Origin of the sequence: Pseudokineococcus lusitanus (genome assembly GCF_003751265.1) — a bacterium.
Classification (GTDB): Bacteria; Actinomycetota; Actinomycetes; order Actinomycetales; family Quadrisphaeraceae; genus Pseudokineococcus; species Pseudokineococcus lusitanus.
On sequence record NZ_RJKN01000011.1, the window covers coordinates 1 to 82,022 of the forward strand.

Below are 82,022 nucleotides of genomic sequence, written 5' to 3' on the forward strand. Positions count from 1 at the left end.
AAGCTAAGCCCGTTCGCGCCGATGGTACTGCCTGGGGGACTGGGTGGGAGAGTAGGTCGCCGCCGGACATCTTTTGTGGGTGAGGGGTCGTGGGTTCGTGTTCTGCCTTCGGGTGGGGCTCGTGCCTGCGGCCCCTTTCCTGCGTCCACGACCGGACCAGTGTCTGCGTGGAGCTCGTCGCCGGAGCGGTCCCCTCGGACCGCCGGCCGCGTCGACGTCGTGAGCGCCGTGGCGGCGCGCGCTGCAGGGCCTCCGGCCCGTGCGGCAGCATGGGTGTCGACGGACAACATCATCAGCGGAGCCCGGACGCCGAGCCGGCCGCAGGCGTCGCCCTCGTGGCGGCTCCCGGACGCAGGAGGACACGTGGACGAGGACGGACGACCCGACGAGCAGGACCGCGGGGCGCAGGACCGACGTCCCCCCGCGTCCGGTGACCGGCCGCCGCGCGCCGGTGGCCGGGACCCGCGGGGCGGCGGTCGTCCCGCCGGCGACCGCTCCTCCGGCGGCGGGCAGGGTCGTCCGCCCCGCCGCGACGGCGCCGGCCCCGGGGCCTCCCGGGCAGGGGGTGACGACCGGGACCGCCGTGGCGGTCGCCCCGACGCCGGACGGCCCTCCTCCCACGGCCGTCCCACCCGTCGCGACGACAGCTGGGCGTCCCGCCCGGGCGAGCCCCGTGGTCCTCGTCGTGAGGACCCCCGCGGTGGCCCCCGCCGGGACGACACCCGGGGCGGTCCGCGCCGCGAGGGCCCCGGGGCAGGGCCCCGGCGCGAGGACTCCCGCGGTGGACCCCGCCGTGACGACTCCCGGGGCGGTCCGCGCCGAGAGGGCTTGGGGGGAGGACCGCGCCGCGAGGACTCCCGCGGCGGGCCCCGTCGGGACCACGGCCCGTCGTCCGGCGCCCCCCGCGGCGCGTGGGGGGACCGCTCCGACGCACCGCCGCGGGCGCCGCGTGTCGTCGAGCCGACCATCCCCGACGACGTGACGCCCGACGCGCTCGACCGGGACGTGCGCCGGGACCTGTCCTCCCTGTCGGCGGACAACGCCGCCGAGGTCGCCCGTCACCTCGTCATGGTCGGCGTGCTCCTCGACGACGAGCCGGAGAAGGCGCTGGCGCACGCCCGGGCCGCGCAGCGCCGGGCGGGGCGCGTCGGCGTCGTCCGCGAGGCCATGGGGCTGGCCGCCTACCGCGCCGGGCTCTACGACGAGGCGCTGCGCGAGCTGCGCACCGCCCGCCGGCTCACGGGGTCGCAGGCGCTGCTCCCCGTGATGGCCGACTGCGAGCGGGGCCTCGGCCGCCCGGAGCGGGCGCTCGAGGCGGCCGCCGGTCCCGCCGCGCAGGAGCTCGACCGCGCGGGCCGGCTCGAGCTGGCCATCGTCGTCGCCGGGGCCCGCCAGGACCTCGGCGAGCTGGACGCCGCCGTGCTCGAGCTGCAGCTCCCCGAGCTCAAGGGCTCCGTCCCGCCCGAGCTGCGCGAGGCCCAAGCCCGCCTGCGGGAGGCCTACGAGGACGCCCTCGTCGCCGCCGGACGTCGGGCGCCCCGGCCCGAGGCCCCGCAGGACGGCGGCCCCGCGGGTCCCCCGGCGGACGACGACGACGCGGTGCTGTGGGTGGAGGACCCGTCGTGACCGGCCCCGGCCCGCTGCCCTGGCTGTCCGGCGGGGAGGACGGCGACGGCTCCGGCAGCTACGAGACGCTCCAGCGCGGGCTGTGGCTGCTCGACAGCGGCAACGCCGCGGCCGCCGCGACGGTGCTCGAGCGGCTCGTCGCCGACGAGCCGCGGTCGGCGAGCGTCCTCGAGGCCCTGGGCCGCGCCCAGTTCACCGCCGGCCGCCCGGGCGCGGCCGCCCGCACCTTCGAGGTGCTCGTCGAGGTGCAACCCGACAGCGACTACGCCCGCTTCGGCTGGGGCCAGTCCCTGCGCCGCATCGGCCGGGTCAAGCAGGCGGCCGAGCAGCTGGCCCTCGCCGTCGCGCTCAACCCCGACCGGCCCGAGTACGCGACGGCCCTCGCCCGCGTCCGCGACCTCCTCGACCCCACGGGGGAGGGCGTCACGCCCCTGCCCGAGCTCGACGAGGGGCTGCACCCCGTGCTGCTCGACCGGGGCGCCGACCGCCCCCCGGCCTCCGACGAGCCGCCCGCCGGGCCGGCAGCGGACCCGTCCGCCGACCACCCCGACGCCGCCGACGGCGCCCACGGCGAGGAGCCGCCCCGTGCCTGAGCCGACGCTCGCCGCCGCCGTCGAGGTCGTCCTCCTCGACCTCGACGGCACCGTCTACGCCGGCGGCCGTCCCGTCCCCGGGGCCGCCCCCGCCGTCGCCGCCTGCCGCGAGGCCGGCGTCGACGTCCGCTTCGTGACGAACAACGCCTCCCTGCCGCCCGAGGACGTCGCCGAGCACCTCGGCCGCGTGGACGTGCCCGCCCGGCCCGACGAGGTGCGGACCTCGTCCCAGGCCGGCGCGCTGCTCGTCCGCGAGGCCTGCGGCGAGGGCGCGCGCGTCCTCGCCGTCGGGGGCCCCGGCGTGGCCGGGGCGCTGACGGACGCGGGCCTCGTCCCCGTCACCTCGGCCGACGACGCCCCCGTCGCCGTCCTCCAGGGCTTCGGGCCCCGGGTCGGCTGGGCGGAGCTGACAGAGGCGGCGTACGCCGTCCGCGCCGGCGCGCTGTGGGTGGCGACGAACACCGACGCCACGCTGCCGCGCGAGCGCGGCCCCGCCATCGGCAACGGCAGCCTCGTCGCGGCCGTCCGGAACGCCACCGGCGCCGTCCCGCGCGTCGCCGGGAAGCCGGAGGCCCCGCTGCTGCTCGCGGCGGCCGAGGGGCGTCCCGCCCTCGTCGTCGGCGACCGCCTCGACACCGACGTCGCCGGGGGCCACGCCGCCGGGCTGCCGACCCTCTGGGTGTCCACGGGCGTCGACGTCGCCGCCACGGTCGTCGCCGCACCGCCGGAGCACCGCCCGACGCACCTCGGCGCCGACCTCGGGGCGCTGCTCGAGCCGCCCGCCGCCGTCGACCGCGACGAGGACGGCCCCGCGGTGACCTGGGCGTCCGGCGGCGCGCGGGTGCGGGTCGAGGACGACGTCCTCACGGCGGGGGACGGCGGCACGCCCCTCGAGCTGCTGCGCGCCCTGTGCGCCGCGGCCTGGGAGCGGGCCGACGCCGGCCGTCCCGTCGACGTCCCCGCGGAGGTGCTCGGGCGGCTGGCCCCGCTCGACGCCCGGTAGCGTGGCGCGGGTGAGCGAGGCACCCGGACGACCCGGCCCGGCCGCGGCCCGTCCGCCGGTCCCCGGGCCCCCGCGCCCGGGACCGCAGGCGCCGCAGCCGGTCACGGACCGCGCCGTGCCCGGGCCCCCGCCGGGGGACGGCCCGCCCGCCGAGGACGCCGAGGTGCGCGCCGCGGCCGACGTGCTCGCCGCCCTCCCGGCCGACGCCCCGTCCGAGGACGTCGCCGCCGCGCTCGAGGACGTCCGCGCCCGCCTGGCCCGACGCCTGCAGGGCACGGCCCGGTGAGCGCCCCCCGTCGGCGCCGGCTCGACGCGGAGCTCGTCCGGCGCGGCCTCGCCCGCTCGCGCGTCGAGGCGGCCGAGCTCGTCGACGCGGGCGCCGTCCTCGTCCGCGGGCAGCGCGCCACGAAGGCCGCGAGCCAGGTCGACCCCGCCGACCCCCTCCTCGTGGAGGAGGCCCGCCCGGGCGACGGCCCGACGCCGACGGACCCCGGGGCGCCCCGCCGCCGCTGGGCGAGCCGCGGCGCCCACAAGCTGACGGGCGCGCTCGAGGCCTGCCCCGACGTCGTCGTCGCCGGTCGTCGTGCCCTCGACGCGGGCGCCTCGACGGGCGGCTTCACCGACGTCCTCCTCGACCGGGGCGTGGGCCGCGTCCTCGCCGTCGACGTCGGCTACGGGCAGCTGGCCTGGGCCGTGCGGTCGGACCCGCGCGTCGTCGTGCTCGACCGCACGAACGTCCGGGCGCTGGGGGCCGAGGTCGTCCGGGAGCACCTCGGCGAGCTGCCGGGCCTCGTCGTCGCGGACCTGTCCTTCATCTCCCTGCGCCTCGTGCTCCCGGCGCTGGCCGCGTGCAGCGCCCCCGGCGCCGACCACCTGCTCATGGTCAAGCCGCAGTTCGAGGTCGGCCGCGACCGGCTCGGCGCGGGCGGCGTCGTGCGCGACCCGGCCGCGCGCCGCGACGCCGTGACGGCCGTCGCCGCCGCGGCCCGGGACGAGGGGCTCGCCGTCGTCGCCTGCGCCGCGAGCCCGCTGCCCGGCCCCAGCGGCAACGTCGAGTACTTCCTGCGGCTGCGCACGCCCGGCGGGCCCGCCGACCCGGCCGGGCCGCCGGCCCTCGGGGCCGCGGAGGTCGACGCCGCCGTGGCCGCGGCCGTCGAGCAGGGCCCGACGGGTGCGGCGCCGGCCGCCGCGCGGGCGGGGGCGACGCCGTGACCGACCCCGAGGAGGGCCCCTTCCCCGTGTGCCGCGTCGGCGACGACGACGGCCGCACCGTCCTCGTCCTCGCCCACACCGGACGCGACGCCGCCGTGGCCGCCGCCCGGGAGCTCGTCACGCTGCTGCGCGCCTCGGGGATCGCCCCCGTGATGCTGGCCGACGAGGCCGAGGCCATCGAGGGCCTGGAGGACGTGCCGGTCCTCGACCTCGACGAGGTGGAGGGCCACGAGCTCCGCGGCGCCGAGATGGTCGTCGTCCTCGGCGGCGACGGGACCATCCTGCGGGCGGCCGAGCTCGTCCGGCACCACCCCGTGCCGCTGCTCGGGGTCAACCTCGGCCACGTCGGCTTCCTCGCCGAGAGCGAGCGGGACGACCTGGCGCGCACGGTGGCCCGGGTGGCCGCCCGCGACTACACGGTCGAGGAGCGGATGACGCTCGACGTGCGCGTCCTGCGCGACGGCCAGGTCGTCACGCGGTCGTGGGCCGTCAACGAGGCGAGCGTGGAGAAGGCCGAGCGCGAGCGGATGATCGAGGTCGTCACCGAGGTCGACGGCCGTCCCGTCTCCGTCTTCGGGTGCGACGGCGTCGTCATGGCGAGCCCCACGGGCTCCACGGCCTACGCCTTCAGCGCCGGCGGACCCGTCGTCTGGCCGCAGGTGCAGGCGCTGCTCATGGTGCCCATCTCGGCGCACGCCCTCTTCGCCAAGCCGCTCGTCACCTCGCCGGACTCCGTCCTCGCCGTCGAGGTCCAGCAGCGGACGGCCGGGGGCGGCGTCCTGTGGTGCGACGGGCGCCGGACGGCGCAGCTGCCGCCGCGCTCGCGGATCGAGGTGACGCGCGGGCGCCACCCGCTGCTGCTGGCCCGGCTCGCCGAGGGCCCCTTCACCGACCGCCTCGTCGCGAAGTTCCGCCTGCCCGTCACGGGGTGGCGCGGGCCGGACGACGGCGCCGCCGCCGGCGACGGGCGGGGCTGACCGCGTGCTCGAGGAGATCCGCATCAGCGACCTCGGCGTCATCGCCGGGACGACGCTGCCCCTGGGGCCCGGGCTCACCGTCCTCACGGGCGAGACCGGGGCCGGCAAGACGATGGTCGTCACGAGCCTCGCGCTGCTGCTGGGCGAGCGGGCCGACGCGGGCGCCGTCCGCTCGGGCGCGGCACGTTCCGTCGTCGAGGGCCGCTTCACGCTGCCCGAGGGCGGCGCCGCCGCCGGGCGGGCGATCGAGGCGGGCGCCGACCTCGACGCGGCGGGACCCGGTCGCGCCGAGATGCTCGTCGCCCGGACCGTGGCCGCCGGCGGCCGCAGCCGGGCTCACGTCGGGGGCCGCTCGGTGCCGAACGGGCTGCTCGGGGAGCTCGCCGACGACCTCGTCGCCGTCCACGGCCAGAGCGAGCAGGTGCTCCTGCGCTCGCCGCAGCGCCAGCGCGAGGTCGTCGACGCCGCCGCGGGCGACGCCGTGGCGGTGCCCCTCGCGCGCTACCGCGCGGTCCTCGCGGACCACCGCGCCGTCCGTGCCGAGCTCGACGACATCCGGACCCGGGGCCGCGAGCGCGCCCAGGAGGCCGACCTCCTGCGGCACGGGCTCGAGCGGGTCGAGGCCGTCGACCCGCGGCCGGGGGAGGACGTCGCCCTGGCCGAGGAGGCCGAGCGGCTCTCGCACGTCGAGGACCTCCGGCTCGCGGCGGCCACCGCGCACGCCGCGCTCACGGGCGAGGACGACGAGGCGACGGGCGGCGCCTCCGCGGTGGGCGCCGTGGAGGCGGCGCGGCGGGCCCTGGAGGCCGCCCGCGACCACGACCCGGTGCTCGCCGAGCTCGCCGACCGGCTCGCCGAGGCGTCGGTCGTCCTCACCGAGGCGGGCGCCGACACCGCGTCCCACCTCGCCGGCCTCGAGGCCGACCCGGCGCGGCTGGCCGTCGTCCAGGACCGCCGCGCCGAGCTGTCCGCGCTCGTCCGCACTTACGGGGACCCCGCCGTGGGGGCCGCCGGCGACGGCCCGGGCGGCGTCGACGGCGTCCTCGCCTGGGCGCAGGGCGCGAGCCGGCGTCTCCTCGGCCTCGAGGGCGACGACGACCGCGTCGTCGCGCTGGCCGCGCGGGAGCGGGAGCTGGCCGACGAGCTCGAGGAGCTGGCGTCGACCGTCTCCGCGGCACGCACCGCGGCGGGGGAGCGGCTCGCCGCCGCGGCGACCGCCGAGCTCGCCGCCCTCGCGATGGGCGGGGCCCGCCTCGTCGTCCGGGTCGAGCGGACGGGCCGGCTCGGGCCCGACGGGGCCGACGACGTCGCGCTGCTCCTCGCCGCGCACGCCGGCGCCGACCCGCGGCCGCTGGCGCGCGGGGCCTCCGGCGGCGAGCTGAGCCGCGTCATGCTCGCGCTCGAGGTGGTCCTCGCGGAGGCGGACCCGGTGGAGACCTTCGTCTTCGACGAGGTCGACTCCGGCGTGGGCGGGCGCGCCGCCGTCGAGATCGGACGGCGGCTCGCGGCCCTCGCGCAGCGGGCCCAGGTGCTCGTCGTCACCCACCTCCCGCAGGTGGCCGCCTTCGCCGACGCCCACCTGCTCGTCGAGAAGGGCCAGGACGGCAGCGTCGTCGCCAGCGGCGTGCGGGCGCTCGACGACGAGGGCCGGGTCGCCGAGCTGGCGCGGATGCTCGCCGGCCACGGGACCTCCCGCAGCGCCCGCGAGCACGCCGCCGAGCTCCTCGAGCAGGCCCGCCCGGCCGGCGCGCCCGGCGCCCGGTAGGCCCGTCGCGTCGTCCGCCGGTCGACCGGTGGCCACCCGCCCGGCGCGGCCCGGTCGGCGTGCCGTCGCTCCCGTGGGACCATCCCCGCGATGAGACGAGTGCTGCGCCGGCGCCCCGGCCCGCCGGGCGACGCCGCGACCGGGGGGGTGGTCCGCCTCGACCGGCGGACCAAGGACCTGGCCAAGCGCCTCCAGCCCGGCGACGTCGCGGTCATCGACCACGAGGACGTCGACCGGGTGGCCGCCGACTCGCTCGTCGCGGCCCGCCCGGCCGCCGTCGTCAACGCCGCGGCGAGCACGTCCGGGCGCTACCCCAACATCGGCCCGCAGGTCCTCGTCGAGGCCGGCGTCGTCCTCGTCGACGGCGTGGGCCCCGAGGTCATGACGGCGCTCACCGAGGGCCAGCGGGTCCGCGTGGACGGCGACGACCTCGTCCTGCTCGCCGAGGACGGCGACCGCGTCGTGGCCAGCGGGACGCGGCAGACGTCCGCGACGGTCGCCGCCGCGATGGAGGCGGCCCGCGAGGGGCTCAGCACCCAGCTCGAGGCCTTCGCCGCCAACACGATGGAGTACATGCTCCGCGAGAAGGACCTCCTCCTCGACGGGATCGGCGTCCCCGAGGTGCGGACGTCCTTCGCCGGGCGCCAGGCGTTGCTCGTCGTCCGCGGGTACCACTACCGCGAGGACCTCGCGACGCTGCGCTCGTACATCCGCGAGTACCGCCCGGTCCTCATCGGCGTCGACGGCGGCGCCGACGCCGTCCTCGAGGCCGGGCACCGGCTCGACATGGTCGTCGGCGACATGGACTCGGTGTCCGACGCGGCGCTCACGAGCGGCGCGGAGGTCGTCGTCCACGCCTACCGCGACGGCCGCGCGCCCGGGCTGGACCGGGTCCAGGCCCTCGGCGTCGACCCCGTCGTCTTCCCCGCCACGGGCACGAGCGAGGACGTCGCGATGATGCTCGCCGACGACGGGGGCGCCGAGCTCATCGTCGCCGTCGGCACCCACGCCACGCTCGTGGAGTTCCTCGACAAGGGGCGCGCGGGCATGGCGAGCACCTTCCTCACCCGGCTGCGGGTGGGGGGCAAGCTCGTCGACGCCAAGGGCGTCTCCCGCCTCTACCGCCAGCGGATCTCGACCGCCCAGGTGGCGGCGCTCCTCGTCGCCGGGCTGCTCGCCCTGCTCGTGGCGCTGCTCGCGACCTCCGCCGGGCAGACGCTCGTGGCACTCCTCGGCGCGCAGCTCGACGGGCTCGTGGCGTCGGTGCGCGGCTGGGCGGAGAGCCCGTGAGCGGCGCGCGCGCCGCCGGCGGGCGGGGCCCGCGCACGACGACCGGCCGGCCGCCCGCGGGCGGGCCCGGCGAGACGAGGGGGCGGCCCGGCGGGCCGTCCGGTGAGGACGACCGGTGATCGACTTCCGCTACCACCTGGTGTCGCTGGTGAGCGTCTTCATGGCGCTCGCCATCGGCGTCGTGCTCGGGGCGGGGCCGCTGCGCGACTCGATCGGGGACACCCTCACGAGCCAGGTCGACCTCCTCCGCGAGGACCGCGCCGCCCTCCAGCTGGAGAACAGCGACCTGCGGGCGCAGGTCGCCGCCCGCGACGCCGCGCTCGAGGAGCTGGCGCCGGTGCTGGCCGACGGCGCCCTCACCGGGACGTCGACGGTCGTCGTCGCGCTGCCCGGCGCGGACGGCGGCCTCGTCGACGACCTCGAGGAGCAGGTCGTCGCCGCGGGCGGCGAGGTCACCGGCACCGTGGAGCTCGACCCGGCGTGGGTCGACCCCGACGCGGCGGCGACGCGCGAGGACGTCCTCGCGGCGCTGCCCGACCTGGCCCTCAACGGTGTCGAGGGCGACGCCGGCACGCCCGACGCCCTCGCCGGGGCGCTCGCCACGGCCGTCGTCGCGGGCGACGACGGCCTCGTCGGCAGCGCCTCCGCCGCGGGCTCGCAGGTCCTCGAGGCCCTGACCGCCGCCGACCTCGCCGACGTCGAGGGCGAGCCGTCGCTGCGGGCGGGCACGGCCCTCGTCGTCGCGCCCGCGGCCGGCGCCGCCCCCACCGGCAGCGCGGAGGTCGACGACGCCCGCGCGGCGACCGACCTCGCCGTCCTCGGGGCCCTCGCCTCCACCGGCGCGGGCACCGTCCTCGCGGGGCTCGCCCCGGGCGACGGCACGACGGGGGACGAGGCGCCCGACGCCGTCGCCCTCCTGCGCGGCGAGGCGCTCGCCGACGACGTCAGCGCCGTCGACGACGCCGGCACGCCCGCCGGCCGCCTCGGCGTCGTCCTCGCGCTGCGCCAGCAGGCCGACGGCGGCGCGGGCCAGTACGGCAGCCGGGACGGGGCCGACGCGGCCCTGCCGCCCCTGCCGCCGGACGACGCCGGCACGGCGGGCACCACGACCGGGCAGCCCACGACCGGGGGAGGTGCGGGGTGAGCCTGCGCTTCGTCCCCGCGGCCACCGCGGCGGCGACCGCCGCCCTCGGCTGGGCCGCCGCCCGGCGCCTGCGCACCACGGGCGCGGGCCGGGCGCTGGAGCGCACCAACCACCGCGGCGAGGCGGTGACCCTCCTCGAGGGCCCCGTCCTCGCCCTCGCGCAGCTGGCGGGGACCGCCGTCGCGCCGCTGCCCGGCCGGGCGCGGGCCGGCGCCGCGCTCGCCACGGGCGTCGCGGCCGTCCTCGGGGCGGTCGACGACGTCCACGGTTCCGCCGACGCGCGCGGCCTGAAGGGCCACCTCGGCTCGCTCCTGCGGGGGCGGCCGACGACCGGCGGCCTCAAGGTCGTCGGGATCGGCCTCGGCGGCCTGCTCGGGGCGGCGCTCGTCGACGGCCCCTCGCGCCCCGGGCGCGAGGTCGGCGTCGCCGACCGCCTCGTCGCGGGCGCCCTCGTCGCGGGCTCGGCGAACCTCGTCAACCTCCTCGACCTGCGGCCGGGGCGGGCCCTCAAGGCCGTGCTCGTCCTCGGCCACCTCGTCGGCGGCACCGGCGTGCCCGGCGCCCGGCCCGGCGGCCCGCTCGCCGCGACCGGCGCCGGCGCCGCCGCCGTGCTCCTCCTGCCCGACCTCCGGGAGGAGGCGATGCTCGGCGACAGCGGGGCCAACGCGGCCGGGGCGCTCCTCGGCGCGGCCCTCCTCACGCGCACGCAGGACCGCCGCGCCCGCGCGGCCGTCCTCGCGGTGCTCCTCGGCCTCACCGCGGCCAGCGAGGTCGTCAGCTTCAGCCGGGTCGTCGAGGCCACGCCGGGGCTGCGCGCGCTCGACCGGCTCGGCCGCCGGGCCCCGGCGCCCGCCGGCCCCGCGGCCGGGTGAGCCCCGCGCCCTCGCGAGGGGCCGGGCGCCCCGGCCTCGGGGCCCGTCTCGGCCCGGCGACCCGCGGGCTCGTCGGCGCGGCGGCCCTCATCGGCGTCCTCACGCTGCTGGCGCGCGTCGCCGGGTTCGTCCGCGGCGTCGTCTTCACCGGCTCGGTCGGCAACACGACCGCCGTCGGGGAGGCCTACAACGCCGCCAACACGGTCCCCAACGTCCTCTTCGAGGTCGTCGCGGGCGGCGCCCTCGCGGGCGCCGTCGTGCCCCTGCTCGCCGGCCCGCTGGCGCGCCGCGACCGGGCGGAGGTCGACCGCGTCGTCGGGGCGCTCCTCGGCTGGTCCCTGCTCCTGCTCGTGCCGTCGGCGCTGGCCGTCGCCGCCCTCGCCGGGCCGCTGGCGGAGCTGCTCCGGCCCGGCGCCGGGCTGGCCGACCAGCGCACCCTCGCCACCGCGATGCTCGTCGTCTTCGCGCCCCAGGTGGTGCTCTACGGCGTCGGCGTCGTGCTCGTCGGCACCCTGCAGGCGCAGCAGCGCTTCGCCTGGCCGGCCCTGTCGCCGCTGCTGTCGAGCCTCGTCGTCATCGGCGCCTACCTCCTGCACGGCGTCGTCGCCGGGCCGGCGCGGGCGGCGGGCGAGGAGCCCGGCGGCGCGGCCGTCGCGGTGCTGGCCGGGGGCACGACGCTCGGCGTCGTCGTCCTCACGCTGCCGCTGCTCGGGCCGGTCCTGCGCAGCGGCGTGCGGCCCCGCCCGACGCTGCGCTTCCCGCCGGGGGTGCTGCGGCGGGCGGGAGGCCTCGCGGGCGCCGGCCTCGCCGCCCTCCTGGCCCAGCAGGCGGCGGTGCTCACCGCCCTCCTCCTGGGCGGCCGGCTCGGCGACCCGGCGCCCGGCTCGTTCAGCGTCTTCGTCCAGGTCGTGCAGCCCGTCTCGGTGCTGCCGTACGCGGTGCTCGCCGTGCCGCTCGCGACGAGCGCCTTCCCCCGGCTGGCCCGCTCCGCCGCCGAGGGCGACCGGGACGGCTTCGCGCGCACCGCGGCCCTCAGCACCCGGGCCGTCGTCGGCGTCGCCCTCCTCGGCACCGGCCTGCTCGTGGCCGTCGCCCCCGCCGTCCAGGCGTTCTACGGCGGGCTCGACCCGGGCGGCGGCGCCGACGGCGACGGGACGGCGTACGACGCCGTCGGCCGCGCCGTGACGGCGATCGCCCCGTCGCTGCTCGGGCTGGCGCTCGTCGCCTCCGTCGCCCGGGCCCTGTACGCGCTGGAGCGCGGCCGGGCCGCGGCGACGGCCACCGTGACGGGGTGGCTGGGCGTCGTCGTCGCGCAGGTCGTCCTCGCGGCCGTCCTGCCCGGCGCCGACCGCGTCGTGGCGATGGCGGGCGGGACGAGCCTCGGCCTCACGCTCGCCGCCGTCCTCCTCCTCCGGGCGCTGCGCCGGGCCGCCGGCCCGGCCGCGGTGGCCGGGACGGGGCGCACCCTCGCGGCGGCCACGGCCGCGGCGGTCGGTGCCGGCGTCGTCGGGCGGCTCGTCGTCGACGCCGTCCTCGGGGCGGCCGGCGGCGGGACCCTGCCGGCGGTGCTCGCCGCGGTCGCCGGCGCCGCCGTGACGACGGCGCTCGCGGCGGCCCTGGTGGCGCTGCTCGACCGGGACGTCGCCCGCGCGGTGCTGGGCCGGCTCCGCCGGCGGGGCGGCGGGGGCCCCGGCACGGCGGACGGTCCCGACGGCGCCCCCGGCGCCGAGGACCGGGAGGACGCCGAGGTCCGCGGGGACGCCGCGGACGGAGGGGCGCCGCCGGCGCCCGGGGGGAGGACGTCGTGAGGCTCGTGCTGCTGCTCGGCCACGCCACCGGAGGGGTCGCGGCCCACGTCGACGACCTCGCCCGCGGCCTGGCGTCGTCCGGGGAGGACCCGCCCCGTCCGGGGGAGGGCACCGAGGTCGTCGTGGCGACGAGCGCGACGACGGCGGGCCGCTGGCGCGAGCGGCGTCGGCCCGCCGGCCCCGACGCCCCGGACGACGGCCCCGACGTCCGCGTCCTGTGGCCCGCCCCGCGGCGCCCGCTGGTGGCGCTGCGACGCCTCGTGGCCCTGCGGCACCTGCTGCGCGGGGCCGACGTCGTCCACGCGCACGGCCACCAGGCCGGGCTGCTCGCCGTGCTGCTCGTGGGGGGCCGCCCCGGGCGCCGCCGCCCCGGCCGCCCGGCCGTCGTCGTCACGTGGCACAACGCCGTCCTCGGCGCGCCCGCGGGGTGGCGCCACCGGCTGACGACCGCGGCCGAGCGGCTCCAGGCCCGCCGCGCCGACCTGCTCACCGGGGCCTCCGACGACCTCACCGCCCGGGCCCGGGACCTGGGGGCGGACGGCGCGGTGACGACGCCCGTGGCCGTCCCCGACCTCCCGGGCCCCGTCGGGACGCCGGCCCCGCCGCCAGGGCTCGAGGACCTCGCCCCCGGGACGGCGGTCGTCCTCACCGTCAGCCGGCTCGCGCCGCAGAAGGACCTCCCGACGCTCGTCCGCGCCGCAGGGCGCCTCGTCCGCGGCGACGGCGCGGTGCGCCCGGCCGGGCCGTGGACCTGGCTCGTCGTCGGCGACGGCGACCCCGGGGTCGAGCGGGGGCTGCGGGAGCAGCTGCAGGAGGCGGGCGCCCCCGTCCGGCTGCTGGGCGCCCGCCACGACGTGCCCGCCCTGCTCGCGCGGGCCGACGTCTTCGCGCTCACGAGCACGTGGGAGGCCCGGGCGCTCGCCGTGCAGGAGGCGATGGCGGCGGGCCTGCCCGTCGTCGCCACCCGGACGGGCGGCCTGCCCGACCTCCTCGAGGGGGTCGGGACCCTCGTGCCCGTGGGCGACGACGCCGCCCTCGCGGCGGCGGTGGGGGACCTGCTGGCCGACCCGGTGCGTCGGGCCGCCGCGGGCCGGGCCGCGCGGGCGGCGTACGAGGCGCTGCCCGGGCCGGCGGAGGTGCTCGCGGGCTGGCGGGACCGCCACGCCCGGCTCGCCGCGGGCGGGCCGTGGTCACCGGCGGGGGCCGGTCGGTAGTACCGTCGAGGTCCGTGGTGGAACGAGGGATCTCCCGGTCGGGTCAGGCAGGCACGCGGCACATCTTCGTGACCGGGGGTGTCGCCTCCTCCCTCGGGAAGGGGCTGACCGCCTCCAGCCTGGGGCGGCTGCTCCGGGCGCGCGGGCTGCGGGTGTCGATGCAGAAGCTCGACCCGTACCTCAACGTCGACCCCGGCACGATGAACCCGTTCCAGCACGGCGAGGTCTTCGTCACCGACGACGGCGCCGAGACGGACCTCGACATCGGCCACTACGAGCGCTTCCTCGACGTCGACCTCGACGCGGCGGCCAACGTCACGACCGGCCAGGTCTACTCCGAGGTCATCGCCAAGGAGCGGCGCGGCGAGTACCTCGGCGACACCGTCCAGGTCATCCCGCACATCACCGACGAGATCAAGGCCCGGATGCGCGCCAAGGCGCAGCCCGGCCCCGACGGCGAGCCGGTGCCGGACGTCATCATCACCGAGGTCGGCGGCACCGTCGGCGACATCGAGTCGCTGCCCTTCCTCGAGGCCGCGCGGCAGGTCCGCCGCGACGTCGGCCGCGACAACGTCTTCTTCGTCCACGTCTCGCTCGTGCCCTACATCGGCCCCAGCGGCGAGCTGAAGACCAAGCCGACGCAGCACTCCGTCGCCGCGCTGCGCAACATCGGCATCCAGCCGGACGCGCTCGTGTGCCGCTCGGACCGGCCGATCCCCGAGGGCATCAAGCGCAAGATCGCCGCGAGCTGCGACGTCGACGAGGCCGCCGTGGCCAACGCCGTCGACGCCCCCTCGATCTACGACATCCCCAAGGTGCTCCACGCCGAGGGCCTCGACGCCTACATCGTCCAGCGCCTGGCCCTGCCCTTCCGCGACGTCGACTGGACCGAGTGGGACCGGCTGCTGCAGCGCGTCCACGCCCCCCGCCACACGGTCACCGTCGGCCTCGTCGGCAAGTACGTCGACCTGCCCGACGCGTACCTCTCGGTCACCGAGGCGCTGCGGGCCGGCGGCTTCGACGCCGACGCCCGCGTCGTCCTGCGCTGGGTCCCCTCCGACGACTGCACCACCCCCGACGGCGCCCGCCGGGCGCTCTCGGGCGTCGACGCGGTCTGCGTGCCGGGCGGCTTCGGCGTCCGCGGCATCGAGGGCAAGCTCGGCGCCCTCACGTGGGCCCGCGCGACGAAGGTGCCCACCCTCGGCCTGTGCCTCGGGCTGCAGTGCATGGTCATCGAGCACGCGCGCACCGTCGCCGGGCTCGAGGGCGCGTCGAGCTCGGAGTTCGACCCGCAGACCCCGCACCCCGTCGTCGCGACCATGGAGGAGCAGAAGGCCTTCGTCGAGGGCGCCGGCGACCTCGGCGGGACGATGCGCCTCGGCCTGTACCCCGCCGCCCTCACGCCCGGCTCGGTCGTCGCGGAGGTCTACGGCAGCGAGCTCGTCCACGAGCGGCACCGCCACCGCTACGAGGTGAGCAACGACTACCGCGAGCAGCTCGAGGCCTCCGGCCTCGTCGTCTCCGGGCAGTCGCCGGACCGCGCGCTCGTCGAGTTCGTCGAGCTCCCGCGCGACGTCCACCCGTTCTACGTGGGGACGCAGGCGCACCCGGAGTTCCGCAGCCGCCCGACCCGGGCGCACCCCCTCTTCGCGGGCCTCGTCCGCGCGGCCGTGGCCCGGCAGCGCGAGGAGCGCCTCGTCGAGGTCGACGAGGTCCTCGCGTGAGCGGCCCGTCGTCGCGGGAGGCCCTCGACGCCCTCGCGGCGACGGACGACGGCACGCCGCTCGCGGACGTCCTCGCGCCGCGGGAGGTCCTGCGCCGGGAGACGGTCTTCGAGGGCGCGGTGTGGGACGTCGCCACGGACACCGTCGACCTCGGCGGGGGCGACGGGCCCGTGCGCCGGGACCTCGTCGTCCACCCGGGCGCCGTCGGCGTGCTCGCCCTCGACGCGGACGACCGCGTCCTGCTCCTGCGCCAGTACCGCCACCCGGTGCGGCACGAGCTGTGGGAGGTGCCGGCCGGCCTCCTCGACGTCGACGGCGAGGACCCCGCGGCGGCCGCCGCGCGCGAGCTGCGCGAGGAGGCCGACCTCGTCGCCGGCCGCCTCGACACCCTCGTCGAGTGGTTCAGCACGCCCGGCGGCTCCGACGAGGCGCTGCGCGTCTACCTGGCGCGGGACCTGTCCGTCGTCGACGAGGCCGACCGCTTCGCGCGCGAGCACGAGGAGGCGCAGATGGTGGCGCGGTGGGTGCCGCTGGACGACGCGCGCGACGCCGTCCTCGCGGGCCGGGTGCACAACCCGACCGCCGTCGTGGCCGTCCTCGCCGCGGTCGCGGCCCGGGCCGCCGGGTGGACGACGCTGCGTCCCGCCGACGCCCCCTGGCCGGCGTTCACCGAGCGCCGCCCGGCCTGACGGGGGTCGCTCAGCCCTTCGCCCGCGACCAGCGGTCGACGACGGCCACGTCGGCCGTGAAGCGCACCGGCGGCCCGCCGACGGCCCGGCACCACCGGGCGGCGGAGGTCCCCAGGTCGGCGACGACGCCCGCGGCGACGGCGTCCGCGTCCTCCTCGCGCACGTGCAGCAGCAGCTCGTCGTGCAGGCACAGGACGACGGCCCCGCTGCCGTCCGCGGCGAGCCGGGCCCGCACCGTGGCGGCCCACGCCTTGAAGAGCTCGGCCGCGGAGCCCTGCACGACGGCGTTGCGGGCGAAGCGCCCGCGCCCGGCCAGCCGCGCCCGGTAGCGCTCCAGCGCGGCGGGCCCGGCCTCGACGGGCACCTCCTCGACGGCCGGGACGCGCACGAGACGCCCGCCGGCCGTCCGCACGTCCTCGCCCGCGGCGCCGCGGCGCGCCGCGTCGACGAGCATCGCGACGGCGCGCGGGTAGCTGCGCTCCATCGCGGCCATCGTGGCGCCGGCCGCCCCGCTCGTCTGCCCGTACATGGCGGCGAGGACGGCGACCTTCGCGACGTCGCGCGCCACCCGCAGGCGGGCCGCGACGGGGGCGTAGAGGTCGTCCTCGGCCGCGTCGCGGGCCAGCGCCGGGTCGCCGGAGACGACGGCGAGGACGCGCGGCTCGACCTGGCCGAGGTCGGCGCGGACGAGGAGGTGGCCGGGCTCCGCGCGGACGGCGTCGCGGAGCTCGCGCGGGATGCTGTGGACGCCCGCCGACGCCGTCATCCGGCCGGCCCCGCCGTCGCTCGCGGACCACGCCGCGCGCAGCCGTCCGCCCGCGACGTGCTCGGCGAGCCAGCGCGGCCCGTGGGCGACGGCGAGGCGCTCCGCCTGCCGCCACGCGACGAGGGACCGCAGCACCGCCGGGGCGCCGGGCTCCTCGGCGAGGCGCTCCAACCGCCACGAGCGCGTGTCCGGCAGGTCCAGGCCGGCGCGGGCGAGGGCGTCGAGGACCTGGGCCGGGCTGCGCAGGTCGACGGGCGCCCCGGTCGGCCCCGGGCCGAGCAGCCGCTGCAGCGGCGCGTCGCGCGCGGCGCGGGACCGGGCGGCGCCGGCCTCGTCCTCGGGCAGGGGCCCGACGACGGCCTCGACCGCCCGCCGCGCCGCCGCGACGTCGAAGGGCACGCCGGACGCCTCCAGCTCGACGGCGAGCACGGCGGCCGCGGACTCCGACCACGCCGTCACGACGGCGTGCTCGCCCGCCGTCGCGACGAGGCGCTCGCGCTGCAGCCCCGCGGTGCCGAGGGCGGCCGCGGCCCAGCGGGCGGCGCGGCCCGGCGTGTCGGCCCAGGAGCCGTCCACCCACTCCGGCCGCAGGTGCCCGTCGGGGCGGACCGGGTCGTCGCCGTCGCCGTCGGGGACGCCGCCGTCGCCGCCGAGGTCCAGCTGCCCGGGCGACGGGGCGGCGGACGGGGCGAGCCCGCAGGCCACGGCGCGGGCCGCGGCGGGGCCGTCGTCCCCGCCGCCCGCGACGAGCCGGTGGACGGCCGCGACGTCCCACGCGCGGGCGAGGTGCGGGGGCCGGTCGTCGCGGCCGCCGTGGCCGGCCAGCGGTCCCAGGACCTCGCGGGCCGACCACCACACCCAGCGGGGCGAGCGCTCGCGCTCGAGGTCGGCCAGCACCCGCGCCGCCGCCGCCGGCCCCGCGGCGGGCACGGCCCACGCGCGCTCGCCGTCGGCGAGCCCGAGCCCCGCGGGCCCGCGGACGACCGCGAGCAGCGCACCGGGGGCCGCGCTCACGCCTCGTCCGGGTCCCGGCCCGGGTCGGGGAGCCCGCGCGCCGCCGCGTGCAGGGCCTCCACGGCCGCGACGGTGTCCGCCTCCGCCGCGGGCTTGTCGGGCCGGTGGGCGACGACGCGGGCGAAGCGCAGGGCCAGGCCGGCGGGGTAGCGGGGCGACGTCTGGACGCCGTCGAGGGCGATCTCCACGACGAGCTCCGGCCGGACGTGGACGACGTAGCCGTCCTCCCGGCCGTCGGCGTCGGGCACGGCCAGCGCCCGCAGGTGCTCGGTCTGCCAGGCGAGCATCGCGTCGGTGAGGCCCTTGAAGGTCTTGCCGAGCATGACGGCGCCGCCGGGCGGGCCGAAGCGCCCCTCGGGGTCGCGCGCCCCGAGCCAGAGGTTGGACAGCTGCCCCCGCCGACGGCCCGAGCCCCGCTCCACGGCCAGGACGACGAGGTCCAGCGTCAGCCGCGGCTTCACCTTGACCCAGGCGGCGCCGCGCCGGCCGGCGGCGTAGGGGGAGCCGGCGCCCTTGACGACGACGCCCTCGTGCCCGCGGGCCAGGGCCTCGCGCGCGAGCGCCGCCGCCGGCGCCGACGGGTCGTCGCCGTCCTCGTCCCCGTCGGCGCGGGGGGCCGCGGCCGCCCCGGGCACGGCGAGGTGCGGCGCGAGGTCGAGCAGCACCTCCCGCCGTCGCCGGAGCGGGGCGTCGAGCAGGTCCTCGCCGTCCCGGTGGAGGACGTCGAAGAGCACCAGCTGCAGCGGCGAGGGGTCGCCGTCGCCGTCTCCGGCGTCGGGGGACGTCCGCACCGCCGGGCCGGGCACGGCGCCGGCGGGGGCGGGCTGCTCCGCCGGGAGCTCGTCGCCGGCCCCGGCCCCGGCCGCGGCGACCGCGACGGCGCGGGCCCCGCGGGTGGCGACCCGGCTCGACGTCTCCTGGAAGGGTGCGGGGCGTCGTCGCTGCCACGCGGGCACGCCGTCGTCCGCGTCGTCCGCGTCGTCCGCCTCGTCCGCGTCGTCCGCCGGGCGCAGGAGCAGCACCTCGCCGTCGAGGACGAGCGTGCGCGCCGGCAGCGCCGCGACCGCGGCGACGACCTCGGGCAGCGAGCCCGTGACCTCCTCGAGCGTGCGCGTCCAGACGCGGACGCGCGGCGAGCCGTCCGGGCCCTCGTCCCGGTGCACCTGCACGCGGACCCCGTCGAGCTTCCACTCCACGACGGCGGCCCCCGTCCGGGCGAGGGCCGCCGGCACGTCGGGCGCGCTCGCGGCGAGCATGGGGGAGACGGGGCGGCCCACCTCGAGCCGGACCGCCTCGAGCGCCGCCCGGGCGGCGGCGGGACCGTCGGCGCCCAGCGCCGCGACGGCCACCTCCACGACGTCGCCGCTCAGGGTGAGGGCACGGCGCACGACGGCGGCCGGCACCCCGGCGGCCCCGGCCAGCGCCTCGACGAGCACGCCCCGCTGGGCGCCCTGCCGCAGCTCGCCGGAGACGAGGCCGGCGACGAGGTGCTGCTCGGCCGCCGTGGCCCGGCCCATGAGGTCGAGGAGGTGGCCCCGGCGCCGTCCGGTGGAGCCCGGCCCCTGCTCGGCGGCCGCGGCCGCCATGGCCGCGTCGACGTCGAGCACCTCGAGCGTGGCCGCGGCGGCCGGCGGCGGGCCGCCGGCGAGCGAGCGCCAGCCGAGGCCGGTGCGCCGCTGGGGCAGCTCGCCCTCGAGGTAGCGCACGAGGACCGGCAGCTCGGCGGGCCCCGCCTGCCGCAGCAGCCCGGCGAGGACCTCCGCCTTCTCCCGCCGCGACGACGTGGCGGCGACCTCCTCGAGGCGGGCGGCGAGCGCGGCGAGCAGCATCCGGCCATCATGGGCGCGCCCGCCGACGACGGCGCCGCCGCCCCGCCGGGCGGGGCCCGGCCGCACCGTGCCGGGGGCACGAGCCCGCCGTCCCGGTCCCCGGGCCGGCGGGGACACCACGACCGCACCGGAGGACCCCGTGACCAGCGACCGCGAGAAGGCCGCGTCCGGCCTCGTCCAGCGCCTCGTCGACCTGGGGATCCGCGGCGTCGGGCCGCTGGACGCCGCCGACGAGGCGGCCGAGAAGGCCCTGGCCAAGGCCGACGGCGACGTCGAGAAGGCCGTCGAGGCGCTCGTGGGGCGCCACCTGCGGCTCGCCGGCGCCGAGGGCTTCGTCACCGGGCTCGGCGGCCTCGTGACCCTGCCCGTGGCCCTGCCCGCCAACGTCATCGGCTTCTACGCGCTCGGCACCCGGCTCGTGGCCGCGGTGGCGCACCTGCGCGGGTACGACCTGCGGGACGCCGGCGTCCGCGCCGAGGTGCTGGAGTCGCTCGTCGGCGCCGGCGCGTCGCTGCCCGTCGCGGGCGCGGGCGGCGGGCTGCTGTCGCGCACGCTCCTGCGCGGGCTGCCGCACCCCCTGCGCGTGGCCGTCAACAAGGGCCTCGGCTTCCGCCTGCTCGGCCAGATGGGCGCCCGGACCGTCGGCCGCCTCGGGCGCTTCGTCCCGGTCGCCGGGGGCGTCATCGGCGGCGGCGCGGACGCGTGGCTCATGCGCGGCATCGGCAAGCGCGCCCGCGAGGACTTCCCCGCGGGCGGCGCCCGCGGGCTGGCGCGCCGCGCCGCCTGACGCGGCCGGCCGTCGGCGCGGGCCCGCCGCGACGGCGGGCCCGCGCGACCCCGTCCCTCTCGGGGGACGCCCGGGCACGGGCGACCTACCCTGGTCGCAGCGGGGCGCCCTGCCGCCCCGCCCGACGACCGGGAGGCCCCCTTGTCCGCACGCACCCACCACCGCGGCGCCTGGCGCGCGCTGGCGGCCGCGCTCATGGGCGCCCGCCGGGCCGGCGACCCCGGCCTGCGCGAGCAGCTCACCGCCCTCCCGCGGCTCGTCACCGCCGTGGTGCGCGGCCGCTACACCGGCACGACGACGAGCCGGCTCGCGCTCATGGCGCTCGCCGTCGGCTACGTCGTCTCGCCCGTCGACCTCGTCCCCGAGGCGGTCTTCCTCCTCGCGGGCCTCGTCGACGACGCGCTCGTCCTCACGTGGCTCGCCGGCGCGGTCGTCGACGAGACCACCGCCTTCCTGCGCTGGGAGAAGGCGGGCCGCCCCGCCGCCGACGGCCCCGAGGGCGCCGGCACGGACCGCGCCGCCGAGCCCGGTCGCGAGACCGTCCAGGGCAGCGTCGTCGTCTGACCTCCCGCCCGCCGCCGGGGGCGACGTCCTGTGGACGGCGCCCTCGACGGCGCCCCGGTGCGCGCCGGGCCCCCGCCCGGGACCCCCCCTGTGGAGGGCGTCCCCGCGCCGACGTCCGGCGCCCCACGCTCGCCGTCATGACGACCTCACCCGCCCCCCGCCGCGACGACACGACCACCTCGCGCCGTCGCCGCGGCCGCCCGTGCCCCACCGCCGCCGAGGGGGCGAGGAGCCGGCCGCGGACGGCGCCCCTCCTGCCCCCGCAGGTGCGCGCCCCCGAGGTGCTCCGCGTGGGCGACCCGCGCGACCTCGTGGCCCTCGTGCCGCACCAGCTGGGCTTCGTCCCGGCGCGCAGCCTCGTCCTCGTGAGCCTGCGGGGACCCCGCCGGCGCGTGGGCCTCGTCTCGCGGGTCGACCTGCCCGCCCTCGCCGACCGGGAGCGGGCGCTGCTGGCGCTCCGGCAGGTGCCCGCCGACCTCGTCGACCTGCTGGGGCGCCTCGTGGACCACGCGGTCGACCTCGCCGTGCGCGACGGCGCGTCCGCCGTCGTCGCGGTCGTCTACGACGACGCCGTGCCCGCCGACCTGCTGGGCGGCGGCCACCCCGGGGGCCCGGACCCGCGGGACCTGTCGCTCGCGGGCCTCGTCGACGTCCTCGTCGCCGGGGCCTGCGTCGGCCGCGGCCTGCGGCTCGGCGACGCGTGGTGGGTCGACGGGGACCGCCTGCGCCGCCTCGGCTGCCGGGACGCGTGCTGCCCGCCGGAGGGAGAGCCCCTCGCCGCCCTCGACGGCAGCCTCGCCGCCGTCGAGATGGTCGCCCGTGGGTCCGCGCCGCTGCGGTCGCGGGACGCCCTGCTCGACGACCTGCGGCCCGCGGCCGCCGACGCGCGCGAGGAGGCGGTCCGGGCCGCCGCGACGGCCCGGCGCCGCACGCGCCGCGCCGAGGGCGACCCGGCCCGCGCCGCCCGGCTCCGCGCGGACGCGCTGGCGTCCTTCCGCGGTGCCGTCGAGGTCGAGCGGCTGGCCGCTCCGCCCGGCGGGGACGCGCCCGGCCGTCGCGGGCCGGCGGAGGACCTCCACGACCCCGTGCTGCTCGGCCGGGTCGGCGCGGCCCTGGCCGACCCGTGGGTGCGCGACGCCGTCCTCGTCAGCTGCCTCGCGGGGGCGGGCGACGTGCCGGAGCGGGTGGCGGCCGAGGGCCCCGACGAGCGCGCGGAGGCGCTGCTCGAGGCGGTCGTCGGCCGGCCGGCGGGCGCCGCGGTCCCGGACCCGGCGCTCGTGGCCGCCGCGGAGGGGGTGCTCGCGGCCGTCGTGCGGCACCTGCCCGACCGGGTGGGCGCCCACGCCCTCGGGGCGCTCGCGTGGACGGCGTGGTGGTCCGGCGACGGCGCCCGCGCGGTCGCCTGCGCCGAGCGCGCGCTCGAGGTCCGGCCCGCCGTGCCGATGGCGCGGCTCGTCCTCGACCTCGTCGACGCGGGGGCGGTCCCCGCCTGGGTGCGGGCCCGCCGGCAGGACGACGAGGAGGCGCCCGCGGGCTGACCCGGCGCGGGGCCTGCGGGCCCCGGGGCGCCGCCCGACGGCCGGACGGGCGGTGCGGTCGCGGCGGGGCCCTTGCTACCGTCCGCGCCAGGTCAAGAGTCCCAGCGCGGAGCCCCGGCTCGCTGGGCGGCAACCCTCCTCCGCGGTGGGGTGCCCCGGGTGATGACCGGGCCCGCCGGCATGCGGCGGGCAAGCGCGGGCCGCCCGTCGGCCCCTGGGACCCCCGGAGGCCGTCGTGGGCAGCACCCGCACCGAGGAGCGCACCGTCCCGCCCCCGCCGGCGGTGCCCCCGCCGGCCGTGGGCGCGCAGGGCTCGCCGGCGGACGGCCCGGTCGTCGTGCCGCCGGTCCCGGCGTCCCGGGCCGCCCGTCCCGCGCCGCCCGCCTCGGGCGCGTGGCGCCCCGGCGACCCGGTCGGCTCCCGCCGCTTCGCGCGGGTCGGCGCCGTCGCGCTGGAGGGCGGAGACGTGCTCCCCGACGTCGTCGTGGCCTACGAGACGTGGGGCGAGATGGCCGACGACCGGTCGAACGTCGTCCTCGTCTGCCACGCGCTGACGGGGGACAGCCACGTCGCGGGGCCCGCCGGGCCCGGTCACCCCACCCCGGGCTGGTGGGACGAGCTCGTCGGCCCGGGCCGGGCCCTCGACACCGACCGCTGGTGCGTCGTGGCGGCCAACGTCCTCGGCGGCTGCCAGGGCACGACCGGTCCGTCGTCGCCCGCGCCCGACGGCCGGCCGTGGGGGAGCCGGTTCCCGGCCGTCTCCGTCCGCGACCAGGTCGCCGTCGAGGCGGCGCTCGCCGACGCGCTGGGCGTGCCGGCGTGGGCGCTCGTCGTCGGCGGGTCGATGGGGGGCATGCGCGCCCTCGAGTGGGGCGTCACGCACCCCGGCCGGGTCCGCCGGCTGCTCGTGCTGGCCGCCTGCGCGGCGAGCGGCGCCGACCAGATCGCCTGGGCCGCGGCCCAGCTGGCCGCCGTCGAGGGCGACCCGGGCTACGCCGGGGGCGACTACCACGACGCGCCCGACGGCGCGGGGCCCCACACGGGCCTCGGCGTCGCCCGCCGCGTCGCGCACGCCACGTACCGCGCGGCGCCCGAGCTCGAGGCCCGCTTCGGGCGGACGGCGCAGCCGGGGGAGGACCCCGCCCGGGGCGGCCGCTACGCGGTCGAGTCCTACCTCGACCACCACGCCGACAAGCTCGTGCGGCGCTTCGACGCGGGCTCGTACGTCGCCCTCACCCGGGCGATGAACGGCCACGACGTCGGCCGGGGCCGCGGCGGGACCGGCGCCGCGCTGGCCGCGGTCACCGCCACGACGGCGGTCGTGGCCATCTCCTCGGACCGGCTCTACCCGGTGGCGCTCGGCGAGGAGCTCGTGGCGGGCCTGCCCGGCACGCCCGCCCTCCACGTCGTCGACTCGCCCGCGGGCCACGACGGCTTCCTCACCGAGCACGCGGCGGTCGCGGCCGTCGTGCGCGACCTGCTCGGCCGTCCCGGGGGGCCCGTCGACGGCTGAGCGGCCCGGCGGTCAGGCGGGCGGGGCGGACGTGGACCGCTCGACCCACGCCCGCAGGCCGGCCCACGTGCCGACGAGCCCGGGGTGCAGCGGCAGGGCGCCGACGTCGTCGAGGGCGACCCAGCGGACGTCGTCGGACTCCGCCGTGGCCGCGTGCGGCGCCTGCGGCGGGGCGCCGCGGCGACGGCGGCCCAGGACGACCGTGTAGCGCCAGACGCCGAGGTCCGCGGTGACGCGCCGGCCGAGGACCTCGACGGCGGCCGGGTCGAGCCCGGTCTCCTCGTGGGCCTCGCGCAGCGCGCCGGCGTCGGCGTCCTCGTGGCTGTCGACGGCGCCGCCGGGCAGCCCCCACGTGCCGCCGAGGTGGGTCCACCCGGCGCGCAGCTGCAGCAGGACCCGGGAGCCCGCCGGCCCCTCGGCGCCGTCGTCGCCCGAGCCGTCGTTGACGAGCAGGAGCCCGGCGGCGCCGTGGCGGCCCCAGCGCCGCACCCCGCCCGCGGCGGTCACCCACCCGTCGCCGTCGCCCACGGCCCCACGCTACGCACGGCGGCCGACGGGGTGTCGGGTAGCCTCCGCGGCGCGCCCGGGGGCGCCCCGCCGGACCTCCGGACGGGCCGTCGAGGAGGGGGCACCCATGACCGTGGTCGTCGGGTACGTGCCGACCCGCGAGGGGCGCGCCGCCCTCGCCGCAGGGCTCGCGGAGGCCGCGCGCCGGCGCTCCCGCGTCGTCGTCGTCGACAACCGGCGGGCCGACCCGGACGACCCGGACCCGGTCGCCACGAGCACCCGCGCCCTCGAGGAGCTGCGGCCCGAGGTCGAGGCCGCGCTCGGCGCTGACGCCCCCGCCCACGAGCTGCGCGCCCTCACGCCCGGGGCCGAGCCGTCGGCCGACCTCCTCCGCGTCGCGATCGACGAGGGCGCCGCCCTCGTCGTCATCGGCCTGCGGCGCCGCACCCCCGTGGGCAAGCTCGTGCTGGGCTCCGGCGCCCAGCGGATCCTCTTCGACGCCCCCTGCCCCGTCCTCGCGGTCAAGCCCGTCTGACCCGGGCCCGGCGCCGCACGCCGCCCCCACCGCCGCCGCCGGACGCCCCGGCGGCGCGCCGTCGTGCCCGCCGCGCGACGCGCCCACCACCCCGGCGGCCCAGAGGTGCCGGGGGAGCCCCCGGGCTGTGCGACGATGGGGACTTGCGCACCACAGGTCTCGTCATGCCCGAAAACACCCCGCGTCGCGGGCATGGACGTGGTCCCGCGGTCGTTGGAGCACTCGAACGGGTCCGGTGACGTCCTCGCCGCCCCAGCACGCCCCGCACCACCCGCGAGCACGCCGGCCTCCCGCCGGCGCCCGGCCGTCCCAGGCCCTCGCACCGCTCGTCCGCTACGACGAAAGGCAGTCCGTGTCGTCGGTCCCCACCCCCGCCAGCCCCCCGGCCCAGCAGCTCCCCGCGGAGTTCGCCCACCCGAGCCTGCAGGACCTGCTCGCCTCGGGCCGATCCACCGGCACGGTCACCGCCACGAGCCTCCGCTCGGCCTGCGAGAGCGCCGAGGTGCCGATGTCGCGCATGAAGACGGTGCTGCGCGCCCTCGACGACGCGTCCGTCACCGTCGTGGTCGACGACCCCCAGCCCGTCGCGAAGCGGCCCAAGCGCACCGCTGCCGCGGCGCGCGCCCGTGCGGCGACGACCGTCGTCGCCGGCGAGGAGGCGCCCGCGCGTCCCACCCGTGCCGCCGCCTCGACGGCCAAGAAGGCCGCCGCCCCGAAGGCGGCCCCCGTGGCCGCGGCGCCCGAGGCGCCGGCCGAGGAGGTCGCCGAGGCGGCCCCGGCCAAGCCGGCGCGCAGCCGCGCGGCGAGCAAGACCGCCGCGGCGAAGAAGACGACGACCGCCGCCGCCGCCAAGACGGCCGCCGCGCCCGCGCGTGCGAAGTCCGCCAAGTCGTCCGAGGGGCCGACCGAGGTCACCTCCGGCGAGGTCGAGACCCTCGCCGACGAGGAGGCCGCCGCGCGTCCCACCGCCTCCGAGGCCGAGGCCAAGGACGCCAAGGACGGGAAGACGAGCGACTCCTTCGTCCTGCGCGACGACGACGACGAGGACGCCCCGGCGGTCCAGGTCGTCACCGCCGGCGCGACGGCCGACCCGGTCAAGGACTACCTCAAGCAGATCGGCAAGGTCGCCCTCCTCAACGCCGAGCAGGAGGTCGAGCTCGCCAAGCGCATCGAGGCGGGGCTCTTCGCCGAGGAGCGCATGTCGTCCGGCGACATCAGCGACGAGCGCTACGAGCGCGAGCTCAAGTGGATCGCCCACGACGGCCGCCGCGCGAAGAACCACCTGCTCGAGGCCAACCTGCGCCTCGTCGTCTCGCTGGCCAAGCGCTACACGGGTCGCGGCATGCTCTTCCTGGACCTCATCCAGGAGGGCAACCTTGGCCTCATCCGTGCGGTCGAGAAGTTCGACTACACCAAGGGCTACAAGTTCTCGACCTACGCGACGTGGTGGATCCGCCAGGCCATCACCCGCGCCATGGCCGACCAGGCGCGGACGATCCGCATCCCGGTCCACATGGTCGAGGTCATCAACAAGCTGGCCCGCGTCCAGCGGCAGATGCTCCAGGACCTGGGCCGCGAGCCCACGCCGGAGGAGCTCGCCAAGGAGCTGGACATGACGCCCGAGAAGGTCGTCGAGGTCCAGAAGTACGGCCGCGAGCCCATCTCCCTGTCCACGCCGCTCGGCGAGGACGGCGACAGCGAGTTCGGCGACCTCATCGAGGACTCCGAGGCCGTCGTCCCGGCGGACGCGGTGTCGTTCACGCTCCTCCAGGAGCAGCTGCACTCGGTGCTCGACACGCTGTCCGAGCGCGAGGCCGGCGTCGTCTCGATGCGCTTCGGCCTCACCGACGGGCAGCCGAAGACGCTCGACGAGATCGGCAAGGTCTACGGCGTGACGCGCGAGCGGATCCGCCAGATCGAGTCGAAGACGATGTCCAAGCTGCGCCACCCCTCGCGCAGCCAGGTCCTGCGGGACTACCTGGACTGACGTCCGGCCCCGGACGCACGACGGCCCCGCCACCTCGTCGGTGGCGGGGCCGTCGTGCGTCGTGGGGCGGGCGGCGTCGTCCGGGACGGGCGGTCGCCGTGCGGACCCCGGGGCGCCGGGGTCAGCGGGGGTGGTTCAGCGGTCGCCCTCGGCGCGGCGGAAGTCGGCGGCGGAGACGCGGCAGGCGTCCTCGCCGCCCTCGTGCCAGACCACCCGGCGGACCCGGCCGACGGGGGCGGGGTCGTCGGCGGCGGCGAAGACCTTCGCCTGGGCGGGGCCGCGCGTCACGCGCGTCTCCCCGCCGCAGAGCGGGCAGGTCGCGGTCGTCTCGAGGGGCTGCAGGGTCGACACGGCCCCGAGTTTACGGGCCGTGGCGGGTGGCCCCGCGCCGCCGCCCCCTCGTCACGCGGCGTCAGCGCGCGACGGGACCGGTCAGGACGTCGTCGGCAGGGCGCCCAGCGGGGCGACGTCCGCCGCGGCGCTCTCGCAGACCCAGTGCGGGTCGGGCCCGAGGTCGGGCAGGACCGCGAGCACGTGCGGGTCGGGCGCCGTGCAGCCCGGCGGCCGGGGGCACGACGGCCACCGCACGCCGTGGTCGTCGAGGAGGGTCTCCTGCACGTCCTGGGCGACCTGACCGGCGACGTGGGCGCCGCCCTCCGGCCACGCCTCCAGCCACCAGCGTCGCGCGGCGACGGCCGCGTCGACGACGTCGACGAGCGGGGCCGTGCCGAGGCCGCGGGCGGTGAGGTCGTGGACGACGACCGCCCGGGCCGCGAGAAGCGGGTCCGGCGTCGTGCCGGGGGAGGGCGGGGGCACGTCCACGCCGGTCACACCGTCCCCGTCAGCACGACCGCGAACCACAGCGTCGCCGCGAGCAGGACGGCCCCGAGCTCGATGAGCAGGGCCACGCCGGCCGCCCGGAGGCCGACCTTGGTGCTGCGCCACGCCGTCGCGGCGTCCGGCTGGCGGTGCAGCTCGGCGAGGTAGAGGCCCAGCAGGAAGCCGAGGACGAGCCCGAGGACCGGGACGACGAAGAAGCCGACGATGCCCAGCAGCCCGCCGGCCACGAGGGACCGGTTGGGCACGCCCGCCCGCTTGAGGGAGACGCCGGCCGTGAGGTACTCGAGCACCTGCCCGGCGGACAGGAGGACGACGACGCCCACGAGCACCCACCAGGCGGCCCCGCCGGTGACGAGGGCCCACAGGGCCACGGACAGCGCCACGAGGAGCCCGCCGGGCAGGACCGGCACCACGGTGCCGAGGACGCCGACGACGATCCCGACACCGGCGACCACCGTCACCTGGTCGGCCAACGAGGCCAGGACGTCACCCACCCGGGCACCCTCCCACCTCGGCCGCGGCCCGCGCCGACGGCACCGCGCGGCGGCGGTCCCGGACCGGGCCCGGACGCACGACGACCGCCGCCCCGCGCGGGGCGACGGTCGTCGGGGAGCTCGTCAGGGACAGGGCCGAGCCGTGCTGCGTGCTGCTCCGGTGCGGGTGCTCAGGACCCGGCGAGACGGGCCGACTCGTCGTGGATGTCGGCGCCGGACTCGCGCAGGACGCCCTCGTGCTCCCGCCCGTGGTGGTTGCAGAAGAACAGCTCCCCCCCGGAGGGGAGGCGGACGAGGAGGTAGGCCTGGGCGCCGCAGCGGTCGCAGCGGTCGGTGGTGGTGAGGTGCTCGGTCGCGAGGGTGGCGGTCACGTCGGTCCCTTCCAGTGAGCTCGTTGCCGTGCTCGTCGGTGCCCTGCGGCACCACCGGTCGTCCCGGCGGCACCGTGGTGCGGCTTCCACGTGGCTCAACCATCGAACCACGCCCTGCCGTTCCCCCATCGGACGACGGGCGTGTTCGCCGTCAGAGGATCGGCGGCCGACCTCGTCCGGGGAGGGCCGCGTCACCCGGGTGGAGCAGCGGGTGCCGCCTAGCCTGGACGCGTGGCAGCAGACCCGCGAGACGACCGGCGCCCCGCCCAGCGGGTCGTGCGCCCCGCCGACCGCGAGGACGCGTACTCCGCCCGGCACCTGTCGGTGCTCGAGGGGCTCGAGGCCGTCCGCAAGCGCCCGGGCATGTACATCGGCTCGACGGACTCCCGCGGGCTCATGCACTGCCTGTGGGAGGTCATCGACAACTCCGTCGACGAGGCGCTCGGCGGGCACGCGACGTCGATCGAGGTGCTCCTGCACGCCGACGGGTCCGTCGAGGTCCGCGACGACGGCCGCGGCATCCCCGTCGACGCCGAGCCGAAGACCGGCCTGTCCGGCGTCGAGGTGGTCTTCACCAAGCTCCACGCCGGCGGCAAGTTCGGCGGCGGCTCGTACGCGGCCTCGGGCGGCCTGCACGGCGTCGGCGCCAGCGTCGTCAACGCCCTGTCGGCGCGCCTGGACGTCGAGGTGGACCGCGGTGGTCGCACCCACGCCATGAGCTTCCGCCGGGGGGAGCCGGGGACCTTCGAGGACGTCGACGGGCAGCCGCGCGCGGGCTCGCCGTTCACGCCCTTCGTCGAGTCGTCCGGACTGCGCGACGCGGGGCGCACGAGGCGGGGCGTCACGGGCACGCGCATCCGCTACTGGGCCGACCCGCAGGTGTTCCTCCCGACGGCCGCCTTCGCCTACGACGACCTCGTCGCCCGCGCCCGCCAGACGGCCTTCCTCGTCCCCGGGCTGCGCCTCGTCCTCGTCGACGAGCGCGAGGGCACCGAGGGCGGACGGCGCGTCGAGGAGTTCCGCTACGACGGCGGCATCACCGAGTTCGCCGACCACCTCGCCGTCGACCCGCCCGTGACCGACGTGTGGCGCCTGCAGGGCAGCGGTCGCTTCACCGAGACCGTCCCCGTCCTCGACGCCATGGGCCACCTCGAGCCGACCGAGGTCGAGCGGGAGTGCCACGTCGACGTCGCCCTGCGGTGGGGGACGGGCTACGAGACGAGCGTCCGCAGCTTCGTCAACATCATCGCGACGCCGAAGGGCGGCACCCACCTCGCCGGCTTCGAGGCGGCGCTGCAGAAGAGCGTCAGGACGGCCGTCGAGGAGAACGCGCGCAAGCTCAAGGTGAGCTTCACCGGCAAGCCGGGCGGCGACAAGCTCGAGCGCGACGACGTCCTCGCCGGGCTCACCGCGGTGCTCACCGTGCGGCTCGCCGAGCCGCAGTTCGAGGGCCAGACCAAGGAGGTCCTCGGGACGGCGGCGGTCCGCTCCATCGTCCAGCGGGTCGTCTCCGCCGAGCTCGCGGCTCGGCTGTCCTCGACGCGGCGCGAGGACAAGGCGCAGTCGGCGGCGCTGCTGGAGAAGGTCGTCAGCGAGATGAAGTCGCGCATCAGCGCGCGGCTGCACCGCGAGACCCAGCGGCGCAAGACGGCGCTCGAGTCGTCCTCGCTGCCGTCCAAGCTCAAGGACTGCCGGAGCAACGACCCGGCGGGCACGGAGCTCTTCATCGTCGAGGGCGACAGCGCGCTGGGGACCGCGACGCGGGCCCGCAGCAGCGAGTACCAGGCGCTGCTGCCCATCCGCGGCAAGATCCTCAACGTCCAGAAGGCCTCGCTCGCGGACATGCTCGGCAACACCGAGTGCGCGGCCATCCTCCAGGTGCTGGGCGCAGGCTCGGGCCGCACCTTCGACCTCGACGCCGTCCGGTACGAGCGCGTCATCGTCATGACCGACGCCGACGTCGACGGCGCCCACATCCGGACGCTGCTGCTCACGCTCTTCTTCCGGTACATGCGGCCCCTCGTCGAGGCGGGCCGCGTGTTCGCCGCCGTGCCGCCGCTGCACCGGGTCGAGGTCGTCGGGGCGCCGCGCCGGCCGGCCGAGGTCGTCTACACCTACTCCGAGGCCGAGCTGACGAGCACGCTGAAGGACCTCGAGCGCCGCGGACGGCGCTGGAAGGACGGCATCCAGCGCTACAAGGGCCTGGGCGAGATGGACGCCGACCAGCTGGCCGAGACGACGATGGACCCGACCCGCCGCACGCTGCGGCGGGTGCGGATCGAGGACGCGGCGGCCGCGGAGCGCGTCTTCGAGCTGCTCATGGGCGGCGAGGTGGCCCCCCGGCGCGACTTCATCGTCGACGGCGCGCAGGTGCTGGAGCGGGAGCGCATCGACGCCTGACGGACGCCCACGGCGTCCCGGGCCCGCGCGGCGGCCCCGGGACGGCCGGGGACCGTTGCCAGGGGCGACCGTCCGGAGGACAGTCCGACGGGTGACGGCCCCCGCGAGCAGCACCCCCGGCGCCTCCGGCCCCCGCCCCGACCCCGCGGAGGGCGGGCTGAGGCGGGTCATGGGCCCGGGGCTGCTCCTGCTCTTCATCGTCGGCGACATCCTCGGCACGGGCGTCTACGCCCTCACCGGCCAGGTCGCCGCCGAGGTCGGGGGCGCCGCCTGGCTGCCCTTCGTCTGCGCCTTCGCCGTCGCGATGCTCACCGCCTGCTCCTACCTCGAGCTCGTGACGAAGTTCCCCCAGGCCGCGGGGGCCGCGCTCTACACGCACAAGGCCTTCGGCGTGCACTTCCTCACGTTCGTCGTCGCCTTCACCGTCATGGCGTCGGGGATCACGTCGGCCTCGACGGCGGCGCGGGCCTTCGCGGCGAACGTCGCCGAGGGCTTCTCGCTGTCGCTGGGCGAGGGGCTGGGGGTGACGGCCGTGGCGCTCGCCTTCATCCTCGTCATCGCCGCGGTGAACTTCCGGGGCGTCGGCGAGAGCGTGAAGGCCAACGTCGTCCTCACCCTCGTCGAGCTCACCGGCCTGCTCTTCGTCATCGCCGTCGGCGCCGTGGCCATCGGCGGCGGGGACGGCGACCTCTCGCGGGCCACGCAGCTCGACACCGGCTCGGGCGGCCTCTTCGGGTCCGTGACGACGGCCACGGCGCTGGCCTTCTTCGCCATGGTCGGCTTCGAGGACTCCGTCAACATGGCCGAGGAGACGAAGGACCCCTCCCGCGTCTTCCCGCGGATCATGCTGCTGGGGCTGTCGATCACCGGGCTCATCTACGTGCTCGTGTCGATCTCGGCGGTCGCGCTCGTGCCCGTCGAGCGGCTGGGGGAGGGCGACACCCCGCTCCTGCAGGTGGTCGAGGCCGGCGCGCCCGGCTTCCCCCTGGGGATCTTCGCCTTCGTGACGATGTTCGCCGTCGCCAACTCGGCGCTCATCAACATGCTCATGGCGTCGCGCCTCATGTACGGCATGTCCCGCCAGGCGGTGATCCCCGCGGTCTTCGGCCGGGTGCACGCCGGGCGGCGCTCGCCGTGGGTGGCGATCCTCGTGACGACGGGCCTGGCGGTCCTGCTCATCACCGTCGTCCAGCGGGTGCCGGCGCTGGGCGGGACGACGTCGCTGCTGCTCCTGTGCGTCTTCGCCGTCGTCAACGTGGCGTGCCTCGTGCTGCGGCAGGAGCCGGTGGACCACCGGCACTTCCGGGCCCCCACGGCCGCGCCCGTGCTCGGCGCGGTGCTGTGCCTCTTCCTCGCCAGCCCCCTCGTCGACCGAGACCCGGCGCAGTACCGGACGGCCGGGGTCCTGCTGGCCGTCGGCGTGCTCCTGTGGGTCGTCGCCGCGGTGTTCAACAAGCGGCGGTACGGCACGGCGACCCTCGCCCGCGACCCCGCGCTGCTCAAGCGCGGGCCGGGCGAGGACGGCGGCCCGCGGCGGCCCGCGGAGTAGCCCCGCGGGACCGGCGGGCCGCCTCAGCCGACCCGTCCGCCGATCCCCACGACCGCCTGCGGCAGCGGCACCCCGGAGCCGTCGCGGCGACCGGGCTCGGCCGGCAGCGGCACCGCCGCGCCGGAGGCGGCCCCGGCGGCCACGGGGCCGGCGCCGACGAAGGCGTGGACGAGGGCGTCCTCGCCGCGCAGGAAGCGGTGGCAGCGGACACCGCCCGTCCCGCGGCCCTTGGCCGGGTACTCGGCGAAGGGCGTGACCTTGGCCGTCCCGGCCTCGGTGCCCGGCAGCGCCCCCGCCGCCCCCGCGACGGTGACGACGGCCGCGTCGTCCTCCGTGCCGTGCGCGACGGCGCCCAGGGCCACGACCCTCGCGCCGGCGGCCAGGCGCACCCCGGCCATGCCGCCGGCCGCGCGGCCCTGGGGCCGGACCGCGGTGGCGGGGAAGCGGAGGAGCTGCGCGTCGCTCGTCACGAGGACGAGGTCGCGGCCGTCGTCGGGCAGGTCGAGGGCCGCGACGACCTCGTCGCCGTCCTTGAGGCCCACCACCTCGAACTCCTCCCGGGCCGGCGCCTCGCCCGGGGCGACCCGCTTGACGGTGCCGCCCGCGGTCGCCAGGGCGAGGCCGCCGGCGCCCTCGGGGACGTCGAGCCGGGCCAGGCCGACGACGCGCTCGCCCTTCGCCAGGCCGGGGACGAAGTCGGCCAGCGGGGCGCCGCCCGCGAGCGACGGCGCCCCGTGGACCGGCGGCAGGGCGGGGACGTCGACGACGGGCAGCCGCAGCACCCGGCCGCGGCTCGTCACGGCGCCCACCTCGGCGCGGGCGCTCGTGCGGACGGCGGCGACGACGACGTCGTGCGCCGAGCGGTCCGCGCCGGGCAGCCCGGCCGGCACCGGCGGCGGCGGGCCGTCGTCGTCGGTGCCGCCGGAGGTGCGCGCCAGCAGGCCGGTGGCCGACAGGAGCAGCCAGCAGGGGGAGTCGGGGACCTCGAGCGGCACCGCGGGACCGCGGCCGCGGGCGCCCCGGGCGGCGGGGGCGGCGGCGCCGCTCGCCTCGAGGAGGACGGTCCGGCGCGGCGTCCCGTGCTCGCGGGCCACCTCGGCCAGCTCGTCGGACACGACGCCCCGCAGGCGCTCGTCGCTGCCGAGCACCTCCTCGAGCGCCGCGATCGTCTCCCGCAGCTCGGCGGCCCGGGTCTCGAGCTCGAGCGTCGAGAAGCGCGTGAGGCGGCGCAGCTGCAGCTCGAGGATGTGGTCGGCCTGCTCGCGGGAGAGCTCGAAGACCGCCATGAGGCGTTCGCGGGCCGCGGCGGCGTCGTCGCTGGAGCGGATGACGGCGATGACCTCGTCGATGTCCGCGACGGCGACGAGGAGGCCCTCGACGAGGTGCAGGCGCTCGCGGGCCCGTGCCAGCCGGTACTCGCTGCGCCGGCGCACGACCTCGAGGCGGTGGTCGACGTAGACGGCGAGGAGCTCGCGCAGGCCGAGCGTCCGCGGCTGGCCCTCGACGAGGCAGACGTTGTTGATGCCGAAGGTCTCCTCCATCGGCGTCAGCCGGTGGAGCTGCTCGAGGACGGCCTCGGGGTCGAACCCGGACTTCACCTCGACGACGAGGCGCAGGCCGCTCTCGCGGTCGGTGAGGTCCTGGACGTCCGAGACGCCCTGCAGGCGTCGGGACTTCACCGCGTCGGCGATCTTCTCGACGACCCGCTCCGGCCCGACGCCGTACGGCAGCTCGGTGACGACGATGCCGCGCCGCCGGGGCGTGATGGCTTCGACCCGCGTCGTCGCCCGGGTCCGGAAGGTGCCGCGACCGGTGGCGTAGGCCTCGCGGACGCCGTCGAGGCCGATGATCCGGCCGCCGCCGGGCAGGTCCGGGCCGGGGACGAAGCGGAGGAGGTCCTCGAGCGTCGCCGCCGGGTGCTCGACGAGGTGGCGGGCGGCGGCGACGACCTCGACGAGGTTGTGCGGCGGCATGTTCGTCGCCATGCCGACGGCGATGCCGCTGGCCCCGTTGACGAGGAGGTTGGGGATCGCCGACGGCAGCACCGACGGCTGCTGGAGCGAGCCGTCGTAGTTGGGCACGAGGTCGACGACGTCCTCGTCGAGGTCGGCGACCATGACCTGCGCGGCGCTCGCCATGCGCGCCTCGGTGTACCGGGCGGCGGCCGGGCCGTCGTCGGGCGAGCCGAAGTTGCCGTGCCCGTCGACGAGCGGGAGGCGGAGGCTGAAGGACTGCGCCATCCGGACGAGCGCGTCGTAGATGGCGGTGTCGCCGTGGGGGTGCAGCTTGCCCATGACCTCGCCGACGACGCGGCTGCACTTGACGTGCGCGCGCTCGGGCCGCAGGCCCATGTCGTGCATCGCGTAGAGGATCCGCCGCTGCACGGGCTTGAGGCCGTCCCGCGCGTCGGGCAGCGCGCGGGCGTAGATGACGGAGTAGGCGTACTCGAGGAACGACCCCTGCATCTCGGCGGCGACGTCGATGTCGACGACGCGGCCCTCCCCGGGGGGCGGGGCGGCGGGGGCGGAGGAGCGACGGGCCATGGGCCGCATCCTCCCCGACGGCGGTCAGCCGCCCGGGGAGGCCGGGGGCAGGGGGCGGCCGTGCCGCCCGTCGGAGAGGACGTCGTCGAGGGCACGCCGGCGCGAGGGGCGCGGCGTCGTCGGCGGTCCCGACGGGTGCGGGGCGGGCGTCCCGAGGGCCACGACCATGACGGGCACCGCGTCCGCCGGGACGTCGAAGGCCGTCCGCAGCGCGGCGACCCGCGCCGTCGGGACGGCGAAGGGGCACGCGCCGAGGCCGTGCGCCTCCGCGCCGAGCAGGAGCAGGGCCACGGCCATGCCCGTGTCGACGTGCCAGTAGGGGACGGGCCACCGCGTCGCCGGGTCCGGCGGCGCGTGGGTGCCGGAGGCCTTGTCCGGCAGCGCGTACCGCGCGCGGTAGGCCTGCTCGTGGCTCCACGCGACGACGAGCGCCGGGGCCGTGCGCATCCCGGCGAGCCAGCGGTCGGGCGGGCCGTCGCCCGCCGTCGCCGCCCAGTAGGCGGCCACGTCCTCGGGCCGGCGGAGGACGAGGAACGACCACCCCTGCGCCGCACCGGCGCTCGGCGCCCGGCTGGCCAGGTCGACGAGGTCGCGCAGCACGGCGGCCCCGACCGGCCGGTCCGGGTCGAACGACCGCGCCACCCGCCGTCCGCGCACCAGCTCCCCGTAGGCCGCCGCCGTCTCCTCCACCCGCTCCACCCGCCCCGTCTCCTCCACCCGGTCTTCGTAGCCGATCGTCGGCGGCACGCCGGGGCCGGGGCGGTGGAAGGGCACGAAGACCGTGCGGGGGCGGGCGGGGCGGCGCGAGGGGCGCGGGTCGGGTCGGCGCCGGTCACGCAAGGGGGGTCGCGGCTACGCTCCGGGACGTGGAGGCGCGGCCCGGGTACCCCCGGCACTGGGAGGCCGACGTGCTGCTGCGCGACGGCGGCACGGCCCACCTGCGGCCCATCACCCCGGACGACGCCGAGGCGCTGCAGCGCTTCCACGTGGCGCAGTCGCCGGAGTCGGTCTACCTCCGCTTCTTCTCGGCCATGCCCCGGCTGTCGGACCGGGACCTCCGCCGCTTCACCGAGGTCGACCACACCGACCGGGTCGCGCTCGTCGCGACCATCGGCGACGACATCGTCGGCATCGGCCGCTACGACCGCCTCGACGCCGAGGAGGGCCCCGGGCCCGGCGGCGCCACCGGCCGGCGGGCGGCGGAGGTCGCGTTCAACATCGCCGACGCCCACCAGGGCCGGGGGCTGGGCTCGGTGCTGCTCGAGCACCTCGCGGCCGCCGCCCGCGAGCGCGGCGTCGACCGCTTCGTCGCCGAGGTGCTCCCGCAGAACCGGAAGATGACGAGCGTCTTCACCGACGCGGGCTACGAGGTCACGCACGCCTACGACGACGGCGTCGTGAGCCTCGGCTTCGACATCGACCCGACCGAGCGCTCCCTCGCGGTGACGGCGGCGCGCGAGCACCGCGCCGAGGCCAGCAGCCTCCGGGCGCTGCTGACGCCGCGGTCGGTCGCCGTCGTCGGGGCGAGCCGGTCGCCGGGCTCGGTGGGCGGCGTCGTCCTCACCAACCTCCTCGCCGCCGGGTACGCCGGGCGGCTGCACGCCGTCCACCCCGAGGCGCCCGTCGTCGAGGGCGTCCGCACCCACGACAGCCTCCGCGTGCTCCCCGAGCCGGTCGACCTCGTCGTCGTCGCCGTGCCCGCGGAGGCCGTCCTCGGCGTCGTGCGCGACGCGGCGCTCGTCCACGCCCGCGGCGTCGTCGTCGTGTCGAGCGGCTTCGCCGAGACGGGGCCGGTCGGCCTCGAGCGCCAGCGCGCGCTCGTGCGCCTGGCGCGGGCCAACGGGATGCGCGTCGTCGGGCCGAACTCGCTGGGGCTGCTGAGCACCGACCCCGAGGTGCGGCTGAACGCGTCGCTCGCGCCCGACCTGCCCCCGGCCGGCCGGCTCGGCCTCTTCAGCCAGTCCGGCGCCCTCGCCGTCGCCGTCCTGTCGTCGGCGGCCCGGCGCGGCCTCGGGGTGTCGAGCTTCGTCTCGGCGGGCAACCGCGCCGACGTCTCCGGCAACGACCTCATGCAGTTCTGGGAGGAGGACGAGCGCACCGGCGTCGTCGGCCTCTACCTCGAGAGCATCGGCAACCCGCGCAAGTTCTCGCGGATCGCGCGGCGGCTGGCGGCGGTCAAGCCGGTCGTCGTCGTGAAGTCCGGCTCGTCGACGGGCGCGCCGCCCGGCCACGCCGTCCGCACCTCGCGCGCGCCGCGGGAGGCGCTGGGGGAGATGCTCCGCCAGGCCGGCGTCATCCGCGTGGAGAACATCCACCAGCTCTTCGACACCGCCCAGCTGCTCGTCGCGCAGCCGCTGCCGGCGGGCGAGCGGGTCGCGGTCGTCGGCAACTCCGCCGCGCTGGGGACCCTCGCCGCGGAGGCGCTCGAGGGCAAGGGGCTGGCCGTGGCGGGGGCGCCGGTCACCGTGCACCCCGAGGCGGACGCCGAGGAGTGCGCGGTCGCCCTCCGGGAGGTCTACGCGCGCGACGACGTCGACGCGGTCGTCGCCTGCTTCGCGCCGCCCGTCGGCGGCGTGGACACCGACGTGGCCTCCCGGCTGGCCACGGCCGCCGCCGCGTCCGACAAGACGTCCGTGGCCTGCTTCGTCGGCATGCACGGTGTGCAGGAGGCCCTCTCGGCGCCGTCGGCCTCGGGGGAGACGCGGGTCGTGCCGTCCTACCCCAGCCCGGAGGACGCCGTGCGGGCGCTCGTGGCGGCCGTCCGCTACGCGGCCTGGCGCCAGCGCGACGCCGGCCCGCGCGTGCAGCCCGAGGGCGTCGACGCCGAGACGGCCCGCGCGCTCGTCGAGGAGGCCCTGCGCGGGCTGCCCGCCGACGACGACGGCCTCGTGCAGATCGAGCTCGGCCAGGAGGCGGCCGCCCGCCTGCTCGCCTGCTACGGCGTCCGTCTCGAGCCGTCGGTCGTCGCCCACGACGTCGAGGAGGCCGTCGCCGCGGCGAGCCGCACGGGCTACCCGCTGGCGCTGCGCTTCGCCGACCGGGCGCTGCGCCGGCGACGGGACCTCGCCGGCATGCGCGCCGACGTGGACGACGAGGCCGACCTGCGGCGCGACTGGGCCTTCCTCCGCGCGCAGCCGGGCGTGGGGGAGGAGCCCGTGCTCGTGCAGGGGATGGCGCCGCCCGGTGTGCCCGTGACGGTCTCGACGATGGAGGACGAGCTCTTCGGCCCCGTCGTGTCCTTCGGCCTCGCCGGCGACGCGTCCGAGCTGCTCGGGGACGTCGCCCACCGCATCCCGCCGCTGACGACGGGCGACGTCGCCGACCTCGTCCGCGGGGTGCGCGCCGCGCCGCGCCTCTTCGGGTACCGCGGGTCGCCGCCGCTCGACGTCGCGGCGCTGGAGGACCTCCTGGCCCGGGTCAGCGTCCTCGCCGACGACCTGCCCGAGGTCGCCGAGATGGCGCTGACGCCGGTCGTCGTCTCCCAGCAGGGCCTGCAGGTGCTCCTCGCACGGGTCCGCCTGGCGCGCACCGACCGCCGCCGCGCGGACACGGGCTCCCGCCGCGTCATGCGCTGAGGCGCCCGGCGGCGCGCGCTCCCCGGCGCGGCGTCGGGAGCACCGGGGGCGTCGGTGCCAGGTGGCACGATGCCGCCGTGCCGACGTCGCGACCGCCCCGGTCCCCCCGCTCCCCGCGCCCCGGGCGCGGCCCCGCCGAGGTGCCGGGCGACGCGCTGGCCGAGGACCTGCGGCGCGCCGTCGAGCACGCCGGCTACTACCCGGCGCTCGTCGCCGACGTCCTCGCGGTGGCGCTCGGCGGCGAGGACGTCGCGGCCCACCTCGTGCACCAGGAGACGACGTTCGACGGCGACGAGGTGCGCCGCCACGTCACCGTCGTCGTCCTCACGCCGACCCGTCTCGTCGTCGCCCACGCCGACGACGGCACCGACGTCGCGGGGGAGACCGCCGGGCCGCGCTCGCACGCCGCCGCCGCGTCCACCGAGGCGGTGCCGCTGGCGCAGGTGCGCTCCGTCCTCCTCTCGCACGTCGTCCAGCGGCCGGACCGGTACCACGGCGGCGACCCGGTGGCCGAGCTCACCGTGACGATCGGCTGGGGCTCCGTCCAGCGGCTCGACCTCGAGCCCGCCACCTGCGCCGACCCCCAGTGCGACGCCGACCACGGCTACAGCGGGTCGCTCGCCAGCGACGACGTCGTCCTGCGGGTGAGCGCCGCGGCGGACGGCGCCGACGCCGTCGCCCGGGCGCTGCGCTTCGCGGCCGCCCTCTCCGCGGCCACCGGGGCGGCGGCCGGCGCCGCGCGCACGGCGTGACCCCCGCCGCCGGCGCGGGCGACGAGCCCTTCGACGGCGCCCTGTCCGACGTCCTGCCCGCCGTGGCCGCCGCCCTCGGGGCGCCCCAGCGGTCCGTCGACCTCGCGCTGCCCGAGGCGGCGCGCGCCGTCGTCGTCCTCGTCGACGGGCTGGGGGACGCCCAGCTCGCGGGTGCGGGCGCCGACGCGGGGCGGCTGCGCGAGATGCGCGGCGACGGGCGCGTGCTGCGCACGGGCCACCCCTCGACGACGGCGACGTCGATGGGCTCCTTCGGCACCGGGCTGCTGCCGGGGGCCCACGGCCTCGTCGGCTACGACGTCCTCGACCCGGACCGCGGCGTGCTCCTCAACGAGCTGGCCTGGGACACGGCCGTCGACCCGCGCCGCTGGCAGCCGACGCCGACCGTCTTCCAGCACCTCGTCGCGGCGGGCGTCGCCTGCACCCAGGTGGGGCCCGCCCACTTCGCCGGCTCGGGGCTCACCGAGGCCGCCCTCCGCGGCCCGGAGTTCGTCAGCGCGCGGACCCTCGACGCGCGGGTCGACGCCACCGCCCGGGCGGTGCGGGCCACCCCGCGCGGCCTCGTCTACCTCTACTGGGGCGAGGTCGACCGCACCGGCCACGAGAGCGGCTGGCAGACCGAGGCCTGGCGCCGCGAGATCGCCGAGGTCGACCTCGCGCTCCGCACGCTCGAGCGGCGCCTGCCCCCCGACGCCCTCCTCGTCGTCACCGCCGACCACGGCATGGTCGACGTGCCGGGGGGCGCCGCACGGCTCGACCTCGCCGACGACGCCGAGCTGGCCCGCGACGTCCCGCTGTCCGGCGGGGAGCCGCGGGCGCCGATGCTCTACTGCGCGCCCGGCCGGGCCGAGGACGTGGCCGCCCGCTGGCGGGCGCTGCTGGGGGACCGCGCCGAGGTCCTGCTCCGCGCCGAGGCCGTGGCGGCCGGGTGGTTCGGCCCGGTGGCCGAGCACGTGCTGCCCCGGATCGGGGACGTCGTCGTGGCCTGCGCCGCCGGCACGAGCGTCCACGACTCGCGCACCCAGCGGCCGGCGCTCAAGGGGCTCGTGGGGATGCACGGCGGGCGCACGCGCGACGAGGTGGCCGTGCCGCTGCTCGTCGCCGGGCCGCGCGCCGCCTGAGCCCGCGGCGGCCCCGTCGCGGGCCGCGCCTGGACGGGCCCCGGCCGGCGAGGGGGCAGGATGGCTGCCCGTGGCCGAGCTCGTCTTCTTCACCGGGACCATGGACTGCGGCAAGTCGACGCTGGCCCTGCAGATGGACCACAACCACGCCGCCCGGGGCCGGGGCGGCCTGCTGCTGACCCGCTTCGACCGGGCCGGCGAGGCCGTCATCTCGAGCCGGCTCGGGCTCCGCCGCCCCGCCGTCGAGGTGCACGACGGCACGGACCTCTGGGCCGAGGTCGCCCGGCGTCGGACGCAGGGCACGCGGGTGGACTACCTCGTCTGCGACGAGGCGCAGTTCTACGCGCCCGCGCAGGTCGAGCAGCTCGCGCGGGTCGTCGACGAGATGGACGTCGACGTCTTCGCCTACGGCATCACCACCGACTTCCGCACCCGGCTCTTCCCCGGCTCGCAGCGGCTCCTCGAGCTGGCCGACCGGGTGCAGGTGCTCCAGGTGGAGGCGCTGTGCTGGTGCGGCGCACGGGCCACGCACAACGCCCGCACCCTCGACGGGGCGATGGTCCTCGAGGGGGACCAGGTGGTCGTCGGCGACGTCGCGGAGGACGGCTCCCCGGCCGCCGCCCCCGGAGAGGTGGGCTACGAGGTGCTGTGCCGCCGCCACCACCGCCGCGGCGAGACGGCGGCCGCCGCGCACGCGGCGGCCCTGTCGCCCGACGTCCTGCCGTTCGGCGACGCCGACCCCGCCGGACGGCCCGACGCCCCGGCGTGACGTCGCCCCCGGCGTCCCCCTGGGCCGGGAGAGGGCGGCTCCCGAGGGGGAAGGAGACGCCTCCTCCACCCTCGGGAGTCCGTCAGGGGTGAGGTGGACGCCTCCTTCACGGTCGCGAGCCCCTGAGAGGCGACGTGGACGTCCACGTCACCCTCGGGAGCCCCGCTCAGGTGACGTCGGCGCCGGACCGGCCGCGCGGGTCAGTCCCGCTTCTGGCCGAAGACGATGTCGTCCCAGCTGGGGACGCCGGGGCGGGCGCCGCGGCGGGGGGCCTTCGGCGCGGCCGGGTCGGCGCCGGCGTCGGCGGGGAGCAGCTCCTCCTGGCCCGGCACGCCCCCGTCGGCGGGCGCCGGGTCCTCGGCGGCCGCGGGACCGCGACGACGGCGACGACGCCGCGAGGGCTCCTCGGCCGCCGCGGCGGGCTCCGCCGGCTCCTCGGGGTCGGGGCCGGCCGCGGGCTCGACGGGCGCGAGGACGGTGGCGTCCGTCGCCTCCTCCGGCCGCGAGGCCGGCGGGTGCGCGGCGGGCGGCTCGCCCGCGGCGTCCCACGGGTCCTCCGCGCCGGGCGTCGCGGCGCCGTCGCGCTCGCCGCGACCGGAGGTGAGGGCCTCCAGCTCGGCCCACGTGAGGGCCTCGAGCTCCTCGTCGTCCGGGTCCTCGGGGTCGGCCAGCGGCTGGCGCCGGCCCCGGCGCCCCCGCAGGTGGTCGAGGAGGTCGAGGGTGCGCCCGGCCCGCTCGCGCCGGTCCGCCTCGGCGGCGTCGGCCCCGTCGTCGACGTCGTCGACGTCCTGCGCGCCCTCGGGCTGCTCGTCGCCCGTCCGGCGGGTCGTCCCGTCCCCGTCGACGTCGTAGACCCGCTCGTCGACGGCGGGGCCCCGTCCCGGCGCGTCGTCGTCGCGCACCGCCGCGAGCCGCGGCGCCCCGCCCGGGGGCGGGGTCGGCTCGGCGGCGCCCACCGAGGACAGCCAGCGGGCCTCGTCGTCGAGGGGCTCGAGGTGCTCGCGCTGGGCGTCGTAGGCCCACGTGGCGCGGCGCTCGCGGGTGCCGGCGCGGAAGGCGGCCTGCAGGAGCCAGGCACCGTCCTCGCGCCGCCAGGCGTCCCACGCCGTCTCGGCGACGCCACGGGTGGCGAGGCGCTCGGCCACGAGCTCCTCGAGCGCCGGCGTCCGGCCGGAGCCGTCGCGCCACCGCACCGGCAGGGCGCGGGCACGGGCGGCCACGTGCGCGCGCTCGGCGAGCACGGGGCCCTCGTAGCGGCGGACGCGGGCGACGTCGGTGCCGCTCGCGGCGGCGATGTCCTCGGCGTCCTCGCCCGCGCGCAGGCGGGCCTGCACCTCGCGGGGGGTGAGGGCCGCCGGGGCGGGGGCGCCCGCGGGCGGGGCGCCGGGGCCGCGGCGGGCCGCCAGCCGCAGCGCGTCGTCCGCGCGCAGGCGGAACCGGGTGCCGTCCGCGGCCGCCAGGACGAGGTGAGGGCCCCGGGCGGGGTCCTCGTCCGTCCCGACCAGCGTCAGGTCCTGCATGGGTCGCTCCTCGACGTCGTCGGCCGGCCCTCGTGCGCGGTCGCCGGCGGTCGCTGCGCGGCAGCCTGCCACCTCGGGCCCCGGCGGTGGCCCAGGCGCGGTGGCGCGGCGCCGCCGCGCGCGGGGGAGCGGGGCGCCCGGCACCATGGGGGCGTGCCCGACGACCACGCCGACGACGCCCCCGCCCCGACGACCGCGCCCCCCGCCCCGGCCCCCGCGCCGGGCCCCGGCGGGACCGGCGCCGGTGGTCCCCTCGCCCCCTACGACGCCGTGCTCCTGCTCTCCTTCGGCGGCCCCGAGGGCCACGACGACGTCATGCCGTTCCTGCGCAACGTCACCGCCGGCCGAGGCATCCCCGACGAGCGCCTCGAGGCGGTGGCCGAGCACTACCACCACTTCGGCGGGCGCAGCCCCATCAACGACCAGAACCGCGACCTCCTCGCGGCGCTGCGCGGCGAGCTGGCCGCCCGTGGCCTCGGTGACGTCCCCGTCGCGTGGGGCAACCGCAACTGGGCGCCCTTCGTCACCGACGCGCTGCGCGACCTGCACGACGGCGGCGCCCGTCGCGTCGTCGTCGTCGCGACGAGCGCCTACGCCTCCTACTCGGGCTGCCGGCAGTACCGCGAGGACCTCGCCGAGGCCCTCGTCACGCTGGCCGGCGAGGGCCGCGACCTCGAGGTCGACAAGATCCGCCACTACTTCGACGCCCCCGGCTTCGTCGACGCCAACGCCGACGCGGCCGAGGCGGCGTGGCGGCGCCTGCCCGAGGACGTGCGCGACGGCGCGGAGCTCGTCTTCGTCACGCACTCCATCCCCACGGCCATGGCCGCCGGCGCCGGCCCCGAGGGCGGCGCCTACGAGCGGCAGCACGAGGACGTCGCCGAGGCCGTCGCGGAGCGGGTGCGCGCCCGCACGGGCGCCGCCCTCCCGCAGGCGCTCGTCTACTGCTCCCGCAGCGGCCCCCCGAGCCAGCCGTGGACGGAGCCGGACGTCAACGACCACCTCACCGCGCTGCACGGCCGCGGCGTGCCCTCCGTCGTCGTCGCGCCGATCGGCTTCGTCAGCGACCACATGGAGGTCGTCTACGACCTCGACACCGAGGCGCGCGAGACCGCCGACGGGCTGGGCCTGCCGATGGAGCGCGCGGCCACGGCCGGCGTCGCGCCCGGCTTCGTGGCGGGCCTCGTCGACCTCGTCGTCGAGCGCGCGGCGGCGAGCCGGGCCGCCGCCGGCGAGCAGGAGCCGCCGGTGCGGCCGTCCGCCGTGCCCTCCGGCCCCTCGCACGACGTCTGCCCCGTCGGCTGCTGCCTGAACCTGCGCGCGGCGAAGCCGGCCGCCTGCGGCCGCGACTGGCCCGGGGCGCGGGCCCTCCTCGCCGGGGCCGGGGCGTGAGCGCCGCGACGACGGCGCTGCCGGGCCCCGAGGAGCTGGCGACGCTCCTCGACCTCGCCGAGCGCGTGGCCCGTGCCGCCGGCGAGCTGCTCGCCACCCAGCGGCCCGCGGACCTCGGCGTCCAGTCGACGAAGTCGAGCGCCACCGACGTCGTCACCGCCATGGACACCGCCTCCGAGGCGCTGCTGCTGCGCCTCCTGCGCGCGGAGCGCCCCGACGACGGCGTCCTCGGCGAGGAGGGCGGAGCCAGCGGCGGCACGAGCGGCGTCACGTGGGTCGTCGACCCGCTCGACGGCACGGTCAACTACTTCTACGGGCTGCCGACGTACGCCGTCAGCGTCGCCGCGGTGGTCGGCGACGGCCCGCCCGGCGAGCGACCGGACCCGCGGACGTGGACGGCGCTCGTCGGCTGCGTCCACGACCCCGTGAGCGGGCGCACGTGGACGGCGTCGCGCGGCGGCGGGGCCCGCCTCGACGGCGCCCCGCTGCGCGGCCCCGCCGAGGTCCCCCTCGACCGGGCGCTCGTCGGGACCGGCTTCGGCTACACCCCGCAGCGCCGGGCGGCGCAGGCCAGGGTGGTGGCGGACGTCCTGCCGCGGGTGCGGGACCTGCGCCGGGCCGGCGTCGCGTCCCTCGACCTCTGCGCCCTCGCCACGGGCTGGCTCGACGCCTACTACGAGCGGGGCCTGCAGCCCTGGGACCACGCGGCCGGCGCGCTCGTCGCCGCCGAGGCCGGGGCCGTCGTCCGCGGGCTCGCGCCCGGCTCGGCGCCGTCCGAGGAGTTCTGCCTCGCGGCCGCCCCGGCCCTCGTCGCCGAGCTCGGCGACGTCCTCGTCGCCCTCGACCCGCTGGCCGAGGAGCCCGCCCCCTGAGGCACCGGGCCCGCACATGACGAAGGCCCCCTCCCGGTGCGGGAGGGGGCCTTCGTCGTGCGGGACGGGCGGGGCCGACCGGGCCCGGCGGAGCCGGGCCGACGGGTCAGGCGCCGGCGCCCGACGCGGCGCCGGGGAGGGCCACGTCGTTGTCCTCGGCGAGGCGGGCCAGGGACTCCAGCTCGCCGGTGTGGACGGACACGAGGTACTCGTCGCCCTCGGCCCTCGCGCTGTCCAGGGCGCTGCGGGCCTCTCGGACCCTCTCGTGGACGTTGCTCGCGAACTCGCTCATGCGCACCTCCGGGCGGGCGGGCGCGGCAGGTGCCGCGCGGCCGTCGTCAGCTCGGCGGCAGCCGGCTGCGGGCCCGAGCGTAGACGGGCGCGGGGGCGCCCGGAGACGGACCGCACCACGGCCGCGGGCCCGGGGGAGGTGTCCGACCGCCCGACACCCGGCCGACACCGGCCCGACGCGCGGGCGTCACCGGGGCCCCGACGGGCCCGGCACGGACCTCCGGGGACGCCCCGTCGTTCCGGCCGGGGGCGGCCGCCCCGGCGCCGCCCGCCCCGTGCCGGGGGACGGCCGCGACGACCGCCCGGGGCGCACGCGGTCACGGCGCGGTCACGGGCCGGGCACGGCGCGGTCACGTGCGGCGGACGGCCCCCTGGCGTCCGCGGGGACCGGCGGGACGGCGCCCTCCGGGTGGTGCATGATGCGCCCTCGTCCAGGCCGTCCGGACGGCCGCCGCACGCCCGCGCCCGCGGGCATGACCGGCGCCCCCCGGACGTTCTGGCGTCCGAGGGCAGGGGTGCCCGACCGCGACGCCGTCCCGTGGGGACGCGCGCGGCACGCCACCCCGCCCGGCCCGCGCCGCAGGTGGTCGAGGACACGGCCCCGCACGGCCCGCCGTCGACCGCCGTGCTGCGGACGCGCGGTGCGGGTGGTACTGAGCGTCACCGGGCAGCACCGTGCGCAGCGAGCGTGGGGAGCGGTGGCGCGGGGCCGGGCACGAGGCCCCCACGGCACCGGGCACGAGAGCAGCACCAGGGCGCCGCCAGGCGAGCAGCACGAGCGACACGAGGGACACGAGGGGAACCGGCGACATGGCCACCGACTACGACGCACCGCGCAAGACCGACGACGAGCTCAACGAGGACTCCATCGAGGAGCTCAAGGCCCGCCGCGCCGACCAGAGCTCCGGCAAGGTGGACGAGGACGAGACGGAGGCGGCCGAGGGCTTCGAGCTCCCCGGCGCCGACCTGTCGAACGAGGAGCTGTCGGTGCGGGTCCTCCCGCGCCAGGCGGACGAGTTCACCTGCTCGTCCTGCTTCCTCGTCCACCACCGCAGCCAGCTCTCGCCGGAGTCGACGGCGAGCCGGCTCGTCTGCACGGAGTGCGCGGCCTGACGACGCCGCACGGGCGACGGCCCGGGCACCGGCACCCGCCGGCGCCCGGGCTGTCGTGCGTCCGGGGGAGGCGCGGCCCGGTGGAGGGGGTCCCGTCAGCCCCGCGGCTGCAGCGCGGCGGCCAGCCGGCGGGGGCGGTGGGTCGAGACGAGCCAGTAGGGCGCCGGGTCGTCGGGGTCGGTGACCTCCACGCGCACGACGCCGTCGGCCCAGCCCCGCATGAGCACGTGCGCGCGCGCGTCGAGCGCGGGCCCACGCTGCTGCCGGGCGTCCTCGCCGTCGTAGCCGGTGGCCGCGCCGAGCTCGGCCAACGGGATCCGCGCCCGCCCCGCCCGCAGCTCGCCGTCCGCCACCTCGACGACGGGGCTCCACGCGAGGAGGACCGCCGCGACGACCCCCGCGACGACGACCACCACGACGGCGACGACGCCGACGCCGAGCGGTCCGGCGGCCAGGCCGGCGAGGGCGGCCAGCGCCGGCGCCGCCACCCAGCTGCCGGCCGAGGGGAGCACGCGCTCGCGGTAGGCGGCCGCCCCGGGGGCCGTGCCGCCGCCGGTCCCGCCGGTGCTGCCCGTGCCGTCCGTGCCGTCCGTGCTGCTGCCCCTCACCACCGGCCCAGCGTCCCACGGCCGCCCGGGCGGACCTCGCGCGCACCTCGGGCAGACCTCGGGCCGACCTCGCGCGCCCCGGGGCTAGGGTTCCCACCCGTGGAGGCAGAGGGCGCGGGGGCGCCGGCGGCGCCCGAGGTGGTGCCCGTGCGCGTGCGCCGTCTCGACCCCGACCTGCCGCTGCCGCGCTACGCCGTCGCCGGGGACGCCGGGGCCGACCTCCTGGCCCGCCACGACGTCGAGCTGCCGCCCGGGGGCCGGGCCACCGTGCCGACGGGCCTGGCGCTCGCGCTGCCCGAGGGCTACGCCGGCTTCGTCCACCCCCGGTCCGGGCTCGCCGCCCGGCACGGGGTGACGACGCTCAACGGGCCCGGCACCGTGGACGCCGGGTACCGGGGCGAGGTGATGGTGACCCTGCTCAACACCGACCCCGAGCACGCCTTCACCGTCCGCCGCGGCGACCGGGTGGCCCAGCTCGTCGTCCAGCGCGTCGCGCGGGCCGAGCTCGTCGTCGTCGACGAGCTCCCGCCCTCGCCGCGCGGGGAGGGCGGGCACGGGTCCACCGGCGGCTGGTCGCCCCCGGGCGACGGCCGTGCCACCGTGGGACCGCGGACGACCCCCGACGGGGGACCGCTGACGAGCACCGAGATGTCGACCACCGGGGACCAGCGCGTCCCCGGGGAGGAGCAGCCGTGAAGTGGCGTCGCAGCAAGGCCGACCGCGAGGAGGCCGCCGCCCCGGCGGAGGCCGCTCCCGAGGGGGCGCCCGGGTCGTCCGACGCGGCGGCCGCCGGCACGGACGAGCTCGAGGACGCGCAGGCCGTGGCCGACCGCGCCGCCGCGGTGGCCGCCGAGGCGGAGGCCGAGCGGCAGCGCACCGCCGCGCTGGCGCGCGAGGCCCGCCGTCGCCGCGAGGGCCCCTTCGACGCCGAGGAGGTCTCCGAGGAGGAGGCCGCCCGCCCGCGCGTCGACCTGGGCGCCCTGCGCCTGCCGGCCGTCCAGGGCATGGAGCTCCGCCTCGAGATGGAGGAGGGCACGCAGCGCGTCATCGGCGCCGTCGTCGTCCTCGCCGGCTCCACGCTGCAGCTGCAGGCCTTCGCGGCCCCGCGCACCGAGGGCATCTGGGACGAGGTCCGCGCCGAGATCCGCAGCCAGGTCGCCCGCCAGGGCGGCGCGGCCGAGGACGGCGAGGGCCCCTTCGGCCCCGAGCTGCTGGCCCGTCTGCCGATGCGCACCGAGGACGGCCGCACGGGCGCCCGCGCGGTCCGCTTCACGGGCGTCGACGGCCCCCGCTGGTTCGTCCGGGCCGTCGTCGGCGGCCGCGCCGCCGTCGACCCGGCCGCGTGGGCCCCGCTCGAGCGGCTGCTGCGCGGCGTCGTCGTCGTCCGGGGCGCCGACGCGATGGCCCCCCGGGACCTGCTGCCGCTCAAGCTGCCGCCGCAGGACCAGGCCCGGCCGGCCGGGGCCCGTCCCGACGGCGCCCCCGCCGACGGGGCGGCGGACGCGGCCGCCGGTCCCGCCGAGGCCGCCCCGGCCGACGCCGCGGGCCCCGACGCCCCCGTGCGTCCCACGGGCGACGTCGGCGCCCCGCCCCCCGGCACGCCGGACGGCGAGGACCCGCTCGGCCCGCTCGACCCCTTCCGCCGCGGCCCCGAGATCACGGAGCGTCGCTGATGGGCGCCCTGGCCGGGCTGCGCGGCGCGATGACCCGCTACGGCAGCCGGGAGCAGATGCACGCGGCCGCCGAGCAGGCCGAGTCCGCCCGCGAGGGCGGCAGCCCCTGCGCCTCGCTCGGCGACCGCCACCGGGCCCGTGTCTGCGGCACCCTCCACCGGGTCACGCTGCGGCCGCGCTCGGGCACCCCCGCCCTCGAGGCGGAGGTCTTCGACGGGTCGGGGACGCTGTCGGTCATCTGGCTCGGCCGCCGGGAGATCCCGGGCGTCGAGGCGGGCCGCCGCATCAAGGTCGAGGGGCTCGTCAGCGTCGTCGACCACCACGCCGTGATGTACAACCCCCGCTACGAGCTGGTCCCCACGGGCGCCCCCGCGCACCAGGCCCCGTGAGCGGCCCCGCGCCCGAGCACGGGGGAGCGCCCGGCGCCCCGGACGGCGGCCGCGGCGGGGACGGCGACGTCCCCGAGCCGGTCGCCGCGGCGGCGGCCCCCGGCGCCGACGGCGCGGCCGGGCCGGCCGGCACGACGGGGCGCCCTTCGGCGCGCTCCGGCCTCGCGGCCGTCGCGGGCCCCGACTTCTCCGTCGCCGAGGCGCTCGGCGGGCCCCGCGGCATCGCCGAGGTCGCGCTGCCGACGCTCGTCTTCGTCACCGTCTTCTCGCTCACGCGGGACCTGCGGACGGCGGGCCTCGCCGCGGTCGGCGCCTCCGTCGTCCTCGTCCTGGCCCGGGTCGTCACCCGCAGCTCGCCCAACCAGGCGCTGTCGGGGCTCGTCGGCGTCGCCGTGTGCGCGCTCGTGGCGTCCCGGACGGGCGAGGCCCGCGACTTCTTCGCCCTCGGCCTGCTGACGAACGTCGTCTACGCCGCCGTCTACGCCGTCTCGACCCTGCCGACGCCGGGCTTCCGCGTCCCCTTCACGCAGGGGCGGCGGCGCGTGCCCGCCGGCCCGTGGCCCGTGCTGGGCCTCGCCCTCGGCTTCGTCACCGGCGAGGGCCTCGCGTGGAAGCAGGACCCCCGGCGCCTGCGGGTCTACGTCCAGGTGACCTGGGTGTGGATCTCCGTCTTCGTCCTGCGGCTCCTCGTCCAGGGCCCGCTGTACCTCGCCGACGCCGTCGGCGCCCTCGGCGTCGCCCGCCTCTTCATGGGCTTCCCGCTCTTCGGCCTCGCCGCGTACGTGACGTGGGTGCTCGTCCGCCGCGTGCCGGCGACGCGGCCCGAGGACGTCGCCGGCCGCTGACCGCTCCCCGCCACGACGACGGCGGCCGCATCCCCCGGGGGGTGCGGCCGCCGTCGTCGTGGGGCCGGGCGTCAGGCGCCCGCGGTGCCCTGCGCGTGGCGCCCCGTCCGCAGCAGCGCGTGGAGCTGCTCGGCGTCCTCCTCGCCGACGAGGAGGAGCAGCTCGTCCCGGCCCTCGAGCACGTCGTCCTCCGAGGGCGCCAGCGGCCTCCCGTCGCGGACGAGGCCGACGAGCACCGTGTCCGGCGGCCACGTCATCGCCCCCACGGGCGTCCCGGCGAGGTCGGCGTCGTCGGGGAGGGTGTACCCGACGAGCCGGGAGCCGCCGCGGAAGGAGAAGACCTCGACGACGTCGCCGACGGCCACCGCCTCCTCGACGAGCGCCGTCATGAGCCGCGGCGTGGAGACCATGACGTCGACGCCCCACGCCTCGTCGAACATCCACTCGTTCTTCGGGTTGTTGACGCGCGCGACGGTCCGCGGCACGCCGAACTCCGTCTTGGCGAGGAGGGACACGACGAGGTTGGCCTTGTCGTCGCCCGTCGCGGCGACGACGACGTCGGTGCTCTCGAGCCCGGCCTCGCCGAGCGAGCCGATCTCGCAGGCGTCGGCCAGCAGCCAGCGGGCGCCGGGCACCGACGCCCGGCCGACGTTGTCGGGGTTCTTGTCGACGAGCAGGACGTCGTGGCCGCTGGCCAGCAGCTCGCGGGCGATGGAGCGCCCCACGCTGCCCGCACCGGCGATGAGCACGCGCACGGTGGCTCCTCGGGTGGTCGCAGGTCCCGGCGGGCCGGGCGGTCGGGTCGGGCGGTCGGGTCGGGCGTCGCCGCGCGGCGGGCTCAGCCGGGCTCGGGGCCCGCGTCGAGCGCCTTCTCGACCGCCGTGAGGCGGTCGTCCGGCACGAGCAGGTGGAGGACGTCGCCGTCCTGGTGCACGGTGTCCGGGCCCGGGAGCCGCGCCGCGCCCAGGCGGGTGACGAAGGCGACGCGCGTGGCGGTGGCGCGCTCGAGGTCGACGAGGCGGTGCCCCGCCCACGACGGCGGCACCGCCACCTCGGCGAGGTGGACCGCACCCGTGGCGTCGGTCCAGTCGGGGACGACGCCGCGCGGCAGCAGCCGGCGGACCATCTGGTCGGCCGTCCAGCGGACGGTCGCGACGGTGGGGATCCCGAGCCGCTCGAAGACCTCGGCGCGCGCCGAGTCGTAGATCCGGGCGGCGACGTGCTCGACGCCGAAGACCTCCCGGGCGGTCCGCGCCGCGAGGATGTTCGAGTTGTCGCCGCTGCTGACGGCCGCGAAGGCGTACGCCTCCCCGGTCCCCGCCTCGCGGAGGACGTCCCGGTCGAAGCCGACGCCCTTGACGGTCCGGCCCTCGAAGTCGTCGCCGAGCCGGCGGAACGCCTGCGGGTCCTGGTCGACGACGGCGACGCCGTGGCCGCGGCGGGACAGCTCGAGGGCCAGCGTGGAGCCGACGCGGCCGCAGCCCATGACGACGAAGTGCACGCCCGGACGCTACCGCCGCGGCGCGCCCCCGTCCGGTGCACGCCGCCCGCGGCCCGCACGGCGTCGCCCGCGCGTGCTCCTACCATCACGCCGTGCAGCACATCGCCGACGGCGCCAAGCGTCTCGTGCTCGGCCGGCCCTTCTCCAGCGACCGCCTCGGCCACACCCTCCTGCCGAAGCGGCTGGCGCTCCCGGTGTTCGCCTCGGACGCGCTGTCGTCCGTGGCGTACGCGCCGGACGAGATCTTCCTGACGCTGGCCATCGCGGGCGTGGCCTCGTACACGCTCTCGCCGTGGATCGGCGTGGCGGTCGTCGTCGTCATGGTCGTCGTCATCGCCTCGTACCGGCAGAACGTCCACGCCTACCCGTCGGGCGGCGGGGACTACGAGGTCGCCACGACCAACCTCGGCCCCCGGGCCGGCCTCGTCGTCGCGAGCGCCCTGCTCGTCGACTACGTCCTCACCGTCGCGGTGTCGATCTCGTCGGGGGCGCAGTACGCCGCCTCCGCGCTGCCCTTCCTGCGCGGCCACGAGACGAGCCTCGCCGTCGGGCTCGTGCTGCTCCTCATGGCGATGAACCTGCGGGGCGTCCGGGAGTCCGGGACGGCCTTCGCCGTCCCCACCTACGTCTTCATGGCCTCGATGCTCGCGATGCTCGGGTGGGGCACCTTCCGGGTCCTCACCGGTGACACGCCGGTCGTCGAGAGCGCCTCGCTCGAGCTCATGCCGGAGCCGGGCTACGAGGAGGGCCTCACGGGCCTCGTCGGCGCCTTCCTCGTCATGCGCGCCTTCTCGTCCGGGTGCGCCGCGCTGACCGGCGTCGAGGCCATCAGCAACGGCGTCCCCGCCTTCGAGAAGCCGAAGAGCCGCAACGCCGCGACGACGCTCGCGCTGCTCGGCGCCACGGCCGTGACGCTGCTCATGGGCGTCATCGTCCTCGCCAACGTCACGGGCCTGCAGTTCGCCGAGCTGCCCGCCACCCAGCTGTCGCGCGACGGCGTGCCCGTCGGCGACGGCTACGTCCAGGACCCCGTCATCGGCCAGCTGGCCCGGGCGGTCTTCGACAGCGCGCCGTTCGCCTTCTTCGTCGTGACGGCCGCCACCGGCCTCATCCTCGTGCTGGCGGCCAACACGGCCTTCAACGGCTTCCCGGTGCTCGGCTCGATCCTCGCCCGCGACGGCTGGCTGCCCCGCCAGCTCCACACGCGCGGCGACCGGCTGGCCTTCTCCAACGGCATCCTGCTGCTGGCCGGCGCGGCGGTCGTCCTCGTCATCGCCTTCGACGCCCAGGTCACCCGGCTCATCCAGCTCTACATCGTCGGGGTCTTCGTCTCCTTCACCCTCAGCCAGCTCGGCATGGTCAGGCACTGGAACCGCCACCTGCGGCTCGAGGGCGACCCCGCCGCCCGGTCCCGGATGCTGCGCTCGCGGGCCGTCAACGCCGTCGGCCTCGGGCTCACGGGGACGGTCCTCGTCGTCGTCCTCCTCACGAAGTTCACCCGCGGCGCGTGGATCGCCATCCTCGCGATGGCGGTGCTCTTCGTCCTCATGCGCGGGGTGCAGACGCACTACCGGCGGGTCGCCGAGGAGCTGGCGCTGCCCGACGAGCTGCAGGGCGGCAAGCTCCTGCCGAGCCGCGTGCGCGCGGTCGTCCTCGTCTCCAAGCTCCACCTGCCGACGCTGCGCGCGGTCGCCTACGCGCGGGCCACCCGGCCGTCGTCGCTGGAGGCGCTGACCGTCGCGGTCGACGCCGAGGAGACCCGGGCGCTGCAGCGGGCCTGGGACGCCCGCGGCATCCCCGTGCCGCTGACGGCGCTGGAGTCGCCGTACCGGGAGATCACCCGGCCCGTCGTCGAGCACGTCCGGGCGCTCCGCCGGGACAACCCCCGCGACCTCGTCGTCGTCTACGTGCCCGAGTACGTCGTCGGCCACTGGTGGGAGCAGGTGCTGCACAACCAGAGCGCGCTCCGCCTCAAGTCCCGCCTGCACTTCATCCGCGGGGTCGTCGTCGCGAGCGTCCCGTGGCAGCTCGCCTCGTCCCAGGGCGCCGACGTCGACGACCGCGTGGCGGCGCCGGGCGACGTGCGCCGGGGCACCGTCGGCGGGGTCGGCGGCGTCCACGAGCGCGACGGCGGCGGGCCGGGCCCGGAGGTGCGGCGGTGAGCGACGACGCGACGGCGCCCGGGGAGGGCGCGCGCGGCCGCCTCGTCGAGCTCGAGGTGGGGGCCGTGGCGCACGGCGGCCACTGCGTCGCCCGGCTCGAGGGCCGGGTCGTCTTCGTCCGCCACACGCTGCCGGGGGAGCGCGTCGTGGCCCGGCTCACCGAGGCCGCCGACGGGGCGGGCTTCTGGCGCGCGGACGCCGTCGAGGTGCTCGAGGCCTCGCCCGACCGGGTCGCCCCGGCGTGCCCCGTGGCGGGACCCGGGGGCTGCGGGGGGTGCGACTGGCAGCACGTCGACCTCGCGGCCCAGCGACGCCTCAAGGCGGACGTGCTCCGCGAGCAGATGCACCGGCTCGCGGGGCTCGACGTGGACGCCCGCGTGGAGGAGGTCCCCGTCCCCGCCGCGGCCGGGACGACGCCGGAGGACGCCGCCCGCGGCCTCGGCTGGCGCACGCGTGTCGCCTACGCCGTGGACGCGGGCGGCCGGCTGGGCTTCCGCGCCCACCGCGAGCACCGGGTCGTCCCCGTGGAGCGCTGCCCCATCGCCACGCCGGGCGTCGTCGACCTCGGCCTCCCCGCCGTCCGCTGGCCGGGGTGGCGCTCCGTCGAGGCGGTCGTCCCGGGCACGGGCGACGACGCGCTCGTCGTCGCCGAGCCGCGCCCCGGCGCCCGCCGCCCGCCGCGCGTGCCCGACGTCCCGGCCGCCACGTCGGTGGCGACGACGTCCCCGCGGGGCCCGCGGCAGCCGCCCGGCCCCGTGAGCCGGGTGCGCGGGCGCACGTGGGTGCGCGAGGAGGTGCGGGGGAGCGGCTTCCGCGTCACGGGCGCCGGCTTCTGGCAGGTGCACCCCGGCGCCGGCGAGGCGCTGACCGCGGCGGTGCTGGAGGCCCTGGCGCCCCGGCCGGGCGAGGCGGCGCTCGACCTCTACAGCGGCGCGGGCCTGCTCACGCGCGCGCTGGCCACGGCCGTGGGCGAGCGGGGGCGCGTGACGGCGGTCGAGGGGGACGCGCGGGCCGTGGCGGACGCCCGGCGCAACCTGCACGACGTCGCCGGGCTCACGCTCGTGCACGGGCCCGTCGAGCGGGTGCTCGAGGAGCGGGCGGGGCTCGAGGCGGACGGCGAGCCGCGAGCGGACGTCGTCGTCCTCGACCCGCCGCGCACCGGTGCCCGGGCGCGGGTCGTGGCGGCCGTCGCGGCGCTGCGGCCGCGGGCCGTGGCCTACGTGGCGTGCGACCCCGCGGCGCTCGCCCGCGACGTCGCGACCTTCGCCGACCACGGGTACGTGCTGCGCGGGCTGCGGGCCTTCGACCTGTTCCCGCAGACCCACCACCTGGAGTCGGTGGCGCTGCTCGAGCCGCGCTGACGCGGACGGGGCCGGCGGCTGCGCCGGCCCCGTCCGCCCGGCTCAGCGGTCCGGCATCTCCTCGGGGTCGCCGTCGGGGTCGTGCCCCGGGTCGGTGTCGTCGAGCACGCCGTCGTGGCTCGGCGTGGTGTCGTGCCGCGGGTGGAGCTGGCCCGCGTCGCCGTCCGGGTCGTGCTGCTCGGCCTGCTCCACGGCCTCGCGGGCGGCGTCGTCCTGCCCGTGCTCGGGGGTGCTCGTGCTCATGACGTCTCGGCCTCCCTCTGCCGGGCCCGGGGCGGGCCCGACCTCCCGACGGTAGGCCGGGTCCGGCGTGGGCGCCGGGCGGCGACGTGCCGGGGGCCGACGGCGGCGGGTCGTGACACCGTGGGCCGGCAGCACTAGTATCTTGACGTCAAGATACTTCGGCGGACGACGGCGACGTCGTCCGCCCGGCCCCCGCGGCCGGTCCCGGGCCACCCCTGGCCACCCGCAGTCAGCGTCGACGGGAGACGACATGAGCGACACGACCACCAGCACGGGCAGCACCGGCGACAGCTTCGGCGCCCGCGGCACCCTCGCCGTCGGGGACGCCGAGCACGGCATCTACCGGCTGTCCGCCGTCGAGGGGGCCGAGAAGCTCCCCTTCAGCCTCAAGGTCCTCCTCGAGAACCTCCTCCGCACCGAGGACGGCGCCAACGTCACCGCCGACCACGTGCGCGCCCTCGCGGGCTGGGACCCGTCGGCCGAGCCCGACACCGAGATCCAGTTCACGCCGGCGCGCGTCGTCATGCAGGACTTCACCGGCGTCCCCTGCGTCGTCGACCTCGCCACGATGCGGGAGGCCGTCGCCGAGCTCGGCGGCGACCCGACCCGGATCAACCCGCTCGCCCCCGCCGAGCTCGTCATCGACCACTCCGTCGTCATCGACGTCGCCGGACGGCCGGACGCCTTCGAGCGCAACGTCGAGATCGAGTACGAGCGCAACGGGGAGCGCTACCAGTTCCTGCGCTGGGGCCAGGGCGCCTTCGACGACTTCAAGGTCGTCCCCCCGGGCACCGGCATCGTCCACCAGGTCAACATCGAGCACCTCGCGCGCGTCGTCTTCGACCGCGACGGCGTCGCCTACCCCGACACGTGCGTCGGCACCGACTCGCACACGACGATGGTCAACGGCCTCGGCGTGCTCGGCTGGGGCGTCGGCGGCATCGAGGCCGAGGCCGCCATGCTCGGCCAGCCGGTGAGCATGCTCATCCCGCGCGTCGTCGGCTTCAGGCTCTCCGGCGAGATCCCCGCCGGCGTCACGGCGACGGACGTCGTCCTCACCATCACCGAGCAGCTGCGCCGGCACGGCGTCGTCGGCAAGTTCGTCGAGTTCTACGGCGAGGGCGTCGCGCAGGTGCCGCTGGCCAACCGCGCCACCATCGGCAACATGAGCCCGGAGTTCGGCTCGACCGCCGCGATCTTCCCCGTCGACGAGGAGACGCTCCGCTACCTGCGCCTCACGGGCCGCAGCGACGCGCAGGTCGCGCTCGTCGAGGCGTACACCAAGGAGCAGGGCCTCTGGCACGACCCGTCGCGGGAGGCGCAGTACTCGGAGTACCTCGAGCTCGACCTCTCGACGGTCGTCCCGAGCATCGCCGGCCCCAAGCGCCCGCAGGACCGCGTGGCCCTGTCCGAGGCCAAGGAGGGCTTCCGCGGCGCCCTCGGCGCCTACGCCACGCAGGACGCCCCGGAGAGCGCCCAGGACGAGGCGCTCGCCGAGACCTTCCCGGCGAGCGACGCGCCCACCGCGTCGGCGTCGGGGACGGACGGGGAGCCCGTCGAGACGCCGACCGCCACCCGCCGTGCCTCGCGCCGCACGCCCGTCACGCTCGCCGACGGCACGCGGACCGAGCTCGACCACGGGCACGTCGCCATCGCGTCGATCACCTCCTGCACCAACACGTCGAACCCGACCGTCATGGTCGCGGCGGCGCTGCTGGCCAAGGCGGCGGTCGAGCGCGGCCTCACGGCCAAGCCGTGGGTGAAGACGTCGCTGGCGCCGGGCTCCAAGGTCGTCATGGACTACTACGCCCGCGCCGGCCTCACGCCCTACCTCGAGAAGCTCGGCTTCCACCTCGTCGGCTACGGCTGCACGACGTGCATCGGCAACTCCGGCCCGCTGGCGCCGGAGATCTCGCAGGCCGTGAACGACGCGGACCTCGCCGTCGTCTCGGTGCTGTCGGGCAACCGCAACTTCGAGGGCCGGATCAACCCGGACATCAAGATGAACTACCTCGCCAGCCCGCCGCTGGTCATCGCCTACGCGCTGGCCGGGACGATGGACTGGGACCCGGAGACCGAGCCGCTCGGCACGGACGAGTCCGGCACCGAGGTCTTCCTCCGCGACATCTGGCCGAACGCGGCCGAGGTCGACGAGGTCGTCACGGGCTCCATCACGACCGACATGTTCACGACCGACTACGCCGACGTCTTCGCGGGCGACGAGCGCTGGCGGTCGCTGCCCACGCCGACGGGTCGGACGTTCGACTGGGACGACGCCTCGACCTACGTGCGCAAGCCCCCGTACTTCGAGGGCATGGGCGTGGAGCCGTCGCCGGTCGGCGACCTCGAGGGCGCGCGGGTGCTGGCCAAGCTGGGCGACTCGGTGACCACCGACCACATCAGCCCGGCCGGCTCCATCAAGGCCGACAGCCCCGCCGGCCGCTACCTCGCCGAGCACGGCGTGGAGCGCAAGGACTTCAACTCCTACGGCTCCCGTCGCGGCAACCACGAGGTGATGATCCGCGGCACCTTCGCCAACATCCGGCTGCGCAACCAGCTGCTGGACGGCGTCGAGGGCGGCTTCACCCGCGACTTCACCGCGGACGGCGCGCAGACGACGATCTACGACGCCGCCCAGGCCTACGCCGCGGCCGGCACGCCGCTCGTCGTGCTCGCGGGCAAGGAGTACGGCTCCGGCTCGTCGCGCGACTGGGCGGCCAAGGGCACCCGGCTGCTCGGCGTCCGCGCCGTCGTGGCCGAGAGCTACGAGCGCATCCACCGCTCGAACCTCATCGGGATGGGCGTGCTGCCGCTGCAGTACCCCGACGGCACCGACGCCGCGTCCCTCGGGCTCGACGGCACGGAGACCTTCTCGGTCTCCGGCGTCACGGAGCTCAACGAGGGCCGGACCCCGCGCACGCTGCGGGTCGTGGCGCGCAAGGAGTCCGGCGAGGAGGTGGCGTTCGACGCGCGGCTGCGCATCGACACCCCGGGCGAGGCGGACTACTACCGCAACGGCGGCATCCTCCAGTACGTCCTGCGCTCCCTCCTGGGGGCCGGGCGTGGCTGACGGCGGGACGCCCGCCGGGCTGACGGAGAGCGCCGACCAGCCGGGCGGGTTCCCGCCGGGCACCTTCGTCCTCTGGGCGACGGTGCAGGTGCGGGAGGACCGCGTCGAGGAGTTCCTCGCCGGCATCGCCGACGACGCGCGCTGCTCGGTGCGGGACGAGCCGGGCTGCCTGGGCTTCACGGTGTCGCGCCACTCGGACGACCCGCTGCGCTTCTCCTTCCACGAGGCGTACGCGAGCCGTGAGGCCTTCGAGGTCGACCACCAGGGCTCCGCGCACTACGCGCGGTGGGCCGCGGTGGCCGAGAAGGTCGTCATCTCCACCGAGGTGGCGTTCACCGAGGTCGTCGCGCTGCCCTGACCGCGCGACCCGCCCGACGACGACGGCCGCCCGCCCCGCGAGGGGTGGGCGGCCGTCGTCGTCCCGGCGCCGGGCGAGCCGTCAGCCCTTCTCGGCCCCCTCGCCCGTCGCGGTGATGCGCCGCTGGAAGACGAAGAAGAGCACCGCCACGGGGATCGTCATGAGCGCCGCCGCGCCGAGCCGCAGCGGGAACTGCTGGCTCTGCCCGAGGGCCCCGGAGGCGAGGTTGGCGACGCCCTTCGTGAGGGTGGTCAGCTCCGGGCTCTGGGTCGAGACGATGAAGTGCGACAGCTCGTTCCACGACCCCTGGAACGAGAGGATGAGCACGGTGACGAGGGCGGGCCGGGCCATCGGCAGCACGACCGACCAGAAGGTGCGCACGACGCCGGCGCCGTCGATCCGCGCCGCCTCCTCGACGCTGACGGGCAGCGTGTCGAAGAAGTTCTTCATGATGAAGACGCTCGTCGCGTCGGCCAGCAGCGGGACGACCATGCCCGCGTAGCTGTCGTAGATCCCCAGCTGGTTGATGACGAGGAACTTGGGGATGAGCAGGACCACCTGCGGGACGGCCATGACGGCCACGACGCCGGCGAAGACGACCGCCCGCCCGCGCCAGTGCAGCCGCGACAGCGCGTACCCGGCCATGGCCGCGAAGAGCACGCGCCCCGTCGTCACGACGACGGCGACGAGCGCGGAGTTGGCCGCCCACAGCGGGAAGTCGCTGTTCGCGAGCAGCCGCTCCAGCGCGGCCGTCGTCGCGGGGGACGGCACGAGGGTCAGCGGCTCGGCGGCCGCCTGGGCGTCGGTCTTGAACGCCGTCGCCACCTGGATGGCGAAGGGGAAGAGGTAGACGACCGAGATCGCGACGAGCGCGAGGTAGATCGCGTGCCGGCGCAGGGGGCGTCGTCGCCGCCGGGCCGGCGGGGCGTCGGACCCGCGCGGGGCGGTGGTCGCCCCGCGCGCGGTGCTGGTGGCGGTCACCGGGTGCCCCCCGTGCTGGTCGCGCCGGGGGTCGTCGCCGCGGTGACGGCCGCGGGCGCCCCGGGGCCGCCCGGCGCCGCGGGGACGCCGCTGCCGGTGGTGCCCACGCCGCCGCCCCCGCGGGCGCGCCACCGGCGGCGCAGCGGCACGTCGCGCTCCGTGAGCAGCACCCGCTGGACGACGGTGAGCGTGACGATGATGGCGAAGAGGACGAAGGCGATGGCTGCGCCGCGGCCCCACTCCTGGGACACGAACGACGTCGTGTACGAGAGGTACGCCGGCGTGACCGTCGTCTTGGCGGGGCCGCCCTGGGTGCCCGTGTAGATCTGGTCGAAGACCTGCCACGTGCCGATGAGGCCGAGCGTGAGGACGGTGAAGAGCGTCGGCCGGAGCATCGGCAGCGTGACGTGGCGGAAGCGCTGCCAGGCGTTCGCGCCGTCCACGGACGCGGCCTCGAGCACCTCGCCGGAGACCTGCTGCAGGCCCGCGAGGAACAGCAGCATGAAGGTGCCCGAGGTCGTGAAGACGGCGAGGAGGACGAGCGCCGACATGGCGACCGAGGGGCCGGCCAGCCAGTCCCACCAGCTGATGCCGACGGCGCCGTTCCCGGTGAGGACCGCGGGGCCGGCGTCCACCCCGACGGCGCCGAGGACCACGTGGAGGACGCCGCGCGGGTCGGCGAACCAGTTCGGCCCCTCGACGCGGAGCAGCGCCAGGAGCCGGTTGACGACGCCGCTCGAGGAGAAGAGGAAGAGGAAGACGATGGTGATGGCCACCGAGCTCGTCACCGACGGGAAGTAGAACGCCGTGCGGAAGAAGCCGCGCCCGCGCAGGGCGGCGCGCCCGACGAGCAGCGCCAGACCGAGCGAGACGGCCGTCTGCAGCGGGACGACGAGCAGCACGTACCAGAGGTTGTTGCGCAGCGCCGTGCCGAAGTCCTGCGTCGCAAGCCCGCCGCCGGCGACGAGCTCGCGGTAGTTGGCGGCGCCGACGAAGCCGACGTCGCCCGAGAACGGGCTGCCGATGCCGTCCCAGTCCGAGACGCTCACCCACAGCGCCATGACGATGGGCACGACGAGGAACAGGCCGAGCAGGACGAGGACGGGCGCGACGAAGAGCCACCCGGCCACGCCCTCGGCCCGGGCGCCCGGCCGCCCGCCCCGGCGCCGGGGCGCCGGGGCGGGCCGTGCCCGCGTGGTGCTGCCCCCGGCCGGGGCTGCCGCGGCGGCCATCAGGAGCCCGCGGCCTCGACGACCGGCTCGAGGTTGCCCTGGACCGAGGCGAGGATGCCGGCGGGGTCGCCGGAGGCCAGGCCCTCGAGCTGGGCGTTGAGGTCGGCGACGACGTCGCTCGAGCCCGGGAGGTTGAGCACCGGCTGCGCGACGTCGGCGCCGTCGAGGAAGGCGGCCTGGTCGGGGTACGCCTCGCGCCACGCGTCCGCGGCGGACTGCACGGACGGCATCGGCCCGAAGGCCTCGGCGAAGGCGAGCTGCTGCTCGGCGGAGACGAGGTGGTCGACGAGGTCGACGGCCGCGTCGGCGTCGCCCGTCGTCGCCGAGACGCCCCAGCAGGTCGTGAAGGTCAGCGTCGCGGGGCCGGCGGGGCCCGCGGGCAGCGGGAAGACGCTGTAGTCGAGGTCGGGGTAGTCCGTCCGGATGCCGCTGATCCAGTTGCCCTCGACGGTCATGGCGGCGGCGCCGGTGGCCAGCGCCTCGCCGCCCCAGCCCGCGCCGATGTCGGCGGGGTAGCGCAGCGAGCCGTCCTCGAGGAGGCCCTGCAGGTAGGTGAGCGCCTCGACGTTCTCCGGCGAGTCGGCCGTGGCCTCGGTCTGGTCGGCGTTCGTCAGCCCGCCCCCGGCCGCGGCCATGAAGGCCCCCGCGCGGGCGTACTCGGGCGCGAAGGTGAGGCCCGCGCGGTCCGGCGTCTGCAGCTGCTGCGCGACGGCGGCGAGCTCGTCCCACGTCGTCGGGACGTCGGCGTCGGTGAGGCCCGCCTCGGCCCACGCCCCGTCGTCCACCTCCAGCGCCAGCGTGCTGAAGTCCTTCGGCGCGCAGTAGAGCTGGTCGTCGTACGTGAACGACTGCACGAGCGCGGGGTAGAAGTCGTCGGCCGCCTCGAGGTCGTCGCCGTACGCGAGCAGGGAGCCCTGCTGGGCGTAGGTCTGGAAGAGGTCGGCGCTGACGTAGAAGAGGTCGGGCGGCGAGCCGGCGGCGAAGCCCTGGGCCAGCTGCTGGGGGAGGTCCTGGGCGACGGTGACCGTCGCCGCCGTGCCGGACTCCTCGCTCCACGCCGCGACGGCGGCCTCGACGGCCTCGGTCTCGGCCGGGCCGCTGGAGCCGATGAGGATGCTCAGCTCGCCGTCGCCGGTCGCGTCGCCGGAGCCGCCGCCGGTGGCGGCCCCGTCGTCGAAGCCGCTGCCGCCGCAGGCGGACAGCCCGAGCAGGGCGACGAGCGAGCCGCCGGTGAGGGCCAGGGCCGCGCGGCGGCCGGGGGTGCGGGACATCGGTGTCTCCTCGGGGTCGGTGGTGCGGGGGCGTCGGGAGGGCGTCAGCCGCCGGGGCGGCGGACGGCGAGGGACGGCGCCAGCAGGCGCCGCGGGACGGGGGGCTGCTCGCCGTCGACGAGGGCGAGCAGCTGCTCGAGGACGGACGCGGCCGCGGCGTCGAGCGGCTGGCGCACGCTCGTCAGCCCGACGGCCTCGGCGACCGGGGTGTCGTCGAAGCCGACGACGTCGAGGGCGGCCCGCCGCTCGACGGCGGCGGCCCGGGCGCCGAGGGCGAGCGAGTCGCTGGCGCACACGACGGCCGTGGGCGGCGAGGGGGCGTCGAGGAGGGCGAGGACCGCCGCGCGCCCGGGGGCGGCGCCGTCCTCGACCCGGGCGTCGTCGCGCGGCGAGGGGGCGCGGCCCGTGAGGTCGCGCACCGCCCGCGCCCAGCCCTCGCGGCGGTCGTCGCCGGAGCCCGAGCCGGCGGGCCAGCCGACGAAGGCGACGCGCCGGTGGCCGAGCGCCCACACGTGCCGGGTGGCGGTCTCGGTGCCGGCCGCGCCGTCGACGTCGGTCCAGCAGCCCTCGGCGCCGGCGGCGGCCGGCGGCTCCGCCGGGGCCCCGACAGCCGGCCACGGACGGCCGAAGGACGTGTGGGGGACGCCGCGGCCGGCCAGCCACGCGGTGCGGGCGTCGTCGCGGTGGGTGCCGGTGAGGACGAAGCCGTCGACGGCGCGCGAGCCGAGGAGGTCCTCGACGCGCGTGGTCTCCTGCGCGTCGTCGGCGGCGGTGAAGAGGACCACGCGGTGGCCGACGTCCTGCGCGGCCTCGGTGAGGGCGTGGAGGAAGGCGTCGAGGACCGTGCCGCCGATCCCGTCCGTGCGGGGCTGCAGGCGGAAGCCGAGCGACTGCGCCCGCTGGGTGCGCAGCTGCTGCGCGGCCCGGGAGGGGCGGTAGCCGGTGCGCTCGACGACGTCGAGGACGCGGGCGAGCGTCTCCGGCGCCACCCGGTCGGGGGCGTTGAGGGCGTTGCTCACGGTCTGGCGGGAGACGCCCGCGTCGCGGGCGACGCTGACGAGCGTCGGTCGTGCCACGGCCTCCGACACCTCCTCGTGCCCGGCCCCGACGGCGTCCGCCGCCCGGTGTTGAACGATCAAATCGACGTGGGCACACTGTGCGCACGCCCGCCGGACCTGTCAACCGGGCCGCCGGGCGGCCCGCCACGACCGACGACGCCGTCCGACCGAGGAGAGCCGATGACCGACGCCCCCGCCCCCGCCGCCGACGGCGAGGGGGCGCCGCCCCGGCCCCCGCGGCAGCCCTGGCTGCACGACCTCGTCGCGGCCGTGGCCGCGCCGGTGCAGCTCTGGTGCGGCCCGGACGGCCAGGTGCGCGGGGACGGCGCCACGGGCGGCTGGCTCGGGGACGTCCGCGTCCTGTCCCGCGCCCGCCTCGTCGTCGGCGGCGAGGAGCCGGTGCCCGTGCTCGTCAGCCCCGTCGCCGGCGGCGTCCTCGCCGTCGGCGTCGCCCGCGGCCTGGGCGACCCCGTGCCGGACCCGACCGTGCGGGTCGAGCGGCACCTCGCCGTGACGACCGACGGGTTCTCCGAGCGCGTCGTCCTGCGCTCCTCGGCCCGCACGGACGTCGTGGCGGACGTCGTCGTCGAGGTGGCGGGCGACCTCGCGCGGATGGACGCGGTCAAGCAGGGCCTGCCGGCGCCCGCGGCCCTGCCGGCCCACGCCGGCGGCACGGGCGGGACCAGCGCGACCGGCGCGACCGCGTGGGGCGCCGGCGGGGTCCGGGCCTCCCTCGTGGCCGAGGGGGCGCACGTCGGGGCGGGCGGCGAGCGGGGCGGGGCCGTCCTGCGCTGGCGTGTCGCGCTGCCCCCGGGCGGCACGGCCGAGGTCGCGTGGCGGCTGACGGCCACGGAGGAGGGGGCGGTCGTCGTGGCGCCGCCGGCGCCGTCGGCCGCGGAGTCCTGGACGGTCGACGTCGTCGCCGACGACCGGCGCCTGCCCTCGGCGACGACCGCCGCCCTCCGGGACCTCGCGGGGCTGCGCCTGGCGACCGCCGCGGCGCCGGACCTGCCGTTCCTCGCGGCCGGCGCGCCCTGGTTCCTCACGCTCTTCGGGCGGGACTCGCTGTGGGCGGCGCGCATGCTCCTGCCGCTGGGCACCGACCTCGCGGCGTCGACGCTCGAGCTCCTCGCCCGGCTGCAGGGCCGCCGGGACGACCCGCTGACGGCGGAGCAGCCCGGCAAGGTGCTCCACGAGGTGCGGCGCGACGGCTTCGCCGGGGACGGCGGCCACGGCGCCTTCGCGCTGCCGCCGCTGTACTACGGGACGGTCGACGCGACGGCGCTGTGGGTCTGCCTGCTCCACGACGCCTGGCGGTGGGGCATGGACCCGGCGCGCGTCACCACCCTGCTGCCCGCGCTGCGGGCGGCGCTCGGGTGGATGGCCGACTCCGGCGACAGCGACGGCGACGGGCTCCTCGAGTACGTCGACACGACGGGCCGGGGCCTCGCCAACCAGGGGTGGAAGGACTCCGGCGACTCGGTCCAGTGGGCCGACGGCTCGCTGGCGACCGCCCCCATCGCCCTGTGCGAGGTGCAGGGCTACGCCCACGAGGCGGCGCTCGGCGGTGCCGCGCTGCTCGACGCCCTCGGCGGGCCGGGGGAGGGGGACCGCTGGCGCGCCTGGGCGGCGCGGCTGGCCGACCGCTTCCGCGCCTCCTTCTGGGTCGAGGACGCCGCGGGCCGCTTCCCCGCCATCGCGCTCGACGCCGCGAAGCGCCCCGTCGACACGATGACGAGCAACGCCGGGCACCTGCTCGGCACGGGCCTGCTGACGCGCGACGAGGAGGCCGACGTCGCCCGCCGCCTCGCCGGGCCCGACATGGACTGCGGGCGCGGCCTGCGCACGCTGTCCTCGCGCAGCGGCGGCTTCTCGCCGCTGAGCTACCACGGCGGCAGCGTGTGGGCCCACGACACGGCCGTGGTCGTCGCGGGCCTCGCGCGGACCGGCCACCACGCCACGGCGACGTCGCTGGCCGGCGGCCTCCTGCGCGCCACGGCCGAGTTCGCCGACCGGCTGCCGGAGCTGCACGGCGGGGACACGGCGGCCGAGGTGCCGGCGCCCGTGCCCTACCCGGCGGCCTGCCGCCCGCAGGCGTGGTCGGCCGCGTCGGCCGTCGTCGTGCTCGGCGCCGCGGCGGGGCTGCGGCCGGACGTCCCGGCGGGCACGGTGGCGCTCGACCCGCTGCGCGACGCCGACGGCCGCGCCGCGCTGGGCGCGGTGCGGGTGGACGGGCTCCGGGTCCGGGGCGAGCGCGTCCGCGTGGACGTGCCGGCCGCCGGGCCGGCGCGCGTCGACGGGCTGCCCGCGGGTCTCGTCCTGCGGGCCGACGCCGGCGGGACGGCCGAGCGCTGAGGTCGCGCCCGCCGTCGGCGTCGCCGGCGCTGCCGGCTGTCGGTGCTGTCGGTGGGCGGGCGCACCATGGGGCGATGAGCGCGGGCGACGGGTGGGGCGGGCGCGGCCCGGACGGCGGACGGACGCCGGGGGAGCGGCCGCGGGCGCCCGACGCCGGTGCCGTCCGGCCCGGGCGGCCGCGGCGCCCGCCCGGCGCCGCGCCCGTGCGGATGCGGGCGGACGCCCGCGGCACCCCGCCGGGCTGGCCCGCCGCGGTGCCGCCGCCCGGGGCCGAGGACTGGCAGCGGAAGGCGCAGGCCTGGCTGCTCGACACCTGCCCGCCCGACTACCGCGGCCACGACGTCCTCGTCCGGCAGCCCGCGGTCCTCGCCCGCCTCGCCGTCCTCCACGCCGGCGCCCAGCTCGACGGCCTGCGGCGGGCCGTCGCCACGCTGCGCGCGGACCTGTCGGGCGCCGTCGGGTCCCGCGTCGTCGACCAGGCGCTCGAGGCCCTCGAGGCCGAGCGGCTGCGGCTGCTCGCCGTGGAGGAGGGGGCGGTCCTCGTCGAGCAGGCCCTCGCCGGCGCCCGCGTCGTCCGCTCGCTCTGACGCCCCCGACGGGTGGGTCGGCGCACCCCGCCGGAGGGGCCGACCTACAGTGGGCCCCCCGGCGGCGGGCGTGCCCGCCGCGACGCGAGGCGGCCCCACGAGGGCCGGGACGAGGTGGTCTGACGTGGCGAGCGGCGAACCGAGCGGGCCCGACCCGCAGCAGCGGGCCACGGCCCCGGCGCCGGCCCCGGTCGCGGGTGCCGTGCTCCAGCGCGCCGGGGTGCTGCCCCGCGTCCGCGGGCCGCAGGACCTGCGTGACCTCTCGCCGGCCGAGCTCCGGCAGCTCGCCGACGAGGTCCGCGCCCACCTCGTCGAGTCGGTCTCGCGCACCGGTGGCCACCTCGGCCCGAACCTCGGCGTCGTCGAGCTGACGATCGCCGTCCACCGGGTCTTCGACAGCCCGTCCGACACCGTGGTCTTCGACACGGGCCACCAGTCCTACGTGCACAAGCTCCTCACCGGGCGCCAGGACCTCTCCACCCTGCGCACGCGCGGCGGCGTCGCGGGCTACCCGTGCCGGGCGGAGTCCGAGCACGACGTCGTCGAGAACTCCCACGCCAGCACGTCCCTGTCCTGGGCCGACGGCATCGCCCGCGGCCGGGCCCTGCGCGGGGAGGACGGCCGCTCGGTCGTCGCGGTCGTCGGCGACGGCGCCCTCACCGGCGGCATGGCCTGGGAGGCGCTCAACAACATCGCGGCCTCGTCCGACCGGCCGCTCGTCGTCGTCGTCAACGACAACGAGCGCAGCTACGCGCCGACGATCGGCGGCATGGCGCACCACCTCTCGACGCTGCGGGCCACGCGCGGCTACGAGCGCTTCCTCGACTGGGGCAAGCAGGCGCTGCACCGCGGCGGCACGCCGGGCCGCCTGGCCTACGACGCGCTCCACGGCGTGAAGAAGGGCCTCAAGGACATCGTCGCGCCGCAGGGGCTCTTCGAGGACCTGGGCCTCAAGTACCTCGGCCCGGTGGACGGCCACGACCTCGAGGCGCTCGAGCGGGCGCTGCGCGCCGCCAAGGACTACGGCGCCCCCGTCATCGTCCACGCCCTCACGCACAAGGGGCACGGCTACGCCCCGGCGCTGGCCGACGTGGCCGACCAGTTCCACGCCGTCGGGATCATCGACCCGGTGACGGGCGCCCCCGTGCCCGCGGCCGGCGGGGCCCCGGCGCGCGCGTCGTGGACCTCGGTCTTCGCCGACGAGGTCCTCCGGGTGGCCCGCGAGCGCGACGACGTCGTCGGCGTCACCGCGGCCATGCTCATCCCCGTCGGGCTGCACAAGATGGCCGCGGAGATGCCCGACCGGGTCGTCGACGTCGGCATCGCCGAGCAGCACGCCGCCACCTCGGCCGCGGGGCTCGCCTTCGCCGGCCTGCACCCCGTCGTCGCCCTCTACGCGACCTTCCTCAACCGCGCCTTCGACCAGGTGCTCATGGACGTCGCCCTCCACCGGGCGGGCGTCACCTTCGTCCTCGACCGCGCGGGCGTCACCGGCCCCGACGGCCCCAGCCACCACGGCATGTGGGACCTCGCGCTCCTCCAGCACGTCCCCGGCCTGCGGCTCGCCGCCCCGCGCGACGGCACCCGCCTGCGCGAGGAGCTGCGCGAGGCCGTCGGCGTCGACGACGCGCCCACCGTCGTCCGCTACCCCAAGGGCTCGGCGCCCGCCGACGTCGAGGCGGTCGCGCGGCTCGACCCGGGCACCTGGGGCGCCCCCGACGTCCTCGCGAGCACGGGCGACGGCTCCCGTGCCGACGTGCTCGTCGTCGCCGTCGGGGCGCTGGCCCGGCTGTGCCTCGACGTCGCCGAGCGGCTTCAGGCGCACGGCATCACCGCGACCGTCGTCGACCCGCGGTGGGTCCTGCCGGTGCACCCGGCGCTGCTGCGGACCGCCGCGGCCCACCGCTTCGTGCTCGTCGTCGAGGACGGCCTGCGCCACGGCGGGGTCGGCAGCCGGCTGCGGGACGAGCTGGCCGACGCCGGCACGGACGTGCCCGTCCACGTCGCCGGGCTGCCCACCGCCTTCCTCGACCACGGCGAGCGCGCCGAGGTCCTCGACGAGGTCGGCCTCACGGCGCAGGACGTCGCCCGCGACGTCCTCGGGCGCGTGTCGGCGCTCGCCACCGGCGGCACGGGCGACGCCGACGACACGGACGCGACGGGGCCGCGCGCCGCGGCGCGCGCGCCGCACCGGGAGGACTAGCGTCCGACGCCGTGAGCGTCCTCCGGAGCAAGAGCGTCGAGCAGTCCATCAGGGACACCGAGGAGCCGGAGCACCGGCTCAAGAAGAACCTCGGGGCCCTCGACCTCGTCGTCTTCGGCGTCGGCGTCTCGGTCGGCGCGGGCATCTTCGTCCTCACCGGCCAGGCGGCCGGCGGCAACGCGGGGCCGGCCGTCGCGGTGTCCTTCGTCATCGCCGCGATCGCCTGCGGCCTCGCGGCCCTCTGCTACGCCGAGCTCGCCTCGACGGTGCCGGTGGCGGGCAGCGCGTACACGTTCTCGTTCGCGACGATGGGCGAGCTCGTCGCCTGGATCATCGGCTGGGACCTCGTCCTGGAGTTCGTCGTCGGCGCCTCCGCGGTCGCGACGTCGTTCAGCGCCTACCTGGGCGTGGTCCTCGAGCAGCTCTTCGGCGTCACGGTGCCGCCGGCGATCGCCTCGGCGGAGGACGGCGTCCTCAACCTGCCCGCGGCGCTGCTCGTGCTCGGCCTCACGGTCGTCCTCGTCACCGGCATCAAGCTGTCGAGCCGCGTCAACCAGGTCATCACGGCGATCAAGGTCCTCGTCGTGCTCGCCGTCATCGGCGTCGGCCTCGCCTTCGTCGACACCGCCAACTGGAGCCCCTTCGTCCCGCCGGCGCAGCCGTCGGCCCCCGAGGACGCGGGCTTCCTCACCTCGCCGCTCGTCGAGACGATCTTCGGCCTGACGCCGACCGCCTTCGGGGTCGGCGGCGTCGTCGCCGCCGCGGCGCTCGTCTTCTTCGCCTTCATCGGCTTCGACGTCGTCGCGACGACGGCCGAGGAGACGAAGAACCCGCAGAAGGCGCTGCCGCTCGGCATCTTCGGCTCGCTCGCCATCGTCACCGTGCTCTACGTGGCCGTCTCGCTCGTCGTCACCGGCGTCCAGCCGTACTCGGAGATCGACCCGGCCGACGGCGCCCCGCTCGCCACCGCCTTCACCGCGGTGGGCGTGGGCTGGATGGGCGCGCTCGTCGCGGTCGGCGCCTGCGTCGGCCTCGTCTCGGTCGTCATGATCCTGTTCATCGGCCAGACCCGCGTCGCCTTCGCGATGGCGCGTGACGGCCTGCTCCCGCGCGGCCTGGCGCGGACGCACCCGACGCACGGGACGCCGTACCGCATCACCATGATCACCGGCGGCGTCATCGCCGTCGTCGCCGCGCTCGTGCCGCTCGAGGAGCTCGCGCTCCTCGTCAACATCGGCACGCTCTTCGCCTTTGTGCTCGTGTCGATCGGCGTCGTCGTCCTGCGGCGCACGCGGCCCGACCTCCGGCGCTCGTTCCGGGTGCCCGCTCTGCCGGTCGTGGCGACGCTCTCGGTCCTGGCGTGCGTCTACCTCATGCTCAACCTCACGGGCGAGACGTGGCTGCGCTTCCTGCTGTGGATGCTGCTCGGCGTCGTCGTCTACTTCGCCTACTCGCGCCGTCGGTCGGTGCTGCAGCCGGGCTCCCCGGCCCAGCGCGCCAGCGCCGCGCGCCGGGGCGCCGACGGGGGTCAGCCCGCCGGCTGAGCCGACGCCGCGAAGGCGTCCGCCAGGGGGCCGGCCAGGAGGTCGACCTGCCACGGGCGGGCGCCGCCCGCGGCCAGCGCGTCGGCCACGGCCGCGGGCGTCGCCGGCGTGGGCGGCTCCCAGCACGTGCGGCGCAGCAGGTCCGGCTGGAGGAGGTTCTCCAGGGGGACGTCGTGCTCCTCGGAGGCGGCGGCGACGACCTCGCGCGCGGCCGCCAGCCGGGCGGCCGCCGCCGGGTCGCGGTCCTTCCACGCGCGCGGCGGCGGCGGGCCGCCGGCCGGGGCGGTGGTGCGGGGCAGCTCGGCCTCGGGCACGGCCTGCCCGCGGCGCACGGCCTCGAGCCAGGTGGCCGCGCGCCGACGGTTCGCCGGCCCCGAGAAGACGGGCAGCGCCGCGAGGGCCGCCGGGCTCGTCGGCATGGCGGCCGCGGCGGCGACGACGGCGCGGTCGGGCAGCACGCGCCCCGGGGCGACGTCGCGCGCGGCGGCCAGGCGCTCCCGCTCGGCCCACAGCTCGCGCACGACGGCCAGCTGCCGCCGCGAGCGGACGGCGTGCAGCCCCGACACGCGGCGCCACGGGTCCACGCGCGGCGCGGGCGGCGGCGCGTCCCGGACGGCGGCGAACTCCTCGCGGGCCCACCCGGTCTTGCCCTGCTCCGCCAGGACGGCGAGCAGCGCGTCGCGCAGGGGCAGGAGCAGCTCGACGTCGAGGGCGGCGTAGCGCAGCCACGGCTCGGGCAGGGGGCGCGTCGACCAGTCGACGGCGGAGTGCTCCTTGGCCAGGTCCACGCCGAGCAGGCGCTGCAGCACGGCGGCGAGGCCGACCTTGGGGAAGCCCGCGAGGCGGGCGCCGAGCTCGGTGTCGACGAGGTCGCCGCCGGGACGGAGGCCCACCTCGGCGAGGCACGCGAGGTCCTGGGAGGCGGCGTGGAGGACCCACTCGGCGTCGCCCATGGCGTCCTGCAGCGGGGAGAGGTCGCGCAGCGCCTCGGGGTCGACGAGGAGGGTGCCGGTGCCCTCCCGGCGCAGCTGCACGAGGAAGGCGCGCTGGCCGTAGCGGTAGCCGGACGCGCGCTCGGCGTCGACGGCGACGGGGCCCGTGCCGGCGGCCAGCCGGGCGGCGGCGGCGGCGAGGGCGGCCGGGTCGGCGACGACGTCCGGGACGCCCTCGGCCGGCTCGGTGAGGACGGGCAGGGGCGGGGCCTCGGGCGTCGGCTCGGAGGACGGGTCGGCGGCGGCGCCGCGCTCCTGCGCGGTGCCGCCGCCGGTGGTCGAGCGGGAGTCGGTGCCCTCGGTCATGAGGTCACCGTAGGTGCCTCAGCCGACGAGGCCCGCGCGCATGGCGATCGCCACCATCTCGGCGCGGTCGCCCGTGCGGAGCTTGCGGGCGATGCGGGCGAGGTGGCTCTTGACGGTGAGGGCGGAGAGGCCGAGGACCTCGCCGACGTCGCGGTTGGAACGGCCCTCGGCGACGAGGGAGATGACCTGCACCTCGCGCTCGGAGAGCTCGTCCCACGCGCCGGTCGGCGCGATGGCGTCCGGTCGGGCGGTGCGGCGCGGGTCGGCGTCGTCCTCGTCGGCGGGGTCGACGACGAGGTAGCAGCGGGCGCCGGCGGTGAGGGCGGCGTCGGCGGCGGCGGCCGCGTCGGCGCCCTCGCGGCGGTGGTCGACGACGACGGTGGTGGCCCAGCCGCCGGCGGCCGCGTCGCGGACGAGGCCGAGACCGGTGCCGCCGCCGAACGACGGCTGGACGAGGCAGACCGTGCCGGCGCGGCGGGTGGCGAGGGAGCGGGCGGCGCCGGCGTCGGGGGCGGCGAGGACCTCGCGGGCGCCGACGGAGCGCAGGACGCGCACGGCGGCGCGGCGGAGCGAGCCCGAGGAGAGGGCGACGAGGGCGGTGCCGCGGTCGGCGGCGGCCTGCCGCTGCGTGCGGGCGCTCTGGCTCGGGATCCGCGCGACGGCGGGGCCGAGGACGGTCGGCGCGGCGCCGCGCGGCGGGACGGTGGCAGGTGCGGACACGGTGGGCTCCTCTCGGGCGCCCTTCCGTGGGCGCCACATGCCGTCCCATCGGCACCGACGTCCGACCACTTGAGCCGGACCTGTGGGGAACCTGGGGACGCGTCCCGGCGCCCGGGCGGCGTGGCCCGGCGACGTCGTCGGGGGCACCACGAGGAGGCGCGGGGACGGCGCGGTCGCCGTCGGGGAGGGGCGCGGTCCGCCGCGCCGGGCGGCGTCGCGGGGCGTCAGGAGGTGCGGCGGGGGAGGGCGGTGACGCCCTCGGGCAGCGGGGGCAGGCCCGCCACGGTGCACAGGAGGTGGTCGGCCCACGCCCGGAGGTGGTCGCCGACGACGTCGGGACCGCCGACGGGGGACCAGGACGCGCGCACCTCGAGCTCGACCGTCGGGGGCCGCTCGGCGAGGCTGCCGTAGCTCTCGGACAGGACGCGGGTCACCGTGCCGCCGGCGGCGACGTGCTCGGCGCCGCCCTCGGCCAGGGCGTCGAGGAACCACGACCAGCCGACGTCCCCGAGCAGGGGGTCGGCGCCGGTCTCGGGGTCGAGCTCCGCCCGCGCGAAGGTGACGACGCGCAGGTCGCCCTCCCAGGACTCCTGGCCCGCCGGGTCGTGGAGGAGGACGAAGCGGCCGGTGGCCAGGTCGTCCTCCTCGCCGCCGGCGGCGCGGACGACGTCCGCGGACAGGGCGATGGCGAAGGGCGCCACCCGGGCGGGGGCCGGCACCTCGGCGAGGCGGACCTCGGGGCGGGTGCGGGCGCCGCGCAGGCTCGCGGTGGCGCGCTCGACGACCGACGGGCCCGGCCCGCCGGCGCCCGTGCGGCCTCCGCCGGCCCTGCGATCCGCTCCCACGCCCGCAGGCTAGGTCGCCCGCGGGCCCGGGGTGCGGACGAGACGGCCCGCCACGCCGTGGGACGATCGGCGGGTGCCCGAGGTGACCCCCGTGACCGACGACCGGACCCCCGCGACCGACGACCGGCCCCCCGTCGGGGACCCGGGAGCGACGCCGGCGACGGGCCCCGCGGCCGGTCCCTTCGCGGCCGCCGCCGCCGGGCGCCGCGGCCGCCGGACGCCCGTGTGGTTCATGCGCCAGGCGGGCCGCTCCCTGCCGGAGTACCGCGAGGTGCGCGCGGGGACGGCGATGCTCGAGGCCTGCCGGACGCCGGACCTCGTCACCGAGATCACGCTCCAGCCCGTGCGCCGCTACGGCGTGGACGCGGCCGTCCTCTACAGCGACATCGTCGTGCCGCTCGCGGCGGCGGGCGTCGACCTCGACATCGTCCCCGGCACCGGCCCGGTCATCGCGGAGCCGGTGCGCACCGCGGCGGCCGTCGACGCGATGCCCGTGCTCGACCCGTCGGCCGTCGGCTACGTCGACGAGGCCGTGCGGATGCTCGTGCGGGAGCTCGGCGACGTGCCGCTGCTCGGGTTCGCCGGTGCCCCCTTCACCCTCGCCAGCTACCTCGTCGAGGGCGGGCCCAGCAAGAACCACGAGCACACCAAGGCGCTCATGTACGGCGACCCGGGCCTGTGGGACGCGCTGATGTCCCGCCTGGCGCAGCTGACGACGACCTTCCTCCGCGTCCAGGTGGAGGCCGGCGCGAGCGCCGTCCAGCTCTTCGACTCGTGGGTCGGCGCCCTGCCGCTCGCCGACTACCGGCGCTACGTGCTGCCGCACTCGCGGGCCGTCCTCGAGGGCGTCGCCGACCTCGGCGTGCCGCGCATCCACTTCGGCACCGGCACGGGCGAGCTCCTCGGCGCCATGGCCGAGGCCGGGCCCGAGGTCGTCGGCGTGGACTTCCGCGTGCCCCTCGACGAGGCCGCGCGCCGGACCGCCGCTGGCGCGGGGCGACCGGTCGCCCTGCAGGGCAACCTCGACCCGGCGGCGCTCTTCGCGCCGTGGCCCGTGGTGCGCGAGCGGGTCCTCGACGTCCTCGAGGCCGGGCGCGCGGCGCCCGGCCACATCTTCAACCTGGGCCACGGCGTCCTGCCGACCACCGACCCCGACGTCCTCCACCGCGTGGTCGACCTCGTGCACGAGGAGACGGAGAGCGGCACCGCCGCGTGACCGCCCCCGTCGTCGTCGTCGGCGCGGGCGTCAGCGGCCTCGTCGCCGCCCGTGACCTCCTGGCCGCGGGGCTGCCCGTCGTCGTGCTCGAGGCGTCGGCCCGGACGGGCGGGGTGCTGTCCCGCGGGGCGCTCGACGTCGCCGGGCCCGACGGCGGGCCGCTGCTCGTCGACACCGGGCCCGAGTCCCTCCTCGCGCGCCGTCCCGAGGCCGTGGCGCTCGTGCGCGAGCTCGGGCTGGGGGAGGACGTCGTCCACCCGGAGGCCGTGCCGCCGGCCGTCGCCACCCGCGGGCGGCTGCACGCGCTGCCCCCCGGCACGGTCATGGGCGTGCCCCGCACGACGGCGCACCTCGCCGGCCTGCTCGACGCGGGCGAGGTCGCCCGCGTCGCCGGCGAGCGCGTGCGGCCGCTGCCGGAGGGCACGCAGGACGTCGCCGTCGCGGCCTGGGTCGAGGGCCGGGTGGGGCGTGCGGTCGTCGACCGGCTCGTGGAGCCGCTGCTCGGCGGGGTCTACGCCGGCAGCGCCGACCGCCTGTCGTTGCGCTCGACCGTCCCCGCGCTGTGGCACCTGGCCACCGCGGCCGAGCCCCTCCTCGCGCCGCCCGCGGTCCCGCCGGCGCCCGTGCCCGCCGTCGCCGCCGACGCCCCGACGACCGCGGGGCCCGCCCCCGTCGCGGGCGGCCCGGGGGTCGGCGCGCCCGTCTTCGCCGGCGTCGCCGGGGGCGTCGGGCGGCTCGCCGAGGCGCTCGAGCGCTCCGTCGTCGCGGGGGGCGGGGACCTGCGGACCGCGACTCCCGCGACGGCCCTGCGCCGCGCGGCGCCCGAGGCCGTCGGCGACGGCCTCGGCGGCACGCACGACGGCGCCCGCTGGGTCGTCGGCACGCGGGGCGGGGAGCTGCGGGCCCGCGCCGTCGTCGTCGCGCTGCCCGCCCCGGCGGCGTCCCGGCTCCTGCGCGACGCCGTGCCGGCGGCGTCGGCGGCGCTCGCGGAGGTCCGGACGGCGAGCAGCGCCATCGCCACGCTGGCGGTGCCCGGCGCGGCCATGGCGGACGTGCGCCGCTCCGGTCTCCTCGTGCCGCCCGTGGAGGGGGGCCTCGTCAAGGCGGCCACCTTCTCGAGCACGAAGTGGGGCTGGCTGGGGCGCGCGGCGGGCGACCTCGCCGTCCTCCGCGTGTCGGCCGGGCGCGCGGGCGACGACGCCGCGCTCGACCGCGACGACGCCGACCTCGTCGCCACGGCGGCCGCCGAGGTGGGCGGGCTCCTCGGCCGCGACCTGCCCGTCGTCGCCGGCCGGGTGGACCGCTGGCGGGACGGGCTGCCGCAGTACGACGTCGGCCACGCTGGGCGCGTCGACCGGGCCCGGGAGGCCGCGGCGGGCGCCGCCGGCCTCGTCCTCGCGGGCTCGACGTACGAGGGCGTCGGGGTGCCGGCCTGCGTCGCGGTGGCGCGGGCCGCGGCGCGCGACGTCGTCGCGGACCTCGGGGCGACGGCCGCGGGCGCCGCGGCCCCGGGGACGGCGGGCCCCGCCGGGCCTGGGACCATGGGCGCGTGAGCGCGAGCACCCCGGCAGCCCCCGCCGAGCAGGTGGCCACCCCCACCGCCGCGGAGATCAACGACACCATCCGGTACACGACGTGGTCGGTGTACCGGTCGGCCGGCCGTCTGGCGGACGACGCCCGGCCCGCCGCCCTGGCCGAGCTCACCGAGCTCCTCGCGGCGGACCCCGACGTCACCGTCCGCGGTCTCTACGACGTCAGCGCGCTGCGCGCGGACGCCGACCTCATGGTCTGGTGGCACGCGCCGACCGTCGAGGCGCTGCAGGCGGCTTACGCCCGGCTGCGCCGCTCGGCCGTCGGCGCCGTCCTCGAGCCCGTGTGGTCCTCGACGGGCCTCCACCGCCCCGCCGAGTTCAACCGCGGCCACGTCCCGGCGTTCATGGCCGGCGAGGAGCCGCGCGCGTACTGCTGCGTGTACCCCTTCGTCCGGTCCTACGACTGGTACCTGCTCGAGGACGCGGACCGCAAGAAGATGCTCCGCGACCACGGCATGGCCGCCATGCCGTTCCCGGACGTGCGGGCCAACACCGTGAGCGCCTTCGCCCTCGGCGACTACGAGTGGCTGCTGGCCTTCGAGGCCGACGAGCTGCACCGCATCGTCGACCTCATGCGCGAGCTGCGGGCCACGGAGGCCCGTCGCCACGTGCGCGAGGAGCTGCCGTTCTACACGGGGCCGCGCATCACCGCCGCCGAGCTGGTCGAGCGCCTGCCCTGAGCCGCACCGGCCGCTCCTGACCGCCGACGACGAGAGGCCCCGGACCGGGTGGTCCGGGGCCTCTCGTCGTGCGGGGCGCGTGCGGGCGTCAGGCGTCCGCGCCGCGCCGACGCATCGGCACGTGGGGGATGCCGTCCTCGAGGAACTCCTCGCCGACGACCTCGAAGCCGTGGCGGCCGTACCAGCCGGCGAGGTGCGACTGGGCGTCGAGGACGAGGTCGACGTCGCCGTGGCGGGCCACGACGTCGTCGAGCAGGAGGCCCGCGAGGCCGCGGCCGCGCGCGTCGGGGGCCGTGACGACCCGGCCGACGCGCCGCGGCGCCCGGGAGCCGCCGGGCTGCTCGAGCACGCGCAGCGCCGCCGCGACGGCCACCTGCTCGCCGTCGCGGGGGGCGCCGTCGCCGACGTGCCAGACGTGCTCGGTGCCGGGGAGGAGGTCCTTGCCGTCCACCTCGGGGTAGGCGCACTCCTGCTCGACGACGAAGACGTCGACCCGCAGGCGGAGCAGGGCGTGCAGCGTCGGCGCGTCGAGCTCGGCGGCGGACGCCCGGCGCACGCCGTCGGCCGTCACGGGCGCTCGGGCTGCAGCGTCAGCGAGATCGAGTTGATGCAGTAGCGCTGGTCGGTCGGGGTGCCGTAGCCCTCGCCCTCGAAGACGTGGCCGAGGTGGCCGTCGCACGCCGCGCAGCGGACCTCGGTGCGCGTCATGCCCATCGAGCGGTCGCTGATGTAGCGGACGCGGTCCTCCGCGAGCGGGGCGTAGAAGGACGGCCACCCGCAGTGCGAGTCGAACTTCGTCTCCGAGCGGAACAGCTCGGTGCCGCACGCGCGGCAGCGGTAGACGCCGACCGTCTTCTCGTCGGTGTACTCGCCCGTGTACGGGCGCTCCGTGCCGCCGTTGCGGAGGACGGCGTACTCCTGCGGCGTGAGCTGCTCGCGCCACTCGGCGTCGGTCTTGCGGACCTGGGGGACCTGCTGGTCGGGAGCGGCGGCGGTGCTGTCGCCGGACGGGGTGCTGGAGGTCGTCTGGCTCATGCCCGTGCCAACACGGCGCCGCGCGCGGGCGTTCCCCGGCGGCCATGCTGGGGCCCATGAGCACCCCCGACGACGGCACGACGGACGCCCCCGGCCCCCACGACGCGACCCGGACCGTGGCGGTGCCCTCGGAGGCGAGCCCCGGGACGCCGGCGCACGAGCCCGTGGGCACCACGGCGGTCGAGGGCGTCGAGCCCGAGGACGCGTGGCGGCAGGGGATCCACCTCACGAGCGGGGCGCCCGAGGACGCCGACGGCAGCGGCCAGGCGCGCTCGGGCTACTGGGACGACGAGGACGACCCCGAGGGCCCCGATGAGACCTGAGCCCCGGACGCACCGGAGGGCCGGCACCGCGGTGCGGTGCCGGCCCTCCGGTGCGTCGTGCGGCGGCTCAGCCGGCCGCGTGCTGCTCGGGGTCGGGCTCGAGGTGCTCCACCTCGTCGGGGATCTCGCGGGGGCTGACGACGACGAGCCGCCCGGCGGACAGCTCCGCGCTCGTGTCGCGCAGCCACGGCGCCGGCTGGTCGGGCAGCCCGGCCTCGGCCAGCGCGCGCTCCAGCTGCGGCTGCACCTCCGACGGCGGGGTGCCCTGGAGGTGCTTGAGCGAGAGGAGGACCTGCTGCAGCACGTGCTGCCGGTCCTCGTGGGTCGAGGGGTCGGTCTCCGTCATGGCGCGACGCTAGCGGCGGCACGGGGCCGCCGCCCGGCGGCGCGGGCCCGGTCTCAGCCGAGGTGCGCGGTCCCGGCGTAGACGTGCAGGACGGGGACGCCGAGGTGGTCGCGCGCCCGCGACGCCCAGTCGCGGCCGACGGTGTCCTCGACGGCGTGCGGGCGGGTGACGACGACGACCTCGTGGACGCCGCCGGCGTCCACGGCCGCCTGCAGGGCGGGCAAGGGGTCGTCGGCGACGACCTCGCCGCCGGCCACGGCGTGGTCGGTACCGCGCAGGGCGGCGAGCGAGGCGGCGAGCGCGGCGTCGGCGTCCGCCCGGGCCTCCTGCGGGTCCGGCTGGCCCTCGCGGATCGTGGCCAGGGCCTCGCGGAGCTCGAAGAGGCTTAGGTGGTCGACGACGTCCGCGAGCAGCGAGCGCTCGGTGTCGGCGGGGACGAGCACGCGGTACGGCGCGACGACGCCGGTCTCGGCGTGGAGCGCGGCGATGCGGGCGGCGTCGTCCGCGCCGAGGGCCTCCTCGGTGAGGACGACGACCGTCCCGGCGGCGTCGTCGGGGGCGGGCTGGGCGGCGGGGTCCTCGGGCACGCCCGCAGGCTACCGACGGCGTCCGCGGCGGCACCCCGGGCGGCAGCTGCGGCGGCGCGGCCTCACGTCCGGGCGAGGACGTCCGCGAGGTCGTGGTCGGCGGGGACGTCGAGCTGGTCCCACGTGCAGGACAGCGGGTCCCGGTCCGGGCGCCAGCGCAGGAAGCGCGCGACGTGCCGGAAGCGGCCCTTCTCCAGCTGGTCGTACGCGACCTCGCACACGAGCTCGGGCCGCACGACGACGAAGGACCCGTCCCGGTCGCGGGAGAAGCGGTTCCGCTCGCCGGCCCCGCGCAGCGGCTCGCCGGCGTCGTCGCGCTCGACGTGGGGGGCGAGCTCCTCGACGAGCTCCAGCCGCCGGGCCGCCGTGAAGGCGGACGCCCCGCCCACCTGGTGGAAGCCCCCGGCGCCCGCCTCGCCGGGGACCCCGGCCTCGGCGCCGTCGCCCGCCCGCAGCCCGAGCAGGAGGGACCCGACGCCCGCCCCGCTCTTGTGGACGCGGTAGCCGACGACGACGACGTCGGCGGTCCGCGCGTGCTTGACCTTCGTCATGACGCGGCGGCCCTGCTCGTAGACGGCCGTCCGCGGCTTGGCGACGACGCCGTCGAGCCCCGCCCCCTCGAAGACCTCGAGCCACCGGCGGGCCACGTCGGCGTCGTCGGTGCGGCGGGTGAGGTGCAGCGGCGCCCGTACGTCGCCCCAGCGCTCCTCGAGGAGGGCGCGCCGCTCCTCGGCGGGCCGGCCGGTGAGGTCGTCGTCGCCGTCGGCGAGCAGGTCGAAGGCGACGAAGGACGCGGGCGTCTGCTCGGCGAGCAGCCGCACCCGGGACGCCGCGGGGTGGATGCGCTGGGACAACGTGTCCCAGTCGAGCCGCTCGGCGCCGGGGCGGCCGGCGCGGACGACGAGCTCCCCGTCGACGACGCAGCGGGCCGTGCCGAGCTGGGCGACGAGCTCGGCCACCACCTCGGGGAAGTAGCGCGTCAGCGACTTCCCGCCGCGGCTGCCGAGCTCGACGACCGGGTCGTCCCGGTCGCCGTCGTAGAAGACGACGCAGCGGAAGCCGTCCCACTTCGGCTCGAACCACAGCCCGCCCTCGGTGGCCGCCGGGTCGGGGACCGCCGCGGCCGCTCTCGCGAGCATCGGCTCGACGGGCGGCAGCACGGGCAGGCGCAGGTCCGCCGGGGCGTCGCCGGTCCCGGCGTCGGCGCGGGCGGGCGGGCGGGGCGGGGGAGGGGCCACCTGTCGATCCTGCCGCCGGGAGGCGCCGCCTGCGCGGGATCGGCCCGGCCGTGCCGACGGCCCGGGGCTGCGGGCAGGATGCCGCCATGGCCCCCCGTCCCGTCCCCGGCCCGGCGACCGGGCGCACCGCCCTCGGCCTCGCCGCCCTCCTCGGGACCGCGGGCGCCGTCCACCTCGTCCGTCCGGGCGTCTTCGCCCCCGCGGTGCCCCTCGTGCTGGGGCGGCCGCGACCGTGGGTGCTGGCCTCCGGTGCCGCCGAGCTCGGCTGCGCCGCGGCGCTGGCGCACCCGCGCACGCGGTCGCTCGGCGGCGGGCTCGCCGCGGCGCTCCTGCTCGCCGTGTGGCCCGGCAACGTCTCGATGGCCCTGCGGGCGCGCGGGACCGGGCGGGCGGGCGCCGTCCGGCGGGTCGTCACGCTGCTTCGGCTGCCGCTGCAGGTGCCGCTCGTGCGGGCCGCCCTCCGCGTCGCCCGTGCCGACGCGCCGTCGGGGTCCGCCGCGTGAGCGCGCGCGACGTCCTCGGGGCCGTCCGCGGCGTCCTCCCGGTCGGCCCGACCGCGCGCCGTCGGGCGCGGACCACGGCCCGGGTCGCGGCCTGGACGGGAGCCGGCGTCGTGGGCGCCACCTCCCTTGCCGCCGCCGGGGTCTCCGGGCTCGCGGCCTTCTTCGTGCGCCGCGTCGTCACGCCCGTCCACGAGCGGCCGGACGACGTCCGCGTGCTCGCGGTCGACCTGGACCCGGCCCTCCCGGGCGGCCCCACCGTCACCGTCACCGCCGACCCGCAGACGCGCGCCCCGGGCCGCTACGTCCTCCTCCTCGACGGCGGCCGCCGCGCCGCCCAGGTCGGCGACGTCGTCCGCGAGGAGCGCGGGTCCGTCGTCCGGCGGCTGCTCGAGGTGCCCGAGGGCGGGCTCGAGCCCGGCACGGCGCGCTGGAGCGGCACCGTCCACGTCGGCGACCCCTCGGCGGCCGGGCTGCCCTTCGAGGACGTCGTCGTCCCGACCCCGCTCGGGGGGATGCCGGCCTGGTTCGTGCCGGTCGGGCCCGCCCGCCGCGGCGCCGCCGCGGGCGGCGGCGGGGACACGTGGGCCGTCCTCGTCCACGGCCGCGGCGCGACGCGGGAGGAGTGCCTGCGGGCGCTCCCCGTGCTGCACCGTCTCGGGCTGCCCTGCCTCGTGCCCGCCTACCGCAACGACAAGGACGCCCCGGCGTCGTCGGCGGGGACCTACGGGCTCGGCGACACCGAGTGGCTCGACGTCGAGGCGGCCGTCCTCCACGCCCTCGACCGCGGCGCGCGGGAGGTCGTCCTCGTCGGGTGGTCGATGGGCGGGGCGATCGTCCTCCAGCTCGCGACCCGCTCCTGGACGGCCGACCGGGTGCGCGCGATGGTGCTCGACTCCCCCGTCGTCGACTGGCGCGACGTCCTCGAGCACGCCGCCCGCCAGCACCACATCCCGCGGCCCGTCGGACGGCTCGGCATGGCGATGCTCGCCCACCCCTCCGCGCGCGCCCTCCTCGGTGTCCAGGCGCCCATCGACGTCACCCGGCTCGACTGGGTGGTCCGCGCCGACGAGCTCGGCGTGCCGCTGCTCCTCCTCCACGCCGGCGACGACGACGTCGTCCCCATCGGCCCCTCGCGCCGCCTGGCCGCCGCCCGCCCCGACCTCGTCGTCTTCCGGGACTTCCCCGGCGCCCAGCACACCAAGGAGTGGAACACCGACCCCGACCGCTGGGAGCGAGAGGTGGCGCGCTTCCTGCTCGAGCACCTCTGACGGTCGCGCGACCGCAGCCGACGTCACGCAGCCGCCACCTCACGGGTCCCCAGCCTCGTCGTGCGGGCGCGCCAGCGGTCGACGACGCGGTCGAGCGCTCTCGTCCAGGGTGGTGGTGGTCGTCGGGGTGCGGTGCCGTCGGGTGGGTGCCAGATCACCTGGGTGCCGTCGAGCTCGCCTCGCCAGCCCTCGCGGTGGACGAGGCGGTGGTGGTGGCCGCACAGGCAGGCGGCGTTGCGCTCGGACGTGGTCCCGCCCTTCGACCAGGGGGTGAGGTGGTGGATGTGGCCCCACTCGGCCGGACGGCTGCAGCCGCCCCAGGTGCAGGTGCGGTCGCGCAGGCGGACGGCGGT

Annotated in this window: 75 protein-coding genes, 1 rRNA gene and 1 riboswitch; of the genes, 48 read left to right on the top strand and 28 right to left on the bottom strand. The window is 78.4% G+C overall.

Going from position 1 to position 82,022, the window contains the following annotated elements:
- The 15 genes from rrf to EDC03_RS16360 form a co-directional block, all read left to right on the top strand.
- A 5S ribosomal RNA gene (rrf, locus tag EDC03_RS18615) occupies window positions 1-68 on the top strand; the annotation flags it as partial.
- Between the two features lie 910 nt (window positions 69-978).
- Window positions 979-1,626: a hypothetical protein gene (locus EDC03_RS16295; protein ID WP_148058127.1), complete on the top strand. Its 648-nt coding sequence runs from the start codon at window positions 979-981 to the stop codon at window positions 1,624-1,626.
- Window positions 1,623-2,219 carry a tetratricopeptide repeat protein gene (locus tag EDC03_RS16300; protein WP_199720350.1) on the top strand — a complete coding sequence of 199 codons (597 nt, stop codon included), beginning with the start codon at window positions 1,623-1,625 and terminating at the stop codon, window positions 2,217-2,219. Before EDC03_RS16295 ends, EDC03_RS16300 begins: the two co-directional genes overlap by 4 nt.
- Window positions 2,212-3,222, top strand: a complete 1,011-nt coding sequence (locus tag EDC03_RS16305; RefSeq protein WP_123381330.1) for an HAD-IIA family hydrolase — start codon at window positions 2,212-2,214, stop codon at window positions 3,220-3,222. Before EDC03_RS16300 ends, EDC03_RS16305 begins: the two co-directional genes overlap by 8 nt.
- 10 nt (window positions 3,223-3,232) lie before the next feature.
- Window positions 3,233-3,508, top strand: a complete 276-nt coding sequence (locus tag EDC03_RS16310) for a hypothetical protein (RefSeq protein ID WP_148058128.1) — start codon at window positions 3,233-3,235, stop codon at window positions 3,506-3,508.
- A complete protein-coding gene (locus tag EDC03_RS16315) occupies window positions 3,505-4,434 on the top strand; it encodes a TlyA family RNA methyltransferase (RefSeq protein WP_123381332.1) in 930 nt (309 codons plus the stop codon). Before EDC03_RS16310 ends, EDC03_RS16315 begins: the two co-directional genes overlap by 4 nt.
- The gene (locus tag EDC03_RS16320; RefSeq protein ID WP_123381333.1) at window positions 4,431-5,411 is read left to right on the top strand and encodes an NAD kinase; all 981 of its coding nucleotides are present in this window, start codon (window positions 4,431-4,433) and stop codon (window positions 5,409-5,411) included. The genes EDC03_RS16315 and EDC03_RS16320 overlap by 4 nt, the downstream gene beginning before the upstream one ends.
- Window positions 5,412-5,415: 4 nt before the next feature.
- Window positions 5,416-7,176 (top strand): DNA repair protein RecN, encoded by a 1,761-nt coding sequence (gene recN, locus EDC03_RS16325; RefSeq protein WP_123381334.1) that lies wholly within the window; start codon window positions 5,416-5,418, stop codon window positions 7,174-7,176.
- 90 nt (window positions 7,177-7,266) lie between these two features.
- Window positions 7,267-8,466 (top strand): putative cytokinetic ring protein SteA, encoded by a 1,200-nt coding sequence (steA, locus tag EDC03_RS16330; RefSeq protein ID WP_123381335.1) that lies wholly within the window; start codon window positions 7,267-7,269, stop codon window positions 8,464-8,466.
- Between the two features lie 115 nt (window positions 8,467-8,581).
- Window positions 8,582-9,610 carry a copper transporter gene (locus tag EDC03_RS16335; RefSeq protein WP_123381336.1) on the top strand — a complete coding sequence of 343 codons (1,029 nt, stop codon included), beginning with the start codon at window positions 8,582-8,584 and terminating at the stop codon, window positions 9,608-9,610.
- 2 nt (window positions 9,611-9,612) lie between these two features.
- Window positions 9,613-10,482, top strand: a complete 870-nt coding sequence (locus tag EDC03_RS16340; protein ID WP_123381382.1) for a hypothetical protein — start codon at window positions 9,613-9,615, stop codon at window positions 10,480-10,482.
- On the top strand, window positions 10,479-12,290 hold the full coding sequence (gene murJ, locus EDC03_RS16345) for a murein biosynthesis integral membrane protein MurJ (protein ID WP_123381337.1): 1,812 nt from the start codon (window positions 10,479-10,481) through the stop codon (window positions 12,288-12,290). Before EDC03_RS16340 ends, murJ begins: the two co-directional genes overlap by 4 nt.
- Window positions 12,287-13,504 carry a glycosyltransferase family 4 protein gene (locus tag EDC03_RS16350; RefSeq protein WP_123381338.1) on the top strand — a complete coding sequence of 406 codons (1,218 nt, stop codon included), beginning with the start codon at window positions 12,287-12,289 and terminating at the stop codon, window positions 13,502-13,504. Before murJ ends, EDC03_RS16350 begins: the two co-directional genes overlap by 4 nt.
- Window positions 13,505-13,572: 68 nt before the next feature.
- Window positions 13,573-15,228, top strand: coding sequence for a CTP synthase (locus EDC03_RS16355; protein ID WP_241967233.1), 1,656 nt, complete (start codon window positions 13,573-13,575; stop codon window positions 15,226-15,228).
- Window positions 15,229-15,317: 89 nt separating this feature from the next.
- Window positions 15,318-15,917, top strand: coding sequence for an NUDIX domain-containing protein (locus tag EDC03_RS16360; protein ID WP_199720360.1), 600 nt, complete (start codon window positions 15,318-15,320; stop codon window positions 15,915-15,917).
- Window positions 15,918-15,927: 10 nt separating this feature from the next.
- Here EDC03_RS16360 and EDC03_RS16365 read toward each other — a convergent pair whose 3' ends face one another.
- Window positions 15,928-17,697, bottom strand: coding sequence for a DNA polymerase (locus EDC03_RS16365; RefSeq protein WP_199720352.1), 1,770 nt, complete (start codon window positions 17,695-17,697; stop codon window positions 15,928-15,930).
- Window positions 17,694-19,526 (bottom strand): ATP-dependent DNA ligase, encoded by a 1,833-nt coding sequence (locus EDC03_RS18315; RefSeq protein ID WP_123381340.1) that lies wholly within the window; start codon window positions 19,524-19,526, stop codon window positions 17,694-17,696. The genes EDC03_RS16365 and EDC03_RS18315 overlap by 4 nt, the downstream gene beginning before the upstream one ends.
- A gap of 139 nt (window positions 19,527-19,665) precedes the next feature.
- Here EDC03_RS18315 and EDC03_RS16375 point away from each other — a divergent pair, with 139 nt between their 5' ends.
- The 4 genes from EDC03_RS16375 to metX all read left to right on the top strand — a co-directional run bounded on the left by EDC03_RS16375 (window position 19,666) and on the right by metX (window position 23,928).
- Window positions 19,666-20,313 carry a hypothetical protein gene (locus EDC03_RS16375; protein ID WP_123381341.1) on the top strand — a complete coding sequence of 216 codons (648 nt, stop codon included), beginning with the start codon at window positions 19,666-19,668 and terminating at the stop codon, window positions 20,311-20,313.
- A 141-nt stretch (window positions 20,314-20,454) separates the two neighbouring features.
- Complete coding sequence (locus EDC03_RS16380; protein WP_199720353.1) at window positions 20,455-20,877, top strand: YkvA family protein; 423 nt, start codon at window positions 20,455-20,457, stop codon at window positions 20,875-20,877.
- Between the two features lie 137 nt (window positions 20,878-21,014).
- Entirely contained in the window at window positions 21,015-22,415 is a 1,401-nt protein-coding gene (locus tag EDC03_RS16385; RefSeq protein ID WP_123381386.1) for a DUF4192 domain-containing protein, read from the top strand.
- Window positions 22,416-22,505: 90 nt separating this feature from the next.
- Window positions 22,506-22,617: riboswitch (SAM riboswitch) on the top strand.
- Between the two features lie 135 nt (window positions 22,618-22,752).
- Window positions 22,753-23,928 (top strand): homoserine O-acetyltransferase MetX, encoded by a 1,176-nt coding sequence (gene metX, locus EDC03_RS16390; protein ID WP_123381387.1) that lies wholly within the window; start codon window positions 22,753-22,755, stop codon window positions 23,926-23,928.
- 12 nt (window positions 23,929-23,940) lie between these two features.
- Here the strand turns inward: metX and EDC03_RS16395 are convergent, their stop codons facing one another.
- A complete protein-coding gene (locus EDC03_RS16395; RefSeq protein ID WP_123381342.1) occupies window positions 23,941-24,456 on the bottom strand; it encodes an NUDIX domain-containing protein in 516 nt (171 codons plus the stop codon).
- Between the two features lie 106 nt (window positions 24,457-24,562).
- On the opposite strand from EDC03_RS16395, the gene EDC03_RS16400 reads away from it, so the two are divergent.
- Both EDC03_RS16400 and EDC03_RS16405 read left to right on the top strand, forming a co-directional pair.
- Entirely contained in the window at window positions 24,563-24,970 is a 408-nt protein-coding gene (locus EDC03_RS16400; RefSeq protein WP_123381343.1) for a universal stress protein, read from the top strand.
- A 352-nt stretch (window positions 24,971-25,322) separates the two neighbouring features.
- Window positions 25,323-26,957, top strand: coding sequence for an RNA polymerase sigma factor (locus EDC03_RS16405; RefSeq protein WP_123381344.1), 1,635 nt, complete (start codon window positions 25,323-25,325; stop codon window positions 26,955-26,957).
- Between the two features lie 135 nt (window positions 26,958-27,092).
- On the opposite strand, the gene EDC03_RS16410 is transcribed toward EDC03_RS16405, so the two are convergent.
- From EDC03_RS16410 to EDC03_RS16425, 4 genes are all read right to left on the bottom strand, one after another.
- On the bottom strand, window positions 27,093-27,308 hold the full coding sequence (locus EDC03_RS16410) for a hypothetical protein (RefSeq protein ID WP_123381345.1): 216 nt from the start codon (window positions 27,306-27,308) through the stop codon (window positions 27,093-27,095).
- An 81-nt stretch (window positions 27,309-27,389) separates the two neighbouring features.
- Window positions 27,390-27,779, bottom strand: a complete 390-nt coding sequence (locus EDC03_RS16415; protein ID WP_123381388.1) for a hypothetical protein — start codon at window positions 27,777-27,779, stop codon at window positions 27,390-27,392.
- A 5-nt stretch (window positions 27,780-27,784) separates the two neighbouring features.
- A complete protein-coding gene (locus tag EDC03_RS16420; protein WP_241967235.1) occupies window positions 27,785-28,291 on the bottom strand; it encodes a DUF456 domain-containing protein in 507 nt (168 codons plus the stop codon).
- A gap of 170 nt (window positions 28,292-28,461) precedes the next feature.
- Window positions 28,462-28,662, bottom strand: a complete 201-nt coding sequence (locus tag EDC03_RS16425; protein WP_123381346.1) for a DUF7455 domain-containing protein — start codon at window positions 28,660-28,662, stop codon at window positions 28,462-28,464.
- A 276-nt stretch (window positions 28,663-28,938) separates the two neighbouring features.
- On the opposite strand from EDC03_RS16425, the gene EDC03_RS16430 reads away from it, so the two are divergent.
- Window positions 28,939-31,062 (top strand): DNA gyrase/topoisomerase IV subunit B, encoded by a 2,124-nt coding sequence (locus tag EDC03_RS16430; RefSeq protein WP_123381347.1) that lies wholly within the window; start codon window positions 28,939-28,941, stop codon window positions 31,060-31,062.
- Window positions 31,063-31,231: 169 nt separating this feature from the next.
- Window positions 31,232-32,611 carry an APC family permease gene (locus tag EDC03_RS16435; RefSeq protein WP_123381390.1) on the top strand — a complete coding sequence of 460 codons (1,380 nt, stop codon included), beginning with the start codon at window positions 31,232-31,234 and terminating at the stop codon, window positions 32,609-32,611.
- 23 nt (window positions 32,612-32,634) lie between these two features.
- Here the strand turns inward: EDC03_RS16435 and EDC03_RS16440 are convergent, their stop codons facing one another.
- Entirely contained in the window at window positions 32,635-35,154 is a 2,520-nt protein-coding gene (locus EDC03_RS16440) for a DNA gyrase/topoisomerase IV subunit A (RefSeq protein ID WP_123381348.1), read from the bottom strand.
- Between the two features lie 24 nt (window positions 35,155-35,178).
- Entirely contained in the window at window positions 35,179-35,928 is a 750-nt protein-coding gene (locus EDC03_RS16445; RefSeq protein ID WP_158674343.1) for a nitroreductase family protein, read from the bottom strand.
- Window positions 35,929-36,020: 92 nt separating this feature from the next.
- Between EDC03_RS16445 and EDC03_RS16450 the strand changes: the two genes are divergently transcribed.
- The 4 genes from EDC03_RS16450 to EDC03_RS16465 all read left to right on the top strand — a co-directional run bounded on the left by EDC03_RS16450 (window position 36,021) and on the right by EDC03_RS16465 (window position 41,389).
- The gene (locus EDC03_RS16450; protein WP_123381350.1) at window positions 36,021-38,729 is read left to right on the top strand and encodes a bifunctional acetate--CoA ligase family protein/GNAT family N-acetyltransferase; all 2,709 of its coding nucleotides are present in this window, start codon (window positions 36,021-36,023) and stop codon (window positions 38,727-38,729) included.
- Window positions 38,730-38,869: 140 nt separating this feature from the next.
- Window positions 38,870-39,481 carry a DUF5998 family protein gene (locus EDC03_RS16455; protein ID WP_123381391.1) on the top strand — a complete coding sequence of 204 codons (612 nt, stop codon included), beginning with the start codon at window positions 38,870-38,872 and terminating at the stop codon, window positions 39,479-39,481.
- The gene (locus tag EDC03_RS16460; protein WP_123381351.1) at window positions 39,478-40,620 is read left to right on the top strand and encodes an alkaline phosphatase family protein; all 1,143 of its coding nucleotides are present in this window, start codon (window positions 39,478-39,480) and stop codon (window positions 40,618-40,620) included. Before EDC03_RS16455 ends, EDC03_RS16460 begins: the two co-directional genes overlap by 4 nt.
- 70 nt (window positions 40,621-40,690) lie before the next feature.
- Window positions 40,691-41,389 (top strand): thymidine kinase, encoded by a 699-nt coding sequence (locus EDC03_RS16465; RefSeq protein ID WP_123381352.1) that lies wholly within the window; start codon window positions 40,691-40,693, stop codon window positions 41,387-41,389.
- A gap of 200 nt (window positions 41,390-41,589) precedes the next feature.
- Here EDC03_RS16465 and sepH read toward each other — a convergent pair whose 3' ends face one another.
- A complete protein-coding gene (gene sepH / locus EDC03_RS16470; RefSeq protein WP_158674344.1) occupies window positions 41,590-42,909 on the bottom strand; it encodes a septation protein SepH in 1,320 nt (439 codons plus the stop codon).
- 270 nt (window positions 42,910-43,179) lie between these two features.
- On the opposite strand from sepH, the gene EDC03_RS16475 reads away from it, so the two are divergent.
- Together EDC03_RS16475 and EDC03_RS16480 are read left to right on the top strand one after the other, a co-directional pair.
- On the top strand, window positions 43,180-44,301 hold the full coding sequence (locus EDC03_RS16475; protein WP_422393837.1) for a ferrochelatase: 1,122 nt from the start codon (window positions 43,180-43,182) through the stop codon (window positions 44,299-44,301).
- Window positions 44,298-45,173, top strand: a complete 876-nt coding sequence (locus EDC03_RS16480) for an inositol monophosphatase family protein (protein WP_199720355.1) — start codon at window positions 44,298-44,300, stop codon at window positions 45,171-45,173. Before EDC03_RS16475 ends, EDC03_RS16480 begins: the two co-directional genes overlap by 4 nt.
- Before the next feature lie 106 nt (window positions 45,174-45,279).
- Here the strand turns inward: EDC03_RS16480 and EDC03_RS16485 are convergent, their stop codons facing one another.
- Window positions 45,280-45,465, bottom strand: coding sequence for a hypothetical protein (locus tag EDC03_RS16485; protein ID WP_123381355.1), 186 nt, complete (start codon window positions 45,463-45,465; stop codon window positions 45,280-45,282).
- Window positions 45,466-46,274: 809 nt separating this feature from the next.
- On the opposite strand from EDC03_RS16485, the gene EDC03_RS16490 reads away from it, so the two are divergent.
- On the top strand, window positions 46,275-46,577 hold the full coding sequence (locus EDC03_RS16490; RefSeq protein ID WP_123381356.1) for a DUF4193 domain-containing protein: 303 nt from the start codon (window positions 46,275-46,277) through the stop codon (window positions 46,575-46,577).
- Between the two features lie 95 nt (window positions 46,578-46,672).
- Here the strand turns inward: EDC03_RS16490 and EDC03_RS16495 are convergent, their stop codons facing one another.
- Window positions 46,673-47,188, bottom strand: a complete 516-nt coding sequence (locus EDC03_RS16495) for a DUF3093 domain-containing protein (RefSeq protein ID WP_199720356.1) — start codon at window positions 47,186-47,188, stop codon at window positions 46,673-46,675.
- A 96-nt stretch (window positions 47,189-47,284) separates the two neighbouring features.
- Between EDC03_RS16495 and dut the strand changes: the two genes are divergently transcribed.
- From dut to EDC03_RS16515, 4 genes are read left to right on the top strand one after another with little or no spacing between them, the layout of a single operon-like run.
- Window positions 47,285-47,881 (top strand): dUTP diphosphatase, encoded by a 597-nt coding sequence (gene dut, locus EDC03_RS16500; RefSeq protein ID WP_123381357.1) that lies wholly within the window; start codon window positions 47,285-47,287, stop codon window positions 47,879-47,881.
- A complete protein-coding gene (locus EDC03_RS16505) occupies window positions 47,878-48,858 on the top strand; it encodes a DUF3710 domain-containing protein (RefSeq protein ID WP_241967238.1) in 981 nt (326 codons plus the stop codon). The genes dut and EDC03_RS16505 overlap by 4 nt, the downstream gene beginning before the upstream one ends.
- A complete protein-coding gene (locus EDC03_RS16510; protein WP_123381358.1) occupies window positions 48,858-49,247 on the top strand; it encodes an OB-fold nucleic acid binding domain-containing protein in 390 nt (129 codons plus the stop codon). The genes EDC03_RS16505 and EDC03_RS16510 overlap by 1 nt, the downstream gene beginning before the upstream one ends.
- Window positions 49,244-50,092: a DUF3159 domain-containing protein gene (locus EDC03_RS16515; protein ID WP_123381359.1), complete on the top strand. Its 849-nt coding sequence runs from the start codon at window positions 49,244-49,246 to the stop codon at window positions 50,090-50,092. The genes EDC03_RS16510 and EDC03_RS16515 overlap by 4 nt, the downstream gene beginning before the upstream one ends.
- Before the next feature lie 71 nt (window positions 50,093-50,163).
- On the opposite strand, the gene EDC03_RS16520 is transcribed toward EDC03_RS16515, so the two are convergent.
- Window positions 50,164-50,847 (bottom strand): potassium channel family protein, encoded by a 684-nt coding sequence (locus EDC03_RS16520; protein ID WP_123381360.1) that lies wholly within the window; start codon window positions 50,845-50,847, stop codon window positions 50,164-50,166.
- 83 nt (window positions 50,848-50,930) lie between these two features.
- Window positions 50,931-51,593: a potassium channel family protein gene (locus EDC03_RS16525; RefSeq protein WP_123381361.1), complete on the bottom strand. Its 663-nt coding sequence runs from the start codon at window positions 51,591-51,593 to the stop codon at window positions 50,931-50,933.
- A 92-nt stretch (window positions 51,594-51,685) separates the two neighbouring features.
- Here EDC03_RS16525 and EDC03_RS16530 point away from each other — a divergent pair, with 92 nt between their 5' ends.
- Window positions 51,686-53,755 (top strand): APC family permease, encoded by a 2,070-nt coding sequence (locus tag EDC03_RS16530; protein ID WP_123381395.1) that lies wholly within the window; start codon window positions 51,686-51,688, stop codon window positions 53,753-53,755.
- Entirely contained in the window at window positions 53,752-55,116 is a 1,365-nt protein-coding gene (locus tag EDC03_RS16535; protein ID WP_123381362.1) for a class I SAM-dependent RNA methyltransferase, read from the top strand. Before EDC03_RS16530 ends, EDC03_RS16535 begins: the two co-directional genes overlap by 4 nt.
- 42 nt (window positions 55,117-55,158) lie before the next feature.
- Here the strand turns inward: EDC03_RS16535 and EDC03_RS16540 are convergent, their stop codons facing one another.
- Window positions 55,159-55,359: a hypothetical protein gene (locus EDC03_RS16540; RefSeq protein WP_123381363.1), complete on the bottom strand. Its 201-nt coding sequence runs from the start codon at window positions 55,357-55,359 to the stop codon at window positions 55,159-55,161.
- 250 nt (window positions 55,360-55,609) lie between these two features.
- Here EDC03_RS16540 and acnA point away from each other — a divergent pair, with 250 nt between their 5' ends.
- Together acnA and EDC03_RS16550 are read left to right on the top strand one after the other, a co-directional pair.
- Window positions 55,610-58,429: an aconitate hydratase AcnA gene (acnA, locus tag EDC03_RS16545; RefSeq protein ID WP_123381364.1), complete on the top strand. Its 2,820-nt coding sequence runs from the start codon at window positions 55,610-55,612 to the stop codon at window positions 58,427-58,429.
- Complete coding sequence (locus tag EDC03_RS16550) at window positions 58,422-58,787, top strand: putative quinol monooxygenase (protein WP_199720357.1); 366 nt, start codon at window positions 58,422-58,424, stop codon at window positions 58,785-58,787. The genes acnA and EDC03_RS16550 overlap by 8 nt, the downstream gene beginning before the upstream one ends.
- 81 nt (window positions 58,788-58,868) lie before the next feature.
- Here the strand turns inward: EDC03_RS16550 and EDC03_RS16555 are convergent, their stop codons facing one another.
- Genes EDC03_RS16555 through EDC03_RS16570 form a run of 4 tightly spaced genes read right to left on the bottom strand, consistent with a single transcriptional unit; the run spans window position 58,869 to window position 63,347 of the window.
- Entirely contained in the window at window positions 58,869-59,768 is a 900-nt protein-coding gene (locus tag EDC03_RS16555; RefSeq protein WP_123381397.1) for a carbohydrate ABC transporter permease, read from the bottom strand.
- On the bottom strand, window positions 59,765-61,000 hold the full coding sequence (locus tag EDC03_RS16560; RefSeq protein WP_123381365.1) for a carbohydrate ABC transporter permease: 1,236 nt from the start codon (window positions 60,998-61,000) through the stop codon (window positions 59,765-59,767). The genes EDC03_RS16555 and EDC03_RS16560 overlap by 4 nt, the downstream gene beginning before the upstream one ends.
- Window positions 61,000-62,271, bottom strand: coding sequence for a sugar ABC transporter substrate-binding protein (locus EDC03_RS16565; RefSeq protein WP_123381366.1), 1,272 nt, complete (start codon window positions 62,269-62,271; stop codon window positions 61,000-61,002). The genes EDC03_RS16560 and EDC03_RS16565 overlap by 1 nt, the downstream gene beginning before the upstream one ends.
- Before the next feature lie 44 nt (window positions 62,272-62,315).
- Window positions 62,316-63,347: a LacI family DNA-binding transcriptional regulator gene (locus tag EDC03_RS16570; RefSeq protein WP_123381398.1), complete on the bottom strand. Its 1,032-nt coding sequence runs from the start codon at window positions 63,345-63,347 to the stop codon at window positions 62,316-62,318.
- 162 nt (window positions 63,348-63,509) lie between these two features.
- Here EDC03_RS16570 and EDC03_RS16575 point away from each other — a divergent pair, with 162 nt between their 5' ends.
- The 4 genes from EDC03_RS16575 (at window position 63,510) to EDC03_RS16590 (ending at window position 70,018) form a co-directional block, all read left to right on the top strand.
- Window positions 63,510-65,684 (top strand): glycogen debranching N-terminal domain-containing protein, encoded by a 2,175-nt coding sequence (locus EDC03_RS16575; RefSeq protein ID WP_123381367.1) that lies wholly within the window; start codon window positions 63,510-63,512, stop codon window positions 65,682-65,684.
- Between the two features lie 74 nt (window positions 65,685-65,758).
- Window positions 65,759-66,271, top strand: a complete 513-nt coding sequence (locus tag EDC03_RS16580; RefSeq protein WP_123381368.1) for a hypothetical protein — start codon at window positions 65,759-65,761, stop codon at window positions 66,269-66,271.
- A gap of 202 nt (window positions 66,272-66,473) precedes the next feature.
- The gene (gene dxs / locus EDC03_RS16585; protein ID WP_422393838.1) at window positions 66,474-68,474 is read left to right on the top strand and encodes a 1-deoxy-D-xylulose-5-phosphate synthase; all 2,001 of its coding nucleotides are present in this window, start codon (window positions 66,474-66,476) and stop codon (window positions 68,472-68,474) included.
- 11 nt (window positions 68,475-68,485) lie between these two features.
- A complete protein-coding gene (locus EDC03_RS16590) occupies window positions 68,486-70,018 on the top strand; it encodes an amino acid permease (protein ID WP_123381369.1) in 1,533 nt (510 codons plus the stop codon).
- Here EDC03_RS16590 and EDC03_RS16595 read toward each other — a convergent pair.
- From EDC03_RS16595 to EDC03_RS16605, 3 genes are all read right to left on the bottom strand, one after another.
- Window positions 70,003-71,316, bottom strand: a complete 1,314-nt coding sequence (locus EDC03_RS16595) for an HRDC domain-containing protein (RefSeq protein WP_123381370.1) — start codon at window positions 71,314-71,316, stop codon at window positions 70,003-70,005. The two genes, EDC03_RS16590 and EDC03_RS16595, sit on opposite strands and share 16 nt — an antisense overlap.
- Window positions 71,317-71,334: 18 nt before the next feature.
- Window positions 71,335-72,036, bottom strand: coding sequence for a helix-turn-helix transcriptional regulator (locus EDC03_RS16600; RefSeq protein WP_123381371.1), 702 nt, complete (start codon window positions 72,034-72,036; stop codon window positions 71,335-71,337).
- 224 nt (window positions 72,037-72,260) lie between these two features.
- The gene (locus EDC03_RS16605; protein ID WP_123381372.1) at window positions 72,261-72,881 is read right to left on the bottom strand and encodes a DUF3000 domain-containing protein; all 621 of its coding nucleotides are present in this window, start codon (window positions 72,879-72,881) and stop codon (window positions 72,261-72,263) included.
- 91 nt (window positions 72,882-72,972) lie between these two features.
- On the opposite strand from EDC03_RS16605, the gene hemE reads away from it, so the two are divergent.
- The 3 genes from hemE to hemQ are packed head-to-tail and all read left to right on the top strand — an operon-like array spanning window position 72,973 to window position 76,369.
- Window positions 72,973-74,097 (top strand): uroporphyrinogen decarboxylase, encoded by a 1,125-nt coding sequence (gene hemE / locus EDC03_RS16610; protein ID WP_123381400.1) that lies wholly within the window; start codon window positions 72,973-72,975, stop codon window positions 74,095-74,097.
- Window positions 74,094-75,650, top strand: coding sequence for a protoporphyrinogen/coproporphyrinogen oxidase (locus EDC03_RS16615; protein ID WP_123381373.1), 1,557 nt, complete (start codon window positions 74,094-74,096; stop codon window positions 75,648-75,650). Before hemE ends, EDC03_RS16615 begins: the two co-directional genes overlap by 4 nt.
- 32 nt (window positions 75,651-75,682) lie before the next feature.
- Entirely contained in the window at window positions 75,683-76,369 is a 687-nt protein-coding gene (gene hemQ / locus EDC03_RS16620) for a hydrogen peroxide-dependent heme synthase (protein ID WP_123381401.1), read from the top strand.
- Between the two features lie 88 nt (window positions 76,370-76,457).
- Here the strand turns inward: hemQ and EDC03_RS16625 are convergent, their stop codons facing one another.
- The gene (locus tag EDC03_RS16625; RefSeq protein ID WP_123381374.1) at window positions 76,458-76,940 is read right to left on the bottom strand and encodes a GNAT family N-acetyltransferase; all 483 of its coding nucleotides are present in this window, start codon (window positions 76,938-76,940) and stop codon (window positions 76,458-76,460) included.
- Window positions 76,937-77,404, bottom strand: a complete 468-nt coding sequence (gene msrB / locus EDC03_RS16630; RefSeq protein WP_123381375.1) for a peptide-methionine (R)-S-oxide reductase MsrB — start codon at window positions 77,402-77,404, stop codon at window positions 76,937-76,939. Before msrB ends, EDC03_RS16625 begins: the two co-directional genes overlap by 4 nt.
- 56 nt (window positions 77,405-77,460) lie before the next feature.
- Between msrB and EDC03_RS16635 the strand changes: the two genes are divergently transcribed.
- Window positions 77,461-77,727: a hypothetical protein gene (locus EDC03_RS16635; RefSeq protein ID WP_148058130.1), complete on the top strand. Its 267-nt coding sequence runs from the start codon at window positions 77,461-77,463 to the stop codon at window positions 77,725-77,727.
- A gap of 67 nt (window positions 77,728-77,794) precedes the next feature.
- On the opposite strand, the gene EDC03_RS16640 is transcribed toward EDC03_RS16635, so the two are convergent.
- The 3 genes from EDC03_RS16640 to EDC03_RS16650 all read right to left on the bottom strand — a co-directional run bounded on the left by EDC03_RS16640 (window position 77,795) and on the right by EDC03_RS16650 (window position 79,799).
- The gene (locus tag EDC03_RS16640; RefSeq protein WP_123381377.1) at window positions 77,795-78,073 is read right to left on the bottom strand and encodes a hypothetical protein; all 279 of its coding nucleotides are present in this window, start codon (window positions 78,071-78,073) and stop codon (window positions 77,795-77,797) included.
- Window positions 78,074-78,126: 53 nt separating this feature from the next.
- Window positions 78,127-78,660: a hypothetical protein gene (locus EDC03_RS16645; protein ID WP_123381378.1), complete on the bottom strand. Its 534-nt coding sequence runs from the start codon at window positions 78,658-78,660 to the stop codon at window positions 78,127-78,129.
- A 62-nt stretch (window positions 78,661-78,722) separates the two neighbouring features.
- Window positions 78,723-79,799 carry an ATP-dependent DNA ligase gene (locus EDC03_RS16650; RefSeq protein WP_422393839.1) on the bottom strand — a complete coding sequence of 359 codons (1,077 nt, stop codon included), beginning with the start codon at window positions 79,797-79,799 and terminating at the stop codon, window positions 78,723-78,725.
- Between the two features lie 185 nt (window positions 79,800-79,984).
- On the opposite strand from EDC03_RS16650, the gene EDC03_RS16655 reads away from it, so the two are divergent.
- Both EDC03_RS16655 and EDC03_RS16660 read left to right on the top strand, forming a co-directional pair.
- Window positions 79,985-80,401, top strand: a complete 417-nt coding sequence (locus EDC03_RS16655) for a DoxX family protein (RefSeq protein ID WP_123381379.1) — start codon at window positions 79,985-79,987, stop codon at window positions 80,399-80,401.
- The gene (locus tag EDC03_RS16660; protein ID WP_123381380.1) at window positions 80,398-81,669 is read left to right on the top strand and encodes an alpha/beta hydrolase family protein; all 1,272 of its coding nucleotides are present in this window, start codon (window positions 80,398-80,400) and stop codon (window positions 81,667-81,669) included. The genes EDC03_RS16655 and EDC03_RS16660 overlap by 4 nt, the downstream gene beginning before the upstream one ends.
- Before the next feature lie 23 nt (window positions 81,670-81,692).
- On the opposite strand, the gene EDC03_RS16665 is transcribed toward EDC03_RS16660, so the two are convergent.
- Window positions 81,693-82,022: HNH endonuclease signature motif containing protein (locus EDC03_RS16665; protein ID WP_148058131.1), on the bottom strand; the 330-nt coding region annotated here is incomplete at its 5' end.

Bases quoted from the DNA above. Each gene is read 5' to 3' on its own strand.
- steA (WP_123381335.1), top strand. From the start codon at position 7,267: ATGAGACGAGTGCTGCGCCGGCGCCCCGGCCCGCCGGGCGACGCCGCG.
- EDC03_RS18315 (WP_123381340.1), bottom strand. From the start codon at position 19,526: ATGCTGCTCGCCGCGCTCGCCGCCCGCCTCGAGGAGGTCGCCGCCACG.
- EDC03_RS16385 (WP_123381386.1), top strand. From the start codon at position 21,015: ATGACGACCTCACCCGCCCCCCGCCGCGACGACACGACCACCTCGCGC.
- EDC03_RS16400 (WP_123381343.1), top strand. From the start codon at position 24,563: ATGACCGTGGTCGTCGGGTACGTGCCGACCCGCGAGGGGCGCGCCGCC.
- EDC03_RS16435 (WP_123381390.1), top strand. From the start codon at position 31,232: ATGGGCCCGGGGCTGCTCCTGCTCTTCATCGTCGGCGACATCCTCGGC.
- EDC03_RS16440 (WP_123381348.1), bottom strand. From the start codon at position 35,154: ATGGCCCGTCGCTCCTCCGCCCCCGCCGCCCCGCCCCCCGGGGAGGGC.
- sepH (WP_158674344.1), bottom strand. From the start codon at position 42,909: ATGCAGGACCTGACGCTGGTCGGGACGGACGAGGACCCCGCCCGGGGC.
- EDC03_RS16485 (WP_123381355.1), bottom strand. From the start codon at position 45,465: ATGAGCGAGTTCGCGAGCAACGTCCACGAGAGGGTCCGAGAGGCCCGC.
- EDC03_RS16490 (WP_123381356.1), top strand. From the start codon at position 46,275: ATGGCCACCGACTACGACGCACCGCGCAAGACCGACGACGAGCTCAAC.
- EDC03_RS16510 (WP_123381358.1), top strand. From the start codon at position 48,858: ATGGGCGCCCTGGCCGGGCTGCGCGGCGCGATGACCCGCTACGGCAGC.
- EDC03_RS16540 (WP_123381363.1), bottom strand. From the start codon at position 55,359: ATGAGCACGAGCACCCCCGAGCACGGGCAGGACGACGCCGCCCGCGAG.
- acnA (WP_123381364.1), top strand. From the start codon at position 55,610: ATGAGCGACACGACCACCAGCACGGGCAGCACCGGCGACAGCTTCGGC.
- EDC03_RS16560 (WP_123381365.1), bottom strand. From the start codon at position 61,000: ATGGCCGCCGCGGCAGCCCCGGCCGGGGGCAGCACCACGCGGGCACGG.
- EDC03_RS16565 (WP_123381366.1), bottom strand. From the start codon at position 62,271: ATGTCCCGCACCCCCGGCCGCCGCGCGGCCCTGGCCCTCACCGGCGGC.
- EDC03_RS16575 (WP_123381367.1), top strand. From the start codon at position 63,510: ATGACCGACGCCCCCGCCCCCGCCGCCGACGGCGAGGGGGCGCCGCCC.
- EDC03_RS16580 (WP_123381368.1), top strand. From the start codon at position 65,759: ATGAGCGCGGGCGACGGGTGGGGCGGGCGCGGCCCGGACGGCGGACGG.
- EDC03_RS16595 (WP_123381370.1), bottom strand. From the start codon at position 71,316: ATGACCGAGGGCACCGACTCCCGCTCGACCACCGGCGGCGGCACCGCG.
- msrB (WP_123381375.1), bottom strand. From the start codon at position 77,404: ATGAGCCAGACGACCTCCAGCACCCCGTCCGGCGACAGCACCGCCGCC.
- EDC03_RS16635 (WP_148058130.1), top strand. From the start codon at position 77,461: ATGAGCACCCCCGACGACGGCACGACGGACGCCCCCGGCCCCCACGAC.
- EDC03_RS16640 (WP_123381377.1), bottom strand. From the start codon at position 78,073: ATGACGGAGACCGACCCCTCGACCCACGAGGACCGGCAGCACGTGCTG.
- EDC03_RS16650 (WP_422393839.1), bottom strand. From the start codon at position 79,799: ATGCTCGCGAGAGCGGCCGCGGCGGTCCCCGACCCGGCGGCCACCGAG.
- EDC03_RS16655 (WP_123381379.1), top strand. From the start codon at position 79,985: ATGGCCCCCCGTCCCGTCCCCGGCCCGGCGACCGGGCGCACCGCCCTC.